The organism is Pseudomonas sp. S30_BP2TU TE3576 (genome assembly GCF_050436025.1).
In the GTDB taxonomy this organism is placed as follows: Bacteria; Pseudomonadota; Gammaproteobacteria; order Pseudomonadales; family Pseudomonadaceae; genus Aquipseudomonas.
The window spans coordinates 3674995-3790337 of sequence record NZ_JBNDLK010000001.1; the positions used below are offsets into that span (position 1 = coordinate 3674995).

The 115343-nt window shown below is 60.5% G+C and carries 97 protein-coding genes and 1 riboswitch (2 of these 98 only partly in view); of the genes, 48 read left to right on the forward strand and 49 right to left on the reverse strand.

All coding sequences use genetic code 11. The features are described 5' to 3' along the window. Positions 1 to 432: the beginning of an adenosylhomocysteinase gene (ahcY, locus tag ABIA48_RS16720; protein WP_007981660.1), read on the reverse strand. 978 nt of this gene lie to the left of the window's left edge; 432 of the gene's 1410 nt are visible here — the first part of the coding sequence; it begins with the start codon at positions 430 to 432; the stop codon falls past the left edge of the window. A gap of 23 nt (positions 433 to 455) precedes the next feature. Beyond that, positions 456 to 555, reverse strand: a riboswitch (S-adenosyl-L-homocysteine riboswitch). A gap of 198 nt (positions 556 to 753) precedes the next feature. Between ahcY and ABIA48_RS16725 the strand changes: the two genes are divergently transcribed. Continuing rightward, positions 754 to 1158 carry an acyl-CoA thioesterase gene (locus ABIA48_RS16725; RefSeq protein ID WP_007981658.1) on the forward strand — a complete coding sequence of 135 codons (405 nt, stop codon included), beginning with the start codon at positions 754 to 756 and terminating at the stop codon, positions 1156 to 1158. A 176-nt stretch (positions 1159 to 1334) separates the two neighbouring features. Continuing rightward, a complete protein-coding gene (locus ABIA48_RS16730; RefSeq protein ID WP_429490058.1) occupies positions 1335 to 2231 on the forward strand; it encodes a formate/nitrite transporter family protein in 897 nt (298 codons plus the stop codon). Positions 2232 to 2234: 3 nt separating this feature from the next. On the opposite strand, the gene ABIA48_RS16735 is transcribed toward ABIA48_RS16730, so the two are convergent. Beyond that, complete coding sequence (locus tag ABIA48_RS16735; RefSeq protein WP_429490060.1) at positions 2235 to 3404, reverse strand: MFS transporter; 1170 nt, start codon at positions 3402 to 3404, stop codon at positions 2235 to 2237. Between the two features lie 220 nt (positions 3405 to 3624). Between ABIA48_RS16735 and ABIA48_RS16740 the strand changes: the two genes are divergently transcribed. Then, a complete protein-coding gene (locus ABIA48_RS16740; protein ID WP_429490062.1) occupies positions 3625 to 4458 on the forward strand; it encodes an EamA family transporter in 834 nt (277 codons plus the stop codon). Positions 4459 to 4508: 50 nt separating this feature from the next. Then, a complete protein-coding gene (locus tag ABIA48_RS16745; protein ID WP_429490064.1) occupies positions 4509 to 4892 on the forward strand; it encodes an MAPEG family protein in 384 nt (127 codons plus the stop codon). Positions 4893 to 5038: 146 nt separating this feature from the next. Here the strand turns inward: ABIA48_RS16745 and mltA are convergent, their stop codons facing one another. Next, complete coding sequence (gene mltA / locus ABIA48_RS16750) at positions 5039 to 6223, reverse strand: murein transglycosylase A (RefSeq protein ID WP_429490066.1); 1185 nt, start codon at positions 6221 to 6223, stop codon at positions 5039 to 5041. A gap of 127 nt (positions 6224 to 6350) precedes the next feature. Between mltA and ABIA48_RS16755 the strand changes: the two genes are divergently transcribed. After that, positions 6351 to 6800 carry a c-type cytochrome gene (locus ABIA48_RS16755; protein ID WP_007981644.1) on the forward strand — a complete coding sequence of 150 codons (450 nt, stop codon included), beginning with the start codon at positions 6351 to 6353 and terminating at the stop codon, positions 6798 to 6800. Positions 6801 to 6958: 158 nt separating this feature from the next. On the opposite strand, the gene ABIA48_RS16760 is transcribed toward ABIA48_RS16755, so the two are convergent. From ABIA48_RS16760 to ABIA48_RS16775, 4 genes are all read right to left on the reverse strand, one after another. Beyond that, positions 6959 to 7354, reverse strand: a complete 396-nt coding sequence (locus ABIA48_RS16760) for a DUF1090 domain-containing protein (RefSeq protein ID WP_429490069.1) — start codon at positions 7352 to 7354, stop codon at positions 6959 to 6961. A 96-nt stretch (positions 7355 to 7450) separates the two neighbouring features. Then, the gene (ligB, locus tag ABIA48_RS16765) at positions 7451 to 9130 is read right to left on the reverse strand and encodes an NAD-dependent DNA ligase LigB (RefSeq protein WP_429490071.1); all 1680 of its coding nucleotides are present in this window, start codon (positions 9128 to 9130) and stop codon (positions 7451 to 7453) included. Between the two features lie 253 nt (positions 9131 to 9383). After that, positions 9384 to 10574 carry a methionine adenosyltransferase gene (gene metK / locus ABIA48_RS16770; protein WP_429490073.1) on the reverse strand — a complete coding sequence of 397 codons (1191 nt, stop codon included), beginning with the start codon at positions 10572 to 10574 and terminating at the stop codon, positions 9384 to 9386. An 18-nt stretch (positions 10575 to 10592) separates the two neighbouring features. Next, positions 10593 to 11588 (reverse strand): ArsR/SmtB family transcription factor, encoded by a 996-nt coding sequence (locus tag ABIA48_RS16775; protein WP_108229591.1) that lies wholly within the window; start codon positions 11586 to 11588, stop codon positions 10593 to 10595. 273 nt (positions 11589 to 11861) lie between these two features. On the opposite strand from ABIA48_RS16775, the gene tkt reads away from it, so the two are divergent. The 6 genes from tkt to fba all read left to right on the forward strand — a co-directional run bounded on the left by tkt (position 11862) and on the right by fba (position 18262). Further along, positions 11862 to 13859, forward strand: a complete 1998-nt coding sequence (gene tkt / locus ABIA48_RS16780; RefSeq protein ID WP_007981634.1) for a transketolase — start codon at positions 11862 to 11864, stop codon at positions 13857 to 13859. A gap of 180 nt (positions 13860 to 14039) precedes the next feature. Further along, entirely contained in the window at positions 14040 to 15098 is a 1059-nt protein-coding gene (gene epd, locus ABIA48_RS16785; protein WP_429490076.1) for an erythrose-4-phosphate dehydrogenase, read from the forward strand. Between the two features lie 26 nt (positions 15099 to 15124). Next, positions 15125 to 16288, forward strand: coding sequence for a phosphoglycerate kinase (locus tag ABIA48_RS16790; protein WP_007981629.1), 1164 nt, complete (start codon positions 15125 to 15127; stop codon positions 16286 to 16288). Positions 16289 to 16323: 35 nt separating this feature from the next. Next, the gene (locus tag ABIA48_RS16795; RefSeq protein WP_007975465.1) at positions 16324 to 16545 is read left to right on the forward strand and encodes a hypothetical protein; all 222 of its coding nucleotides are present in this window, start codon (positions 16324 to 16326) and stop codon (positions 16543 to 16545) included. Positions 16546 to 16601: 56 nt separating this feature from the next. Further along, positions 16602 to 16934 carry an MliC family protein gene (locus ABIA48_RS16800; RefSeq protein ID WP_007981626.1) on the forward strand — a complete coding sequence of 111 codons (333 nt, stop codon included), beginning with the start codon at positions 16602 to 16604 and terminating at the stop codon, positions 16932 to 16934. 263 nt (positions 16935 to 17197) lie between these two features. Continuing rightward, positions 17198 to 18262: a class II fructose-bisphosphate aldolase gene (fba, locus tag ABIA48_RS16805; protein ID WP_007981624.1), complete on the forward strand. Its 1065-nt coding sequence runs from the start codon at positions 17198 to 17200 to the stop codon at positions 18260 to 18262. Positions 18263 to 18456: 194 nt separating this feature from the next. Here fba and ABIA48_RS16810 read toward each other — a convergent pair whose 3' ends face one another. After that, positions 18457 to 19125, reverse strand: a complete 669-nt coding sequence (locus ABIA48_RS16810) for a polysaccharide lyase family 7 protein (protein ID WP_429490079.1) — start codon at positions 19123 to 19125, stop codon at positions 18457 to 18459. A 323-nt stretch (positions 19126 to 19448) separates the two neighbouring features. Between ABIA48_RS16810 and ABIA48_RS16815 the strand changes: the two genes are divergently transcribed. Genes ABIA48_RS16815 through ABIA48_RS16825 form a run of 3 tightly spaced genes read left to right on the forward strand, consistent with a single transcriptional unit; the run spans position 19449 to position 22440 of the window. Next, entirely contained in the window at positions 19449 to 21572 is a 2124-nt protein-coding gene (locus tag ABIA48_RS16815) for a putative bifunctional diguanylate cyclase/phosphodiesterase (protein WP_429490081.1), read from the forward strand. 45 nt (positions 21573 to 21617) lie between these two features. After that, positions 21618 to 22106: a YgjP-like metallopeptidase domain-containing protein gene (locus ABIA48_RS16820; protein ID WP_007981619.1), complete on the forward strand. Its 489-nt coding sequence runs from the start codon at positions 21618 to 21620 to the stop codon at positions 22104 to 22106. Between the two features lie 37 nt (positions 22107 to 22143). Further along, a complete protein-coding gene (locus ABIA48_RS16825) occupies positions 22144 to 22440 on the forward strand; it encodes a winged helix-turn-helix domain-containing protein (RefSeq protein WP_007981616.1) in 297 nt (98 codons plus the stop codon). A gap of 97 nt (positions 22441 to 22537) precedes the next feature. On the opposite strand, the gene ABIA48_RS16830 is transcribed toward ABIA48_RS16825, so the two are convergent. Next, complete coding sequence (locus ABIA48_RS16830) at positions 22538 to 22990, reverse strand: GNAT family N-acetyltransferase (protein ID WP_007981614.1); 453 nt, start codon at positions 22988 to 22990, stop codon at positions 22538 to 22540. A 256-nt stretch (positions 22991 to 23246) separates the two neighbouring features. Here ABIA48_RS16830 and ABIA48_RS16835 point away from each other — a divergent pair, with 256 nt between their 5' ends. Continuing rightward, positions 23247 to 23984 (forward strand): substrate-binding periplasmic protein, encoded by a 738-nt coding sequence (locus tag ABIA48_RS16835; RefSeq protein ID WP_429490084.1) that lies wholly within the window; start codon positions 23247 to 23249, stop codon positions 23982 to 23984. Positions 23985 to 24123: 139 nt separating this feature from the next. Here ABIA48_RS16835 and yccS read toward each other — a convergent pair whose 3' ends face one another. The 10 genes from yccS to betI form a co-directional block, all read right to left on the reverse strand. After that, the gene (yccS, locus tag ABIA48_RS16840; protein WP_429490086.1) at positions 24124 to 26307 is read right to left on the reverse strand and encodes a YccS family putative transporter; all 2184 of its coding nucleotides are present in this window, start codon (positions 26305 to 26307) and stop codon (positions 24124 to 24126) included. 150 nt (positions 26308 to 26457) lie between these two features. Beyond that, entirely contained in the window at positions 26458 to 27375 is a 918-nt protein-coding gene (locus tag ABIA48_RS16845) for an IS110 family transposase (RefSeq protein WP_429487394.1), read from the reverse strand. A gap of 308 nt (positions 27376 to 27683) precedes the next feature. Continuing rightward, positions 27684 to 28862 carry an NAD(P)/FAD-dependent oxidoreductase gene (locus ABIA48_RS16850; protein WP_429490088.1) on the reverse strand — a complete coding sequence of 393 codons (1179 nt, stop codon included), beginning with the start codon at positions 28860 to 28862 and terminating at the stop codon, positions 27684 to 27686. 142 nt (positions 28863 to 29004) lie between these two features. Next, positions 29005 to 30342, reverse strand: a complete 1338-nt coding sequence (gene dbpA / locus ABIA48_RS16855) for an ATP-dependent RNA helicase DbpA (protein WP_230853210.1) — start codon at positions 30340 to 30342, stop codon at positions 29005 to 29007. A gap of 230 nt (positions 30343 to 30572) precedes the next feature. After that, positions 30573 to 32000, reverse strand: coding sequence for a multidrug transporter subunit MdtD (mdtD, locus tag ABIA48_RS16860; RefSeq protein ID WP_429490090.1), 1428 nt, complete (start codon positions 31998 to 32000; stop codon positions 30573 to 30575). Between the two features lie 133 nt (positions 32001 to 32133). Beyond that, on the reverse strand, positions 32134 to 33471 hold the full coding sequence (locus tag ABIA48_RS16865) for a TldD/PmbA family protein (protein ID WP_429490092.1): 1338 nt from the start codon (positions 33469 to 33471) through the stop codon (positions 32134 to 32136). After that, positions 33471 to 34913 (reverse strand): TldD/PmbA family protein, encoded by a 1443-nt coding sequence (locus ABIA48_RS16870; RefSeq protein WP_429490094.1) that lies wholly within the window; start codon positions 34911 to 34913, stop codon positions 33471 to 33473. Before ABIA48_RS16870 ends, ABIA48_RS16865 begins: the two co-directional genes overlap by 1 nt. A 258-nt stretch (positions 34914 to 35171) precedes the next feature. Further along, positions 35172 to 36872 (reverse strand): choline dehydrogenase, encoded by a 1701-nt coding sequence (betA, locus tag ABIA48_RS16875; RefSeq protein WP_429490096.1) that lies wholly within the window; start codon positions 36870 to 36872, stop codon positions 35172 to 35174. Between the two features lie 184 nt (positions 36873 to 37056). Further along, the gene (gene betB / locus ABIA48_RS16880) at positions 37057 to 38529 is read right to left on the reverse strand and encodes a betaine-aldehyde dehydrogenase (protein WP_204929422.1); all 1473 of its coding nucleotides are present in this window, start codon (positions 38527 to 38529) and stop codon (positions 37057 to 37059) included. 62 nt (positions 38530 to 38591) lie between these two features. Continuing rightward, on the reverse strand, positions 38592 to 39185 hold the full coding sequence (gene betI / locus ABIA48_RS16885) for a transcriptional regulator BetI (RefSeq protein ID WP_429490098.1): 594 nt from the start codon (positions 39183 to 39185) through the stop codon (positions 38592 to 38594). 381 nt (positions 39186 to 39566) lie between these two features. On the opposite strand from betI, the gene ABIA48_RS16890 reads away from it, so the two are divergent. Continuing rightward, positions 39567 to 41507: a BCCT family transporter gene (locus ABIA48_RS16890; protein ID WP_238540686.1), complete on the forward strand. Its 1941-nt coding sequence runs from the start codon at positions 39567 to 39569 to the stop codon at positions 41505 to 41507. A gap of 216 nt (positions 41508 to 41723) precedes the next feature. Here ABIA48_RS16890 and choV read toward each other — a convergent pair whose 3' ends face one another. The 3 genes from choV to ABIA48_RS16905 form a co-directional block, all read right to left on the reverse strand. Then, positions 41724 to 42902 (reverse strand): choline ABC transporter ATP-binding protein, encoded by a 1179-nt coding sequence (choV, locus tag ABIA48_RS16895; RefSeq protein WP_277532546.1) that lies wholly within the window; start codon positions 42900 to 42902, stop codon positions 41724 to 41726. Beyond that, positions 42899 to 43744 carry a choline ABC transporter permease subunit gene (choW, locus tag ABIA48_RS16900; RefSeq protein ID WP_277532544.1) on the reverse strand — a complete coding sequence of 282 codons (846 nt, stop codon included), beginning with the start codon at positions 43742 to 43744 and terminating at the stop codon, positions 42899 to 42901. Before choW ends, choV begins: the two co-directional genes overlap by 4 nt. A gap of 66 nt (positions 43745 to 43810) precedes the next feature. After that, positions 43811 to 44758 carry a choline ABC transporter substrate-binding protein gene (locus ABIA48_RS16905; protein ID WP_277532542.1) on the reverse strand — a complete coding sequence of 316 codons (948 nt, stop codon included), beginning with the start codon at positions 44756 to 44758 and terminating at the stop codon, positions 43811 to 43813. 435 nt (positions 44759 to 45193) lie between these two features. Between ABIA48_RS16905 and ABIA48_RS16910 the strand changes: the two genes are divergently transcribed. Continuing rightward, positions 45194 to 46570: an L-serine ammonia-lyase gene (locus ABIA48_RS16910; protein ID WP_429490101.1), complete on the forward strand. Its 1377-nt coding sequence runs from the start codon at positions 45194 to 45196 to the stop codon at positions 46568 to 46570. A 522-nt stretch (positions 46571 to 47092) separates the two neighbouring features. Next, the gene (locus ABIA48_RS16915; RefSeq protein WP_007975492.1) at positions 47093 to 48196 is read left to right on the forward strand and encodes a GlxA family transcriptional regulator; all 1104 of its coding nucleotides are present in this window, start codon (positions 47093 to 47095) and stop codon (positions 48194 to 48196) included. 86 nt (positions 48197 to 48282) lie between these two features. Here ABIA48_RS16915 and ABIA48_RS16920 read toward each other — a convergent pair whose 3' ends face one another. The 6 genes from ABIA48_RS16920 to ABIA48_RS16945 form a co-directional block, all read right to left on the reverse strand. Then, on the reverse strand, positions 48283 to 48549 hold the full coding sequence (locus tag ABIA48_RS16920; RefSeq protein WP_429490103.1) for a hypothetical protein: 267 nt from the start codon (positions 48547 to 48549) through the stop codon (positions 48283 to 48285). A 395-nt stretch (positions 48550 to 48944) separates the two neighbouring features. Further along, a complete protein-coding gene (locus ABIA48_RS16925) occupies positions 48945 to 50108 on the reverse strand; it encodes a gamma-butyrobetaine dioxygenase (RefSeq protein ID WP_429490105.1) in 1164 nt (387 codons plus the stop codon). Positions 50109 to 50121: 13 nt separating this feature from the next. Next, a complete protein-coding gene (locus ABIA48_RS16930; protein ID WP_429490107.1) occupies positions 50122 to 50598 on the reverse strand; it encodes a thioesterase family protein in 477 nt (158 codons plus the stop codon). Between the two features lie 135 nt (positions 50599 to 50733). After that, positions 50734 to 51699: an L-carnitine dehydrogenase gene (locus ABIA48_RS16935; RefSeq protein WP_429490109.1), complete on the reverse strand. Its 966-nt coding sequence runs from the start codon at positions 51697 to 51699 to the stop codon at positions 50734 to 50736. A 143-nt stretch (positions 51700 to 51842) separates the two neighbouring features. Beyond that, complete coding sequence (locus ABIA48_RS16940; protein WP_007985953.1) at positions 51843 to 52730, reverse strand: 3-keto-5-aminohexanoate cleavage protein; 888 nt, start codon at positions 52728 to 52730, stop codon at positions 51843 to 51845. Between the two features lie 95 nt (positions 52731 to 52825). Continuing rightward, positions 52826 to 53770, reverse strand: coding sequence for a choline ABC transporter substrate-binding protein (locus ABIA48_RS16945; RefSeq protein ID WP_310056293.1), 945 nt, complete (start codon positions 53768 to 53770; stop codon positions 52826 to 52828). 226 nt (positions 53771 to 53996) lie between these two features. Between ABIA48_RS16945 and ABIA48_RS16950 the strand changes: the two genes are divergently transcribed. Then, positions 53997 to 54941, forward strand: coding sequence for a GlxA family transcriptional regulator (locus tag ABIA48_RS16950; RefSeq protein WP_429490111.1), 945 nt, complete (start codon positions 53997 to 53999; stop codon positions 54939 to 54941). A gap of 132 nt (positions 54942 to 55073) precedes the next feature. Here ABIA48_RS16950 and ABIA48_RS16955 read toward each other — a convergent pair whose 3' ends face one another. The 3 genes from ABIA48_RS16955 to ABIA48_RS16965 form a co-directional block, all read right to left on the reverse strand. Then, complete coding sequence (locus tag ABIA48_RS16955) at positions 55074 to 55490, reverse strand: DUF3010 family protein (protein WP_429490113.1); 417 nt, start codon at positions 55488 to 55490, stop codon at positions 55074 to 55076. Between the two features lie 33 nt (positions 55491 to 55523). Beyond that, a complete protein-coding gene (locus tag ABIA48_RS16960; RefSeq protein ID WP_429490115.1) occupies positions 55524 to 55847 on the reverse strand; it encodes a helix-turn-helix domain-containing protein in 324 nt (107 codons plus the stop codon). A gap of 218 nt (positions 55848 to 56065) precedes the next feature. After that, the gene (locus tag ABIA48_RS16965) at positions 56066 to 56467 is read right to left on the reverse strand and encodes a lysozyme inhibitor LprI family protein (protein WP_429490117.1); all 402 of its coding nucleotides are present in this window, start codon (positions 56465 to 56467) and stop codon (positions 56066 to 56068) included. A gap of 223 nt (positions 56468 to 56690) precedes the next feature. On the opposite strand from ABIA48_RS16965, the gene ABIA48_RS16970 reads away from it, so the two are divergent. From ABIA48_RS16970 to ABIA48_RS17020, 11 genes are all read left to right on the forward strand, one after another. Then, positions 56691 to 57668 carry a dipeptidase gene (locus tag ABIA48_RS16970; RefSeq protein ID WP_033052003.1) on the forward strand — a complete coding sequence of 326 codons (978 nt, stop codon included), beginning with the start codon at positions 56691 to 56693 and terminating at the stop codon, positions 57666 to 57668. Positions 57669 to 57830: 162 nt separating this feature from the next. Then, a complete protein-coding gene (locus ABIA48_RS16975) occupies positions 57831 to 58361 on the forward strand; it encodes a DUF5943 domain-containing protein (RefSeq protein WP_007975505.1) in 531 nt (176 codons plus the stop codon). Between the two features lie 15 nt (positions 58362 to 58376). Further along, positions 58377 to 60437, forward strand: coding sequence for a dimethylglycine demethylation protein DgcA (gene dgcA / locus ABIA48_RS16980; RefSeq protein ID WP_007994448.1), 2061 nt, complete (start codon positions 58377 to 58379; stop codon positions 60435 to 60437). A gap of 162 nt (positions 60438 to 60599) precedes the next feature. Continuing rightward, positions 60600 to 62543, forward strand: coding sequence for a dimethylglycine demethylation protein DgcB (gene dgcB / locus ABIA48_RS16985; protein WP_429490120.1), 1944 nt, complete (start codon positions 60600 to 60602; stop codon positions 62541 to 62543). Further along, on the forward strand, positions 62543 to 63763 hold the full coding sequence (locus tag ABIA48_RS16990) for an electron transfer flavoprotein subunit alpha/FixB family protein (RefSeq protein WP_429490122.1): 1221 nt from the start codon (positions 62543 to 62545) through the stop codon (positions 63761 to 63763). Before dgcB ends, ABIA48_RS16990 begins: the two co-directional genes overlap by 1 nt. A gap of 15 nt (positions 63764 to 63778) precedes the next feature. Further along, the gene (locus tag ABIA48_RS16995) at positions 63779 to 64549 is read left to right on the forward strand and encodes an electron transfer flavoprotein subunit beta (RefSeq protein ID WP_204930897.1); all 771 of its coding nucleotides are present in this window, start codon (positions 63779 to 63781) and stop codon (positions 64547 to 64549) included. Between the two features lie 148 nt (positions 64550 to 64697). Further along, positions 64698 to 65264, forward strand: a complete 567-nt coding sequence (locus ABIA48_RS17000; protein WP_429490125.1) for an N-acetyltransferase family protein — start codon at positions 64698 to 64700, stop codon at positions 65262 to 65264. Between the two features lie 170 nt (positions 65265 to 65434). Beyond that, positions 65435 to 66670 (forward strand): retropepsin-like aspartic protease, encoded by a 1236-nt coding sequence (locus ABIA48_RS17005; protein ID WP_429490127.1) that lies wholly within the window; start codon positions 65435 to 65437, stop codon positions 66668 to 66670. A 994-nt stretch (positions 66671 to 67664) separates the two neighbouring features. Then, positions 67665 to 71117 carry an alpha/beta fold hydrolase gene (locus ABIA48_RS17010; RefSeq protein ID WP_429490129.1) on the forward strand — a complete coding sequence of 1151 codons (3453 nt, stop codon included), beginning with the start codon at positions 67665 to 67667 and terminating at the stop codon, positions 71115 to 71117. A gap of 137 nt (positions 71118 to 71254) precedes the next feature. Then, on the forward strand, positions 71255 to 73123 hold the full coding sequence (locus ABIA48_RS17015; protein WP_429490131.1) for a hypothetical protein: 1869 nt from the start codon (positions 71255 to 71257) through the stop codon (positions 73121 to 73123). Between the two features lie 27 nt (positions 73124 to 73150). Beyond that, a complete protein-coding gene (locus tag ABIA48_RS17020; RefSeq protein ID WP_429490133.1) occupies positions 73151 to 74395 on the forward strand; it encodes a metallophosphoesterase in 1245 nt (414 codons plus the stop codon). A gap of 107 nt (positions 74396 to 74502) precedes the next feature. Here ABIA48_RS17020 and gbcA read toward each other — a convergent pair whose 3' ends face one another. Beyond that, entirely contained in the window at positions 74503 to 75798 is a 1296-nt protein-coding gene (gene gbcA / locus ABIA48_RS17025) for a glycine-betaine demethylase subunit GbcA (RefSeq protein ID WP_429490135.1), read from the reverse strand. A 295-nt stretch (positions 75799 to 76093) separates the two neighbouring features. Between gbcA and gbcB the strand changes: the two genes are divergently transcribed. Then, on the forward strand, positions 76094 to 77194 hold the full coding sequence (gbcB, locus tag ABIA48_RS17030) for a glycine-betaine demethylase subunit GbcB (RefSeq protein ID WP_429490137.1): 1101 nt from the start codon (positions 76094 to 76096) through the stop codon (positions 77192 to 77194). Between the two features lie 118 nt (positions 77195 to 77312). Here gbcB and ABIA48_RS17035 read toward each other — a convergent pair whose 3' ends face one another. Together ABIA48_RS17035 and ABIA48_RS17040 are read right to left on the reverse strand one after the other, a co-directional pair. After that, positions 77313 to 78137, reverse strand: coding sequence for an SDR family oxidoreductase (locus tag ABIA48_RS17035; protein WP_277532499.1), 825 nt, complete (start codon positions 78135 to 78137; stop codon positions 77313 to 77315). 213 nt (positions 78138 to 78350) lie between these two features. Continuing rightward, entirely contained in the window at positions 78351 to 79391 is a 1041-nt protein-coding gene (locus tag ABIA48_RS17040; protein WP_310056332.1) for a low specificity L-threonine aldolase, read from the reverse strand. 132 nt (positions 79392 to 79523) lie between these two features. On the opposite strand from ABIA48_RS17040, the gene ABIA48_RS17045 reads away from it, so the two are divergent. The 10 genes from ABIA48_RS17045 to ABIA48_RS17090 all read left to right on the forward strand — a co-directional run bounded on the left by ABIA48_RS17045 (position 79524) and on the right by ABIA48_RS17090 (position 90634). Continuing rightward, positions 79524 to 80276 carry a TraX family protein gene (locus ABIA48_RS17045; RefSeq protein WP_429490139.1) on the forward strand — a complete coding sequence of 251 codons (753 nt, stop codon included), beginning with the start codon at positions 79524 to 79526 and terminating at the stop codon, positions 80274 to 80276. A gap of 261 nt (positions 80277 to 80537) precedes the next feature. Next, positions 80538 to 81791, forward strand: coding sequence for a serine hydroxymethyltransferase (gene glyA / locus ABIA48_RS17050; RefSeq protein ID WP_204930875.1), 1254 nt, complete (start codon positions 80538 to 80540; stop codon positions 81789 to 81791). A 23-nt stretch (positions 81792 to 81814) separates the two neighbouring features. Further along, positions 81815 to 83065, forward strand: a complete 1251-nt coding sequence (locus tag ABIA48_RS17055) for a sarcosine oxidase subunit beta (protein ID WP_007947735.1) — start codon at positions 81815 to 81817, stop codon at positions 83063 to 83065. Between the two features lie 14 nt (positions 83066 to 83079). Next, positions 83080 to 83409 carry a sarcosine oxidase subunit delta gene (locus ABIA48_RS17060; protein ID WP_150719125.1) on the forward strand — a complete coding sequence of 110 codons (330 nt, stop codon included), beginning with the start codon at positions 83080 to 83082 and terminating at the stop codon, positions 83407 to 83409. Next, positions 83406 to 86423 (forward strand): sarcosine oxidase subunit alpha, encoded by a 3018-nt coding sequence (locus ABIA48_RS17065; RefSeq protein ID WP_429490142.1) that lies wholly within the window; start codon positions 83406 to 83408, stop codon positions 86421 to 86423. Before ABIA48_RS17060 ends, ABIA48_RS17065 begins: the two co-directional genes overlap by 4 nt. 165 nt (positions 86424 to 86588) lie before the next feature. After that, positions 86589 to 87221, forward strand: coding sequence for a sarcosine oxidase subunit gamma (locus ABIA48_RS17070; protein ID WP_429490143.1), 633 nt, complete (start codon positions 86589 to 86591; stop codon positions 87219 to 87221). Positions 87222 to 87401: 180 nt separating this feature from the next. Next, positions 87402 to 88259, forward strand: coding sequence for a formyltetrahydrofolate deformylase (gene purU / locus ABIA48_RS17075; protein ID WP_108231674.1), 858 nt, complete (start codon positions 87402 to 87404; stop codon positions 88257 to 88259). A 202-nt stretch (positions 88260 to 88461) separates the two neighbouring features. After that, positions 88462 to 89661: a formaldehyde dehydrogenase, glutathione-independent gene (gene fdhA / locus ABIA48_RS17080; RefSeq protein WP_007981376.1), complete on the forward strand. Its 1200-nt coding sequence runs from the start codon at positions 88462 to 88464 to the stop codon at positions 89659 to 89661. Positions 89662 to 89788: 127 nt separating this feature from the next. Beyond that, positions 89789 to 90079, forward strand: coding sequence for a hypothetical protein (locus tag ABIA48_RS17085; protein WP_429490145.1), 291 nt, complete (start codon positions 89789 to 89791; stop codon positions 90077 to 90079). Beyond that, positions 90080 to 90634, forward strand: a complete 555-nt coding sequence (locus ABIA48_RS17090) for a DUF2780 domain-containing protein (RefSeq protein ID WP_429490147.1) — start codon at positions 90080 to 90082, stop codon at positions 90632 to 90634. A 1-nt stretch (position 90635) separates the two neighbouring features. Here ABIA48_RS17090 and ABIA48_RS17095 read toward each other — a convergent pair whose 3' ends face one another. Continuing rightward, complete coding sequence (locus ABIA48_RS17095; RefSeq protein ID WP_429490149.1) at positions 90636 to 91523, reverse strand: acyltransferase; 888 nt, start codon at positions 91521 to 91523, stop codon at positions 90636 to 90638. Positions 91524 to 91792: 269 nt separating this feature from the next. Here ABIA48_RS17095 and ABIA48_RS17100 point away from each other — a divergent pair, with 269 nt between their 5' ends. Next, positions 91793 to 92299, forward strand: a complete 507-nt coding sequence (locus tag ABIA48_RS17100; RefSeq protein ID WP_429490151.1) for an ATP-dependent zinc protease family protein — start codon at positions 91793 to 91795, stop codon at positions 92297 to 92299. 48 nt (positions 92300 to 92347) lie between these two features. Here ABIA48_RS17100 and ABIA48_RS17105 read toward each other — a convergent pair whose 3' ends face one another. From ABIA48_RS17105 to ABIA48_RS17140, 8 genes are all read right to left on the reverse strand, one after another. Further along, positions 92348 to 92977 (reverse strand): glutathione S-transferase family protein, encoded by a 630-nt coding sequence (locus ABIA48_RS17105; RefSeq protein ID WP_033063022.1) that lies wholly within the window; start codon positions 92975 to 92977, stop codon positions 92348 to 92350. Positions 92978 to 93153: 176 nt separating this feature from the next. Beyond that, positions 93154 to 93333 carry a hypothetical protein gene (locus ABIA48_RS17110; RefSeq protein ID WP_429490152.1) on the reverse strand — a complete coding sequence of 60 codons (180 nt, stop codon included), beginning with the start codon at positions 93331 to 93333 and terminating at the stop codon, positions 93154 to 93156. Beyond that, positions 93330 to 94460, reverse strand: a complete 1131-nt coding sequence (locus ABIA48_RS17115; protein WP_429490154.1) for a PepSY-associated TM helix domain-containing protein — start codon at positions 94458 to 94460, stop codon at positions 93330 to 93332. Before ABIA48_RS17115 ends, ABIA48_RS17110 begins: the two co-directional genes overlap by 4 nt. 72 nt (positions 94461 to 94532) lie before the next feature. Next, positions 94533 to 96977: a TonB-dependent siderophore receptor gene (locus ABIA48_RS17120; RefSeq protein WP_429490156.1), complete on the reverse strand. Its 2445-nt coding sequence runs from the start codon at positions 96975 to 96977 to the stop codon at positions 94533 to 94535. A gap of 240 nt (positions 96978 to 97217) precedes the next feature. Then, positions 97218 to 98192: a FecR domain-containing protein gene (locus tag ABIA48_RS17125; protein WP_429490158.1), complete on the reverse strand. Its 975-nt coding sequence runs from the start codon at positions 98190 to 98192 to the stop codon at positions 97218 to 97220. Beyond that, positions 98189 to 98707 carry an RNA polymerase sigma factor gene (locus ABIA48_RS17130; RefSeq protein ID WP_033063019.1) on the reverse strand — a complete coding sequence of 173 codons (519 nt, stop codon included), beginning with the start codon at positions 98705 to 98707 and terminating at the stop codon, positions 98189 to 98191. Before ABIA48_RS17130 ends, ABIA48_RS17125 begins: the two co-directional genes overlap by 4 nt. A gap of 213 nt (positions 98708 to 98920) precedes the next feature. Beyond that, positions 98921 to 99628, reverse strand: a complete 708-nt coding sequence (locus ABIA48_RS17135) for a 3'-5' exonuclease (protein ID WP_429490160.1) — start codon at positions 99626 to 99628, stop codon at positions 98921 to 98923. Then, positions 99625 to 101565, reverse strand: a complete 1941-nt coding sequence (locus ABIA48_RS17140) for a putative nucleotidyltransferase substrate binding domain-containing protein (protein ID WP_429490162.1) — start codon at positions 101563 to 101565, stop codon at positions 99625 to 99627. Before ABIA48_RS17140 ends, ABIA48_RS17135 begins: the two co-directional genes overlap by 4 nt. Before the next feature lie 255 nt (positions 101566 to 101820). On the opposite strand from ABIA48_RS17140, the gene ABIA48_RS17145 reads away from it, so the two are divergent. Beyond that, positions 101821 to 102267 (forward strand): response regulator, encoded by a 447-nt coding sequence (locus tag ABIA48_RS17145; RefSeq protein WP_429490164.1) that lies wholly within the window; start codon positions 101821 to 101823, stop codon positions 102265 to 102267. A gap of 198 nt (positions 102268 to 102465) precedes the next feature. On the opposite strand, the gene ABIA48_RS17150 is transcribed toward ABIA48_RS17145, so the two are convergent. Beyond that, positions 102466 to 104643 carry a malate synthase G gene (locus ABIA48_RS17150; RefSeq protein ID WP_429490166.1) on the reverse strand — a complete coding sequence of 726 codons (2178 nt, stop codon included), beginning with the start codon at positions 104641 to 104643 and terminating at the stop codon, positions 102466 to 102468. A gap of 568 nt (positions 104644 to 105211) precedes the next feature. Between ABIA48_RS17150 and ABIA48_RS17155 the strand changes: the two genes are divergently transcribed. Then, positions 105212 to 105730 carry a glycine cleavage system protein R gene (locus ABIA48_RS17155; protein WP_007994389.1) on the forward strand — a complete coding sequence of 173 codons (519 nt, stop codon included), beginning with the start codon at positions 105212 to 105214 and terminating at the stop codon, positions 105728 to 105730. 215 nt (positions 105731 to 105945) lie between these two features. Here ABIA48_RS17155 and rarD read toward each other — a convergent pair whose 3' ends face one another. The 5 genes from rarD to ABIA48_RS17180 all read right to left on the reverse strand — a co-directional run bounded on the left by rarD (position 105946) and on the right by ABIA48_RS17180 (position 111730). Next, complete coding sequence (gene rarD, locus ABIA48_RS17160) at positions 105946 to 106833, reverse strand: EamA family transporter RarD (RefSeq protein WP_277532446.1); 888 nt, start codon at positions 106831 to 106833, stop codon at positions 105946 to 105948. Positions 106834 to 107038: 205 nt separating this feature from the next. Continuing rightward, positions 107039 to 108013, reverse strand: coding sequence for a serine/threonine protein kinase (locus tag ABIA48_RS17165; RefSeq protein WP_429490168.1), 975 nt, complete (start codon positions 108011 to 108013; stop codon positions 107039 to 107041). 181 nt (positions 108014 to 108194) lie between these two features. Continuing rightward, positions 108195 to 110096, reverse strand: coding sequence for a PhoX family protein (locus ABIA48_RS17170; RefSeq protein ID WP_429490170.1), 1902 nt, complete (start codon positions 110094 to 110096; stop codon positions 108195 to 108197). A gap of 66 nt (positions 110097 to 110162) precedes the next feature. Then, positions 110163 to 110927, reverse strand: a complete 765-nt coding sequence (locus ABIA48_RS17175; RefSeq protein ID WP_429490172.1) for a TOBE domain-containing protein — start codon at positions 110925 to 110927, stop codon at positions 110163 to 110165. Positions 110928 to 110989: 62 nt separating this feature from the next. Beyond that, positions 110990 to 111730, reverse strand: coding sequence for a ComF family protein (locus tag ABIA48_RS17180; protein WP_429490173.1), 741 nt, complete (start codon positions 111728 to 111730; stop codon positions 110990 to 110992). 92 nt (positions 111731 to 111822) lie between these two features. Between ABIA48_RS17180 and bioB the strand changes: the two genes are divergently transcribed. The 4 genes from bioB to bioC form a co-directional block, all read left to right on the forward strand. After that, positions 111823 to 112878 carry a biotin synthase BioB gene (gene bioB / locus ABIA48_RS17185; protein ID WP_007981424.1) on the forward strand — a complete coding sequence of 352 codons (1056 nt, stop codon included), beginning with the start codon at positions 111823 to 111825 and terminating at the stop codon, positions 112876 to 112878. A 176-nt stretch (positions 112879 to 113054) separates the two neighbouring features. Next, a complete protein-coding gene (gene bioF / locus ABIA48_RS17190) occupies positions 113055 to 114233 on the forward strand; it encodes an 8-amino-7-oxononanoate synthase (RefSeq protein WP_429490175.1) in 1179 nt (392 codons plus the stop codon). Then, complete coding sequence (locus ABIA48_RS17195; RefSeq protein WP_429490177.1) at positions 114226 to 114957, forward strand: alpha/beta fold hydrolase; 732 nt, start codon at positions 114226 to 114228, stop codon at positions 114955 to 114957. Before bioF ends, ABIA48_RS17195 begins: the two co-directional genes overlap by 8 nt. Beyond that, positions 114950 to 115343 carry the 5' end (the start) of a malonyl-ACP O-methyltransferase BioC gene (bioC, locus tag ABIA48_RS17200; RefSeq protein ID WP_429490179.1) on the forward strand. 419 nt of this gene lie beyond the right edge of the window, so only the first 394 of its 813 coding nucleotides appear in the window; it begins with the start codon at positions 114950 to 114952; the stop codon falls past the right edge of the window. The genes ABIA48_RS17195 and bioC overlap by 8 nt, the downstream gene beginning before the upstream one ends.

Sequence of the window (115343 nt, forward strand, 5' to 3'; positions counted from 1 at the left end):
GGTCAGGTCGCCGCCGTCATCGAGGATCATGTTGGCGTCCCATGGCTGGCCATCCTTGAGGATGGTTTGCTCCAGGCACCACTCGTACTCTTGTTCGGTCTCGCCTTTCCAGGCGAAAACCGGGATGCCGGCAGCAGCGATGGACGCGGCGGCCTGATCCTGAGTCGAGAAAATGTTGCAGGACGACCAGCGCACTTCGGCACCCAGGGCAACCAGGGTTTCGATCAGCACGGCAGTCTGAATGGTCATGTGGATGCAGCCGAGGATCTTCGCGCCCTTGAGCGGTTGCTCAACGGAATACTTGCGGCGCAGACCCATCAGGGCCGGCATTTCGGATTCGGCGATGATGGTTTCGCGACGGCCCCAGGCAGCCAGGGACATGTCGGCGACTTTGTAATCGGTAAAATCTGCAGGCGTGATAACAGCGCTCATGAAGAGCCTCCATTCGTAATGTATGCGAATGGGCGCCGTTGTGCGTTTAGTGTCTGGCTTAAGGCCAGACAACGCCCCATCCGAGCCTGACAGGTCTAGCCTGCTGCAGCGCCCCTCGGACAGGTGGCGGGAAAACGGTATCAAGTGATGATGACCGTTTTGAAACGGTGGCGATTATAGCGGGCTATGCTGATCTTCCAAAGCGTTTCTGTCAGTCAATGTCCGAACGGTAATCGAGACCATAGTCGAAGCTTTATAGAGCTCTAGTCCGGGCTCTGCCATGATGCCGGGCGTCAATCGGCAAGAAGGTCAGGAGTGAATATGAATTTCCACACCCGCAAATGGGTAAAACCCGAAGACCTCAACCCCAACGGCACTTTGTTCGGCGGCAGTCTGTTGCGCTGGATCGACGAAGAGGCGGCGATCTACGCCATCGTCCAGTTGGGCAACCAGCGTGTGGTGACCAAGTACATTTCCGAAATCAACTTCGTCAGCGCCTCGCGCCAGGGCGACATCATCGAACTGGGCATCACGGCGACCGAGTTCGGCCGCACCTCGATCACCCTGACCTGCGAAGTGCGCAACAAGATCACCCGCAAGAGCATCCTCACGGTCGAGAAAATGGTCTTCGTGAACCTCGGTGAAGACGGCTTGCCGGCGCCCCACGGGCGGACCGAGATCAAGTACGTCAAGGACCAGTTCAAGGACGATGACGCCGTTCAGTAAGATCGGCGTCGCTTTCTTCGCGAGCAAGCCCGCTCCCACATTTGAAACGTATTCCAATGTGGGAGCGGGCTTGCTCGCGAAAGCGGTTCTGTATTCGCCGAAGATTTGTCTGGGCACTGAACAGCCGTGAACCCCGCGTGTCGTAGCTAAATAGCCCGCCACCGGTTGCGCATCCCATGAACTCGGCACAAGACGGCAAGACCCCGAACCTTTCGGCGCAAGAAGAGCACGAAGTCGAAAAGAGCCAGCCGCCCCGTGCCGCGGTGTTGCATGAAATCATCCGCACCCAGGGCGATCAGGAATTGGAGCGCAGCATTGCCGCGTTGTGGTGGTCGGCGCTGGCGGCGGGGTTGACCATGGGCCTGTCGCTGATGGCCATGGGATTGCTCAATTCGCGTCTGCCGGACGGTGAAGGGTTCAAGGTGATCGCGAGTTTCGGTTATTGCGCCGGTTTTCTCGCGGTGATCCTGGCCCGTCAGCAACTGTTTACCGAAAACACCCTGACCGCTGTCCTGCCGGTGATGACCAAGCCGACGCTGGCCAATTTCGGCCGGCTGCTGCGGCTGTGGACGGTGGTGTTGATCGGCAACCTTTGTGGCACTTTGCTGGTGGCGTACGTGATGCTGGAACTGCCGATCTTCGACAGCAAGACCGATGTCGCTTTCCTCGATATCGGCCGCAAGGTCATGGAAAACCATGCCAGTCAGATGTTCGCCAAGGGCATCGTCTCCGGCTGGATGATCGCCACCATGGTCTGGATGATTCCGTCCATGGAGAGCGCCAAGATGTGGATCATCATTCTCATCACCTACCTCATGGCGCTGGGGGATTTCACTCACATCGTGGTCGGTTCGGCCGAGGTGTCGTATCTGGTGTTCGCGGGTGAATTGCCGTGGAAGGATTTCTGGCTGGTGTTTGCCGGGCCGACGCTGGCGGGGAACATCATCGGTGGCAGTTTTATTTTCGCGCTGATCAGCCATGCACAGATTCGCAGCGAAAGCGGGCCACCGAAGAAATCGGTGGATCAGGGCGGCGCGCCCGCCCCGCAATTGATCAAAAAACCATCAAGGTGATGCTCAGCCCACCACACCAAGCGCAGCCGCACCCCGACGTTGGCGATAGATGAAGAACAACGCAGTCAGCACGGTCAGCCCGCTGACCAATGCGCCAGTCCAGGGTAAATCCGCCAGGTCCGCGCCACTGGCCACCACCAGGCCGCCAATCCATGCGCCGGCGGCGTTGCCGAGGTTGAAGGCGCTCTGGTTCAAGGTCGAACCCAGGTTCGGTGCTTCATGAGCCTGATCGATGATCAGCAACTGCAGGATCGGGCACAGTGCAAAGGCGAAAGTCCCCCACAGCACGAGCGTGATCGCAGCCGGGATCACCGAGTGACTGGTTTGCGTGAACGCCGCCAGCACCACCAGTACCGCAAGTGCCATACCCACCAGCGAAGGCAGCAGCCGGCTGTCCGCCAGACGACCACCGAGCATGCTGCCGGCGGTCAAGCCAACGCCGAACAACAGCAACATGAGGGTGACGCCGTGAGGGCTGACGCCGGTGATGTCCTGCAGGATCGGCGCAATGTAGGTGAACACACTGAACAGGCTGGTCGAGGCCAGCACACTCATGCCCAGGGCCAGCAATACGCTGGCCTTGCCCAGCACCTTGAACTCGCTGGCCAGGTTGGCTTTATCCATCGCGATGTGTTTTGGCAGCCAGATCCATTGCGTAATCGCAGCCAAAACACCGATCACCGATACCGCCCAGAACGTCGAGCGCCAACCCGCGTATTGCCCGAGTGCGGTACCCAATGGCACGCCGAGTACATTGGCCAGGGTCAGGCCGGTGAACATCATGGCAATTGCCTGGGCCCGTTTGTTGGGGGCGACCAGCCCGGCAGCCACTACCGAACCGATGCCGAAAAATGCGCCGTGGCACAGTGCCGTGATCACTCGCGCGGCCATCAGCGTTACGTAATTCGGCGCCAGTGCGCAGAGCATGTTGCCGAGGATGAACATCAGTGTCATGCCCAGCAGGGTGGCTTTACGCGGCATGTTGGCGGTGCCGACGGCGAGGATCGGCGCGCCGAACACTACGCCCAGGGCATAGCCGGTGATCAGCAATCCGGCATCGGGAATGCTCACGCCGAGGTCGCGGGCGACGTCGGGCAACAGACCCATGATGACGAATTCGGTGGTGCCGATGCCGAAGGCGGCAACAGCGAGGGCAAGCAAGGCGAGTGGCATGCGCAAGGTCTCTGTCGGTAGTCTTGACGCTGTGATCAGGCATACGCAGGCCGACGACCATTCTCGACGAGAGTGGGCCGGGCAGAATTTTTATTGGAATTAGTCTGTGCGCAACTGAGTGCGGCGTGGTCGCTTGCAGTATAAACAGCCACTGAAATATGGCGAATCAATTCTCTGCGCGGATTCCGTAGGAGCGTGGAGATAACAAAAGGAGTAGGCCGTGCTTGCGACGGCGTTGGTGTTGGTGGCGGCGCTGTTGCATGCGGCGTGGAATACCCTGATCAAGTTCAGTGCGGAGCGGCTGTTGGTGGTGGCCTGCATGGACAGCGTGGCGCTGCTCTTTGTCGCGCTGATGTTGCCGTTCCTGAGCGTGCCGCCGCTGGAGATCTGGCCGTGGATCCTGGCGTCGGCGGCGTTCGAGTTGCTCTATCGCTATTTGCTGATCCAGGCCTATCGGGTTGGCGACCTCGGGTTGGTCTACCCATTGATGCGCGGCCTGTCACCGTTGGTGGTGCTGGCGCTGACGCTGATCTTTGCCGGGGAAGTGCTGACCCCTCAACAGATTTTCGGCATCCTGCTGATCCCGTTCGGCATGTTGTGCCTGCTCTGGCAGGGCGGTGGCGGTACGCGCCTGCCGTGGTCGATGTTGCCGGTGGTGGCGTTGATCGGCCTGTGCATCGGTTGCTACACCTACATCGACGGGCAGGCATTGCGGCGCTGGTCTCATCCACTGGATTACCTGGTCTGGGTCACTCTGCTTAGCGCCTGGCCGTTTCCGCTGTTGGCGTTGGTGCGCAAGCGCCCCGCGTTTATGTTGTTCTGGCGCGAGCAGTGGCGGCTTGGCCTGGCGGTCGGGTTCTGCGTGTTATTCAGCTACGCTCTGGTGCTGTGGGCGATGCAACTGGGTTCGATTGCCGAAGCGGCGGCATTGCGCGAGATCAGTGTGATTCTGGTGGTGCTGTTTGGCATGCGTTACCTCAAGGAGCCTTTCGGTCGGCCTCGGCTCCTGGCCTGCGGGCTGGTACTGATCGGCATACTGGTGATGAAGTTTTGATCGCTCCGATGAAATTCGATTTTCTATGAACTTGAACAAAGGACGGCGTTATGACGGTGGCTCTGTGGTGCATTTTGATCGCGATTCTCCTGCCGTATGTATGTACGTGGGTCGCCAAGATCAGTGGCGGGTTCAGGCTGAAAGACAATCATGACCCTCGGGATTTTCTCGACTCTCTGGAAGGCTTGGGCAGACGGGCGCACGCGGCGCAGTTGAACAGTTTTGAAGTGATTCCGGCGTTTGCCGCGGCGGTGATCGTGGCGCACCTGGTCGGCAATGCCGAACTGGTGACGATCAATGTGCTGTCGGTGTTGTTCATTACCAGCCGCCTGCTCTACATCATTTGTTATCTGGCGGACTGGGCGACGCTGCGGTCGCTTGTGTGGTTCGTGGGGATAGGGTTGATCGTGAGCTTCTTTGTTGTGTCGGCCTGAAAGATCTTCAGGGTTTTTTCGGGCCTCTTCGCGAGCAAGCCCGCTCCCACATTTTGATTTTCAGTGAACACAAAATCTGTGTTCGACGGTGATCCAGTGTGGGAGCGGGCTTGCTCGCGAAAGCGGTCAGTCAGGCGATGCGGGACTCAAGGATTGGCTTTGACCGCATCCGCCACCTGCGGCACTTGCGGCAATGCAGCACCTTTGGGCCAGAGCATCCAGATCTGCCCCTGCTGTTTCATGTCCCCGGCCAATTGCCCGGCCGCATCGCCGGTACCCCAGAACAGATCCGCCCGAACCTCGCCGGCAATTGCGCCGCCGGTGTCTTGCGCAGCCACTGGGCGAACCAGGGCTGTGCCGTCCGGTTTGGTGGTGGACAGCCACAACAGGCTGCCCAGCGGAATCACCTTGCGATCCACCGCCGCGCTGTAACCGGCGGTCAACGGTACGTTCAACGAGCCGCGCGGACCTTCGTTGCTGTCCGGGTTGCGGGTGAAGAACACATAGCTGGGGTTGCTGCCGAGCAGTTCGGGAATCCGCGACGGATTGGCCTTGGCCCAGGTGCTGATGGCACCCATGGTCACGTCTTCCTTTTTCAACTCACCTTGCTCAACCAGCCAGCGGCCGATCGGTCGATACGGATGGCCATTCTGATCGGCATAAGCAATGCGCAATTGACGACCATTGTCGAGCTGGATGCGACCCGAGCCCTGGATCTGCAGGAACTGCAGGTTCATCGGATCGGTCAGCCAGGCCACGACCGGCGCCTTGACCCCTTTGTTTTCGATGGTTGCCGCATCGTCGTAGGGCTTGAGCACGCGACCTTCGAGCCGGCCGCGCAGGCGCTTGCCCTTGAGCTCCGGGTAAATGCTGTCGAGGGCGACGATGATCATGTCCTCGGGGACGCCATACACCGGGACATTGGCAGCGCTGGTCTGGTTCAGGCTCCCGGGATAGACCGGTTCGTAGTAGCCGGTGATCAGTCCGTTGGGGTTGTCGTTGGCGGCGCGCAGGCCATAGACATCGAGGTTCTGCTTGAGAAAACCACGGATGTCGCCGGCGGTTTGCGGCACCGTGGCGGCGGCTGCGCAGGTGCCACCCCAGACCGGGTCGGCCTTGAGTCGGGTGCAGGCGCTGCGCCATGAACCGAAACCGGCGACGAGGTCGCTGTCGGATACCGCCGGCAAAGCTTCCCACGTGGCACTGGAGTAGGTAGCCAGGGCGTGGGTTTTCGGTTGTTGGTTGTCGCCACCGGTGCAGCCTGCGAGCAGGGCCACCATCGGCAGGGTCCAGGCCAGGCTGTGGCGCCATGCCTTGAAACGGCTGTTCATGGAGTGATTCCTTTGCCGGTTGCCCGTGCGCTCCATGCGCTCAGGCAACCCTTGTTGATAATAGGGCTATTGGTCTTTGCCGATGACGCGAGGATACTGGCCGCCGTTTCCGTGACCTGAAGCCACCATGACTCTTAAAAGACTTTCTGTTGTATTGCTGGCCTGTCTGACGTTGTCCGCTTGTGGCGGCATCGACCCCAACTCGCCGCTTGGCCAGCGCAAGGCCATTTTCAAGCAGATGCTCAAGACCGGCGAAGACCTGGGTGGCATGTTGCGTGGGCGCATTGCGTTCGATGGCCCGAAGTTCGCCGAGGGCGCGGTGAAACTCGATGTGCTGTCCCGTGAGCCGTGGCAACATTTCCCGCAAGTGCGCGAGGACGATCACACCAGCGCCAAGAGCGATGTCTGGGAGCAACAGGCACGCTTTCAGACAATGGCCCGTGACCTTGAGAGCGCCACCGGTGAATTGGTGATCGCCAGTCAGGTTCAACCCTACAAGGCCAGCAACCTGGGGCCGGCGGTGCAGAAAGTCGAAGATGCTTGCAGTGCGTGTCATAAGGCGTTTCGGGATCATTGATTGGTGTTGTTCGGTCTGACGTCTTCGCGAGCAAGCCCGCTCCCACATTGAATTTCGGCTGGCACAAATGTTGTGTTCACTGAAGAACCAGTGTGGGAGCGGGCTTGCTCGCGAAGGCTGCTTTAGTAGCACCAAAGATCCATGTTCGTTGCCAGTGATTATTTATCCAGCTCATCCAGGGCGTCCTGCAACTCCTTGCGGGCATCGGCGAGTTTGTCTTTGCGCTTGTTGATCTTGTCGGGGTCGCCTTTGCTCATGGCCTTGTCCAGGTCCGCCTGACGCTTGCTGACTTCGTGCTTGGCATCGAGCACCTTGTTTTCCCGTTCTTTCTTCAGCGAGGCGTCGGTGCAGTTCGCTTCGACTTCGCTCAGGGCTTTTTCCAGGCCCGCCTGCTGGTCGGCATTGCCGTGGACCTTGGCCAATTCGATCTGGTTGACGATGCCTTGCTTCTTGGCGGCGCAACCGGTCAGCCCCGGCGCTTCCTCGTTTGCCATCAACGGGGTGGCCAGCACGCTGCAAAGGGTCAACAGGGCGAGCGGTGAAAGAAATTTCATAAAGGCTCCATGTAAGAAGGCAAGCAGACCGGTGTGGCAATGGCTTGTTGGAGCCCAGCGGTCCCGTGGGGTTCCCGGTGGGCGCAGGGCAGGCAGCTAAAAGCCGTCAATTCCAGCATCACGTAACGCTTCACTCAAGGCCAGGACCTGCGGGTTGCGGAAAAAAGCGTTCAGTTGCGCCGCGCGTCCCGGCCCGATACCGGCCTCAGCCTGCCATTGTTCGATATCTCGCTGCGCCAGTGCCTGCCATGCATCGCCGAGGTGTGCCTGACCTGTCGGCGGCAGTCCCAAGGCTTTCAGCCAGTGCGCGAACGGGCGTTGCCTGGCCAGGTTGAAACTGTCTGCAAGGCGAGCGGCACTGCGCTCGCCGAAACCGTCAATGGTAGCAAGCTCTTGGGCATCGAGGGTCAACCAATCCAGCAGACCGTTCAGGCGACCTGTTGCAAGAAGCTTTTCCCACGTGCCCGGACCCACATTGGGCAGCGCCAGCCCCTGTTTGCTGCTGAGCCAGCTCAGGCGCGCGAGAAACTGGCTTTCGCAGCCCGGGGTCGGTTGCCAGCAACTCAACGCATGAAAGTCTGCTGCCTGCGGCGCGTTCAATTCGGCGCGTTCGCTGCTGCGTAATACGACGCTATCGAGCCTGGGAATAGTCAGCCCGGCCAGGCTGATGGCGACCTGATCACCCGGACGGATGTCCAGCGTCTGCCAGCGTTGCAGGGAGCTGACACTGACGCGTTTGATCTGCCGGTCATCGAGCATCACCGGGGTCAGCTCAAGTACCGGAGTGATCCGCCCGGTCCGGCCGATCCTGAAGTGAACCTGGCGGACTTCGGCCAGTGCCTGGGCAAAGGGGTATTTCCAGGCGATGGCCCAGTAGGGTGACTTGGCCTGCCAGCGTTCGGCGGCTGGGCGCCGGGTCTGGCGCAGGACGATGCCATCGCTGGCAAAGGGCAGGGGTGAGCGATACCAGTGTTCACGCCAGCGTTCGGCGTCGACGATGGTGCCGATTGGCTGGCTGTATGTCGTGGTGCTCGGGAAACCCAGCGCAGTCAGTGTCTCGACGCGGGTGGGCAAGCTTGCCGGGCCTTGTGGCCAATCCCAGACAAACAGATCGATGCCGGCGGCCTGTTCGGCGCTCAAGACCTTGCGCGCCATCATGCCGGCCACCGTGGCGCGAGCGTTGAGGCTGCCGGCCCGGGCTTGCACATGATCGCTCAGGCGCCAATACAGTTCGCCCTGTACGAGCAGGTCCCGGGGCTGCGATAGCCGTTGCGGGATGGCCGGAATCTGCCGTGCCGGAACCGTCCAGTCCTGACCGCTCTCGCCGTCACCACGGCTGATTGCCTGGGCCAGCAGACCGTTACGGTAAACCAGGGTCACCGCCACGCCGTCGATTTTAGGCTGGGCCCAGACGTCCACCCGGTCGTGCAGCCATTTTTCGACGGCGGGCCGATCATGCAGTTTGTCCAGGCCGGTGTGGGCGATGGGGTGAGACAACGTGCCGCGTGCAGTGCGCAAGGGGGCTGCGGACGGGCTCAGGTTGAAGCAGTGGCGCCATTGGGTGAGTCGCGCGCGGGACTGGTCGTAGAGTTCATCGGCGACCAGTGAATGTCCCTGGCGGTGATAGCTGTCGTCCCATAAGTCGATCTGCTGTTGCAGTGTGCCGACTTCGTTCAGAGCGCGTTCGGATGGCCAGTCCGGGCACTCGGTGGCACTGGCATTCAGGCAGGCAAGGGTCAGTAAGGCGGCGAAAAACAGGCGCAGGTCGGGAAGCATCTTGAGCGTCCTTGCTCGGTGAGGTGCTTGAAGGCTAGGTCAGTATCTGTCGGTGCAGCGAGGGGGTGTTTTGCCGGGTATTTCCGGTGGCTGTGCTGGCCTCTTCGCGAGCAAGCCCGCTCCCACATTTGGAACGCATTCCCCTGTGGGAGCGGGCTTGCTCGCGAAGGCCGCGATGCGGTGTAGAGCGAATCCCAATAAAAAGCCCCGCAAGGCGCGAACCGTGCGGGGCTTCGGGTGTTGCGGGGAAGTCTTACAGGCCGGCAGCAGAACGCAGAGCGTCGGCGCGGTCGGTTTTTTCCCAGGTGAAGGTGGTGAAGGTGTCTTCGCCAACAGTCTTGGTTGCCGGGGTGCGACCGAAGTGGCCGTACGCCGCGGTCTCGCGGTACATCGGGTGCAGCAGGTCGAGCATGGTGGTGATCGCGTATGGGCGCAGGTCGAACACTTCGCGGACCAGTTTGACGATCTTGTCATCGCTGATCTTGCCGGTGCCGAAGGTGTTCAGCGAGATCGAAGTCGGTTGGGCAACGCCGATGGCGTAGGAAACCTGGATCTCGCAGCGATCGGCCAGGCCGGCAGCCACGATGTTCTTGGCCACGTAACGACCGGCGTAGGCGGCCGAACGGTCAACCTTCGATGGATCTTTACCGGAGAACGCGCCACCGCCGTGACGGGCCATGCCGCCGTAGCTGTCGACGATGATCTTGCGGCCGGTCAGGCCACAGTCGCCCACCGGGCCACCAATGATGAACTGGCCGGTCGGGTTGATGTGGAACTGGGTGTCCTTGCTCAGCAGTTCGGCAGGCAGCACGTGCTTGACGATCAGTTCCATCACGCCTTCGCGCAGGTCGTTGTACGACACTTCCGGGTTGTGCTGAGTCGACAGAACAACGGCGTCGATACCGACAACCTTGCCGTTTTCGTAGCGGCAGGTGACCTGCGACTTGGCATCCGGGCGCAGCCAAGGCAGCAGACCGGATTTACGGGCTTCGGCCTGACGCTGCACCAGTTGGTGCGAGAAGGTGATCGGCGCTGGCATCAGCACGTCGGTTTCGTTGCTGGCGTAGCCGAACATCAGGCCCTGGTCGCCGGCGCCCTGATCTTCAGGCTTGGCACGGTCAACACCCTGGTTGATGTCAGGGGACTGCTTGCCGATGATGTTCATCACGCCGCAGGTCGCACCGTCGAAGCCGACGTTGGAGCTGGTGTAGCCGATGTCGGTGATCACGTCACGAACGATCTGCTCCAGGTCAACCCAGGCCGAGGTGGTGACTTCGCCGGCGATGATTGCCACGCCCGTTTTCACCAGAGTCTCGCACGCCACACGGGCGAACTTGTCTTCAGCAATGATGGCGTCCAGCACCGCATCAGAAATCTGGTCGGCGATTTTGTCCGGATGCCCTTCAGACACGGACTCGGAGGTGAAAAGGGAGTATTCGCTCATCTCGATGTTTTCCTGAAATTACCGATGGTGAGTGTCGCCAGCCGGTCGCTGAAAATGGCGGACCTGGATCTGGAAACCATTGCGTAAGCCTACATAGAGGCTTTCCCCGGGAGCGAGTCCCGCAGCGGTGGCCCAACGGGCCAAATCGTCCTGTTCAAACCCCAGCCAGAGATCACCGCAGGCCTCCTTGGCCCAACTCTGGTTGTGGCTACATAACTCTGTCACTAACAGGCTACCGCCTGGTTGCAGCAAGCGGGCCATGTGCTTGAGCGCATCGGCCGGCGCGGCAAAATGGTGCAGCACCATGTTCAGTACCACGCAATCGGCCTTGAGGCTGACGCCATTCAATGCATCGGCCAGTTGCAGGCTAACGTTAGTCAGCTTGTCGCGTTCGCAGACCTGGCGCGCCAGTTCGAGCATCGCGGTGCTGTTGTCCAGCGCCGTGACTTGCGAGAAGCGGCGCGCCAGTTCCGGCAGGAATGCGCCATCGCCGGGGCCGACTTCAATGGCTGTGGCGTCTTTGTCGAAGCTCAGCTTGTCGAGCAGGGCCACCACGCTTTCGCGATATTGCGGCAGGCCGGCAATCAAGTCTTGCTGGGCGCGAAACTTCTCCGCAACCCGTGAGAAAAAGTCCTGGCTGGCCGCCGCACGTTGCCCATGGACCTGGGCGATGCGCGCCTGCACATCGGCCGGCAGCTTCAGGTTGTCCACTTCTTCGAGCAGCGCTGCGTGCAGTTTGCCGCCCAGCAACTCGGTGTGGGGCAGGGCGCGACGGTAGAAAATCGCATTGCCTTCGCGGCGCGTTGCCACCAGGCCGGCCTGGGCCAGAACCTTGAGGTGGTGGCTCATGCCTGACTGGCCGATGCCGAAGATCTGCGCCAGTTCCAGCACACCGAACGAATCGTTGGCCAATGCGCGCAAAACATTCAACCGCAGGGGATCGCCGCCAGCCTTGCATAAGGCCGCCAGCTCATCGCAATCGTCATGTTGAATGGAGGGCACGCGTAAGTTCATAGGGCCGGCAGTCTAGTCACGGGTCGAAGGCATCGCAAGAGCAATATCAAAAAGTTTTGATATTGCTCGATGGATGGCACTTCTTAACGTTAGCTTCAGTCAACAAACGAACAGCGGAAAGGTTTCATCAGTAGAAACCGTCGTTATCCATTGGAAAAACGCCTCCAGATGACTATCTGTCATTGCCCCGAGGCGGCCCGGTGAGGGAAAATGCTCGCCTTTTTTCCGTTTCGTTTTATTCACTCTCGATTCAATATCCGCAGGAGATCAGCGATGCCTAGCCGTCGTGAGCGTGCCAACGCCATTCGTGCCCTCAGCATGGATGCCGTGCAAAAAGCCAACAGCGGCCATCCCGGTGCCCCTATGGGTATGGCGGATATCGCCGAAGTACTTTGGCGCGACTACCTGAAGCACAACCCGAGCAATCCATCGTTCGCCGACCGTGACCGCTTCGTGCTGTCCAACGGCCACGGTTCGATGTTGATCTACTCGCTGCTGCACCTGACCGGCTACGACCTGTCGATCGACGACCTGAAACAATTCCGCCAACTGCACAGCCGTACCCCGGGTCACCCGGAGCTCGGCTACACCCCTGGCGTTGAAACCACCACCGGCCCACTGGGCCAGGGCCTGGCCAACGCTGTCGGTTTTGCCCTGGCGGAAAAAGTCATGGCGGCGCAGTTCAACCGTCCTGGCCACAACATCGTCGATCACCACACCTACGTGTTCCTGGGTGATGGCTGCATGATGGAAGGCATTTCCCACGAAGTCGCTTCCCTGGCCGGCACCCTGGGCCTGGGCAAGCTGATTGCCTTTTACGATGACAACGGCATCTCCATCGACGGCGAAGTCGAAGGCTGGTTCACCGACGACACGCCGAAGCGTTTCGAGTCCTACAACTGGCAAGTGATCCGCAATGTCGACGGTCATGACCCGGAAGAAATCAAGACGGCGATCGACACGGCGCGCAAAAGCGCACAGCCAACCCTGATCTGCTGCAAGACCACCATCGGTTTCGGTTCGCCGAACAAGCAAGGCAAGGAAGACTGCCACGGTGCCCCGCTGGGTGACGCGGAAATCGCCCTGACCCGTGCGGCGCTGAAGTGGAACCACGGCCCGTTCGAAATCCCGGCCGACATCTACGCCGAGTGGGACGCCAAGGAAGCAGGTAAAGCTGTGGAAGCCGAGTGGGACCAGCGTTTCGCTGCCTACTCCGCTGCGTTCCCGACTGAAGCCAACGAACTGATTCGTCGCCTGAGCGGTGACCTGCCAGCTGACTTCAGCGAAAAAGCCTCGGCCTACATCGCTGAAGTGGCCGCCAAGGGCGAAACCATCGCCAGCCGTAAAGCCAGCCAGAATGCCCTGAACGCATTTGGCCCGCTGCTGCCTGAATTCCTCGGCGGTTCGGCTGACCTGGCCGGTTCCAACCTGACCCTGTGGAAAGGTTGCAAGGGCGTCACCGCCGAAGACGCCAGCGGCAACTACATGTACTACGGCGTGCGCGAGTTCGGCATGACCGCGATCATGAACGGCGTTGCTTTGCACGGCGGCCTGGTGCCTTACGGCGCGACCTTCCTGATGTTCATGGAATACGCACGCAACGCAGTGCGTATGTCGGCCCTGATGAAGCAGCGCGTGATTCATGTCTACACCCACGACTCCATCGGTCTGGGCGAAGACGGCCCGACTCACCAGCCAATCGAGCAACTGGCCAGCCTGCGCTGCACGCCGAACCTCGATACCTGGCGTCCAGCCGACGCCGTTGAATCGGCGGTGTGCTGGAAGTACGCGCTGGAGCGCAAGGACGGTCCTTCGGCCCTGATCTTCTCGCGTCAGAACCTGCAGCACCAAACCCGCAATGCGATTCAGATCGAAGAGATCGCGCGTGGCGGTTACGTGTTGAAGGACTGCGCGGGCGAGCCTGAGCTGATCCTGATCGCCACCGGTTCGGAAGTGGGCCTGGCCGTTCAGGCCTACGACAAGCTGACCGAGCAGGGCCGCAAGGTGCGCGTGGTTTCCATGCCGTGCACCAGCGTGTTCGATGCCCAGGACGCCGGCTACAAGCAATCGGTCCTGCCGTTGCAGGTCAGCGCCCGTATCGCCATCGAAGCTTCCCACGCCGACTACTGGTACAAGTACGTGGGCCTGGAAGGTCGCGTGATCGGCATGACCACCTACGGCGAGTCGGCGCCTGCGTCGGCCTTGTTCGAAGAGTTCGGCTTCACCCTGGAAAACATTCTGGGGCAGGCTGAAGAGCTGCTGGAAGACTGATCCAGAAAAGATGTCGTCTGGACTGACGTCTTCGCGAGCAAGCCCGCTCCCACAGGGGATTTGTTGTGTGACACAGGCAGTGTTCACAACTCTGACCCAATGTGGGAGCGGGCTTGCTCGCGAAAGCGATAGCCCAGACGCCATCGCACTGATTGATTCACCACGGTAATCGAGAACCCCATGCCTCAACCGCGTCCCTACAAAGTTGCACTCAACGGCTACGGCCGGATTGGTCGTTGCGTCTTGCGTGCGTTGTTCGAGCGAGGCGACAAGGCCGGGTTCGAGATTGTCGCGATCAACGATCTGGCCGACATGGCCAGTATCGAATACCTGACACGCTTCGACTCCACCCACGGGCGTTTTCCCGGCGAGGTGAAGGTCGACGGCGATTGTCTGCATATCAATGGCGACTGCGTGAAGGTCCTGCGCAGTGCCACCCCCGAAGGCATCGATTGGGCGTCCCTGGGCGTCGATCTGGTGCTGGAGTGCTCCGGCGCTTATCACACCCGCGAAGACGGCCAGCGTTTCCTCGACGCCGGTGCGCCGCGTGTGCTGTTTTCCCAGCCGATGGCCAGCGAGACGGACGTTGACGCGACCATCGTCTACGGCGTGAACCAGGATTGCCTGACCGGCGACGAACTGCTGGTGTCCAACGCGTCCTGCACCACCAACTGCGGCGTGCCGCTGTTGCGCCTGTTGAATCAGGCCATTGGCCTGGATTACGTGTCGATCACCACCATTCACTCGGCGATGAACGATCAGCCGGTCATCGATGCCTATCACCACGAAGACCTGCGCCGCACCCGTTCGGCGTTCCAGTCGGTGATTCCGGTGTCCACCGGTCTGGCGCGTGGTATCGAACGCCTGTTGCCGGAACTTGCCGGCCGAATTCAGGCCAAAGCCGTGCGGGTGCCGACGGTCAACGTGTCCTGCCTCGATATCACGATGCAGACCGCCACCGCGACCGACGCCACCGAGGTCAACCGGATTTTGCGCGAAGCCGCCACCAGCGGCCCGCTCAAAGGCCTTTTGGCCTACACCGAGCTACCCCACGCAAGCTGTGATTTCAACCATGACCCACATTCGGCGATCGTCGATGCCAGTCAGACCCGAGTTTCCGGCCCACGGCTGGTGAACATCCTGGCCTGGTTCGACAACGAATGGGGTTTTGCCAACCGAATGCTGGATGTTGCGGAACACTATCTGCAAACAGCGGCTTCAAAAAAAACTGCTCTCTAAAACAGAAACTCCAGGAAATGCGACCCATGACCGTGTTGAAGATGTCCGACCTCGATCTGCAAGGTAAGCGCGTACTGATTCGCGAAGACCTCAACGTCCCAGTCAAGGACGGTGTTGTCACCAGCGATGCGCGTATCCTGGCCTCGCTGCCGACCATCAAGCTGGCCCTGGAAAAAGGCGCGGCCGTGATGGTCTGCTCGCACCTTGGCCGTCCGACCGAGGGTGAATTCTCGGCCGAGAACAGCCTCAAGCCAGTTGCCGACTACTTGAGCCGTGCCCTGGGCCGTGAAGTGCCGCTGGTGGCTGATTACCTGGGCGGCGTCGACGTCAAGGCCGGCGACATCGTGCTGTTCGAAAACGTGCGCTTCAATAAAGGCGAGAAAAAGAACGCCGACGAACTGGCCCGGCAATACGCCGCCCTGTGCGACGTGTTCGTAATGGACGCCTTCGGCACCGCTCACCGTGCCGAGGGTTCGACCCACGGCGTGGCCAAGTTCGCCAAAGTCGCTGCTGCCGGCCCGCTGCTGGCGGCCGAGCTGGATGCGCTGGGCAAGGCCCTGGGCGCTCCAGCACAGCCAATGGCTGCCATCGTTGCAGGTTCCAAGGTGTCGACCAAGCTCGACGTACTGAACAGCCTGAGCCAGATCTGCGATCAGTTGATCGTCGGCGGCGGCATCGCCAACACCTTCCTGGCCGCTGCCGGTCACCCGGTCGGCAAGTCGCTGTACGAACCGGACCTGCTCGACACCGCTCGCGCCATCGCCGCCAAAGTCAGCGTGCCGCTGCCAGTGGACGTGGTGGTTGCCAAGGAATTCGCTGAAAGCGCCGCTGCGACCGTCAAGCTGATCGCTGACGTCGCTGCCGACGACATGATCCTGGACATCGGCCCGCAGACCGCGGCGAATTTCGCCGAGCTGCTGAAGTCGTCCAGGACCATCCTGTGGAATGGTCCGGTCGGTGTGTTCGAGTTCGACCAGTTCGGCAATGGCACCAAAGTGCTGGCCCAGGCTATCGCTGATAGCGCGGCGTTCTCCATTGCCGGCGGTGGCGACACCCTGGCCGCCATCGACAAATATGGCGTGGCCGAGCAGATCTCCTACATTTCTACCGGTGGCGGCGCGTTCCTCGAATTCGTCGAGGGCAAGGTTCTGCCCGCCGTTGAAGTCCTGGAAAGCCGGGCCAAGGCCTGAGGGTCGCCCGTTTGACCAGGCAAGGGAGTGTTGAAATGGTCAAGACGTTAGCGCTGTTGATCGTCGCCGGTTCGCTGGTGGCTTGCGGGAGTAATCCGAAGGCCACTGCGGAGCCGGCGCCGTCCGAGTCGGACAAAGGCTGCTACCAGGCTGACTGGCAGGCCGAAACCAACCCGGTGCTCAACAAGCGTTCCGGGCCGGAAGGCCTGGACAAATACGAGACCCGGACGCCCGCCAAGGAACATGGCTGCCCTTGACGGGTCAGACTCATTACTCAGGGCTGGCAGCGTGCGCCGCCAGTCGAGGGACACGGATGAAAGGTTTTATCGCCGTCACGGCGCTGGCGCTGTTGGCCGGTTGTGCTCAGTTGAACCTGTTCCAGTCGTCGGCACCTGCAGATAACTGGACCACCTGGACCTGCGACAGCCAGGCCAAAGTACTGTGGCGCTACACCGACGACAGCCGCAAAGAAGTCGACGTGCGCCTGGGCGGTGCCGATCAGGTCTACCGCTTGAAGCAGGAACCGGGTGCATCGGGTTCGCTGTACAGCAATGACATGCTGGCGTTTCACATAAAAGGTGAGGAAGGCCTGGTTTACTGGGTCGCCACCAATGATTTGATCGGCCGCGGCTGCAAGGCCGAGTAACACGATTGATTTGACGTACAGAGATCCAAATGTGGGAGCGGGCTTGCCCGCGAAAGCGGTGGATCAGCTTGCATAGATGTTGAATGTTGAGCCGCATTCGCGAGCAAGCCCGCTCCCACAAGGGTTCTGTGCAGTTGTTGAGATTTAGGCGACACCCGAATCCGCAGGCCGGGCCAACCCCCGATCTGCAATAACTTGAATAGCCGCCGCCGCTACGGCAGGCTGGCACGATTAACGACCCTCAACCGGGAGAGATATACACAATGGCACTTATCAGCATGCGCCAGATGTTGGACCACGCAGCCGAGTTCGGCTACGGCGTTCCAGCCTTCAACGTCAACAACCTTGAGCAGATGCGCGCCATCATGGAAGCCGCTGACAAGACTGACTCCCCGGTGATCGTCCAGGCTTCGGCCGGTGCTCGCAAATACGCCGGCGCACCGTTCCTGCGTCACCTGATCCTGGCAGCCATCGAAGAATTCCCGCACATCCCGGTGTGCATGCACCAGGACCACGGCACCAGCCCTGACGTCTGCCAGCGCTCCATCCAGCTGGGCTTCAGCTCGGTGATGATGGACGGTTCCCTGGGCGAAGACGGCAAGACCCCGACCGATTACGACTACAACGTGCGCGTCACCCAACAGACCGTGGCCATGGCTCACGCCTGCGGCGTTTCGGTAGAAGGCGAGCTGGGTTGCCTGGGTTCGCTGGAAACCGGCATGGCCGGTGAAGAAGACGGTATCGGCGCCGAAGGCGTTCTGGACCACAGCCAGATGCTGACCGACCCGGAAGAAGCCGCTGACTTCGTAAAACGCACTCAGGTGGATGCCCTGGCCATCGCCATCGGCACCAGCCACGGCGCCTACAAGTTCACCAAGCCACCTACCGGCGACGTGCTGGCCATCGACCGCATCAAGGAAATCCACAAGCGCATTCCGAACACTCACCTTGTGATGCACGGTTCGTCTTCGGTTCCGCAAGAATGGCTGGCGATCATCAACCAGTACGGCGGCGACATCAAGGAAACCTACGGCGTACCGGTTGAAGAAATCGTCGAAGGCATCAAGCACGGCGTGCGCAAGGTCAACATCGACACCGACCTGCGTCTGGCATCCACTGGTGCCATGCGCCGTCTGATGGCCACCAACCCGAGCGAGTTCGACCCACGTAAATTCTTCGGCGCTACCGTCACCGCCATGCGCGACGTATGCATCGCTCGCTACGAAGCCTTCGGTACTGCCGGCAACGCTTCGAAGATCAAGGCGATCTCGCTGGAAGGCATGTATCAGCGTTACCTGAAAGGTGAGTTGAACGCCAAGGTCAACTAAGACCGGGCGTTAAGCTTCATCAATAAAAAACCCGCCGAAAGGCGGGTTTTTTTGTGGGCGATGATCCATGGTCGACGCGGTCAGCGTGGGAGCGGGCTTGCTCGCGAAAGCGCTGTGTCATTCAACATTAATGTCGCCTGACATTACGCCTTCGCGAGCAAGCCCGCTACCACAGGGTCAACGGTGCCTCGACATCATAGATTGTGATCGATATCCAGCTTGCTGAAGGTCACTTTCCCGCCTTCAGTGGTGTACCCGGTGTTGTCCTGCACATACACCCCGGCCTTGAAGTACAGCGGTTTGTCGCGCCAGGTTGTGCTGATTTGCGTATCCCATTGATAACCCGCCGCGCTGATGCCCAAGGCGCCACCGGGGCTGAGGTGAATGAGATAGTTGAACTCCTGGTCGAGCTTCACCCCGGTCGCCACGACGATCACCCGGGCCACATCGTCATCGGGATGCATCCGGACCTTGGCGACGATATTGCCGGTGGCTGTACTGGTTTTGTATTGGTATTCGACCTTCACCAAAGGTTTCTGGCTTTGATAGGCATGGATCTGGCCGATGACGATTTTCCCGGAGCTCGGCACCTGGTTCACTGCCAAAGTGGCATGCAACAAATTGTCGGCATCCGGGTAATACCAGTTGTGCAATGTGCCGTTGCTGTAGGTTTCACGTAATTCGGTGCGCGGATAAATCGCGTTTTCGGTACGGGAGCCCGTAACGGGCGTCCAGAAAAACAAGGTGCCAGTGTCGGAATGGAAGTATTGATCCTTGAAACCATTCACCAGTTTGGAAGTTTCGACGGTGTACGGCGGGCTGCCGACGGGGACGCTGAGGTTCCAGGTTGCGAGATCGATCATGTCGGTTCTTCCATTCGATTCATGCTGCACGGGCGTGCCAGAAGCTCTAGGTCGCGCCTTTTGGGCGGCCTTTATAAGCGTAGCGGGATATTTTGTTAACGTTTGTCTGACGGGTGGTTGACGTCAACAACCTGTCGAAAGGCCAGCTTTCCCGGTTTTCATCGGCCTGAACCATCGACCGTTAGTCGGCAAAAAGACACTATGATTAAATGATGGCTCACTGACACCTTCTGCTTTTGCAGAACCGGGTCTAGAGTGGATGCACAGTATTTGTCCGGTTTTCACGAGAAACCGGTCTGACGCCCCGCAATTAGAGAAGCAGCATGGAATGCGCGCAACCCACGCCAGTAGAAGGCGGCTCAACCCTTTTAGTCGTCGACGATTACCCTGAAAACCTGATCAGCATGCGCGCGTTGTTGCAGCGCCAGGACTGGCGGGTCATTACTGCCGCCTCGGGTCTCGAGGCCCTCGGCTTGTTGCTTGAACACGATATCGACCTGGTGCTGCTGGACGTGCAGATGCCGGGCATGGACGGTTATGAAGTGGCGCGCCTGATGCGCGGTAGCCAGCGAACCCGTCTCACACCGATCATTTTCCTGACCGCCAACGAACAGTCCCAGGACGCCGTGATCAAGGGCTATGCCAGTGGTGCGGTGGATTACCTGTTCAAGCCGTTCGACCCGCAGGTCTTCACGCCCAAGGTCCAGGCGTTGCTCGAACATCAGCGTAACCGCCGGGCCTTGCAGCGCCTGAGTGATGATCTGGAAGCGGCTCGTGCCTTTAATGCGTCGGTGCTGGACAACGCTGCCGAAGGCATTCTGGTATTGGGTGAGGACGGTCTGATCCGTTTTGCCAACCCGGCGATGTCGCGGTTGCTCAATGCCACGGTGCAGGAACTGCAAGGCAAGGAGTTTTTGGACTACCTGCAAAAACCGCATATCCCGATCTGGGCCGATTCCGAGTTGCTGGCCGGATACAAACGCGGCGAAACCCTGCGCCTGCACGATGCTCTGCTACGTACGGCGCCCGGCCAGCAGGTGCCGGTGGCTTTGTCCTGCGCGCCATTGCCTGCCGAGCAACATGCGATGGTCGTGACCGTGCTGGACATGTCGGTGGTGCGCCATCTGCATCAGCAACTGGAGTTTCAGGCAGTCACCGATCCGCTGACCGGACTGCTCAACCGCCGGGGTTTCTACCAGACCGTAGAGAACCTGCTATTGCGCGGTGAGCGTTCCGACAGTTCCTGGGTCTTGATGTATCTGGACCTCGACGGCTTCAAGCGAGTCAATGATTCGCTCGGGCATGATGCCGGCGATCGGGTGCTGCGCTGGGTCTCCGAGCAGTTGAAGGCCTGTTTGCGGCCCTTCGATATTCTGGCGCGGATGGGCGGCGACGAATTCACCGCGCTGCTGGATCTGGAGTTCCCCGAGCAGGCGGCGAAGATTGCCGAGAAACTCATCGAGCGGGTGTCGATCTGTCAGCAGATCGACGGCCTCGATATCGCTCTGGGTGCCAGCATCGGCATCGCCACGTTCCCTGATTGCGGCGCCAATCTCGACGGGATGCTGCGGGCGGCCGACATCGCCATGTACGAAGCCAAGCGTGCCGGCCGTCAGCAATATCGCTTCTACGATCACGAAATGAACGGCCGGGCGCGCTCGCGGCTGATGCTCGAAGAAAGTGTGCGTACGGCCATCGAGAACCGCGATTTCAATCTGGTGTATCAGCCTCAGGTGGCGATTGCGGACGGGCGGATTCGTGGCTTCGAGGCCTTGTTGCGCTGGCAGCATCCGAGCGTTGGCGATGTACCCCCGGGGCTGTTTTTGCCATTGCTGGAGGAGGCGCGGCTGATCAGTCGTCTGGGCAGCTGGATCTACCATCGCAGCGCCGGGCAACGCAAAGCCTGGGAGTCCCTGTTTACCGAGGACCTGGTGCTGGGCGTCAGTTTGAGCCGTACGCAGTTCGGCATGCCCAACCTGGTCACCGAGTTGCGCCAGGTACTGGAGCGCCATGGCCTGCAGCCGCGTCATCTGGAAGTCGAGGTCACGGAAGAGGCCTTGATGCACAACCCCGAAGAAACCCGCAAGCAATTGCGCCTGCTGCACAATCTGGGTGTACGGGTGGCACTGGATGACTTCGGGGCCGGACCGTGCTCCCTGTCGCACTTGCGTGACCTGGAGCTGGACACCCTCAAGATCGATCGCCATCTGATTGCACGGTTACCGGAATCGCTACGGGATGCGGCGCTGGTGCGCAGCGTGATCGACCTGTGCAAGCAGTTCGGGATGCTGGTGATTGCCGAAGGGGTGGAAACGGTCGCGCAGTATGAATGGCTGCAAGCCAACGACTGTAAGTATGTGCAAGGTTTTCTGGTGGCCCGGCCGATGATGGCCGAAGACACCGGGGTCTTTGTCCAGCCGTTTGACTGGAGCGCGCTGCCCCGCTGAATTCGCTACACTGGCGACCTTTTAGTGACGTGTATTGCCGCCCCGATGACCGTGTTGAAATATCTCCAGGCCTATCCCGCTACCTTGCAGGATCAGGTGCGCCAGCTGATCGCCGACGGTCGGCTGGGCGACTACCTGAGCCAGCGTTACCCGGAAAAACACGGGGTGCAGAGCGACAAGGCGCTATACACCTATGCCCTGGACCTCAAGCAGGAATACCTGCGTAATGCTCCGGCCATCGACAAGGTGCTGTTCGACAATCGGCTGGACCTGACTCACCGCGCACTCGGCCTGCACACCACGATTTCCCGGGTGCAGGGTGGCAAGCTCAAGGCCAAGAAGGAAATCCGCATCGCTTCGCTGTTCAAGGAAGCGCCTTGCGAGTTCCTGAAAATGATCGTGGTGCATGAGCTGGCGCACTTCAAGGAATCGGACCACAACAAGGCATTCTACAAACTGTGCGAGCACATGCTGCCCGGTTATCACCAGGTGGAATTTGATGTACGGGTGTACCTGACGTGGCGGGATCTGTAGGAGCTGCCGCAGGCTGCGATCTTTTAAGGAGCATTGGATGGACGTGAGCAAGACCAAGAGCAGCTTCTATCGCCGGTTGTACGTGGCGTACCTGATCGACAGCGGGCTGGCCAGCAGCGTCCCGGCGCTCACCGAAGTGACCGGCATGCCCCGACGTACGGCGCAGGACACCATCGCGGCGTTGGCGGATCTGGATATCGTCTGTGAATTCGAGCAGGAAGAGGGCGCGCGCAACCACGCGGGGCGCTATCGGATTCGCGAGTGGGGAGCGATTGATCGGGTGTGGATCGAGCGTAATCTGCGGCAGATCAAGGCGGTGCTGGAGTACCCCTGAAATCTTTCAGTGGTTTGACTGACGCCTTCGCGAGCAAGCCCGCTCCCACAGGGGACCGCATTCCAGTGTGGGAGCGGGCTTGCTCGCGAAGAGTCCCTTAAGGACGACGCATGCCAATGTGTGGAATGCCATCCTCGACAAACTCCTCACCCGTCACGACAAACCCGTACCGCCCGTAATACCCCTGCAAATGTGTCTGGGCTGAGAGGTAGATCGGCGTTTCCGGCCAGCGTTCTTCAATCTGCTTCAACGCCTGGTCCATCAACTCATGTCCAAGCCCGGCGCCTCGTGCGTGTGGAGCAATGATCACCCGACCGATTACTACGTCCCCGCCTTGCAGTTCCGGGTCGAGCAGCCGCAGATAGGCCATCAGTTGATTACCGTCCCAGGCCATCAAGTGACAGGTGTCACCTTCCAGGTCCTGGCCATCCACGTCTTGATAAGCGCATTGCTGCTCGACGACGAACACTTCTGCGCGCAGCTGCAAAATGGCGTACAACTGCTCCTTGCCCAGGTCGCTGTGGTGTTTGCAGATCCAATCGACTGTCATGTTTTGATTCCCTGAAAACGTCGTTCCGATACTAAGCGCACTCACGCCAGAAGTCTTTATGGCGGAAGAATCTGTGACATAGGCCAAAATGCCATCATTCATTTCTCGCGCAGATACCTTCTTTGTGTAATCTGGATCGAAGCGCTGTGCTGTTGCTTCGATGAGCAGATGTTTAGTACCCGGGTCATGCCGGTACGGGGCCTTGGAGTTTTGGCTGAAACACGTCGGGCAACCTGCCCGCTAAGGATTCTCTAGCATGCCGCGATTGCATCGAGCTTTTGCTTTGATTGGATTGCTGTTGCTGGTTCAGGGAGCGGCGGCAGAAAAACTGCGGTTGGTCGCGGATGCCTGGCCACCCTTTACCGAAGCCACGCTCGTCAACGGTGGCTTGGCCACGGATATTGTCAGTACCGCACTTGCCAGGGCCGGTTATGCCAGTGAGTTCGAGCAGGTGCCCTGGGCACGGGCCTTGATGGGATTGGGCGAGGGCCGATACGACGTGCTGGTCAACGCCTGGTACACCGACGAACGGACCAGGCTTGGGCAGTTTTCCGCTGAGTACCTGCTCAATCGCGTGCGTTTCCTCAAGCGCAAAGACGTGCCCATCGAGTTCAATAGCCTGCAGCAATTGCACACTTATCCAATTGCCATCGTGCGTGGCTACGCTTATTCGCCCGCGTTCGACAACGACGACTCGTTGCAGAAAATCCCCGTGCACAGTTTCGCCATGGCAGTGCGCATGCTCGCGGCCGATCGGGTCAAACTCACTCTGGAAGACGAATACGTCGCCCGCTACTACCTGGCCCGCGAGTCACCCAAGGTACGTAATGCCGTGGAATTCCTGCCCAAGCCATTAAGCGAGAACAGCCTGCACATTCTGGTCAGCCTGAAGAATCCGCAGCATGAGCAGATCGTCGCCGGTTTCGACCGCGAGATCGCGGCGATGAAGGCGGACGGCAGTTATAACAAGTTGATGAGGCAGCATGGGATGTGAGTAGGCTGATCCAGAATCTATGTTGTTTTTGCCGGCCTCTTCGCGGGCAAGCCCGCTCCCACAGGGGGTCTGTGAGCGACGTAAATCCAGTGTGGGAGCGAGCTTGCTCGCGATGAGGCCCGCTCAGACAACACAGATCTCAATCCTTACTCGTATCCTTGATCAAATGCGCCGCCAACGTCCGCAATGGCCCGAGCTGCCGACAAATCAGCGCCATTTGCGTCTGCACCAGCCGCTGGCCTTCGTCGATTTCATCGGGCATCTGTTCCAGTGCATTGGCCAGTGCTTCTTCTTCATCGCTCTGAATCGCAATCGAAGACTTGCTCGCCAGCCCTTGGGCGATTTCATCGATGCTGGCGGCCAGTTTTACCCCGGCCCCTTCGATCAAGTGCCCGCGCACATCTGTCGGTAGCCGGGTTTCCCGGTGCGCACCCAGGCCCGACAGGTAACTGAGCAGCGTGTGCGACAGCACCAGGAAGCGAAAGCCCACATCCGCTTCCTTACGAAAGTGTCCCGGCTCCATCAGCATGTTGGCCAGTGTGGTCGACAGCGCCGCGTCGGCGTTGTGCGCGTTGCGGCGGGCCAGTCGGTAGGCCAGGTCGTCGCTTTTGCCCGCGGCGTATTGCTGCATGATCTGGCGCAGGTAAATGCTGTTGCAAGTCAGGGTATTGGCCAGCACTTTGTTCAGGCGCCGCCCCTGCCAGTCCGGCAGGAACAGGAACACCGCGAGCCCGGCGATCAGGCTGCCGAGCAAGGTATCGAACAGCCGTGGCAGGAATAATCCGTAACCGTCACCCACCTGGTTGAAGCAGAACAGCACCATCAGGGTGATTGCCGCGGTCGCCAGGGTGTAGCGGGTGGTGCGGTTGGTAAAGAACACCACCCCGGCGGCAATGGCGAAGCACGACTGGATCAGCGGGTTCGGGAACAGGTCGAACAGCGCCCAGGCCAGGGTCAGGCCGATGGCGGTGCCAATGATTCGCTGACCGAGTTTGCGTCGGGTGGCGCCGTAGTTCGGCTGGCAGACAAACAGTGTGGTGAGGATGATCCAGTAACCTTGGGACGGGTGGATCAAATGCACCATGGCGTAGCCGATACTCAACGCCAGGGGCAATCGCAGGGCATGGCGGAATAGCAGCGAGGTCGGCGTCAGCTGCGTGCGCAAGCGCAGCCACACGTCCTTGAGATTGTGCGGCGAACGGTCAAGCAAGCTGCTGTCGGTAGCGTCGGCCAGGGCGTCAGGGTTGCTGGCGTCGCTGAGCAAGCGGTCGAGGGTGCCAAGGTTGGCCGCCAGTGCCCGCAAGGAACGCAGCAAACCGCGCCAGGCCGGGTTGCTCTGGATGCGCAGGTGTTCGAGGGAGGCGTCCAGATCACTCAGGGCCTCGGCGAAACCGGCGTCATAGGTGAACGGCTGGCGCATCTGGATCGATTCGGCCAGGGCCCGGCAGGCTTTGCCTTGCTGGCGCAGCAGGCGTTGGCAGCGGAACAGCACGTCGCTGTGGAAGAAGGCGTCAGCCAGGGCGTTGTAAGGGTAGTGCGATGAGCTGGCGCGTTCGTGGATGTCCTGGGCGAGGAAGTACAGCTTGAGGTAGCGGCTGACTTTCGACCCCGGACGACCGTTGCCGACCCGGTGCAGGATGATTTCCTTGGCGGCGTTCAGTGCCGCCACCACCCGGCCATTCTGCTGGGCCAGTTCCAGGCGCCGCGCCTCCACGTCCATTTGCCGGATCGGCTCGAACAGCGAGGACTTCAGCTTCAGGTAAAAGCCCAGCTCGCGGAACAACCGCGCCAGGCTCTGCTGCACTGGCTGATTGGAAAACAGCGCCTGCCACAACACCGAGAGCAGGCCGTACCAGGCTGCACCGGCCACCAGCAGCACCGGCTCGTGCCAGACATCGATGACCGCACCGCCACGCTGGTCCACGCCGATCATGGTGTAGACCGACAGAATCAGCGTCGCCGAGGCAATCGCGCCATAGCGCTCGCCGAGGGCGCCGAGCATGGTCAGGCAGAACGCGGCCAGGGCGAAGGCGATGATAAACAGCGAGGGGTAGGGGAAGAGCAGCTCGACGGACAGGGCGGCAACCGCGAAACACACCAGCGTCACGGCCAGCGCGTTGAGGCGCCCCTGCCAGCTGTCGTCGGTCTCGGCCAGGGCGCTGGCGATAATCCCCAGGAACAATGGGATCAACAGGCCCATTTCGTCCTTATACCAACACAGCGCCATGGTGCCGGTCAGGGCAATGAATACCCGCACGCTGTAGCTGAATTTATCCAGCGCCCAGAGGCGACGCAGAGACTGGCGGAATGAAGTCGATGACATGAAATGCGAAGGCCTTCCGAGGCAATGACGCTAAATTGAGCCACTAATGACGCCGACGCAATGGCGCCGATCACATCAGACAGCAAAATTTGTTCCTTTGAGCTTCACGCATAACAAATGTGGGAGCAACTGTCTTCCCCCTGCCGCTCGTCACCGCCATTCGGTGCCGTCCCTCAACATGGCATTCAGCCGGATAAGTAGGATCCGCATGCAGGCGATGAGCGCAACTTTCGCGCTCTTGCCTCGCTCCCGAAGAGCGTCATAGCGTGCCTTGAAGTTTGGCTGATGACGGATTACGACCCAGCAAGACATGTAAAGCGCACGTCTGACGCGGGCTCTGCCTCCGTAGATTTGACGTTTTCCGCTGTGATTGCCGCTGTCGTCGTTGTACGGCGCAATTCCCGCCAAGGCCGCCACTTCACGACGATCAAGCGCGCCCAATTCGGGCAGGTAAACCAGCAAGCTGGCTGTGGCCACCGTACCGATGCCTTTAACGGAAATGAGTCGTTCGGCTTTTTCGGCATCCAGCTCATGCATGCTCTGATGGATGGTTTTATCGAGCTGCTTGATTTGCACTTGCAGGTAGTGAACAAGGCCTTTGATCGCCTCGCTAACAGCGGGTAACTGAACTTGCTGAAGCCGGCGCTTGTTGTCGTCTCGTTGCTGAACAAACTGCTCGCGCAACTGGATCAACTCGCGCAGTGCTTCACGTTCCGGCGAAATGATCTTGTCGCGGGATGCATGCAGCACTTCAGCGAAGTCCGCCAGCACGGCCGCGTCGATGGGATCGGTCTTGGCATTCTTGCCCATGGCCACGGCGAAGGCTCTGGCCCGGCGGGGATTGATTCTAAGCACTTTGAAGTCGGCGCCCTGCAGTGCCGCCATGACCTTGCATTCGTAACCACCGGTGGCCTCCAGCAGAACCCGGTCAACCTCGTACTGGCTCAGGCGCTCAATCAGCTCAACAAAGCCTTCTGACGTATTGGGAAGGTCAAAACCTTCACCCTGAGGTTGAACCCATACAACCAGGTTTGATTTGGAGATATCGATGCCGACCCAGGAAATCATGGCAAAACCCTCTTACACTCAGGAGTGAGAGTGCTCTGGCCTTGCCCACGCTTGTGATTCGAGTGGCGCTCGTCCAACTGTTCGGGCTTATGGGCCAGAGTGGAAAGGTGGATGGCAGCTTGGCTCCCACACGTGCTTTTAGCACTGCGGACTCACAGCTTGCCATTCACCTCTCTCACCCCAGAGCTTATCCCTAGATCTAGACACAAGCGGGCTTGCTCGCGAATACAATCTGTCAGCCGATATCCATGTCGACTGACACACCGCCTTCGCGAGCAAGCCCGCTCCCACATTTTGATTTGTGTTTGTCAGACGTACTGCGCCGCCGCGTAACCGGAGGCCCACGCCCACTGGAAGTTGAAGCCGCCCAGATGCCCGGTCACGTCGAGTACTTCGCCGATGAAGTACAGGCCCGGGCTTTTCAGCGACTCCATGGTCTTGGACGACACTTCATTGGTGTTGACGCCGCCCAGGGTCACCTCGGCGGTGCGATAGCCTTCGGTGCCCGCCGGCACGACTTTCCAGCTCGCCAGTTTTTCCGCGATATCGGCCAGTTCCGCGTGGGTGTACTGCTTCATCGGTTTGGAGACGAACCAGTTGTCCGCCAGCAGGTTGGCCATCTTCTTGGTGAAAATTTCCCCGAGCAGGGTTTTCAACTCGCTGTTGGGACGTTCGGCCTGTTGCTGTTGCAGCCAGTGCGGCACGTCATGATCGGGCAGCAGGTTGATCTCGACGGTATCGCCGGACTCCCAGAAGGACGAGATCTGCAAAATCGCCGGGCCGCTGAGGCCGCGGTGGGTGAACAGGATGTTCTCGCGAAAGCTCTGGTCGTTGCAGCTGACCAGGCAATCCACCGACGTACCGGACAACTCGGTGCACAAGGCCTTGAGCTGATCGGTGATGGTGAACGGCACCAGACCGGCGCGGGTCGGCAGCAGCTCGTGACCGAACTGCCTGGCCACCTGGTAACCGAAACCGGTGGCGCCCAGGGTCGGGATCGACAGGCCGCCGGTGGCGATCACCAGGGATTCGCACGTCAATTGGCCGAGTGTCGTGTCCAGCAAATAGCCATTTTCAAGCTTCTCGATCGCCTGGATCGAGGTGTCCAGGTGCAGGCTGACGCCGACCTGATCGCACTCGTTCAGCAGCATTTCGAGGATGTCGCTGGATTTGTTATCGCAGAACAACTGGCCGAGTTTTTTCTCGTGGTATGGCACGCCGTGCTTGGCCACCATGCCGATGAAATCCCACTGGGTGTAACGGGCCAGGGCGGATTTGCAGAAATGCGTGTTCTGCGAAAGGAAATTGCCCGGTTCGGTGTACATGTTGGTGAAATTACAGCGGCCACCGCCCGACATCAGGATTTTCTTGCCGGCCTTGTTGGCATGGTCGAGCAGCAGCACCTTGCGCCCGCGTCCGGCGGCGGTCAGTGCACACATCAACCCTGCGGCGCCAGCGCCAATGATCACGACTTCGGTAGAGCGCAAAACGGTGTCCTCTAAATGTGTCACTACAAAAACAATTGTGGGAGCGAGCTTGCTCGCGATGAGGCCGGCACATTCAACATGGTTGTTGTCTGACAGTCCGCCATCGCGAGCAAGCTCGCTCCCACAGGGATATACGTCGTTCTTACAGGATACGCACGCGCAACGAACGGCCCTTGATCTTGCCGTCGTTCAAGCGCTGCAAGGCCTGCTTGGCGACGCCGCGTTCCACGGCCACATAGGCCTGGAAGTCGAAAATCGCGATCTTGCCGACCTGGGCACCGGGGATGCCGGCGTCACCGGTCAGTGCGCCAAGAATGTCGCCCGGGCGAACCTTGTCTTTACGGCCGGCAGCGATGCACAGGGTGCTCATCTGCGGCAGCAGCGGGCCACCACCCTTGGAGGTGAGGTTGTCCACCTGGTCCCAGGTCAGCGGTGTTTTCTGCAATTGTTCGATGGCTTGTGCACGCTGTGCTTCGGACGGCGCCACCAGGCTGATTGCCAGGCCTTTCTCACCGGCGCGACCGGTACGGCCGACGCGGTGGATGTGGATTTCCGAATCACGGGCCAGCTCGACGTTGATCACCATGTCCAGGGAATCGATATCGAGGCCGCGGGCGGCGACGTCGGTGGCGACCAGTACCGAAGTACTGCGGTTGGCGAACATCGCCAGCACCTGGTCGCGGTCACGCTGTTCCAGATCGCCGTGCAGGCCGACGGCGGAGATGCCTTTGGCGGTCAGGTGATCGACGGTTTCCTGAACCTGTTGCTTGGTGAAGCAGAAGGCCACGCAGGATGCCGGACGGAAGTGGCCAAGCACCTTGGTCACCGCACTCATGCGGTCATCCGGGGAAATCTCGTAGAAGCGCTGCTCGATCTGTGTGTCGTCGTGGAACGCCTCGGCCTTCACCTGCTGCGGGTTGCGCATGAATTTTGATGCAAGCTGCTTGATGCCCACCGGGTAAGTGGCGGAGAACAGCAACGTCTGGCGACGCTCCGGGGCCTGCATGATGATTTCTTCGATGGAGTCGTAGAAACCCATGTCGAGCATGCGGTCGGCTTCGTCGAGGATCAGGGTGTTGAGGCCATGGAGCACCAGTGAACCCTTGCGCAGGTGCTGCTGAATCCGGCCCGGGGTGCCGACGATGATGTGCGCGCCGTGTTCCAGCGAGGCGATCTGCGGGCCGAGGGACACACCGCCGCACAGGGTCAGGACCTTGATGTTGTCTTCGGCACGGGCCAGACGACGGATTTCCTTGGCGACCTGGTCAGCCAGCTCGCGGGTCGGGCACAGGATCAGTGCCTGGCAACCGAAGTAGCGCGGATTGATCGGGTTCAGCAGGCCGATGCCGAAGGCAGCGGTCTTGCCGCTGCCGGTCTTGGCCTGGGCGATCAGGTCCATCCCCTTGAGGATCACCGGCAAGCTTTGCGCCTGGATCGGCGTCATCTGGGCATAACCGAGGGAGTCGAGGTTAGCCAGCATGGCGGCGGACAGCGGCAAAGTATTAAATTCGGTGGCGATGGTGGTCACGGGACTGGCCTGCAAAACAAAATGTCGCGCAGTGTACCAGTCCCGTGCTCTTCACCTGCAAATTCTGGACGAATAGTCGTAGCAGCTGCCGAGGCACGAGGCTGCGTTGCGTGTCCGCAGGACCGCCCTCCGGGGCCGCTACGCAGCCCGACGCAGCCTCGTGCCTCGGCAGCTGCTACACGTCAGTGCTCTATGTCGTGCTCGCGACTGACCACTCGTCGTCCGTCCTTCGGCGAAAGTTGCGAGAAAATCGTCGCGGCCAGCATCGCCATGATTCCGACGGTGACGAATGTCAGTTGGAACGCGCCCAGCACCGTGTCCACGCCATCGTTTCCAATCTCCGCTGTGAAACCCCCGAGCAGCGCACCGGCACAGGCCACGCCGAGGCTCAGGGACAGTTGCGCAACCACCGACAGCAGGCTGTTGCCGCTGCTGGCGCTGGCGTCGTCGAGGTCGATCAGGGTCACGGTATTCATCGCGGTGAACTGCAAGGAGTTGATCGCGCCAAGGATCGCCAGCAGGCACAGCAGCAGCCAGTACGGCGTCTGCTCGCTGACCAGGCCCATGCTCGCCAGCATGATCCCCAGCGCCAGGGTGTTGCCGGTCAGCACGATGCGATAACCCAAGCGTTCGATCAGCGGCCGCGCTACCCACTTGGCGATCATCGCCGCCGCCGCCAGCGGCAGCATGCTCATCCCGGCCTGGGACGGCGAATAGCCCAGCGCCACTTGCAGCAGCAACGGCACCAGAAAGGGCAGGGCGCCGCTGCCGAGACGGGCGAACAGGTTGCCGAGAATGCCGACGGCAAAGGTCCTGGTCTTGAACAGCGACGGTGCGAACAACGGGTTTTCGATATGCCCGGCGCGTAGCCAGTACGCCGCCAGGCAAGCCATGCCGCCGAACAGCAGCAACATCACCCGCAGGTGCGGCAGGTGCAATTCGCCCAGGCCTTCCATGGCGATGGTGATCAGAATCATCGCCGCGCCGAATAGCATAAAACCCAAACCGTCGAAACGGGTGCGCTCGGAGCCGCGCAGGTCCGGGATGAATTTCCACACGGCGTAGCAACCGACCAGACCCACCGGCAGGTTGATCAGGAAGATCCAGTGCCAGGTCAGGTATTGCACCATCCAGCCGCCCATGGTCGGGCCGATCAAGGGGCCGAGCAGCCCGGGAATGGTGATGAAACCCATGATTCGCACCAGCTCCGAGCGTGGGTAGGCGCGCAACACCACTAGCCGTCCGACCGGCAGCATCAACGCGCCGCCCAGACCTTGAATCACCCTGGCGCCGATCAACTGGGTCAGGCTGGTCGACAAAGCGCAGAGCAGCGAGCCGAGGCTGAACAGCAAAATCGCACTGAAGAAGATTTTCCTGGTGCCGAAGCGGTCGGCGATCCAGCCAGAAGCGGGAATCAGCAAGGCGACCGTGAGCATGTAGGCGATGATCACGCCCTGCATACGCAATGGGTCTTCGGCCAGGTCGAGGGCCATGGCCGGCAGGGCGGTGTTGAGAATCGTCCCGTCGAGGGACTGCATGAAGAAGGCAATGGCGACGACCCACGGCACCCAGCGGGCGGTGACAGGATCGAGAGGTGGGCGGTTGGGCATGGGACCTCTTGTGGTGGTCAGGTAACCGGACCCTGTGGGAGCGGGCTTGCCCGCGAAGAGGTCGTCACATCCAACATCAAGGTCGACTGACCTACCGCTTTCGCGGGCAAGCCCGCTCCCACAGGTATTGCGTTTACAGCGTCAGGGTCAATCGGCTGACCAGCGCCCCCGGCAACAACGCCGAGGCCGTGGCCCGCTGGCTGTAGGTGCTCGCCGACAACAACAACTCCCGCTCCTCGGTCAGCGCTTCCAGTTGCGAACCGAGCAGGCTGAAGGCGCTGTCATCAAAGCGCATGGTGCTGACCGGTGCCTGAATCTCGCCGTTCTCGACCCAGAACGTGGCAAACCGCGTCATGCCGGTCAGGCGTGCGGCCGGTTGATCCGAGAAGTTCAGGTACCACAGGTTGCTGATGTACAACCCCGTGCCCAGTTGCTTGAGAATGTCGGCGTCAGGCAATACCCCGGCTTTCATGTTCAGTGCGCTCGGTGATTCGCCACCGCTGGCGCCATTGGCGGTCAAACCGTATTCCGCGGCGCTGCGCGAGCTGACCAGTTGCGCCCCGGCCTTGCCGTCGACGATCAACCCCAGGTCGCTGCGCGGATAACCCTCATCGGAAAACGCCGGGCTCAGCGAGCCGCTGACTTTTTCATCCAGCGAGACCAGCGGACTGAAAGCGCTGTCACCGCCGTAAAGTTTTTGCAGCGGGCTGCTTTTGCTGGCAATCGACTGTGCCGAGAAACCACCCCAGCACAACATGCCCATGATTTCCTCCAGCGCGGCTGGCGCCAGGTAGGCGCGGTATTGACCGGGGGCCAGCGTCCGCAATGGCCGACCCAGAAACTCCAGCTGCTCGCGGGCTTGCTGGAAGCGTTTGGCAAAGCCTTCGCTGCTCCAGTCGTGCCCGGCGTAGCTGGCTTTCACCGCTTGGCCGTTCTCGTGAAACAGACTGAAATCGAAGTTGAAACTGTTGGCCTGATGCCAGCCGAAAGCGCCCGAAGAACTGGCGAAGCCGCGACTGATAGGCCCGGCAGCATAAAAACCGACCAGATCCAGGCCTTCGGCAGCCTGGGCGATTTCAGCGACCACTTGCTCGGTGTCCGGCAGCGGGTGCGTCTGCACATTGTTACTCTGCCAGCCATTGTGGTTGAGCAGCAAATAAGGATCCTGAGGCAGCAGCGGCAAGGTTTCCCGCAGCTGTTGCAGGCCTTCGGTCAAACGTTGCAGATCAACCTGGGGATCACCGGCCAGGGTGATGTTCAGGTCGGCATGCCGGCCTTCGTTGATCAGTTTCAGGCCGATATTCGCCTGCTGCACCTGACCGGCCTGACGCACCCTGGCGTGGTTGAAGCGCACGAAGGCCGATGACTCGGCGGCGTAGCTGAGGGTGAACTGCTCGGGCTCGTGAAGCGCTGCACGCAGGCTGTCGACCAACGCCTTGAACGACTCGGCCTGGCTTTTTGAAGGATTCATCAGGCGTCTCCTCCGAATACATCAACGTTGCTGAACACGCAGGCCGGCGACGCGTGGCCGACGCGGATCACCTGGTTCGGTTCGCCCTTGCCGCAGTTCGGTGTGCCGAGGACCTTGAAGGTACTGGCATCGCCGACAGCGCTGAGGCTTTTCCAGAACTGTGCGGAGATGCCCCTGTAATTGGGATTCTTCACCACGCCCTTGAGTTCGCCGTTTTCGATCAGTTGGCCCCACTCGCAGCCGAACTGGAATTTGTTGCGGGCATCATCGATCGACCATGAACGGTTGGTCGACATCAGCACGCCGTGTTCGATACCGCCGATCAGTTGTTCAATGGACCGGTCGCCCGGTTCGATGTTGAGGTTGGCCATGCGGTCGATGGGCGGGCGGTTCCAGCCGCAGGCGCGGCTATTGGCGACACCGTCCATGCCGGCCCGGAATTGCGACAATGCACCGCCCAGCGGGCGCAGTAACAGGCCTTCACGGATCAGGAACTGTTTGCTGGCAGGTGTGCCGTCGTCGTCATGGCCGTAACTGGCGAGTTCTTCGGGGATGTCCGGGTCGAAGGTCACGTTGAGCAGGCTGGAGCCATATTGCAGGCTGCCGAAATCACTGGCTTTGACGAAACTGGTGCCGGCGTAGTTGCGCTCGTCACCGAGGATGCGGTCCAGCTCCAGCGGATGGCCGATGGACTCGTGGATTTGCAGCATCATCTGGTCGGGCATCAGCAGCAGGTCGCGCGTGCCTTGCGGGGTGTTCGGCGCCAGGAGCAATTGCAGGGCCTGATCGGCCACCTGGGCGCCGGCACCGATCAGGCCGCAGCGGCTGATGACGTCCGCCGCGCCTTGCTGGCCGAAGTTCTCGCGGCCAAGGCTGCGGGTCTGGCTATCGTTGCCGTCGTAGGCCGTGACGTCCAGGCCGGGGTAGACAAAACGTTGGGCCTGGCGCAGTTCGGCACCGGCGCTGTTGAGGTAGATCTGCTCGACGTGGGTGATGCCAAGGCTGACTTGCCAGTTCACCAGGCGCTCGTCCTTGGGCACGGCGGCCGACTCGGCGCCGAGCAGTTGGTAGCAGTCGCTCAGGGGCGGGAAGGCCTGGTCGAGGTTGGGTGAAAAGTAATCGGCGCGGTCGCTGGAAACAGCCTGCTCGCGCAGGTCCAGCAAGGCGTGCGGCTTGAGTCGACGGGCCTGGCGTTCGGCACGTTCGAGGGCGGTTTGCAGGCCTTGTTGCGACAAATCGTTGGTCGCCGCATAGGCCTCAACGCCATTGACTCGCACGGTCAGCATCGCCCCTTCGTCACGGCTCAGGCTTGGCGGTTCGGCGACGTTTTTGCGCACCGACAGGTACTGCCCGGATTCGCGCACATAACGCAGGGAAAAGAATTCGGCCCCCGTGCGCAAGGCAGCGAAGCGCTGCTTGAGCTGGGGATGGAAATCGAACATTCGTGAACCTCCTTGGAGTGGAGTTGCGGCGAAGCGGTACAGCGAGGGGAGGGGGGAAACGATTGCGTGGCGCTAGATTAGGCTTGCGAGGGGGGAGGATCAAGTTTGGATCGGATTTGCGAGTGATTGCCGGGGGAGAGTTGTTGCCTGACCGGGCCTCTTCGCGAGCAAGCCCGCTCCCACACTGGATCTTCAGTACATCCAGATCCAGTGTGGGAGCGGGCTTGCTCGCGAAGGGCCGTGACGCGGTGTAACGCCTTACGCCGTCTGGTTCACTTCCCGCACCGGCTTGCCCTTCACCGGCGCCCCACCCGCCACATAATAGGCGGCTGTGCTGCGCGGCAATGGCTTGCGACCACGGATCTTGTCGGCGATTTTCTCGGCCATCATGATCGTTGGTGCGTTCAGGTTGCCGGTGGTGATGATCGGCATGATCGAGGCATCGACGACACGCAGGCCTTGCATGCCATGCACGCGACCTTCGCCATCAACCACGGCCATGTCGTCGGTGCCCATCTTGCACGAGCAGGACGGGTGGAACGCGGTTTCAGCATGTTCGCGGATGAACTTGTCCAGTTGCTCGTCGGTTTGCACCTCGATGCCCGGGCTGATCTCGCGACCACGGAAAGCGTCCAGTGCAGGCTGTTGCATGATTTCACGGGTCAGGCGGATGCCGTCGCGGAATTCCTGCCAGTCCTGCTCGGTGGCCATGTAGTTGAACAGGATGCTCGGGTGCTGGCGCGGGTCCTTGGACTTGGCCTGGATGCGACCACGGCTTGGCGAACGCATGGAGCCCATGTGTGCCTGGAAGCCGTGCTCTTTTACACCGTTGCTGCCGTTGTAGTTAATCGCTACCGGCAGGAAGTGGTACTGGATGTTCGGCCATTCGAATTCCGGACGGGTACGAATGAAACCGCCGGCTTCGAACTGGTTGCTCGCGCCGATGCCGGTGCCGTTGAACAGCCACTCGGCACCGATGGCCGGCTGGTTGTGCAGGAGCAGCGACGGGTACAGCGAGACTGGCTGGGTGCAAGCGTATTGCAGGTACAGCTCAAGGTGATCCTGCAGGTTTTCACCAACGCCCGGCAGGTCGTGGACCACCGGAATGTCGAGCTTGTTCAGCAGCTCGGCCGGGCCGACGCCGGAGCGATGCAGAATCTGCGGCGAAGCGATGGCGCCGGAGCACAGCAGCACTTCCTTGCGCGCTTTGACTTCAACACGTTCTTCAGCCGCGCCCACCAGGTAACGCACGCCGACCGCACGCTTGCCTTCGAACAGGATCTTGTCGGTCAGGGCGTGGGTGACGATGGTCAGGGTCGAACGCTTCTTGGCCACGTCCAGGTAACCGCGGGCGGTGGAAGCACGACGACCTTTCGGCGTCACGGTGCGGTCCATCGGGCCGAAGCCTTCCTGCTGGTAGCCGTTGAGGTCTTCGGTGCGCGGGTAACCGGCCTGTACGCCGGCTTCAACCATGGCGTGGAACAACGGGTTGTTGCCGGCTTTCGGTGTGGTCACGCTGACCGGGCCATCGCCACCGTGGTAGTCGTTCGGGCCGATGTCGCGGGTCTCGGCCTTGCGGAAATACGGCAGGCAGTCGAGGTAGGTCCAGTCTTCCAGGCCTGGCAGTTTTGCCCAGCCGTCGTAGTCCATGGCGTTACCGCGGATGTAGCACATGCCGTTGATCAGCGAGGAGCCGCCCAGGCCCTTGCCGCGACCGCATTCCATGCGACGACCGTCCATGTGTGGCTCTGGATCGGTTTCGTAGGCCCAGTTGTAGCGACGGCCTTGCAGCGGGAACGCCAGGGCGGCCGGCATCTGAGTGCGGAAGTCGAGGCGGTAGTCCGGGCCGCCCGCTTCCAGCAGCAGGACGGTGACGCCTTCGTCTTCGGTCAGGCGGGTTGCCAGGGTGTTACCGGCCGAGCCGGCACCGATGATGATGTAGTCGAATTCTTGGGACATTGGATGCACCCTCTTTGAAGTTGGTTCAGGTCAGGCCATGGCGAGTGCTGTGCACTCGATTCGCGAGCAAGCCCGCTCCCACATTTGATCTTTGGTATACACAGGATCTGTGTCCGCCACGGGTCCCTTGTGGGAGCGGGCTTGCTCGCGAAGAGGCCCTCGCGAGCAATACCGGTCTCGGGTCTTAGAACACCGAGACGTAATCGCCCAGCTCGACCTGTACCGATTTAATGCGGGTGAAGTTGTTCAGCGAGCTGATACCGTTTTCGCGGCCGACACCCGACTGCTTGTAGCCGCCAACCGGCATCTTCGCGTCAGACTCGCCCCAGGCGTTGATCCAGCAGATACCGGCTTCCAGTTGATGAATCACGCGGTGCGCGCGGTTCAGGTCGCGGGTGACGATACCGGCGGCCAGGCCGAATTCGGTGTCGTTGGCGCGACGGATCACTTCTTCTTCGGTTTCGTAGGTGAGGATCGCCATCACCGGGCCGAAGATTTCTTCACGGACGATGGTCATGTCGTCGGTGCAGTCGGTGAACACGGTCGGGGCCACGAACGCACCTTTGGCGAATTCGCCGTCAGTCAGACGTTCGCCGCCGCACAGCAGGCGTGCACCTTCTTCCTTGCCCTTGGCGATGTAGCCCAGCACGCTTTCCATGTGGGCGAAGCTGACCAGCGGGCCGAAGTTGGTGTTTTCGTCTTCCGGGTTGCCGATGCGGATGCGTGCAACGCGCTCAACGATCTTGGCTTCGAAAGCGGCTTTCAGGTGGGCCGGTACGAACACGCGGGTGCCGTTGGTGCAGACCTGGCCGGAGCTGTAGAAGTTGGCCATCATCGCGGTGTCGGCGGCGCGATCGAGGTCGGCGTCGTCGCAGATGATCAGCGGGGATTTGCCACCCAGTTCCATGGTCACGTCCTTGAGCGAAGAGCTCGAAGCGCTGGCCATGACTTTCTTGCCGGTGTCGGTGCCGCCGGTGAACGAGACTTTCTCGATGCGCGGGTGTTCGGTCAGCCAGGTGCCGACTTCGCGGCCGCTGCCGGTCAGGACGTTGAACACGCCTGCTGGCAGGCCGGCTTCGGTGTAGATCTCGGCCAGTTTCAGGGTGGTCAGCGAGGTGACTTCACTTGGCTTGAAGATCATCGCGTTGCCGGCGGCCAGGGCCGGTGCGGATTTCCACAGGGCGATCTGGATCGGGTAGTTCCACGCGCCGATACCGGCCACAACGCCCAGCGGCTCGCGACGGGTGTAGACGAACGAAGTGGTGCGCAGCGGAATCTGCTCGCCTTCGATGGCCGGTACCAGGCCTGCGTAGTACTCGAGTACATCCGCGCCGGTAACGATGTCGACGTAGCGGGTTTCAGAGTACGACTTGCCGGTGTCCAGGGTTTCCAGGGCGGCCAGTTCGTCGTTGCGCTCACGCAGGATTTCCACGGCACGACGCAGGATGCGCGAACGCTCCATGGCGGTCATCGCAGCCCAGATTTTCTGGCCCTTTTCGGCGCTGACTACGGCGCGCTCTACGTCTTCCTTGGTTGCGCGTTGTACTTTTGCGAGGACTTCACCGTTAGCCGGGTTGATGGCTTCGAAAGTGGCGTCGCTGCTGGCGTCGCTGTACGCGCCATCGATGTAGAGTTTTTGCAGTTCGAAACGGGCCATAAAGTCCTCGCAAGAGCATTAAGTGGCTGGCGCGGTTCGGTGGTTGAGCGTTTATGTGTGCTCTAACTCACCCGCTTGGCCAGTTGGGTATCCATGTATTCGTAAGCGATCTGTTGCGCCTGCTCGGTGTCGAAAGCATCTCCCGACAGCGCACCGCGCAACCATAAACCGTCGATCAACGCTGCCAGGCCCCGGGCGGCGCTGCGCGCATCATTGAGCGGCAGCACGCGGCGGAACTGGCAGCACAGGTTGGAATACAGACGGTGATCGTTGATCCGCTGCAACCTGTGCAAAGACGGCTGGTGCATGCTGGTGGCCCAGAAGGCCAGCCAGGTTTTCATTGCCGGGCCATTGACCTGGCTGGCGTCGAAGTTGCCTTCGATGATCACCTGCAGATGCGCCCGCGGGCTGTCATCTGTCAGCGCCTGACGGCGCGAGGTGACGTTCTCGCTCAGGACGGTCATCAGGTACCCCATGGTGGCGGCGATCAGGCCGTTCTTGTCCTGAAAGTAATGACTGATGATGCCGTTCGAGACACCGGCCAAACGGGCGATCAGCGCAATGCTGGCGTCCCCCATTCCGACCCGATCGACAGCCTGCAAAGTGGCTTCGATCAATTGCTGGCGGCGGATGGGTTGCATACCGACCTTGGGCATCTTGCACATCTCCTTAGGCCTTCCGGTGGACGCAGGACGGCTACCGGGTTGAAGGCCAGTCTATTTTGTTTTGATTGAACGTTCAATCAACAAAGAATAAGATCTGCGACAAATCGTCGCTGCTTACAGATTTTTCCTACATGTGGCGGCGGAAAAAACGACTTCCGAAATTGCTCGAAACCTACGCGCCACGGCGCTCCAGGGGTTTCGGGCTTTTTTCGGGCTGTCTTTATATCACCCGCCGGTCGGCTGCCCACTAACCGATTGGTCGGGTAACTCGTTTGTCTTGCGTTCTTCTCTCGCACTGCCCGGAGCATCTGTGCCATGAGTTCTGCCTCGCTAATAAAGACCCCACCCGAGAAGGTGACGGTCAACGGTTGGGTGTTCTACACCTCTACCGCGTTGATTCTGTTGTTGACCGCCATTCTGATCATCGCCCCGCAAGAGGCCGGCAGAATGCTGGGTATGGCGCAAGCCTGGTTGTCCCGCAGCTTTGGCTGGTACTACATGGTGGTGATTGCCGCCTACCTGATTTTCGTTGTCGGCCTGGCGTTTTCGTCCTACGGCAAGCTGAAACTGGGTAGCAAGGACGACACCCCGGACTTCAGTTACGGCGCCTGGGCGGGGATGCTGTTCTCCTCGGGTATCGGCATCTCGTTGCTGTACTTCGGTGCGTCCGAGCCGCTGGACCACTACTTCAACCCGCCGGAAGGCGTGGCCGGCAGCAACCTTGCCGCCCGTCAGGCCGTACAGCTGACATTCCTGCACTGGGGCCTGCACGGCTGGGCGATTTACGCACTAGTCGGTCTGGCCGTTGCGTACTTCGCTTACCGTCATAATCAGCCGCTGGCGTTGCGTTCGGCGTTGTATCCGCTGGTGGGCGAGCGTTGGGTCAAGGGCGCGGCCGGGCATGCGGTGGATGGCTTCGGCATGTTCGTGACCCTGCTGGGGCTGGTGACGAACCTGGGGATTGGTTCGCTGCAAGTGTCGTCGGGGCTGGAAAACCTGTTCGGCATGGAACACAGCAACACCAACCTGCTGATCGTGATCATCGTGATGAGCACCGTGGCGACCATCGCTGCTGTGTCGGGCGTGGAAAACGGCATCCGTCGTCTGTCCAACCTGAACATCGTGCTGTTCAGCGGCCTGCTGATTTTCGTCCTGTTGTTCGGGCCGACCCTGCACCTGCTCAACGGTTTCGTGCAGAACGTCGGTGACTACCTGAACGGCGTGGTGCTGAAGACTTTCGACCTCTATGTGTACGAAGGCGACAGTGAGAAGTCCGACCGCTGGCTGGGCCTGTGGACCCTGTTCTACTGGGCCTGGTGGATTTCCTGGGCACCATTCGTGGGCATGTTCATCGCACGTATTTCCCGTGGTCGCACCGTGCGCGAACTGGTAGCCGGCGTGCTGCTGATTCCACTGGGCTTCACCCTGGCGTGGCTGTCGATCTTCGGTAACTCGGCTTTGGACCTGGTGATGAATCACGGGGCGGTGGAGCTCGGGAAGACGGCGCTGGAACAGCCGTCCATGGCGATCTATCAATTGCTTGAGCATTACCCGGCGTCGAAAGTTGTCATCGGCGTGTCGATCTTTGTCGGTTTCGTGCTGTTCCTGACCCCGGCGGACTCCGGCGCGGTGATGATGGCCAACCTGTCTTGCAAGGGCGGTACCGTCGATGAAGACGCGCCGCACTGGCTGCGGATCTTCTGGTCGGTGGTGATCACCCTGGTGACCATCGGCCTGCTGTTCGCCGGCAACTTCGAAGCCATGCAAACCATGGTGGTGCTGGCCGGTCTGCCGTTCTCGGTGGTGCTGGTGTTTTTCATGTTCGGCTTGCACAAGGCCATGCGCCAGGACGTGCAGATCGAACAGGAGCAAGCGGAACTGGCGGCACGCGGTCGTCGTGGTTTCAGCGAGCGTTTGACCCAACTGGACCTGCAACCGAGCCAGTCGATCGTTCAGCGCTTCATGGACAAGCATGTCAGCCCGGCATTGCAAGATGCAACGGCGCAAATGCGTGCTCAAGGTCTGGAGGTTCAGACGCTGCTGGGTAAGTCCAAGCGTTGCATGGGCGTACGGGTCGAGATGGAAGAGGGCAACCCTTTCGTCTACGAAGTGAGCCTGGACGGTTACCTGGCCACGCCGACCGAATCGGCTCAGTCCGATGAGGCGCGTCAGCGTTACTACCGTGCCGAGGTGTACCTGCACAACGGCAGCCAGGACTACGATTTGATGGGCTTCACCCAGGATCAGATCACCCGTGACGTGCTCGATCAGTTTGAAAGCCATCGGCAGCTCCTTGGCCGGGTTTACAGCTAAGTAGCAACAGGGCGCGGTGTTTCTGTCTGAAGCACCGCGTTGCGTCCTTCGCGAGCAAGCCCGCTCCCACAGGTGACCGAGTTCTAACAGAGGAATGCGGTCGAATGTGGGAGCGGGCTTGCTCGCGAAGGGGCCATCAGCCGCAAAGCTGTTTGACCCGATACCCCACAAACAAAAACGCCGCGATCTTATCGCGGCGTTTTTGTTTCTGCTGTCTTACCCCAGGTTCTTGCCGAGCAGTGCGTGATACAGCTCACTGTCGCCCAGAATCCCCACTACGTGGTTGTTGTCGTGCAGCACCAGTTTGTTACCGGTCTGATAACGAATCTGCAGCGCATCGCGCATGCCGATACTGGAGTCCACCAGCGTCGGCTTGCGTTCCAGGCCTTCGACGGCTTGCCCCGGAATCCAGTTCTGCAGGTCCATTGACGAACCGTTCTTGCGTGCGCCCTTGATGGTGTTGCCTTCGGCCAGGTCCAGCCACGAATCGCCGCCCGGATCGAGGCACACCGAACCGTTGATGCGCTTGCAGTTGTCCAGCGTACGCATCAGGCTGCGGCCGCACAGTACGTTCAGCGGGTTGGTGTGGGCCACGAAGGTCCGCACATAGTCGTCCGCAGGGTTGAGGACGATTTCTTCCGGCTTGCTGTACTGGATGATCCGGCCGTCTTTCATGATCGCAATACGGCTGCCCAGTTTCAGCGCTTCATCGAGGTCGTGGCTCACGAAGACGATGGTCTTGTGCAGCTTGCGTTGCAGTTCCAGCAGCTCGTCTTGCAGCCCCTGGCGGATCAGCGGGTCGAGGGCCGAGAACGGTTCGTCCATCAACAGGATGTCGGCGTCCATCGCCAGTGCGCGGGCCAGGCCCACGCGTTGCTGCATACCACCGGACAGCTCATTGGGTTTCTTGTTGCGCCACTGGGCCAGACCCACCAGCTCAAGCTTGTCGTCCACCAGCTTGCGGCGTTCCTTCTCGGGACGACCCTGCATCTCCAGGCCGAAGCTGATGTTCTCGCGAACGGTCAGCCAGGGCATCAGGGCGAACTTCTGGAACACCATCGCAATGCGCTTGGTGCGCATCATTTTCAGTTCTGCCGGGCTGCAGGACGCAATGTCGATCTGCTTGCCTTCGTGCTCGACGAACAGCTTGCCGCGGCTGACGGTGTTGAGGCCGTTGATGCAGCGCAGCAGGCTGGATTTACCGGAGCCGGAAAGGCCCATCAGTACGCAGATCTCACCTTTCTCGATATCCAGGCTGGCTTTTTCAACGCCGACAATCTGCCCGGTCTTTTTCAGGATTTCGTTGCGGGTCATGCCCTGATCCAGCAGCTTGAGCGCCTCGCGTGGATCCTTGGAGAAGATAACGTCAACGTTATCAAAGCGAATAATGCTCATGCATCACCCCCTACTTTGGCTTCGGGTTGTTTGCAGATACGGTCGAGCATGATCGCCAGCAGTACGATCGCCAGGCCTGCTTCGAAGCCCAGGGCGATATCAGCAGTGTTCAGTGCGTTGACCACCGGTTTGCCCAAGCCATCGGCACCTACCAGTGCCGCGATCACCACCATCGAAAGGGACAGCATGATGCACTGGGTGATGCCGGCCGCGATGCTTGGCATGGCGTGGGGCAGTTCGATTCGCGAGAGCAACTGACGGCGCGAGCAGCCAAAGGCCTTGCCGGCGTCCATCAACTCTTCCGGAACATCGCGGATACCCAGGTAGGTCAGGCGGATGGGCGCGGCAATCGCAAACACCACCGTGGAGATCAGACCCGGAACCACACCCAGACCGAAGAGGGTCAGGGTAGGAATGAGGTACACGAACGTCGGTACGGTCTGCATCAGATCGAGTACCGGACGCATTAAAGTATAGAACATCGGCTTGTGCGCGGCGACGATGCCCAGAGGCACGCCAATGACCACGCAGACCAGGGTGGCGAACATCACCTGGGCGAGGGTTTCCATGGTTTCCTGCCAGTACCCCAGATTGAGGATCAGCAGAAAGGAGGCAACGACAAACGCGGTCAGGCCCCATTTGCGTTGAATGAAGTGTGCCAGTAGTGCGATTACGCCGATCAATACCAGCGGGTTGAACCAGGTCAGCGCAAACGTCACGCCGTGGATCATCGTTTCCAGTGTCACGGCGATTGCGTCGAAGGTGCTGGCGCCGTGTTGCGTCAACCATTCAACGAAGCCCGCGATGTACTGGCCTAAGGGGATTTTCTGATCAATCAGCATGGTAGTGAACGTCCGCATGCAAGGAAATAAACAGCCCGGACGGCCGAGGCCATCCGGCATAAGCGATTACTTGGCCAGTTTGGCTTTCACGGCCTCCAGGCCTGGTTTACCGTCAATGGTGGTCACGCCAGCGAGCCAGGTATCGAGCACCTGTGGATTGTTTTTCAGCCAGGCCTTGGCGGCCGCCTCAGGCTTCATCTTGTCGTCCAGGATGTTGCCCATCAGCGAGCTTTCCATGTCGACGGTGAACTCCAGGTTCTTCAGCAACTGGCCGACGTTGCTGCATTCCTGCGTGTAACCCTTGCGGGTGTTGGTCGCCACGGTGGCGGCACCGAAATCCGGGCCGAAAAAGTCATCACCACCGGTCAGGTATTGAATCTTGAAGCGCTTGTTCATCGGATGCGGCGCCCAGCCGAGGAATACCACGGCGGTGTCGCGTTTCTGCGCGCGGTCGACCTGCGACAGCATGCCGGCTTCGCTGGACTCGACGACCTTGAAGCCGGCGTCCTTGAGGCCGAAGGCGTTCTTGTCGATCATCGACTGGATCAGGCGGTTGCCGTCGTTGCCCGGCTCGATGCCGTAGATCTTGCCGTCGAGTTCTTTCTTGAATTTGGCAATGTCGGCGAAGTCATGCAGCCCTTTGTCGTACAGCGCCTGGGGAACGGCGAGGGTGTACTTGGCGCCCTTGAGGTTGGTGCGCACGACATCCACGGTGCCTGCGTCGCGATAGGCCTTGATGTCGTTTTCCATGGTCGGCATCCAGTTGCCCAGGAACACGTCCATGTTCTTGCCGTCGGCCAGGGACTTGTAGGTCACTGGCACGGAAATCATGGTGGTCTTGGTCTTGTAGCCGAGGGCATCGAGCACGACGCTGGTGGTCGCAGTTGTCGCGGTGATGTCGGTCCAGCCGACATCGGAGAAGTTTACGGTGCTGCACTGCGCCGGTTCTGCGGCTTGCGCCAGAACCGGCAGACTAAGCATGGCGGCCAACAACAACGACGGGGAACCTTTCATGGATGGACTCCTTGGTGTTTTTTTTGGCAGTGTTCCGACTGGACCACCGCACTTATAGGTTGCGGTTGGATGGCGTTCTGGAGACAGCTCTACCACTGCGCCTTGCAATCGAGTCGATATGATCATGTACCAGTGAAAATCTGACGCCTACAGGGTGCGTCGTATCCAGTACAGGGATGGTCGCATCCAGTGTCGGTGACGTCGTTTACAGATTTTTTCAGCCCTTTTTCCCCCTCTGAACCGCAAAAAAACGGCGAAAACACGGCGTAAAAGACACGCGGCGTTGGTGGGCATGAGTGCGTCGGTTAGAGACGTCGAACAACACGATAAAAGCTTGATGATGCGGTCATCCCGGCGGATTGCAGCTTGAGCGTAGCAGCTCCGTCACCGTGCGCTCTCGCGTGCGCAGTGGGCCCATTCAGGAGTTCGGCAGTCATGGCTATCAGTGTTTTCGACCTGTTCAAAATCGGCATCGGTCCTTCCAGTTCGCACACCGTGGGGCCCATGCGGGCGGCGGCGTTGTTTGTGCAGGGCTTGCGCGAGCGAGGGTTGCTGGAGCAGGTGCGGCGAGTCGAAGTCCAGCTGTTCGGCTCGTTGTCGGCTACCGGTATCGGCCACGGCAGCGACAATGCCGTGATCATGGGCTTGATGGGCGAGTGGCCGGATGCGATCGACCCGTCGCAAATCGGCATTCGTATCCAGGCCTTGCGTGAATCCCATACGTTGTTGCTCGACGGTCGCTTGTCGGTCCCGTTTATCTGGGCCAGGGACATGCGCCTGATCGACGAAAACCTGCCGTTCCACCCCAACGCCATGACCCTGGTTGTCGAAGGTGATGACGGCGAATTGCATCGCGACACCTACTATTCGGTCGGCGGCGGTTTTGTCGTCGATGAGGCGCAAGCCTCCAGCGGTGTCGTGGATCTGGATCGCACCGTACTTCCTTATGACTTTTCCAGTGCCGCCGAGCTGTTGCAGCTGTGCAAGCAGCACAACCTGCGTGTGGCTGAATTAATGATGGCCAACGAGAAAGTCTGGCGCAGCGAAGAGGAGATCCGCAGCGGCCTGATGAAGCTCTGGCGCGCGATGCAGGATTGCGTCGAACAAGGACTGAAGCACGAAGGCATCTTGCCCGGTGGCCTGAACGTGCGTCGCCGCGCGGCCAAGCTGCATCGCAGCTTGCAGGAATTGAACAAACCCAACGTGATCGGCTCGACCTTGAGCGCCATGGAATGGGTCAACCTGTTCGCCCTGGCGGTCAACGAAGAAAACGCCGCTGGCGGGCGCATGGTTACGGCACCGACCAACGGCGCGGCGGGGATCATTCCGGCAGTGCTGCATTACTTTATGAAGTTCAGCGAAGCCGTGACCGACGCCAATGTCGTCGACTACTTCCTCAGTGCGGCGGCGGTGGGAATCCTGTGCAAGAAGAACGCCTCGATCTCCGGGGCCGAAGTCGGCTGCCAGGGCGAAGTCGGTTCGGCCTGCGCCATGGCGGCGGCCGGCTTGGCGGAAATCCTTGGCGCCACGCCAGAGCAACTGTGCAACGCGGCGGAGATTGGTCTGGAGCACAACCTCGGCCTGACCTGCGACCCGGTGGGTGGACTGGTCCAGGTGCCGTGCATCGAGCGCAACGCGATTGCCGCGGTGAAAGCAATCAACGCTGCGCAAATGGCATTGCGGGGCGATGGCCAGCACTTTATTTCGCTGGATCGGGTGATCCGTACCATGCGCGATACCGGTGCCGACATGCATGACAAATATAAGGAGACATCGCGGGGTGGGTTGGCGGTGAGTGCGGTGGAGTGTTGAGTCAGTAATACCGGGTCGCATACTTCGCGAGCAAGCCCGCTCCCACAGGGGAATGCATTCCACAGGTGGGAGCGGGCTTGCTCGCGAAGGGGCCAGACCAGTCAAAACTGCGCGCTAAGTGAACACCCGGATTAAAACGTGCCACCTTTTAGCGCGTCGCTCCCAGATAAATCGCCTGGCCGCTGATCGGGCGCCATAAAGCTCTCGACCACTCGTCACCCGTGCCTGCGGTGACACTCCTTTCCGACGCGGCGCAACACCGTTCCCACAAGTGCTACCGAATTGCTCACAGCTCGTGGGCCGGGGTGCTTGCCAGCCCTGATGGCCATTTAAATCCCCACTCCTTGCAAGTCATATATAGACACATTCCGACGTCGTTTTTAGGAGTTATTGAACGCGCATTCAAAATTAGGCATGGCATTTGCTCTGTCATTACAAAGCCCGTCTCCCACGCGAGAACGATGGCAATAAAAAGAGCCTCCGCCTGAGGCCATCACCCGCTTTGTGTGAGGAGATACCGCGATGACGACGTTCAACTCCGGGGCCCAACCCCAGAACCGTGCGCCTCAATCCATCGGCTTTCTGCTGCTGGACAATTTCACGCTGATTTCTCTGGCCTCCGCAGTGGAACCCCTGCGCATGGCCAACCAGTTGTCCGGTCGCGAGCTCTATCGCTGGACCACCCTCACCGTCGATGGCGGCCAGGTCTGGGCCAGTGACGGCCTGCAGATCACCCCCGACGCTTCCATGCACAAAGCCCCGCCAATGGACACCGTCATCGTGTGCGGCGGTATCGGCATCCAGCGCACTGTTACCCGCGAGCACGTGTCCTGGCTGCAAAGCCAGGCCCGCCAGTCCCGCCGCCTCGGCGCGGTGTGCACCGGCAGCTGGGCCCTGGCCTGCGCCGGCCTGCTCGACGGCTTCGATTGCAGCGTGCACTGGGAGTGTCTGGCAGCGATGCAGGAAGCTTTCCCGCGGGTGGCCATGAGCACCCGTCTGTTCACCCTCGACCGTAACCGTTTCACCAGCTCCGGCGGCACCGCGCCGCTGGACATGATGCTGCACCTGATCAGCCGCGATCACGGTCGTGAACTGTCGGCGGCCATTTCGGAAATGTTCGTCTACGAGCGCATCCGCAACGAGCAGGATCACCAGCGTGTGCCGCTCAAGCACATGCTCGGCACCAACCAGCCGAAGTTGCAGGAAATCGTTGCCTTGATGGAAGCCAACCTCGAAGAGCCGATCGACCTCGACGAACTGGCGGTGTATGTCGCGGTATCCCGTCGGCAGCTCGAGCGGTTGTTCCAGAAATACCTGCACTGCTCGCCGTCGCGTTACTACCTGAAGCTGCGCCTGATCCGCGCCCGGCAATTGCTCAAGCAAACGCCGATGTCGATCATCGAAGTGGCATCGGTGTGTGGCTTCGTATCCACGCCGCACTTCTCCAAGTGCTACCGCGAATACTTCGGCATTCCACCGCGTGATGAGCGCGTAGGCTCCAACACTACCCAGCAAGTGGCGATGATGCCGTTGCCACAGGCGCTGGTGCTGTCGCCGTTGTCCGGGCCGTTGTCGGCGCTGAGCCAGGCGCGCAATGAGTCGACGTTTGCCAGCGTAAGGCTTTAAACCGAGGCGCTACATTCGCGAGCAAGCCCGCCCCCACAGTTGGAATGCATTCCAACTGTGGGAGCGGGCTTGCTCGCGAAAGCTTTTTATCGGCTTGGGTGGCTCTGCTGATATTCCGCCAACGCCGGCAACAACTGCTTGTCGATCGCCTGGCGCACCGCCGGCAGGATGGTCGCGCTGCTGGTGTACATCTGCTTGACCATGGTGCGCAGCACTATCGCCCGTTCATTGTTCAAACCTCGTACCGCGCACTCGCAAGCCTGCTCGGCCGTGGCGCCGCTCGGCACTTGAAACCCCAGCGACTTGAGCTGGCCCAACAGGTCTTCCTGGTCTATCAAATCAGCGTGCATCATGACGCAATCCTTCTTCAGGGAACGGTGTCGTGGCTCGATTCTGGTAGGGCCACAAGGTGGCGGCAAGGGCGAATTGTCGCAATGGCCGCAATACCTATGAACAGGTCGTTTTCGGCTAACTTGCCGTGCGGAGGAGTGGGCACACTGGGCTCAGCTCGCTTCACGAAGGTTTGGTCACCCTCGCACGGCAGCTCCTCAACAGTACCCTCTGCCTCGATCCTGTCACGGCTTGATCGGGGCTTTTTTTTTGTCTATGAATCAGGGACATATGAGGTGCTGGTACTGACGCCATCGCGGGCAAGCCACGCTCCCACAGGTTTGGCGTCGTTCACCAAACCTGAGGTGATCTCGATCCTGTGGGAGCGTGGCTTGCCCGCGATGAACGATGACGCGGTCTAGCGCTGTAATACGAGGATGCGTGACAACAACTCATCCCGGTCGACATAGCAGCCCTGGAAATGCCGTGCCCCGGTGGCGGGGTCGAAGGCGTTGCGGGCATGGAGGGTGCGACGGTTGTCGAAGCACCACAGCTCACCGGGATTGAGCCGTTGCATCAATCTGAATCGGGGCTCGCGGGTCATCGCGATAAAGCGCCGGTAGGCCTGATACAGCTTGGGCATCTGCTCCACCGCTGCATCGAACGGCCCGCGCAGAAAGTTCGCCATGCGGATTTCCGACACCTGCCCCAACGCGTCCAGGGCAATGATCGGGGCGAGACAGCGGTAGTCGCTATGGCGGTCCTTGTTGCGAAACTCCACGGGGATTGCGCAGAGGCTTTTGAAGGATTCGGGGTCTTCCCGGCGCAAGGCGTCGGCAATGGCAAAACCGTCGACAAAAATGCTCTCGCCACCCTCGGCGTCATTGACCAGGCAATGCAAAAATTGCAGCCCAGGTTGCAACTCCCGGGTTGGCAAATCGCTGTGCAGCGGCAGGTTGAACGCGGTGTAGGCGTTGCTGTCGGCGTCGGCCTTGGATTGCACGTTGAACAGCACGCCGAAATTGCTCTCGCGGATGAAGGAAATCCGTTGGGCGATCAGTTTCAGCGAACCGGGCTCGGTGGGCACACCACGCACCTGGGTCAATCCGACATCGCGCACCGCCAACAACCATTGCAACAAGGCGTCAGGGTCGTTCATCAGTGCTGGATACTCGAACACCGGCAACTGCAAATCGTTGTGCCAGAGCCTGGCTTTCGGTTTGCCTGCCAGGCGTTCGGCGCGTGACTCGTCGTCGTAGGCATGGGCGCGCAGCCAGCCAGGGTCGAAGCGACTGCAGTGGCCGTCCTGCCAATCCACCGTCAGGCAACCATCGCTGTCGATACGGGCGTTATCGGGCATCAGGTCATGAGCCACATCGACGATTTCCAGCACTTGTTCGCGGGTTACGGTGTAGACGCACTGCGGGCACGGGCAATTGTCCCGCAGCCATTGATGGTGGAAAGGGCTGACGCGATCGTCGGCCCACTTCACCAGAACACGGTCGGCCAGGGTCTGCACGCCAGTCAGCGCGCTGATCAACGGGTAAGTACGAAAGTCGGCAAATGCAGCGGCGGTGTTCATGGCGATCTCCTTGTTATTTTTTTGGGGGTAATGCGATCACTCGGCCAATGTACTCGGGCGTGGGCAGGTCCGCCTGTTCGGCGACGATGGCTTGCAGCCGGCTCAAGGACAGGTCGCTGAACGGCGCCGAACGCGGCCCGGCGAGATCCACGTGCAGCAGCATCTGTTCGTTGCCCGCCAGCGCCAGGTCATCACCGACCCGATGCAGGCTGTGATAGAGGTGCACGCGTTTGCTGTCGTGGGCGATGATTTGGGTGTGCACTTCAACTTGAGCGTCGAGCTTCACTTCGTGCAGGTAGTTGAGGTGCAGTTCGAGGGTGAACAGCGAGTTGCCGCTGGCCTCGCGGCTGTTGCTGTCGAGTCCCAGGCGATCCATCAGGGCGTCGGTGGCGTAGCTGAAAATCAGCAGGTAGAAGGCGTCGCGCAGGTGGCCGTTGTAGTCGACCCAGTCGGGGATGATGGTGGTTTTGTAGGTGGTGAGGGTGGGCATGGTTTCTGATCCAATTTGTGTGGTGACTGGACTGCCGCTATCGCGAGCAAGCTCGCTCCCACAGGGGACGCATTCCAATGTGGGAGCGGGCTTGCTCGCGAAGGGGCCAGACCTGCTGGCCCATCAATTGACGGTCTACTCGCTGAAGGCCATCCCATGTTTTTCTTTGGTGCTCTTCACCGCTTCCAGCACCGCCAGCAGGCAGTCATCACGATAGCGCTCCAGCGCCGAAATGCTGTGTTTGCCCAGTTGATCGCTGGTGCCATCGACCACATCGTCGATCAGTTTGTCGGTCAGCTCCGGCGCGGGCAGGTAGGTCCACGGCAACTGCAGCGCCGGGCCGAACTGGGCCATGAAGTGACGCATGCCGGCATCGCCACCGGCGAGGGTGTAGGTCAGGAACGTACCCATGAACGACCAGCGCAAGCCTGCGCCGAAGCGGATGGCATCGTCGATCTCGCCAGTGGTCGCCACGCCGTCGTTGACCAGGTGCAGCGCTTCGCGCCACAGCGCTTCAAGCAAACGGTCGGCGATGAAGCCCGGTACTTCCTTGCGCACGTGCAGCGGGCGCATGCCTAAGGATTCATAGACTTTCATCGCGGCTTGCACCGCTTCAGGGGCGGTATTTTTACCGCCGACCACTTCGACCAGCGGCAGCAGGTAAACCGGGTTGAACGGGTGCCCGACCACGCAGCGTTCCGGGTGCGTGGAGCTTTCGTAGAATTCACTCGGCAACAGACCGGAGGTGCTGGAGCCGATCAACGCATTGGGCTTGGCCGCCGCGCTGATTTTGCTGTGTAGTTCCAGTTTCAGCTCCAGTCGTTCCGGGGCGCTTTCCTGGATGAAATCGGCATCGCGCACGCACTCTTCGATGGTCGCGACAAAGCGCAGGCGATCCTGCGAAGCGCCGGGGGCCAGGCCTTGTTTCTCCAGGGCACCCCAGGCATTTGCAACGCGTTTGCGCAGGGCTGCTTCAGCGCCGGGTGCCGGGTCCCAGGCCACGACATCCAGGCCATGGGCGAGGGCGCGGGACACCCAACCGCTGCCGATGACACCGCTGCCCAGGGCGGCGAAGGTTTTGATTTCGGTGATGAAGCTCATGGTCAATTCCTGAATTTGGCTCGGAAAAAAACTGTGGGAGCGAGCTCGCTCGCGATGGCGGTATTCCTGCCGCAGATGATGTTTCGGATGTACCGACGTCATCGCGAGCAAGCTCGCTCCCACAGGGGGAAAGTTGTTGTGAATTAACCGCGCTTGGTCAGGCCCATTTTTGCCCGGCCTTCAGCCGGGGTCAGCACCCGGGCGCCGAGGCGGCTGAGGATTTCCGTGGCGCGTTCGACCAGTTGGCCGTTGGTCGCCAGCACGCCCTTGTCCAGCCACAGGTTGTCTTCCAGGCCGACGCGCACGTTGCCGCCGAGCAATACCGCTTGCGCCGCCATCGGCATCTGCATGCGACCGATGCCGAAGCCGGCCCAGACCGCATCGGCAGGCAGGTTGTCGACCATGGCTTTCATGGTGGTGGTGTCCGCCGGCGCGCCCCATGGGATGCCCAGGCACAGCTGGAACAATGGGTTGTCGAGCAGGCCTTCCTTGATCATCTGCTTGGCGAACCACAGGTGACCGGTGTCGAAAATTTCCAGCTCGGCTTTCACGCCCAGTTCCTGGATGCGTTTGGCGCCAGCCCGCAACTGCGCCGGGGTGGACACGTAAATAGTGTCGCCGTCGCCGAAGTTCAGGGTGCCGCAATCGAGGGTGCAGATTTCCGGCAGCAATTCTTCGACGTGGGCCAGGCGGGTCAATGGGCCGACCAGGTCGGTATTCGGGCCGAACTCCATCGGATTCTCGCCGGCACCGATTTCCAGGTCACCGCCCATGCCGGCGGTGAGGTTGACGATGATGTCGACGTCCGCCTCGCGGATGCGCTCCATCACTTCGCGGTACAGCGCCACGTCACGGCTGAACTTGCCGGTTTGCGGGTCGCGAACATGGCAGTGAACCACGGTGGCGCCGGCCTTGGCGGCTTCCACGGCGGCGGCCGCGATCTGTTTCGGGGTGACCGGCACGTGTGGGCTCTTGCTGGTCGTGTCGCCAGCACCGGTGAGTGCGCAGGTGATGATGACGTCGTGGTTCATTTGGCGGTTCCTTACAGGCGAGTTTTTGGTTTTGGCCGGGCGTGGTGATCCCGTTCGCAGCCCGTCGGGGCTGCGAGTCGGAGGTTCAATCAGGTTTATTTACTGGTCAGTTGCAGGTTTTCAGCGGCCGGTTTGCCATCGAAGGTAGTGACACCTTCAAGCCAGCGTTTTTTGTCCTGCGGGTGATCCTTGATCCATTGCTTGGCCGATTCGAAGGCGTCCTTGTGATCCAGCAGCGGCTGCATCATCCGGCTCTCGTCTTCGGCGGTGAACGTCAGGTTGCTCAGCAGGCGACCGATGTTCGGGCATTGTTCGGCGTAGGTCGGCGCGGTGACGGTCCATACCGTGGCCTTGCCTTCGTCCGGCCCAAGGGCGTTTTCACTGCCGGTGAGGTAGGTCATTTTCACGTTGACGTTCATCGGGTGCGGCGCCCAGCCGAAGAACACCACGGCTTCGTTGCGACGCACGGCGCGATCCACCGCGGCGAGCATGCCGGCTTCGCTGGATTCGACCAGCTGGAACTTGCCGAGGCCGAACTGGTTCTTGGCGATCATCGCCTTGATCTGGGTGTTGGCGCCCGAGCCAGGCTCGATGCCATAGATCTTGCCGCCCAGTTCTTTTTCGAATTTGGCGATGTCAGCGAAGGTTTTCAGGCCCTTGTCGGCGAGGTAGGTCGGCACGGCGAGGGTCGCGCGGGCGTCTTGCAGGCTTGGCGCCTCAAGCACCTTGACCTGTTTGGCATCGACGAACGGGGTGATGGTCTGGGTCATCAGCGGGTTCCAGTAGCCGAGGAACAGGTCCAGACGCTGGTCGCGGATCCCGGCGAAGATGATTTGCTGGGAGGCGCTGGTTTGTTTGGTGCTGTAGCCGAGGCCATCGAGCAATACCTGGGTCATGGCACTGGTGGCGATCACGTCGGTCCAGTTCACTACACCCATGCGCACGTTCTGGCATGCGGCGGGTTCGGCGGCCATGACACTGGCGCTCAGTAACGCGGTACCACTGAGTGCAAGAACACAGCTGCTGATCAGTCGTTTCATTCTCAGGTTCCTCGGCAGTTTCATTATTGTGGGTCCGGTCGTCTTTGTGCGCCGGTGATGCCAAGTTACGCAGCTAAGCGCCCGTGAAAGCGCACTGCGGCGACCAGCTCTTGCACTGCAGCGACCTGTGCTCTTGTATGCCGCTCGCAACTGGCGTATCAACGTCCCTACGCTGCCCGCCCTCTCGTTACCTGGCCTCCTGTTACCTGCTAAGCGAGTGCGCTCCATGTCCCAGGATTTCTACTTCTTGTTGATGCCGGGTTTTTCGGCCATTGGGTTTATCTCGGCCATCGAGCCGCTGCGGGTCGCCAATCGTTTTCGCGGCGAACTGTATCGCTGGCATGTACTGAGTGCCGATGGCGGGGCGGTGCTGGCCAGTAACGGCATGTCGGTCAACGCCGATGCGGCGCTGGAACCGTTGAAAAAAGGCGCGACGCTGCTGGTGGTCGCCGGGTTCGAACCTTTGAAGTTCGCCACCTCGGCGCTGGAGCACTGGCTGCGGCGGCTGGACAACGAAGGCGTGACCCTGGGCGCCATCGACACCGGCAGCTTCATTCTCGCCGAGGCGGGTTTGCTCGATGGCCATCGGCTGACCCTGCACTGGGAGGCCATCGACGCCTTCAAGGAGTCTTATCCACAGCTCAGCGTCACCCAGGAATTGTTCGAGATCGACCGCCGACGCATCACCTCCGCCGGCGGCACCGCTTCCATTGACCTGATGCTGGACCTGATCGCCCAGGCCCACGGTCCCGAGCTGGCGATCCAGGTCAGCGAGCAGTTCGTACTCGGCCGTATCCGCCCGCGCAAAGACCACCAGCGCATGGAAGTCGCCACGCGTTATGGCATCAGCAACAAGAAACTGGTGCACGTGATCGGCGAGATGGAGCAGCACAGCGAACCGCCACTCAGCACGCTGGAACTGGCGGAATCGGTCAAGGTGACGCGACGGCAGCTGGAGCGCCTGTTTCGCTTGCACTTGAACGATACGCCGAGCAACTTCTACCTGCGTTTACGGCTGGAAAAGGCCCGGCAGCTGCTGCGTCAGACCGACATGAGTGTGCTGGAGGTGAGCATTGCCTGCGGGTTTGAATCGCCGTCGTATTTCACCCGCAGTTATCGAGCGAAATATGCGCGGTGCCCGCGGGAGGACCGGCGTATCGCGCAGGCATGAGCGCCCGAGAAACCTGTGGGAGCGAGCTTGCTCGCGATGAGGCCGGCACATTCAACACAGACGTTGACTGAACGGCCGCCATCGCGAGCAAGCTCGCTCCCACAGTAGTTTTGTATTGATCTGAAAAATCTACTACTTCTTCACCAACGCCGAACATGCTGCCTTATAGGCCTCATGCTGATACTTGTTCAGCGCTCCCGGCAGTTCGAAATTGTGCTTTTTGGCCTGGGCATTGATGGTCTGCGGCGACAGCAAGGTCACTTCGCAATTCTCCAGCAGCTGGAAAACCCCTTCGATCTTGAACGTGGTCGGCCCGCCAGCGAACTCGCCTTTCTTGCTGCGCTTCTTGATCGCGATGCGGTCGATGGAATTCTCACGGACAAACGAGGCGACCAGGGCTGCGAACACTTTGACGTTGGCGGCTTCGTCGTCATCGTCCAGAGCGATTTTCTTGGTGGCGAGCGCGACATGGTTCAGCGCCTGACCGTCCAGCGTGGCCACGGCGATGATCGCTTCGCTGCCCTTGATTTCGATGCCGCAGACTTTCATGTTCAATCCCATTAGTGACAGAGGGTGAGCAGCTTACAGCTCAAGCTGGCTGGCAGTGATGCCAAACGCCAAAGCGATTTTTTCGCGAGTGGCTTTACGGGGCTTGGCGACTATTTCCTGTTGGGCAAAGGCAGGCTGGGTTATGCCCATGCGTTTGGCCACTTCATCCTGTGTAAGGTTCAAGTGTTCGCGCCAGGCGCGGATAGGGGTGGCGCCATCGACGATACGACTCACCACTTCGTGGGGTATCAGATCAGGCTCGATTTTCTGCGCGATGTATTGCGCGTAGGGAATGACGACGAACGCGGGATTGCCTTCGGCGTCGTTGATGATTTGGATGTCAGTAGGTACGTTCATCGCGGAAGAATATAAGTCTTTTATAAGATTATCGAATCTTTGCTTATATTTTTATGGTTGGCCATCAACAACATTTTTCGGCATGTTGCGTGAAAAAGCCCGCAGAGTAACGGCTTTGGACAGACGCTGTAGGTCAGATCAAAGTGCTTTGTGGGAAAGGGTGTTGTTCTTAGGTTGAAAGCCGGTAGTGATACCAGCTTTCGACGGACGAATGGGGATTACTCCTGCCCAATCGACTCCAAAAACTCTGACCGCTCGTCACTCATCCGTGCGATGCAATCGTTCTGGGCAATGGTGAACGCCTTGCTGCCACTGGTGGCCGGGAAGGCTTCGACGGCGCAGTCTGCGTCGCGGGTCTTCAGCCATTGCTGTTGGGCGGCCTTGAGCTTGGCGGTGATGTCGGCCAGTTGCGACGGGTTTTTGCCGTACTGCGACTGCATGCGCTCGGTCAGGCCCTGGAAGTTTTCCTTGAGCAGGTCTTCGGCGGTGGTTTTGCTGAAGGCCGAGCACTCGAGGGTCTGGACGTCGTTTTCGACTTTGTCGCACGGGTTGTCGTCGGACTCCTGCGCTGCGTGTACGCCGGTCGCAATCAGTGCCAAAGCCAGAAGGATGGATTTCATTCAGGTCGCCGCTCTATTCCAGTGATGCGGCGAATTCTGGCCCAAGCCGAGGGCCTTGAACAGGGAGGCGATCGTGGCTGAAGACGACCCTTTGTCGCGGATTGACGCTTTCGGCAAACCCCCTGTCGTTTTTGCACCCGGCTGCACCGTCCCTCAGGCATATGCTGGCCCCAAAGCGCCGGCAGACGATTCGGCGCATGAATCGCTAATAGGGGACAGCCTGATGAGCCCAGCCGAATTGCACGCCGACAGCATCGTTATCGACGGGCTGATTATTGCCAAGTGGAACCGTGAACTGTTCGAAGACATGCGCAAGGGCGGTTTGACCGCGGCCAACTGCACCGTGTCGGTGTGGGAGGGTTTTCAGGCCACCGTCAATAACATTGCCGCGAGCCAGAAGCTGATCCGCGAGAACAGCGACCTGGTGATGCCGGTGCGCACTACCGCCGACATCCGCAAGGCCAAGGAACTGGGCAAGACCGGCATCCTCTTCGGCTTCCAGAATGCCCACGCCTATGAAGACCAGATCGGCTATGTCGAGGTGTTCAAGCAGCTTGGCGTTGGCATCGTGCAGATGTGCTACAACACCCAGAACCTGGTGGGCACCGGTTGCTACGAGCGTGATGGCGGCCTGTCGGGCTTCGGTCGCGAAATCGTCGCCGAGATGAACCGGGTGGGCGTGATGTGCGACCTGTCCCACGTTGGCTCCAAGACTTCCGAAGAAGTCATCCTCGAATCGAAGAAGCCGGTCTGCTACTCCCACTGCCTGCCGTCGGGGCTCAAGGAGCACCCGCGCAACAAGTCCGATGAAGAACTCAAGTTCATTGCCGACCACGGCGGTTTTGTCGGCGTGACCATGTTCGCTCCGTTCCTGGCCAAGGGCATCGATTCGACCATCGACGACTACGCCGAAGCCATCGAGTACGTGATGAACATCGTCGGCGAAGACGCCATCGGCATTGGCACTGACTTCACCCAGGGCCATGGTCAGGACTTCTTCGAATACCTGACCCACGACAAGGGCTACGCCCGCCGCCTGACCAGCTTCGGCAAGATCATCAACCCGCTGGGCATCCGCACCGTGGGCGAGTTCCCGAACCTGACCGAGACCCTGCTCAAGCGCGGCCATTCCGAGCGCGTGGTACGCAAGATCATGGGCGAGAACTGGGTAAACGTCCTGAAAGACGTTTGGGGCGAATAAGCCCACTTTGAACAACGATCCCTTGTAGCGGCTGCCGAGGCCCGAGGCTGCGTCGGGCTGCGAAGCGGCCCCCGAGGGCGGTCCTACGGATACGCAACGCAGCCTCGTACCTCGGCAGCTGCTACGCAAAACACACAACGAATTTTTTGGAGTCAAGTTTCCATGGCCAAGATCGCCCCGCAATTGCCAATCGAAGTCGACAGCGAAACCGGTGTCTGGACGTCCGACGCCCTGCCGATGCTGTACGTGCCACGGCATTTCTTCGTTAACAACCACATGGGCATCGAGGAAGTGCTGGGCGCTGAAGCCTATGCCGAAATCCTCTACAAGGCCGGCTACAAGTCCGCCTGGCACTGGTGCGAAAAAGAAGCCGAATGCCACGGCCTGGAAGGCGTAGCAGTGTTCGAGCACTACATGAAGCGCCTGTCGCAGCGCGGCTGGGGCCTGTTCAAGATCCAGGACATCGACCTCGACAAAGGCACCGCCAGCGTCAAGCTCGAACACTCGGCGTTCGTCTACGTGTACGGCAAGGTCGGGCGCAAGGTCGACTACATGTTCACCGGTTGGTTTGCCGGTGCGATGGATCAGATTCTCGCCGCTCGCGGCAGCAAGATCCGCACTGTGGCCGAGCAAGTCTACGGTGGCTCCGAAGAGGGCCACGAAGACGGCTTGTTTATCGTCAAGCCGTTGTAAGTCGAGGAACCCGCCATGGCTTTCGAAGCAATGTTCCAGCCGATCCAGATCGGCAAACTGACCATCCGTAACCGCGTGCTCAGCACGGCGCACGCCGAGGTTTATGCGACCGACGGCGGCATGACCACCGACCGGTACGTCAAGTACTACGAAGAGAAAGCCAAGGGCGGGATCGGCCTGGCGATTTGCGGCGGTTCGTCCGTAGTCGCCATCGACAGCCCGCAGGAATGGTGGAGTTCGGTGAACCTGTCCACCGATCGCATCATTCCGCACTTCCAGAATCTGGCCGACGCCATGCACAAGCACGGCGCCAAGATCATGATTCAGATTACCCACATGGGCCGTCGCTCCCGTTGGGACGGCTTCAACTGGCCGACGCTGATGTCGCCGTCCGGCATACGTGAACCGGTGCACCGCGCCACCTGCAAAACCATCGAGCCGGAAGAAATCTGGCGGGTGATCGGTAACTACGCACAAGCTGCGCGTCGCGCCAAGGCCGGTGGCCTGGACGGCGTCGAACTGTCGGCCGTGCACCAGCACATGATCGACCAGTTCTGGAGCCCTCGGGTCAACAAGCGTACCGACGAATGGGGCGGCACCTTCGAAGGCCGCATGAAGTTCGGTCTGGAAGTGCTCAAGGCCGTGCGCGCCGAGGTCGGTGACGATTTCTGCGTGGGCATGCGTATCTGCGGTGACGAATTTCACCCCGATGGCCTGTCCCACGAGGACATGAAGCAGATCGCCAAGTATTACGACGACACCGGCATGCTCGATTTCATCGGCGTCGTGGGTTCGGGTTGCGATACCCACAACACCCTGGCCAACGTGATTCCGAACATGAGTTATCCACCGGAGCCGTTCCTGCACCTGGCGGCCGGTATCAAGGAAGTGGTCAAGGTTCCCGTGCTGCACGCGCAGAACATCAAGGACCCGAACCAGGCCACCCGTATTCTGGAAGGCGGTTACGTCGACATGGTCGGCATGACCCGCGCGCACATCGCCGACCCGCACCTGATCGCCAAGATCAAGATGGGCCAGGTCGACCAGATCAAGCAGTGCGTCGGTGCCAACTACTGCATCGACCGTCAGTATCAGGGCCTGGATGTGTTGTGCATCCAGAACGCGGCGACCTCCCGTGAATACATGGGCGTGCCGCACATCATCGAGAAAACCACCGGTAAAAAACGCAAGGTGGTGGTGGTCGGTGCCGGCCCGGCGGGGATGGAAGCCGCTCGTGTGGCCGCCGAGCGTGGCCACGACGTGACCCTGTTCGAGAAAAAGGAATTCATCGGTGGGCAGATCACCACGGCGTCGAAAGCGCCGCAGCGTGACCAGATCGCCGGTATCACCCGCTGGTATCAGCTGGAACTGGCACGGTTGAAAGTCGACCTGCGCCTGGGCACCGCGGCGGATGCGCCGACCATCATGGACCTGCGTCCGGATGTGGTGGTGCTGGCGGTCGGTGGTCATCCGTTCATCGAGCAGAACGAGCACTGGGGCGCGGCTGAAGGTCTGGTGGTCAGCAGCTGGGACATTCTCGATGGCAAGGTAGCACCGGGCAAGAACGTACTGGTCTACGACACCATTTGCGAATTCACCGGCATGTCGACCGCCGACTTCATCGCCGACAAGGGCAGTCAGGTCGAGATCGTCACCGACGACATCAAGCCTGGTGTGGCGATTGGCGGCACTTCGTTCCCGACGTACTACCGCAGCATGTATCCGAAAGAAGTGATCATGACCGGCGACATGATGCTGGAGAAGGTCTACCGCGAAGGCGACAAGCTGGTGGCGGTACTGGAGAACGAATACACCGGCGCCAAAGAGGAGCGGGTGGTGGACCAGGTGGTCGTTGAAAACGGCGTGCGCCCGGACGAAGAAATCTACTACGCGCTGAAGGAAGGCTCGCGTAACAAAGGTCAGATCGACGTCGAAGCCTTGTTCGCGATCAAGCCGCAGCCATGCCTGGAACAGAGCGGCGACGGCTACCTGCTTTTCCGCATCGGCGACTGCGTGGCCCAGCGTAACGTACACGCGGCGATCTACGACGCGCTGCGGTTGTGCAAAGACTTCTAAAGGCTTGCACATGACCCTGTGGGAGCGGGCTTGCTCGCGAATGCATTCTGTCAGTCGCACGTGAATTGACTGACCTGCCGCTTTCGCGAGCTAGCCCGCTCCCGCAGGAACCGAGTAAGGCATCTCGACCTGCAAGATCCTGCGGTCTTTGGGAGCTTCACCATGTTGAACACCCTTCTTCCAATCCTGTTGTTCGCAGCCATCGGCCTTGGTGTCCTTGGTGCGTTGCGGCGGGTGGCTATGTGGCGCCGGGGCCGGGCTTCGAAAGTCGACCTGATCGGTGGCCTGTTCGCCATGCCCAAGCGCTACATGGTCGATTTGCACCACGTGGTGGCGCGGGACAAATACATTGCCAATACCCACGTCGCCACGGCTGGCGGAGCGGTAGCGTCCGTCGTGCTGGCGATTCTGGTGCATGGTTTCGGCCTGCATAACCGTTTCCTCGGCTATGCGCTGCTGCTGATGTCAGCGGTCATGTTCGTTGGTGCGATTTTTGTTTATCTGCGTCGGCGCAATCCTCCGTCGCGTCTGTCGAAAGGCCCATGGATGCGCCTGCCGAAAAGCCTGCTGGCGTTCTCGGCCTCGTTCTTCCTGGTGACTCTGCCGGTGGCGGGCATCCTCCCGGAAAACTTCGGTGGCTGGCTGTTGGCGGCGATTCTCGGGGTTGGTGTGTTGTGGGGCGTGTCGGAACTGTTCCTCGGCATGACCTGGGGCGGGCCGATGAAGCACGCCTTTGCCGGTGCCTTGCACCTGGCCTGGCACCGTCGCGCCGAGCGCTTCGGTGGCGGCCGTTCCACTGGTTTGAAGCCGTTGGATCTTAGCGACCTGACTGCGCCACTGGGTGTGGAAAAACCCAAGGATTTCACCTGGAACCAGTTGCTCGGTTTCGATGCCTGCGTGCAGTGCGGTAAATGCGAAGCAGCGTGCCCGGCGTTCGCCGCCGGCCAGCCGCTGAACCCGAAAAAACTGATTCAGGACATGGTCGTCGGCCTGGCTGGCGGTACCGATGCGAAGTTCGCCGGCAGTCCGTATCCGGGCAAGGCCATCGGTGAGCACGCCGGTAATCCGCATCAACCGATCGTCAACGGTCTGGTGGACGCGGAAACCCTGTGGTCGTGCACCACCTGCCGCGCCTGCGTCGAGGAATGCCCGATGATGATCGAGCACGTCGATGCCATCGTCGACATGCGCCGTCATCTGACCCTGGAAAAGGGCGCCACGCCGAACAAAGGCGCGGAAGTCCTGGAAAACCTCATCGCCACCGACAACCCGGGCGGCTTCGCGCCGGGCGGGCGGATGAACTGGGCGGCAGACTTGAACCTCAACCTGCTCAGCGAAAAGAAATCCACCGACGTGCTGTTCTGGGTTGGCGACGGCGCCTTCGACATGCGCAACCAGCGCACCCTGCGCGCCTTCGTCAAAGTGCTCAAGGCGGCGAAAATCGACTTCGCCGTGCTTGGCCTCGAAGAACGCGACAGCGGTGACGTGGCGCGGCGCCTGGGCGACGAAGCAACCTTCCAGCTGTTGGCCAGGCGCAACATCCAGACCCTGGCCAAGTACAACTTCAACCGCATTGTCACCTGCGATCCGCACAGCTTCCACGTGCTGAAAAACGAGTACGGCGCATTCGATGGCAACTACCTGGTGCAGCACCACAGCACCTACATGGCGGAAATCATCCAGGCCGGCGCGCTGAACCTCGGTCAGCACAAAGGCGACAGCGTGACCTACCACGACCCGTGCTACCTCGGTCGCTACAACGGCGAATACGAGGCACCGCGCGAGGTACTGCGCGCCCTCGGGATCGAAGTGAAAGAGATGCAACGTTCCGGCTTCCGTTCGCGCTGCTGCGGCGGCGGTGGCGGCGCGCCGATCACCGACATTCCCGGCAAGCAACGCATTCCCGACATGCGCATGGAAGACATCCGCGAAACCGGTGCCGAACTGGTGGCCGTGGGTTGTCCACAATGCACGGCGATGCTCGAAGGCGTGGTCGAACCCCGGCCGCTGATCAAGGACATTGCCGAACTGGTGGCAGACGCGTTGCTCGACGACGCCGCGCCCGCCAAGACACCCGCCAAGCGCGAACCTGCGGAGGCCCACTGATGAGCGACATTATCCGCCGCGACCCCCGGGCCGAATGGATCGCCCGCAACCGTCTGCATCCGCTGCACGCGGCCATGCAGCCGGCGCAACACAGCTGGATGGGGCCTAACGGCGTCATCCGCAAGAATCCCCATGGCATTGGCTTTATCGGCCCCAACGGCATCAAGCGCATCGACCGCAGCGGCGCCCAGCAGGGCGGGGTGACCAAACGTTCAGCCGCTGTCGAAGTGCAATTGCCATTGCATCAGGTGGCCGCGCCGGCGTTTTACATCAGCGTGGTGCCGGACATGGTCGGTGGTCGCTTGAGCAGTCACGACCGTGACTTGCTGGGCCTCGCGCATCAACTGGCCGGCAAGGACGGCGCAGTGCTGGCGGTGGTGTTCGGCGAGCACAAGGAAAATGCTTTCGCCACGGCAGGCGTCGACCGCCTGCTGGTGCTGGGAGGCGAAGAGTTCAACGGTTATGCACCGGAACAACGGGTCCAGGGCCTGCGGGCTGTGGATAACCAGTTCAGCCCGCGTCACTGGTTGCTGCCGGACAGCCGCAGTGGTGGTGGCGAACTCGGCCGGCGTTTTGCCGCGGCGCTGGGCGAGCGCCCGGCCACGCGGGTCTGGCAAGTCAAGGATCAGGAATGCATCGGCCGCGCCGGCGCGGGTCTGCAAGACCTTGCCCGTCCGCTGGCGCGCTTGATCCTGGCGGCTGCCGAGTGCGCTGAACCTGTCAGCGAAACCCGTCACGAAGCCTTGCCCGTGGAGTTATCCACAACCGTGGCGCGCAGCCTGTCGCGGATCGAGGACCTGGGCGCGGTGGCCGTCGATCCGGCAGCCATTCCCATGGCCGAAGCCGAGTTCATTTTCTCCGGCGGCAACGGGGTCAAGGACTGGGGACTTTTCCACAGGACCGCCGAAGCCCTCGGCGCGACCGAGGGCGCATCCCGGGTGGCGGTGGACGACGGCTTCATGGCTCGCGACCGTCAGGTCGGCGCGTCCGGCACCTGGGTCACCGCACGGGTCTATGTGGCGGTGGGGATTTCCGGGGCGATCCAGCACCTGCAAGGCATTGGTGCCTGCGACAAGGTGGTGGCGATCAACCTCGACCCTGGCTGCGACATGATCAAGCGCGCGGACCTCTCGGTGATCGGCGAGAGTGCGGAGATTCTTCAAGCCTTGATCGAGGCGGTAGAGGCTTACCGCAACGACGCCAAGCGCGATGCGGCTTAAGGGAAGGAAAGGGTTATGAGCACGAAAATCATCAGCCTGGTGTCCATCGGCGCCCACCCGACGTCCGGTCGGCCGCGTCGCGCGGAACAGGATGCACGGGCGGTGGAACTGGGCCTGCAACTGGCTGGGGATAACCTGCAAGTGCTGCATGCCGGCGACATTGCCGAGCCTGCATTACGCGCTTACCTGGGCATGGGGCTTGAGCAACTGCATGTGCTGGAACAACCGCAAGGTGCCGACGCGCTACCGGCGCTGACCGACTATTTGCGCGATGCCGGGGCGCAGGTGGTGTTGACCGGCAGCCAGGCGGAAACCGGCGAAGGCTCGGGCATGTTGCCGTTCCTGCTGGCCGAAAGCCTGGGCTGGCCGCTGGTGGTGGGGTTGGCGCAGGTCGAGTCCATCGATGGCAGTTCGGCGCTGGTGCTGCAAGCCTTGCCGCGCGGTCAACGTCGTCGGCTGAAGGTGCGCCTGCCGTTTCTGGCGACGGTGGATAACGCAGCGCCCAAGCCGCGGCAGAGTGCCTATGGCCCGGCCCGACGCGGCGTGTTGCAAGCGCAGGAAGTTGAAGTCATCGACGATGAACTGCTCGCGGTCGCCAGCCTGCAACCGGCCAAGCCCCGACCCAAGCGCCTGAAGGTGATCAAGGCCAAGAGCGGTGCCGACCGTATGAAAGCCGCGACGGCCAAGGCCAGCGGCGGCGGTGGACAAGTGCTCAAGGGCGTTACGGCACAAGCGGGGGCTGAAGCGATCCTCAAGTTGCTGATTGAAGAGGGTGTGGTCCGCTGACAAATAGTCACCCCGGATCAAATGTGGGAGCGGGCTTGCTCGCGAAGGGGGCGTGTCAGTTGACATGTATGTTGCCTGGCCCGCCCCCTTCGCGAGCAAGCCCGCTCCCACAGAAAGGCTTCATCTCACCGACATTTATGGGGGAACAATGGCAGTTGAATTTCGTTCGGCAGTGCGCGCCGATGCGCGTGAGATTGCGCGCTTGTTCCAGATTTCATCCGAAGGCGCTTCAGATTACATCTGGAGCCAGATCGCAGAGCCCGGCCAGGATCTGTTGGATGTCGGCGCCATTCGGTATGCCCGCGACGACGTGGATTTTTCCTACCAGAACTGCCTGATTGCCGAGGCCGATGGCCAGGTCATTGGCATGATGCACAGCTACGTGATGCGTCACGATCCACTGGCGGAGCCGACAACCGACCCGGTACTGGCGCCTTACGCCGACATGGAGGTGCCCGATACCCTGTACATCTCCAGCCTGGCCCTGCATGAAGGCTGGCGCAATCGGGGGCTGGGCGTGCAGTTTCTCGCCCATGCTCAAGAACGTGCCGAGCGGCTGGGGCTCAATGGCCTGAGCCTGATCGACTATGCCGCCAACACTGGCGCCCGGCGCTTTTACGAACGACACGGCTTCGGGATCATCAAAACCTGCCAGGTCACCCCTCATCCAATGATCCGCGTCACCGGTGAAGCCTATCTTATGCACAGGCCCTAATCCTGCCGCGTGAAAGTGCAAACGGCGGTTATCCACAACCCCATGGATAACCTCTGTCACCCTGCGTACCCCAGCCTACTGAGCTAAAGTTTTCTAGGCGCTGTTTAAGGGTGCAGCACGGTTTCGGGAGCTATCTGACGTTCAGCGCTTACTCATAAAACCTGGTTTTTATGAATGGGTTGAATATGAACGCTTGCGGTCGGGCCCTGATGCTCTTTGCATCGGCTATGTGTCTGTCTTCGGGATTGATGTCTGCCATCCAGACAAAAGCTCCCGCGGCACGTGCCGATGTCGTTGCGGATTTCTATCAGTGGATGGAGTCTGAGCAGGGGCAGAAAGCGTCTTTGGTGCAGCTGAGGCAGCAGTGCGAGAAAGTGCTGGATGCTGCTGAAAACCTCAGTTGCTCTGTGTCGGTTCTAGCCAGAATATTCGAGACCAAAGCCGCAAATCAGCTCCCTGAATATTATCTGGCAATCAAGCGTAAACACGCTCTGGCGATCGAAAGGGATCCAGACCTGAAAGCATTGTTTTCAATGTTCGGCAACGAATCTCTCTCGACCCTGAGAGCCCTCGATGATTTCTCTGTAAAAAGAACCAGGCAGCGGGAAGTGCTTGCGATTCATCCTTATTCCAGTGAGTTTTCCATCGCCGAAGAGGTGCTGCCATTCATTGATGTCAGCGCGGCAAATGGTCATTCCTCACGTTTCATTCTCGATACGGGGGCGCCGCAAACCCGAGTCAACAATGAAACTGCGAAACGGATGGGGGTCAGGCTGTTAACCGACTCGCACTATGCCTACAGCACTTTTTATGGTGAGCGTGACGTGTCTGCCAGGCTCGGGATTCTTGAATCCATAAAAGTAGGCGCAAGCGAATTCAGGAACGTCCTGGTCTTTGTCAGCGATAGGGACAACTTGTTGGGGCTGGATTTGATCAGCAAGCTGGGGCGGCTGAAAATCACCAGGAAAACGCTGGAGCTCAATGCCGCGCCTTCCGGGCGCTGTGACTCGCCGATTATCTACACCCGTATGGATATCAACCAACGACTGGCCATCACCGCTAGGCTGGACAACCGGGTGACGTTGGCGATTGTGGATACCGGGAATATCGATTACCTGACGTCGGCTTCACCGGGCAGTCCGATGAATGTCGTCGCGTCCCTGACCCCTGGCAGCTCGCCCATCAGCGCCGCCTCTCAAGCGCGCTACCAGACCTTCAAAGGCGTATTGACCTTGCCGGGCAATACCATGGCAATTCACTACAAATACTATCCAGGCTTCACCATCCCGCCGTCGTTGGTGCTTGGGCGATACGTGCCTTCGATTCTGCTCGGGTGGCGTGCATTCAAGGACTTTGAATTGCATCTGGATATCGAGTCGGGGCGGTCGTGTTTTAACAAGATCTGACCATTTCAGTTCGCCCCCAATGTGTTTACCCACAATCCCTGTTAGCGCTTCTGTGGATAACATGTTCGCCCCTCGCTACAGCCCATGCAATTCGGGGGCTACAGCCCTTAGATCAAAAAACACTCAGCTTAACCTGCGGTTTTTGAACGACTTTTCCACTGAATGGGTGCATGCGAGAGTAAGGACTTGCCCCCAATCTCTGTTGGCGCTTCTGTGGATAAGATGTTCGCTTACCGCTACGGGCCTTATAAAACGTGCTCTTCAGGTGTTTGGTTAAAAGTTGATCAACTGACCGGTTTTCACGGTTATACCGTCCGCAAACTCAGAAAGTCCGTGGTTATCAGCGGTTTTCCACAGAACCCGCGAAGTTGCCCCCAAAGTCTGTTGGCGCTTCTGTGGATAAGGTGTTTGTCATCCGCCGCAGGCCATGTAGAACGTGGCGTTCATGGTATTGGTTAAAAAATGTTCTATGCCTGCGGAGAACTCTGGTTTTGAATAAGTCACGGATTTTCTTCAGTTTCTGTGGAGAAAGTTTCCAGCACTTGCATAGTTGTCCCCATTTGCTGTGGGTGGCTATGTGGATAACTTGTTCGCCAAACCCCGCAAGCCCCGCCGGCTATAGTGCGCAACGCGATAGCTCAGATTTCGTACAGTTCTAGGTCAATACCTTGACTTCAATCTGTCGCCTGTCTTCACTCCAATGGCACAAGGACAGCCGTCACTTATCCACATCAGGTTCAGGGAGAACACATGATGGATAGCAACCCCCATCGCTCGTCCCCTATTCCCTGTACGTTCCGCGCTTTGCTGGCGACGCCGTTGCCGCGCAAACGCACGCTGCGTCGTTCCGCCAACCAGCGCGCTCGCCTATAGCGCCTGAATCCTGCCCAAACCGTTGTGCTGCCGCCGGGTGCGCCCGAAGGCCAGGTGCCCGTTCGCCCATTGATTGCAGGCAACCTCAGAGTTGCCCGATTTGCCTGAGAGGAACCTACTCATGACACGGATTGCAACGCCCATCAGCGAGATCAAGGAACACTACGACGTGATCGTCATCGGTTCCGGTTATGGCGGCGGCATTGCCGCGTCGCGCCTGTCCCGGGCCGGTAAACGGGTGTGCCTGCTGGAGCGAGGTCGGGAAATCCGCCCTGGCGAGTACCCCAACACCATGCTCGCCGCCACTGAAGAGCTGCAGGTGCACGATCCGGACGGCCACATCGGTTCACGCACCGGGCTGTTCGACTTGCACGTCAATGCCCAACAGAACGTGGTGGTGGGCTGCGGCCTCGGTGGAACGTCGTTGATCAACGCTAACGTCTCCCTGGAACCGGAGCCCGGGGTGTTTGACGACCCGCGCTGGCCGCTGGAAGTACGCGAACACCGTGACACCCTGCTCAGGGACGGTTACGCCCGCGCCCGGGAAATGCTCAAGCCCAATCCCTATCCGAACACTGCGCCGAACCTGCCAAAACTCGACGCCAACAAAAAATCCGCGGATTACCTCAAGCAGGGCGCACATTTCTACAAGCCGCCGATCAACGTGACCTTCGACAAACTGCCAAACAACACCAACCACGTCGGCGTTGAGCAGCTGCCGTGCAATCATTGCGGCGACTGCGTTTCGGGCTGTAACAACAAGGCCAAGAACACCACACTGATGAATTACCTGCCGGACGCCTGGAACCATGGCGCGGAGATTTTCTGTCAGGCCGAGGTGCGGTATCTGGAGCGCGACGGCGATGGCTGGATCGTGCACTTCCAGTACCTGGACAGCGGTCGCGAAAAGTTTTCCGCGCCGACCCTGTTCGTCAAAGCCGACATCGTCGTGGTCTCTGCCGGCACTCTCGGCTCCACCGAAATCCTCCTGCGCTCTCGCGACAAAGGCCTGGCAATGTCCGGCCAGCTTGGCGAGAACATGAGCGGCAACGGCGACATCCTCGGCTTCGGCCACAACTGCGAACAGAGCATCAACGGTATCGGTTTCGGCGCGCATCCGGCCAAGGAACTGCACCCGGTCGGTCCGTGCATTACTTCGATCATCGACATGCGTACCGAAGGCGATTGGCGCAGCCGCATGGTAATCGAAGAAGGTTCGATCCCCGGCGCCCTCGGCCGGCCGATGGTGCCGAGCATGGCCGGGTTCGCCGAGTTGCTTGGCGTGCCGAGCGATGACACGTTCAGCGCCAAGGTGAAGTACAAGGAACGCGAAGTCGAGAGCTTCCTGCGTGGCCCGTACTACGGCGCGCTGCACAACATGCAGACCTACCTGATCATGAGTCACGACAGCGGCAACGGACGCATGCTGCTCGACAGCAAGGACCAACTGCGTATCGACTGGCCGGGTGTCGGCGAGCAGGAAAACGTCAAACTCGGCAACGAACGGTTGCACCAGAGCACCAGGGCGCTGGGCGGGATCTGGGTGGAAAATCCGATCTGGACCAAGTTGCTCAAGCACAGCATCGTCTCGGTACACCCGTTGGGCGGTTGCGTGATGGGCGAGGACGCGGCGCAAGGCGTGGTCAACCACAAGGGGCAGGTGTTCAGTGGTGCCAGCGGCAGCGATGTGTACGCCTCGTTGTATGTGGCCGACGGTGCGGTGATCCCGACGTCGCTGGCGGTCAACCCACTGCTGACCATCTCGGCGGTGAGCGAGCGCAATATGGGACTGCTGGCGGCTGACCGCGGCTGGCACATCGACTACACACTGCCGTCGGCGCCGCGTAAACCATCGGTGCCGCAGACTCTCGGCGTGCAGTTCACCGAAACCATGAAGGGCTATTTCTCCCGGGCCTTCACCGCTGCGCAAAGCACCGACCTGAAAGTCTATGAAGCCGCGGCCAAGCGTGGCGAAGCGGACAATTCACCGATCGACTTCACCCTGACCATCACTGCCGCCGACCTCAATCGTATGATCAAGGAGCCGGAGCATGCCGCAACCCTGGTCGGCACGGTTAACGCTGCGGCGTTGTCGCCTCAGCCGCTGACCGCCAGCAATGGTGTGTTCAACCTGTTCGAGCAGTATCAGCAACAGGTCGGCGTGCGCCACATGAACTACGACATGAAGCTGACCGCCGAGGACGGCAGCGATTATTTCTTCAGTGCCTTCAAAACCGTGCCGGAAGACAATGGCGTGCTGAACATCTGGCACGACACCAGCACCCTCTACATCACTCTGTATCGCGGGCCGGACAAGAGTGGCGAGGTGATCGGCTGCGGGGTGATGCACATCCACCCGACCGATTTCGCCAAACAGATGACCACCATGAAGGTGCTCAACGCCCGCAACGAGCGCGAGCGCATCGACGGTCTGGCGCGCTTCGGCAAGTTCTTCGCCGGCATCCTCTGGGAAAGCTACGGTGGGGTGTTCGCCGGTGACATCTACTTCAACCCCGATGCACCGCCACGGCAAAAACGGCCGCTGGATGCGCCGTCACCGAGCGTGCATTTCTTTTCCACCGAGGATGGCGTCGAGCTAAGGCTGACCCGCTATCAGGGCGGCACAAAAGGCCCGGTGATGCTGGTGCATGGCTTGGGGGTGGGTTCGAACATTTTCTCCACCGACACCATCCAGACCAACCTGCTGGAATACCTGTGCAAGCATGACTACGACGTCTGGTTGCTGGATTTGCGGGTGAGCATTCTGCTACCGGCGAGCAAGCGGGAATGGAACGGCGACCAGATTGCCCAATACGATTTCAAGGCGGCCATCGCTCGGATCCAGCAGGAAACCAAGGCTGACGATGTGCAGTGCGTGGTGCATTGCTACGGCGCGACGACGTTCTTCATGTCGCTGCTGGCCGGGTTGCAGGGCGTGCGTTCGGTGGTCTGCTCGCAGATTGCCGCCGACACCGTGGTCGCCACGGCGACAGGGTTGAAGGCCGGGCTGCACTTGCCGGGGATGCTCGACGCGCTCGGCATCAAATCGCTCACTGCCTACGCCGACAGCAAGGAGAACTGGTTCAACAAACTCTACGACAAAGCCCTCAACGGCTATGCGCGGATCGAAGCCCAGGGTTACTGCACCAACCCGGTGTGCCACCGCATCACCTTCATGTACGCCTCGCTGTACCGCCACGACACCCTCAATGAAACCCTGCACGACAACCTGCACGAGCTGTTTGGTGAGTCGAACATGCACACCTTCGAGCATCTGGCGCTGATTGTGCGCAAGGGGCATCTGGTGGACTTCAAGGGGCATGACGTGTACATGCCGCACTTCGAGCGCTTGAGCATGCCGATTTGCTTCATCAGCGGCGCCGACAACCAATGCTACCTGCCGGAAAGCACGCTCAAGACCTACGAGCGGGTATGCAAGGTCCACGGACCGGAGCGCTACAGCCGGCATGTGGTGCCGGGTTACGGCCACATCGACTGCATGTTCGGCAAGAACGCGGTGGTGGATGTGTACCCGATCATCCTTGAACACCTGGAGAAAACAGCTCTCGGCTGACTCGAGACCGAGTCGACTGCTTCGCGGGCAAGCCCGCTCCCACAAGGTGACTGCACTCCTGTGTGGGAGCGGCGTGCTCGCCAAAGCTGAGTACCAGGCACCGCACGATGTGAGTCTTGCACAAGGAAAAGGATGATATGGACACCTGCATCCGCTGGTTTCAACGCTTCATCTGGCTAGGCATTTTAATGAACATGGTGTTCGCAATCCCGGCGCTGTTTGCGCCGGCATTGCTGACCTCGATGCTCGGTATGCCGCCGCAACTCTCCGACCCGTGGCTGGAAAATGCCGGCATGCTGCTGGTGGGGATCAGCCTGTTCTACATGCCATCAGGCTTCAACGCACCGCGCTATGTTGTGCATTCGTGGCTGTGCGTGTTGTCGCGATTGGTCGCCGTGGCGTTCTGGATCTACCTGATCAACACCAGCAACCAGGCCCAGGTATTCGTGCCGATGCTGCTGGGCGATCTGAGCATGTTTCTGATCCTCGGGATTCTGCTGTACCTGGGCAGCGCTCCGGCCAATCGACCCTGGGCGTTGCTTCGCGACGGCTGGCGCGAGTGGTGTGCAGCCTGGGCGCGACGCTGGCAGCAGCACAGCTTCAAGGTCGCCACGCTGATCGTGGTGCTGGCGCTGGGGTTCATCGGTTACCAGACCTGGTATCAGATGCTGCGGGTGGTGCCGGCCGAGCAATTTGCCTCCGACGAAGACCACTACAAGTACGCCGCCATTGGCCTCGGTATTGAGGCGCGGATCCCGTATTACCTGTTCGCCGTGCTGCCGCAAATGTGCCCGGAAAAATTGCCGAAGCCCGGCGGCTACGAAGTGTTCGGTTTCCTCTACGAAAACGGCAAGGATCTGCCGATCGGCATGGCCAAACGACAAATCGGCTACCCGACCGTGGAGCCCAACTGCGCGCTGTGCCACACCGGCTCCTACCGCGCCAATGCCAGCGACGTCGCCACTGCGGTGGCCAGTGCGCCGGCCAACACCCTGCAACTGCAAGCCTTCCAGTGGTTCGCCTACGATTGCGCCAGCGACCCGAAATTCACCACCGATGCGGTGATGGCGGCGATCAACAGCAAGTTCCAGCTCGGATTTTTCGAGCGGTTGTACAACCGCTACCTGATCATCCCGATGGCCACGAGCGCGCTGATCAAGCAGAAACAGGCCTATGCCTGGCAACAATTGCGCGCACCGCAAGGGCCGGGTCGCACCGACACCTTCAACCCGACGAAAATGGTGGTATTCGGCTTCCCGGATGACTCGACCATCGGCACCGTCGACTTGCCACAAGTCTGGAACCAGAAACCCCGGGAGTCGCTGTACCTGCACTGGGACGGCAATAACAACGACATCCACGAGCGCAACTATGCGGCGGCCATGGCCGTGGGCGCGACGCCGGAGTCGGTGCTGCCGGCCAGTTTCAACCGGGTGACCAACTGGCTGCTGGGCCACAAGGCACCGGCCTGGCCGTTCGCGCTGGATCAGGCCAAGGTCGCCCGGGGCAAGCCGGTCTGGGAAAACAACTGCGCCGGTTGCCATGATTTCGGCCGCACCGACACCGGTCAGGTCACCACCAACATTGATGAACTGGGTACCGATCCCCATCGGTTGAATTCGTTCACCACTGGTCTGGTGACGGCGTTCCACGGCTTCAAGAAATCGCCGTTCGATTTTGGCGCCTACCGCAAGACCCAGAGCTACAGCAACACGCCCACTGACGGCATCTGGTTACGCGCACCGTACTTGCACAACGGTTCGGTGCCGACACTGTGGGATTTGCTGCAACCACCGCAACTACGGCCGCAGGTGTTCTTCACCGGCTCCGACATTTACGACCAGGACAAGGTTGGTTTCGTCACCAGTGGCGAGCAAGTGAAAGCCTCGGCGGACTTCAAATACGACACTCGTCTGGAGGGCAACCACAACGGTGGCCATCTGTACGGCACGCAACTGTCGGAACTCGATAAGCGGGCGCTCATTGAGTTCATGAAAACCCTGTGAAACCACTACGGATGGAGGAGTGCCAACATGTCATTAGCTGCTCATTGGGAACATGAATACGACAAGGTCAAGCTGCGCCTGCACGGTTTGTTCGCACGGGTGGAAATAGCCTGGATGAAGCTCATCAGCGAGCTCGAACCTGAGGAGTTCCAGGCGATCATCGCGCTGCTGCAGCGGGGTCATGATCAGGCGCAGTACGTGCTCAAGCACGGCGAGTTGCCGGACGATCAGCCGAGCGTGCCGTGGGAGTTGGCCCACGGTTTGTCGATCCTGCGCATCGGTAACGCCAGCCCGTTGCCGCAATCGGTGGATGAGTTGCAAACCCGGGTGCTGAAGGACGGCAGTCTGCTCGGTTGCCGCAAATGGGAACTGCTCGATCTTTTATGGAGCGAGGCGCTGTTGAAGTGGATCGAAAACCTGCGCCATCACGCGCCGTTCGCCACCGACCCGGCACTGGTGAAAATGGAACGCGACGTGACCCTGGCGATCGCCGGCGACTGGGGCACCGGGCCATTCGACAGCCATGCCCCGGCGGTGGCGGTGGCCAATCAGATGCAACTGGCCCGGGCCAATTTCACCATTCACCTGGGGGATGTGTATTACGCCGGCACCCGTTCCCAGGAAGACGCGGACATGGCCGGTTGGCCGATGGGCACGCAGGGTTCGTTCACGCTCAATTCCAACCACGAGATGTACAGCGGCGCCCACGGCTATTTCAAGGAACTGGCCAAGCGTTTTCCGGTGCAGCAGGGCACCAGTTACTTCGCACTGTACAACGACGACTGGCTGGTGATCGGCCTCGACTCGGCGTATGCCTCGGACGCCATGAACCTGTACATGGATGGCACCCTGAACCAACCGCAGATCGACTGGATGAAAAGCCTGCCCAAGCGCAAGAAACTGATGGTGCTCAGTCATCATCAGGGCTTTGACATCTCGGGGCACAACAAGACCGCGCTGTATCAACCGGTGTGCGACGCCCTGGGGCGCGAGCCGGACTACTGGTATTGGGGACATTTGCATAATGGCATCTGCTACGCCGCCCAGGGCGGGTTGCACGCACGTTGCGCCGGGCATGGGGCGATTCCCTACGGCAATGCCAGTGAACTGGATGGGCATTCGCGGGTGTTGTGGTCGGAAACCCAAAATGCGCGGGATAAGGAGTACCCGTTACGGGTGCTGAATGGTTATGTGAAGGTGCGGCTGGTGGGGGAGAACATCGAAGAGACGTTTATTGGCGAGGATGGGTCGGTGCGGTGGTCTTCAAGTTGATTGAGTGAATGGGAGACCGCTTTCGCGAGCAAGCCCGCTCCCACAGGTTTTGTGAGCGACACAAATCACTGTGGGAGCGGGCTTGCTCGCGAAGCTTTTGCTCTTGATCAGCCGCTGACCGGAACCCCTTTGAGGTACGGCGCAGGCTCGGCCCCAAGATTGCTCAGCAGACGCTCGCTGTACCAGTCCACGAAGTTGACCACGCCAAACTCATAGGTCTTGGAGTACGGGCCAGGCTGGTAGGCGGTGGAGTTGATGCCGCGCTGGTTCTCTTCGGCCAGGCGACGGTCCTGGTCGTTGGTGGCGTCCCAGACCTGGCGCATGCGCTCCACGTCGTAGTCCACGCCTTCGACCGCGTCCTTGTGCACGATCCACTTGGTGGTGACCATGGTTTCCTGGGCGCTGATCGGCCACACGGTGAACACAATGATGTGGTCGCCCATGCAGTGGTTCCAGGAGTGCGGCAGGTGCAGGATGCGCATCGAGCCCAGGTCCGGGTTCTTGATGCGGCCCATCAGCTTGGCGCAGCCCTGTTTGCCATCCATGGTCATCGATACGGTGCCCTTGAGCAGCGGCATGCGCACGATGCGGTTACGCAGGCCGAAGCTGGCGTGGGCGTAAGGGATCTTCTCGGCTTCCCAGGCTGCGGCGGACGCGGCAACGTGATCCTTGAACGCCTGGTCGGCGCGCGGGTCGGTGACGTCGTCCCATTCCAGCAGGGTTTTCAGCAGTTCCGGGTGCGACGCGTTGCAGTGGTAGCACTCGCGGTTGTTTTCCAGCACAAGCTTCCAGTTGGCCTTTTCCATCAAGGTGGTTTGCACCGCCACCTTGGTGTTTTCCATGTCGTACGGTTCCATGTAATGGTTGAGCGTCGACAGGAAGTCATCGATGGCCGGCGGGTTCTCTGCCAGGCTGATGAAGATGTAGCCGCCGGCGGTCTTCACGTTCACCGGTTTGAGGCCGTACTGATTCATGTCGAAGTCGGCACCCATTTCGGTGCCGGCGAACAGCAGGCGACCGTCGAGTTCGTAGGTCCACTGGTGGTAGTGGCAAACCAGCTTGGCGACCTTGCCCTTGTCGCTGGTGCACAGGCGCGAGCCACGGTGGCGGCAGACGTTATGGAACGCGTGCACCACGCCTTCGGCACCACGGATGACGATGATCGGGTTCTTGCCGATCTGCAGGGTCAGGTAGTTGCCCTTGGTGGGGATCTCGCAGGTCATGCCGGCGATCAGCCACTCTTTCTGAAAGATTTCCTGCATGTCGATATCAAACAGGCGGTCGTCGGAGTAAAACGGCTGCGGCAGCGAGAACGTGCGCTCACGCTCTTGCAGCATTTGTGCGGTGGCCTTGCGTGCGGGTTCCAGCGGATCGCCCAGGCTCAGGGTAGTAGTGACGTCCATCGTTTAATCCTCAAGGCCATCTGCGTGGCCGGCGAAAGTGGCTAATCAGGTGTGCTGTTCAGGGTTGCTACGCAAGGTGTAAAGGTTATGTCTTGGTATGGGGCGAGTGTGGGGCCGGCGCCGGCCAGAACCTTATCCATGGGCGACATGGTGCAATCTGTTCCCGACGCGCAAGCCCCGGCAGTTGTGGGCTGGTCGCGATAAGCATGTCAATGTCGCAGATAGGTAAATGGGTGGTTCGCGCTATACGCAGAATCGCCAACATGAAGGCCGACAGTCGGCCGTGGAGATCAGCATGTCCAATAACTTCCTGAACCCGGTAACCACCCAGACCTGGGCCAATGGTCGACACATCGTCCGTTGCGTCAAAGTCATCCAGGAAACCTGGGATGTGCGCACCTTTTGCTTCATGGCCGATCAGCCGATCATGTTCTTCTTCAAACCGGGGCAGTTTGTCACCCTGGAGCTGGAGATTGAAGGCCAGCCGATCATGCGTTCGTACACTATTTCCAGCTCGCCTTCGGTGCCTTACAGCTTTTCGGTGACGATCAAGCGGGTTCCGGGCGGCAAGGTCTCGAACTGGTTGCACGACACCCTGCATGAAGGCTACGAGCTGGCGGTGCACGGCCCGGTGGGGCTGTTCAACGCCATTGATTTCCCAAACCCGAAAGTGCTGTACCTCAGCGGCGGCGTGGGGATCACACCGTGCATGTCCATGGCACGCTGGTTCTTCGACACCAACGGCAACGTTGACATGGCGTTCATCCATAGCGCCCGCTCGCCCAAGGACATCATTTATCACCGCGAGCTGGAACATATGGCGGCGCGGATCGAAAACTTCAACCTGCACCTGATTTGCGAGAAACACGGTTTCGGTGAGCCATGGGCCGGTTACCGTGGTTATCTGAACCACAAGATGCTCGAACTGATGGTTCCGGACTTCCTTGAGCGCGAAGTGTTCTGCTGCGGCCCGACGCCGTATATGAACGCGGTCAAGCGCCTACTGGAAAACGCCGGCTTCAACATGAAGCACTACCACGAGGAATCCTTTGGCGCCACGCCGCCAGAGGCGATCGCCGATGCCGTGGAAAATGCCGAACAGGCTGCCGAGGCACCGGAAATCGATGCGGCGGATTTGCACGAGGTGCAGTTCACCGCCTCCGGCAAGAGCATCCGCGTGGCCCCGGGCGAAACCGTGCATGCGGCGGCGGCCAAGGTTGGCCTGATGATTCCGAAAGCCTGCGGCATGGGCATCTGCGGCACCTGCAAGGTGATGAAGCTGGGCGGCGAGGTGGAAATGGAACACAACGGCGGGATCACCGAGGAAGACGAAGCCGAAGGGTTCATCCTGTCGTGCTGCAGCGTGCCGAAGGGCGACGTGCGCATCGAGTACTGATTCACATCGTAGAACCTGTGGGAGCGGGCTTGCTCGCGAAGGCGGTGTGTCATTCAACATCAATGTTGACTGATCCGACGCTTTCGCGAGCAAGCCCGCTCCCACAATGGTCGCTGTTTCAATCTACAAACAAGTCGGGCATCAGTGCTGCATCGCTGTCCGGCGCAAACCGATAGTGCTCGAACTCAGTCACACCGCTTTCTCGCAGTATTTCCTCATCGATCAACAACCGTCCGGTCAAGCTGCGGTTTGCGCTGCTCAGAATCACATGCGCCGCATCGGCCATGATCGCAGGCGTGCGCGCATGCTTGAATGACTCGCGCGACCCCAACTGAAACTCGATGGCTGCAGTGGCAATCATGGTCTGTGGCCACAGCGAGTTGACGCTGATGCCGTAGTTCTTGAATTCCTCGCTCATGCCCAGGGTCAGCATGCTCATGCCGTACTTGGTGACGGTGTACGGGCTGTATTGGGCAAACCATTTGGTGGCCAGGTTCAGCGGCGGGGAAAGATTGAGGATATGGCCGCCGGACTTCTTCAGATAGGGCAGCGCAGCCTGGCTGCACAGCAATACGGCACGGGTGTTGATCTGGTGCATCAAGTCAAAACGCTTGAGTTCGAGGTGCTGGACTCCGGTCAGCTTGATCGCCCCGGCGTTGTTGATCAGCGCATCGATACTGCCGAAATGTTCGTTGGCCCGGGCCAGCGCTTCACGTACGGCATCCTCTTCACGCACATCCACCTGCAAGGCCAGCGCCTTGCCGCCTGCGGCTTCCACTTCCCGGGCCACGCTGAAAATCGTGCCCGGCAGCTTGGGGTGGGGGTCGGCACTTTTGGCGGCGATCACTATGTTGGCCCCATCGCGTGCGGCCCGCAGCGCAATCTCGCGGCCGATGCCACGGCTGGCGCCGGTGATGAACAGGGTTTTGCCTTGCAATGACATGCTGACGCTCCTGATTGTTGTTATGTGAGCGGGTCGGCTCGACAAACAATGTAGACGAAGTCTTCAGGTGCGAACGATGAGGGGCGACTGGATTGGCTTCTGTGGGAGCGGGCTTGCTCGCGAATACGGTGGGTCAGTTACCGCAGATGCTGAATGTACTACCGCTTTCGCGAGCAAGCCCGCTCCCACAGGGGATCGGTGTAAACCAGAGTTTTAGTGGGACATCACTTCACGAATGTCTTTCGCCAATTCCCGCACACGCTCTTCCTCGGTATCCCACGAGCACATGAAGCGTGCGCCGCCGTTGCCGATGAAGGTATAGAAACGCCAGCCCCTGGCGGTCAGCGCGGCGATGGCCGGTTCCGACAGTTGCAGGAACACGCCGTTGGCTTGCACCGGGAACATCAGCTCCACCCCCGGAATGTCGCTGACCAGTTCGGCCAGCAATTGCGCGCAGTGGTTGGCGTGGCGGGCGTATTTGAGCCAGGCGTCGTTTTCCAGGATTCCGACCCACGGCGCCGACAGGAAGCGCATTTTCGACGCCAGCTGCCCGGCCTGTTTGCAGCGGTAATCGAAGTCTTCGGCCAGTTTGTGGTTGAAAAACAGGATCGCTTCGCCCACCGCCATGCCGTTCTTGGTGCCGCCGAAGCACAACACGTCGACGCCGGCCTTCCAGGTCAGGTCAGCCGGGGAACAGCCGAGGAACGCACAGGCGTTGGAGAACCGTGCACCGTCCATGTGCAGGTTCAGGCCCAGTTCCTTGCAGGTGGCGCTGATGGCGCGGATTTCGTCCGGGGTGTAGACGCTGCCGACTTCGGTGGCCTGGGTCAGGGTGACGACGCGGGGTTTCGGGTAATGGATGTCCTGGCGCTTGAGCGCGACCTCGCGGATCGATTCCGGGGTCAACTTGCCGTTTTCAGTGCGCGCGATCAGCAGTTTGGAACCGTTGGAGAAGAATTCCGGGGCGCCGCATTCGTCGGTTTCGACGTGGGCGGTTTCCGAGCAGATCACGCTGTGGTAACTCTGGCACAGCGACGACAGCGCCAGCGAGTTGGCGGCGGTGCCGTTGAAGGCGAAAAACACTTCGCAGTCGGTTTCAAACAGTTTGCGGAAATCGTCGGAGGCGCGTGCGGTCCACTCGTCGTCGCCGTATGCGCGCTGGTGGCCGTGGTTGGCCTGTTCCATGGCGGCCCAGGCTTCAGGGCAGATGCCGGAATAGTTGTCGCTGGCGAATTGTTGGCTCTTGTCGGTCATGGCCTGCTTCCGTGGTCGAGATGCCTATGGTGAAGCGTCCCGTGGTCAATGAGGGTGCGCACTGTACCCAAGATCGTCAGGTGGAGCGCACAGGATGTCGCTGTTTGGAAAATACAGTGTCGAAGGGCAATTATGCACGTGACAACGCAGGAGATCATGCACAAGGCCATGCACTTAAAGCAGCGCGACGGTGCACTGGATCTGCTCAAGTGGCTGGCGCTTTTGAGCATGGTGCTCGATCACCTGCGATATGTCGGTTATTCCGCCGATCTGTTGTATGTGCCGGGGCGCCTGGCGTTTGCGTGGTTCTGCCTGGCGATGGCGGCCAACCTGGCGCGCGTGCGGGCTCCGACGACCGGCGGCCAGTGGCGCTATCTGGGTTGGTTGTTGCTGTTTAGCGCGGTGAGTGAAATTCCCTACCGGATGTACATTCCTGATCCCGACACCTTGAACGTGCTGCCCACCCTTGCCCTGGGTCTGCTGGTGGTTCGTGGCTGGCAGCAGCCGGTGCTTGCATCACGACTGCTGGCGGCGGGCGCGTTGCTGCTGGCGGCGTTGTTCTCCCAGCGATTGATGTTCGGTTTCTTTGGCGTCCTGTTGCCGCTGGCGATACTGCTGGTGATCCGCCGTCCCTGGTATTTCGCGCTGTTGCCGGGGTTGGTCTGTCTTGCGGCCAATCAATGGCAGGTGCTGTATTACTCCGTTCGGTTGGGCAATCAGGTGGCGATGGCGGCAGTTGCCACTTGTCTGATTGCGCCATGGCTCGGGCTGTTCTTGTTGCGACATGTAAAAGGCGTAAAAGCACCACCGATGCGGCGTTGGGCGTATGGGCTGTATCCCGTGCATTTCCTCGTTTTGCTAGCGCTACGTCAGGCTCTCGCCTAACCCCTGTGGGAGCGGGCTTGCTCGCGAAGCAGGCGCCTCGGTGTCTCAGACAGACCGCGTCATCGTTCTTCGCGAGCAAGCCCGCTCCCACAGGGGGTTGCGTTGATCCATTTCCCGCCATGTCGTAAACGCACCTTTGCGTGGCGTCCATAGGCATTTGACCACTCGACGCCGGTCATACCATCGCTATCAAAGGGCACTGCCGAAAAGCCAGTGCCTCACCGAGACGAATGGCGCACCGCCGCCGCTGGGAGAGACGCGATGTTCAGCAAGCAAGACCAGATCCAGGGTTACGACGATGCACTGCTGGCGGCTATGAATGCCGAAGAGCAACGTCAGGAAGATCACATCGAGCTGATCGCGTCGGAGAACTACACCAGCAAGCGTGTCATGGAAGCGCAAGGCAGCGGCCTGACCAACAAATACGCCGAAGGTTATCCGGGCAAGCGCTACTACGGCGGTTGCGAACACGTCGACAAGGTTGAAGCCCTGGCCATCGAGCGCGCCAAGCAACTGTTCGGCGCCGATTACGCCAACGTGCAGCCGCACTCCGGCTCCTCGGCCAACAGCGCCGTGTACCTGGCCCTGCTGCAAGCCGGCGACACCATCCTCGGCATGAGCCTGGCCCACGGTGGTCACCTGACCCACGGCGCCAAAGTGTCGTCCTCGGGCAAGCTGTACAACGCCGTGCAGTACGGTATCGACACCAAGACCGGCCTGATCGACTACGACGAAGTCGAGCGCCTGGCTGTCGAGTGCAAGCCGAAGATGATCGTTGCCGGTTTCTCGGCCTACTCCAAGACCCTCGACTTCCCGCGCTTCCGCCAGATCGCCGACAAGGTCGGTGCGCTGCTGTTCGTCGACATGGCCCACGTCGCCGGTCTGGTCGCTGCCGGCCTGTACCCGAACCCGCTGCCTTACGCCGATGTGGTCACCACCACCACCCACAAGACCCTGCGCGGTCCGCGTGGCGGCCTGATCCTGGCCAAGTCCAACGAAGAAATCGAGAAGAAGCTCAACGCGGCAGTTTTCCCGGGTGCCCAGGGCGGCCCGCTGATGCACGTGATCGCCGGTAAGGCGGTGTGCTTCAAGGAAGCGCTGGAGCCAGGCTTCAAGGCTTATCAGCAACAAGTGATTGATAACGCCCAGGCCATGGCCGGCGTATTTATCAAACGCGGCTACGATGTAGTGTCCGGCGGTACCGACAACCACCTGTTCCTGGTCAGCCTGATCCGTCAGGGCCTGACCGGCAAGGACGCGGATGCAGCACTCGGTCGCGCCCACATCACTGTGAACAAGAACGCTGTCCCGAACGATCCACAGTCGCCGTTCGTCACCTCCGGCCTGCGCATCGGCACCCCGGCGGTGACCACTCGCGGCTTCAAGGTGACCCAGTGCGTCACGCTGGCCGGCTGGATCTGCGACATCCTCGACAACCTCGGCGATGCCGATGTCGAGGCCAATGTCGCGCAGCAAGTGGCAGCCCTGTGCGCGGACTTCCCGGTTTATCGCTGAGTGCGGTTTTGGAGTAAATGACTATGCAACGCTACTCGGGCTTCGGCCTCTTCAAACACTCTCTCAGCCATCATGAAAACTGGCAGAAAATGTGGCGCACGCCGACCCCTAAAAAGGTCTACGACGTGGTCATCGTCGGCGGTGGCGGGCATGGTCTCGCCACGGCCTACTACCTGGCCAAGGAACACGGCATCACCAACGTGGCCGTGGTCGAGAAAGGCTGGCTGGGCGGCGGTAACACCGCGCGCAACACCACCATCGTGCGTTCCAACTACCTGTGGGACGAGTCGGCGCACCTGTACGAACACGCGATGAAGCTGTGGGAAGGCCTGTCCCAGGACCTCAACTACAACGTGATGTTCTCCCAGCGCGGCGTCTACAACCTGTGTCACACCCTGCAGGACATCCGTGATTCCGAGCGTCGGGTCAGCGCCAACCGCCTCAACGGCGTGGATGGTGAACTGCTCGATGCCAAGCAAGTGGCCGACGAGATTCCGTACCTCGACTGCTCCAAGAACACTCGCTACCCGGTGATGGGCGCGACCGTCCAGCGTCGCGGCGGCGTGGCCCGTCACGATGCCGTGGCCTGGGGCTTTGCCCGGGCCGCCGATGCCCTCGGCGTGGACCTGATCCAGCAGACCGAAGTGATCGGTTTCCGCAAGGAAAACGGCGTGTGCATCGGCGTTGAAACCAACAAGGGCTTCATCGGCGCCAAGCGCGTCGGCGTGGTCACTGCCGGTAACTCCGGGCACATGGCCAAGCTCGCCGGTTTCCGCCTGCCGATCGAATCCCACCCGCTGCAAGCGCTGGTGTCCGAGCCGATCAAGCCGATTATCGACAGCGTGATCATGTCCAACGCCGTGCACGGCTACATCAGCCAGTCCGACAAGGGCGACCTGGTGATCGGCGCCGGTATCGACGGCTACAACGGCTACGGCCAGCGTGGTTCGTACCCGGTGATCGAGCACACCATCCAGGCCATCGTCGAGATGTTCCCGGTGCTGTCGCGAGTACGCATGAACCGTCAGTGGGGCGGCATCGTCGACACCACGCCGGATGCCTGCCCGATCATTTCGAAAACCCCGGTACCGAACATGTTCTTCAACTGCGGTTGGGGCACCGGTGGCTTCAAGGCTACACCTGGCTCGGGCAACGTGTTTGCCGCAAGCCTGGCCAAGGGTGAAATGCACCCGTTGGCCGCACCTTTCTCCATCGACCGTTTCCACAACGGTGCGTTGATCGATGAACACGGCGCTGCTGCGGTCGCCCACTAACAGGAGAAATCCCCATGTTGCATATCTTCTGTCCTCACTGCGGCGAACTGCGCTCCGAAGAGGAATTCCATGCATCCGGCCAGGCGCACATCCCGCGCCCACTGGATCCGAACAGCTGCACCGACGAGGAGTGGGGCGACTACATGTTCTTCCGCGACAACCCGCGCGGTCTGCACCACGAGCTGTGGGATCACGTCGCCGGTTGCCGCCAGTACTTCAACGTCACCCGCGACACCGTGACCTACGAGATTCTCGAAACCTACAAGATCGGCACCAAGCCACAATTTACCGACAAGACCGATAGCCCGAAAGCGGCCAACACGGCTCTGGGAGAGAAGGTATGAGCCAGATCAATCGCCTGTCCAACGGCGGACGGATCAACCGCAACAAAGTCTTGACCTTCACCTTCAACGGCCAGAACTACAAAGGCTTCGAAGGCGATTCCCTGGCCGCTGCACTGCTGGCCAACGGCGTTGACATCATCGGTCGCAGCTTCAAGTATTCCCGTCCGCGCGGCATCTTCGCCGCCGGTGCCGAAGAGCCGAACGCGGTGCTGCAGATCGGCGCCACCGAAGCCACGCAGATCCCGAACGTGCGCGCCACGCAACAGGCGCTGTATCAAGGTTTGGTCGCCACCAGCACCAACGGCTGGCCGAGCGTGAACAACGACATGATGGGGATTCTCGGCAAGGTCGGCGGCAAGCTGATGCCACCGGGTTTCTACTACAAAACCTTCATGTACCCGCAATCGTTCTGGATGACTTACGAGAAGTACATCCGCAAGGCTGCCGGCCTTGGCCGCTCGCCGACCGAGAACGATCCGGACACCTACGACTACATGAACCAGCACTGCGACGTGCTGATCGTTGGCGCTGGCCCTGCCGGCCTGGCCGCTGCATTGGCGGCTGCACGCAGCGGCGCCCGTGTGATCCTCGCCGATGAACAGGAAGAGTTCGGCGGCAGCCTGCTCGATTCCCGCGAAAGCCTCGACGGCAAACCGGCGATGGAGTGGGTGGCCAGCGTCATCGACGAATTGAAGAACACCCCTGACGTGCTGCTGTTGCCGCGCGCCACCGTCAATGGCTATCACGACCACAACTTCCTGACCATTCACGAGCGCCTGACCGATCACCTCGGCGACCGCGCCCCGATTGGCCAGGTGCGTCAGCGCATCCACCGGGTTCGTGCCAAGCGTGTGGTGCTGGCGACCGGCGCTCACGAGCGTCCACTGGTCTACGGCAACAACGATGTACCGGGCAACATGCTCGCCGGCGCCATCTCGACCTACGTGCGTCGTTACGGCGTGGCACCGGGCAAGAAGCTGGTCTTGAGCACCAACAACGACCACGCCTACCGCGTTGCCCTGGATTGGCTCGATGCCAGCCTGCAAGTGGTGGCCATCGCCGACGCCCGCAGCAACCCGCGTGGTGCGCTGGTGGAAGAGGCCCGCGCCAAAGGCATCCGCATCCTCACCGGCAGCGCCGTAATCGAGGCCCGTGGCAGCAAGCGCGTGACCGCTGCCCGTGTGGCCGCCATTGATGTCAAAGCCCACACCGTGACCAGCCCAGGCGAATGGCTTGAATGCGACGTGGTGGCCAGCTCCGGTGGCTACAGCCCGGTGGTTCACCTGGCTTCGCACCTGGGTGGCAAGCCGATCTGGCGCGAAGACATCCTCGGTTTCGTACCGGGCGAAGCACCGCAGAAACGCGTGTGCGTCGGTGGCATCAACGGCGTCTATGGTCTTGGCGATTCCCTGGCCGATGGTTTTGAAGGTGGTGTGCGCGCCGCCGCCGAAGCCGGCTTCCAATCGGTCGAAGGCGTGCTGCCGAAAGCCCTGAGCCGTCTCGAAGAGCCGACCCTGGCGCTGTTCCAGGTACCGCACGAAAAGAACACCGCACGGGCGCCGAAGCAATTCGTCGACCTGCAAAACGACGTCACCGCTGCCGCCATCGAACTGGCGACTCGCGAAGGCTTCGAATCGGTCGAGCACGTCAAGCGCTACACCGCGCTGGGCTTCGGCACCGATCAGGGCAAGCTCGGCAACGTCAACGGCCTGGCCATCGCCGCCCGCTCGCTGAACGTGACCATCCCGCAGATGGGCACCACCATGTTCCGCCCGAACTACACGCCGGTGACTTTCGGCGCCGTGGCCGGTCGTCACTGTGGGCACATCTTCGAGCCGGTGCGTTACACCGCGCTGCATCAATGGCACCTGAAAAACGGCGCCGAGTTCGAAGATGTCGGCCAGTGGAAACGTCCTTGGTACTTCCCGAAATCCGGTGAAGACCTGCATGCCGCGGTGAAGCGCGAATGCAAAGCCGTGCGCGACAGCGTCGGCCTGCTCGATGCTTCGACCCTGGGCAAGATCGATATCCAGGGCCCGGATGCGCGCGAGTTCCTCAACCGCGTCTACACCAACGCCTGGACCAAGCTCGACGTGGGCAAGGCGCGTTACGGCCTGATGTGCAAAGAAGACGGCATGGTGTTCGACGACGGCGTGACGGCTTGCCTGGCCGACAACCATTTCGTGATGACCACCACCACCGGCGGCGCGGCACGCGTGCTGCAGTGGCTGGAGCTGTACCACCAGACCGAATGGCCGGACATGAAGGTGTACTTCACCTCCGTCACCGACCACTGGGCAACCATGACCCTGTCCGGGCCAAACAGCCGCAAGCTGCTCAGCGAAGTCACCGACATCGACTTGAGCAGCGAAGCCTTCCCGTTCATGACCTGGAAAGAAGGTCTGGTCGGCGGTGTACCGGCGCGGGTGTTCCGGATTTCGTTTACCGGTGAGCTGTCTTACGAAGTCAACGTGCAAGCCGACTACGCCATGGGCGTACTGGAAAAAATCGTCGACGCCGGCAAGAAGTACAACCTGACGCCGTACGGCACTGAAACCATGCACGTGCTGCGGGCCGAGAAGGGCTTCATCATCGTCGGTCAGGACACTGACAGCTCGATGACCCCGGACGACCTGAATATGGGCTGGTGTGTCGGTCGCACCAAACCGTTCTCGTGGATCGGCTGGCGTGGCATGAACCGCGAAGACTGTGTGCGTGATCAGCGCAAGCAACTGGTTGGCCTGAAACCGATCGATCCGACCAAATGGCTGCCGGAAGGTGCGCAACTGGTGTTCAACACCAAGCAAGCCATCCCGATGACCATGGTGGGTCACGTGACTTCCAGTTACCTGCACAACTCCCTGGGCTATTCGTTTGCCATGGGCGTGGTCAAGGGCGGGTTGCAGCGGATGGGCGAGCGAGTGTTCGCACCGCTGGCCGATGGCAGCGTGATCGAGGCGGAAATCGTTTCTTCGGTGTTCTTCGATCCGAAGGGTGAACGCCAGAACGTTTGATGGCTTCAAGACTTGTGAGTGGGCAATGACACTGAGTCGGCCCATTCGCGAGCAAGCCCGCTCCCACAGGGGAATGCGGTCGAATGTGGGAGCGGGCTTGCTCGCGAAGGCGGCGGAACAGCCACCACAAGGGCCGGAACCAACAGAATTCAGAACAGGTGCTTTATGACCGCAGCCAATGTTTACCAACAACGCCCAACCTCCGGGGCCAAGGCCGAGTCGTCGTTGCATCATGCCGACCTCGCCAGCCTGGTGGGCAAGGGCCGCAAGAACGCCGGCGTGACCGTGCGTGAGAAGAAACTCCTCGGTCACCTGACCATTCGTGGCGATGGCCACGATGCCGCGTTTGCCGCGGGCGTGCACAAGGCTCTGGGCATTGAATTGCCGGGCGCGCTGAGCGTTATCGTCAAAGGCGAGACCAGTTTGCAATGGATGGGGCCGGATGAGTGGCTGCTGATCGTGCCGACCGGTGAAGAGTTCGCCGCCGAGCAAAAACTGCGCAAAGCACTGGGCGATTTGCACATTGCAATCGTCAACGTCAGTGGCGGCCAGCAACTCCTCGAACTGAGCGGCCCGAACGTGCGCCAGGTGCTGATGAAGTCCACCAGCTATGACGTTCACCCGAACAACTTCCCGGTGGGTAAAGCTGTCGGCACGGTGTTCGCCAAGTCGCAACTGATGATCCGTCACACCGCCGAAGACACCTGGGAACTGCTGATTCGCCGCAGCTTCTCGGATTACTGGTGGTTGTGGTTGCAGGATGCGTCCGCCGAATACGGCCTCAGCGTCCAGGCCTGAATCCCTGTAGCAGCTGCCGTAGGCTGCGTTCGGCGACGAAGTCGTCGTCGAACTTGCGACAGCGTTCTTTCAGACTGATCCGGGATTCAGGTTTTACGACGGCTTCGCCGCCGAACGCAGCCTTCGGCAGCTGCTACACAAAGCGGCGTTGCTGCTACTTTCGAACAGGAGTCACGCATTATGAGCCGCGCCCCAGACACATGGATTCTGACTGCCGACTGCCCCAGTGTGCTCGGCACCGTGGACGCGGTGACCCGCTTTCTGTTCGAGCAGGGCTGCTACGTCACTGAACACCATTCCTTCGATGACCGGCTCTCGGGTCGTTTTTTCATTCGTGTGGAATTCCGCCAGCCTGATGGCTTCGACGAACAGTCGTTCCGCGCGGGTCTGGCCGAGCGTGGCGAAGCCTTCGGCATGATTTCCGAACTGACCGCGCCGAACTACCGGCCGAAAGTGGTGATCATGGTCTCCAAGGCCGATCACTGCCTCAACGACTTGCTCTATCGCCAACGCATAGGCCAGTTGTCGATGGACGTCGCCGCCGTGGTCTCCAACCACCCGGACCTCAAGCCACTGGCCGACTGGCACCAGATTCCGTACTACCACTTCCCGCTGGATCCGAACGACAAGCCGTCCCAGGAACGTCAGGTATGGCAGGTCATTGAAGAGTCCGGTGCGGAACTGGTGATTCTTGCGCGCTACATGCAAGTGCTGTCGCCGGAGTTGTGCCGCAAGCTCGATGGCAAGGCGATCAACATCCACCACTCCCTGCTGCCCGGGTTCAAGGGCGCCAAGCCCTATCACCAGGCCTACAACAAGGGCGTGAAACTGGTCGGTGCCACTGCGCATTACATCAACAACGACCTGGATGAAGGTCCGATCATTGCCCAGGGTGTGGAAGCGGTGGACCACAGCCATTATCCGGAAGACCTGATCGCCAAGGGGCGGGATATCGAAGGGCTGACGCTGGCCCGGGCCGTTGGATATCACATCGAAAGAAGAGTGTTTTTGAACGCGAACAGAACGGTCGTTCTCTAGATCGCCATCGCGAGCAAGCTCGCTCCCACAGGTTTTGTGTTGTTCACAGATCTTGTGTCCACCCCCGATCCACTGTGGGAGCGAGCTTGCTCGCGATGGGGCCCTGACAAACAACATAAGACACACAGGCAATAACCCGAGTACTTAACGCGCTGCCTGCCTGGGCAACGCGGTTCCATAAAAACAACAGCGAGGTGAAAGCATGTCTGGCAATCGTGGTGTGGTGTATCTCGGCGCTGGCAAGGTCGAAGTGCAGAAGATTGACTATCCGAAAATGCAGGACCCGCGTGGCAGGAAGATTGAACACGCTGTCATCCTGCGTGTGGTGTCCACCAACATCTGTGGTTCCGACCAGCACATGGTGCGTGGTCGTACCACGGCGCAAACCGGCCTGGTGCTGGGTCACGAGATCACCGGTGAAGTGATCGAGAAGGGCAGTGACGTCGAAAACCTGCAAATCGGCGATCTGGTCTCGGTACCGTTCAACGTGGCTTGCGGGCGCTGCCGTTCCTGCAAGGAAATGCACACCGGCGTGTGCCTGAGCGTCAACCCGGCGCGTCCGGGCGGTGCCTACGGTTACGTCGACATGGGCGACTGGACCGGTGGCCAGGCGGAATACGCCATGGTGCCGTACGCCGACTTCAACCTGTTGAAACTGCCGGATCGCGATCGGGCGATGGAAAAAATCCGCGACCTGACCTGCCTCTCCGACATCCTGCCAACCGGTTACCACGGCGCAGTGACTGCCGGCGTTGGCCCGGGCAGCACTGTGTACATCGCTGGCGCCGGCCCGGTTGGTCTGGCCGCTGCCGCTTCGGCTCGCCTGCTGGGTGCTGCCGTGGTGATCGTCGGTGACGTCAACACCATCCGCCTGGCCCACGCCAAGGCCCAGGGTTTCGAAATCGCCGACCTGTCCCTCGACACGCCGCTGCACGAGCAAATCGCTGCGCTGCTGGGCGAACCGGAAGTGGATTGCGCCATCGACGCCGTAGGCTTCGAAGCCCGTGGCCATGGCCATGACGGCGTGAAACACGAAGCCCCGGCCACCGTACTCAACTCGCTGATGGGCGTGGTGCGTGTAGCCGGCAAGATCGGTATCCCCGGCCTGTACGTCACCGAAGACCCGGGCGCTGTCGACGCTGCCGCAAAAATGGGCAGCCTGAGCATCCGCTTCGGTCTGGGCTGGGCCAAATCCCACAGCTTCCACACCGGCCAAACCCCGGTGATGAAGTACAACCGCCAGCTGATGCAGGCAATCATGTGGGACCGTATCAACATCGCCGAAGTGGTCGGCGTTCAGGTGATCAGCCTGGATCAGGCACCACAGGGTTATGGCGAGTTCGATGCCGGCGTGCCGAAGAAGTTTGTGATCGATCCGCACAAGATGTTCAGCGCGGCGTAAGTCTTCACGCAATAAAAAAACGGCGACCTTCGGGTCGCCGTTTTGTTTGGGGCGTAAACCATACCTTCCACCAAGGGTCAGGGTCAGCAGGCTGGCAATCAATGGCGTTTTGATCGAAGTGCGTTTCATGGTGATGATCCTTGTGATGAGAATCGGCCAGGAGTGTCTGTGCGTGCTTGATATACGTGCGCGGTGGCAGGCTGGATGCAGTGCGGGGGGATTTTTTCCTGTAGGCGCGAGCTTGCTCGCGATGGAGGTTAACGAAGAGGGGGGCTGCCTGGATAAACGCAGTGCCCTGGAGTTCATCGCGAGCAAGCTCGCTCCTACGATGGATGGCGGGAACAATGTCGGGGCATATCAGTCCAACGCACAGTTTTGCGCCGCCCATTGCCGGGCGGTGTTCATAGAGGATGTCTGAATGAAGATTTCACGCGGTTTTGCCCTGGCATCGCTCTTGACCCTGGCGGTCAGCCCGGCCTTTGCACAGTTCAACCTGAGCGATGCGGCCAATGCCATTGCAGGCATGAAGGGCGGTGACGCGACCGCGACTGCCGCACCGACGCCGCAGACAGCCGACCTGCTGAGCACCCTCAGTGAATTGAACATCACCCCACAGCAAGCCATCGGCGGCGCCGGGGCGATGCTGGGTCTGGCGAAGAACCAATTGAGTTCGACCGACTATTCGGAATTGGCCAAAAGCGTGCCGGGCATCGACATGCTCTCGGGAGGCGGTGAGTTGGGTGCGCTGGCCGGTCTGCTCGGCTCCAGCGGCAAAGCTGTAGGGCTGGATAATGCCCTGGGCAACGTCAAGGACACCAACGACCTGAACAACGCCTTCAGCGCCCTGGGCATGGACAGCGGCATGATTGGCCTGTTTACCCCGGTGCTCCTGCAATACCTTGGTCAGCAGGGTGTCGGCGGTTCACTGCTGCAAAGCCTGGGCGGGATCTGGGGTGCCGGCACCGGTAGTTGATTCAGCGGCGCCCGGCGCGCAAGGCGTCGATGCGCTGATCCTTCTCGATCCAGAGCTGGTTGACCCAGTTCTGGACCTTCTCGCGAAACAACGGATCGTTTTCGTAATCGCCCTGCCACAGCGTCGGGTCGAGTTCGCGGGTCCGGATGTCGATGATGACGCTTGGCACATTGCCGCTGATCAGGTCCCAGAACCCCGGAATCTTCTGCTGCGGATAAACCACCGTCACATCGAGAATCGCGTCCAGCTGTTCGCCCATTGCCGCCAGCACAAATGCCACTCCGCCGGCCTTGGGCTTGAGCAAGTGATTGAACGGTGACTGCTGCTGTGCACGTTTAGCCGCGGTAAAACGGGTGCCTTCGAGGTAATTGACCACCGTCACCGGTTGGCGCTTGAACAGTTCGCAGGCTTGTCTGGTGATTTCAAGATCCTTGCCCGCGAGTTCCGGGTGCCTGGCCAGGAATGCCTTGCTGTAGCGCTTCATGAACGGGTAATCCAGCGCCCACCACGCCAGGCCCAGGAAGGGCACCCAGATCAGTTCTTTCTTGAGGAAGAATTTGAAGAACGGCGTCCGTCGGTTCAGCGTCTGGATCAGCGCCGGGATGTCGACCCAGGATTGATGGTTGCTGATCACCAGATACGAGGTGTCGCGGCGCAGATCGTCACCGCCACGAATGTCCCATCGGGTGGGGATACAGACACGGAAGATCAGCTTGTCGATCTCGGACCAGGTCTCGGCAATCCACATCACCGACCATGAGGCGTAATCGCGAAAACGGCCAGGCAGGACCAGTTTGAGCAGGGCAAACACCATCAACGGCCCGATCAGGACCAGGGTGTTGAGCGCAAGCAGCAGGGTCACGAAACAGCCGGTGAGCAGGCGGCGCATAAGTCACTCGTGGAAGCGGATGGGCGCGCCATGATAAGCAGCTTGGGGCGACAGGCCAAATCGGCTGATGACGAATGTTTCACTTTTGGATGGCTATGCTCGACGCTGAAGTTGTGTTGAATAGGCTGGCCTCTTCGCGAGCAAGCCCGCTCCCACAGTGTTTGTGTCGAGTGCGAAACCTGCGAAGGGACCTCAGGGGCGAACGAATGGCTCAACGACTGTCTAAAACCTCGCATCCGCCGCCCCCATTTTCCCAGGAAGTCCAAGACGTGAAATCCCTCCTTGCAGTGCTCTCCCTCATCGCCCTGCCGGTCATGGCCGCCGAGCCGACCCTCTATGGGCGTTACGAATACATCGCCCTGCCGGAAATCGGCGGGCAGGTCCTCAAGGCGAAAATGGACACCGGTGCACTGACCGCGTCGCTGTCGGCGAAGGACATCGAAACCTTCAAGCGTGACGGCGAAGACTGGGTGCGTTTTCGCCTCGCGACCAAGGACGCGAGCAACAAAGTCTACGAACACAAAGTTGCGCGGATCAGCAAGATCAAGACTCGCTCCGAAGAGGAGGAAGATGACAGCGAAGTCGTCGCGCCGACGAAGCGTCCAGTGGTCGATCTGGAGCTGTGCCTGGGCAGCGTCAAGCGCACCGTGGAGGTCAACCTCACCGACCGCAGCAGCTTCAACTACCCGCTGCTGATCGGCGCCAAGGCGTTGCGCGAGTTCGGGGCGGCGGTGAATCCGGCCCGGCGGTTTACGGCGGACAAGCCGGATTGCTGATTATTTAAGCGCAAGCAGCTTTGCGCGGCGATCTCAGTGTGTGAGTGCCTAGAGCTTCGGCATCGTCGCAATCATCGAGGGCCGCTGACTCACCTCGAAATACCACCCCGCCAACTGCGGGTTCGCCTCGCGCCAATCCAGATCCGGATGGCGCAGGTCCAGATACCCCAACGCACACGCCACGCTGATCGCCGCCACATCGAAGTGGCAGGTCAGCTCGGCAATTGCGTCTTTCTCCAGCAGCGCCAGGGCGCGGCGGATTTTGTCGCGCTGGCCGTCGAGCCATTCGTCCCAGTGTTTCTCCGGAGCGCGCAGGGCGACTTCGTAACGCACCAGCACGGCCGCGTCCATGATCCCGTCGGCCAGTGAAGCGAGGGTCAGGCGCCGCCAGCGGGCTGAGCCTTCGCGGGGGATCAGCGGGTTGCCGACGTGCTGATGATCGAGGTAATCGAGGATCACCCGGCTGTCGTGGATGATGTTGCCGTCGGCCAGGCGCAGGGCCGGGATTTTGCTCAGGGGATTGTCGTCGATCAGGGTCAGGTCCGGGTTGACCGGGGTGAGTACGCTGGTTTGCAACGCCACACGGTTCTGCTGACCGGTTTCGTGCAACAGCACCATGACTTTGCGAACGAATGGGGAAAGCGGGTTGTGGTACAGGGTCATGCTCGGGGCGGACATGGCAACGTCTCGGTCGGTGGCGGTGTCGAGCAGCATAGCGCGTTGACTTGATAGCTCAAGACCACAAAAAACACAGATCCTCTGTGGGAGCGGGCTTGCTCGCGAAAGCGGTGTATCAGTCGCATCAGATGTTGCCTGACAATCCGCCTTCGCGAGCAAGCCCGCTCCCACAGGGTTTAGCGGCGTTGCAGCAGACCGCGCAAGGCAAGGACAGCCGGGATGCCCAGGCCAACCCAGCTCAGGGCGTCCCAAACGCCATCCCCCAGCAGCGCGGAAAACAGCCCGGCTGCGCTGAACAGGGCGATTACCGTGGGTGTCGAGAAGACCTTCCAGAAGTTCGACCGCCGGGGTTTCATGCCACGCTCTCCACTTTTTCCGGCATAGGCTTGGCGGCCTTGCGCCGCAGCACCCACAAATAGACACCGCTGCCGAGCACAATGATGGTCAGCACATCCAGGGCCGCCCAGAGGATCTTCATCGGCATGCCGCCGTAGTCACCGAAATGCAGCGGCTGCGACATGCCCATGGCGTCCATGTACCACGGTCGTTCGGCCACGGCGGTGACTTGCAGGGTGCTGGCGTCGATCAGTACCGGCGTCAACAGGTGCGAGGTCAGCTGCGTACTGCCTTTCATGAACACCGCGTAATGGTGCTCACTGGAAAACCGTGTGCCGGGGAAGGCGATGAAGTCCGGTTGCATGTCCGGCGCGACATCCTTGGCGATGTCGAGCAAAAGAGTGGCCGGTGCCCATTGCGTCAGCGGTGGCGCATCGCGATACGGCGCGACCATCGCGCTCAGGCTGTCGTTGCGCCAGGCGGCAATAATCAGGTCGGCGCAGGCACTGATCACGCCGGTCACGCCGACCACCAGGGCCCAGGTCAACGTCACCACACCGATCAGGTTATGCAGGTCGAGCCAGCGCAGGCGCGTGGATTTGTCCTGGCGCACGGTGGCGAATTTCATACGACGCATGAACGGCAAGTACAACACCGTGCCGGAAACAATTGCCACCACGAACAAAATCCCCATGAACGCCAGCAGCAGCTTTCCCGGCAGCCCCGCAAACATATCCACGTGCAGGCGCAGCATGGTCATCATGAAGCCGCCGTTGGCGGATGGCGTTTCCAGCGCTTCGCCGGTACGGGCGTCGAGCATGAAGGTGTGGGACGAGTTGGGCTCGGTGCCTGCGGTCGCGGCCATGATGGTCAGCACGGCGTTGGGCTCATCGTCCTCGAAGCCGAAATACTGCATGACTTCACCGGGACGGTGTTTCTCGGCCGCTTCTACCAACTGCTGCAAATTCAGGTGCGGGGTGTCCGCCGGCATTTCCTTCACTTCAGGTGCATCGCCCAGCAAGTGGTCGATTTCGTGGTGAAAGATCAACGGCAGGCCGGTTAGCGCCAGCAGCAACAGGAACACCGTACAAATCAGGCTGGTCCAGGTATGAACGGCGGACCAGCGGCGAATTGTTTTACTTTTCATTTCGTAGCCTTCAGAAAAGCCAAAACCGTCCACAAAGAACGGCCTGGTCATTGGGCGTATCAGCTCAAGGCGTTACCACTTGTACGTTGCACTCGCGACGACACTGCGCTGGTCGCCGTAGTAGCAGTAGAAGCTGTCGCACGTCGAGATGTAGTCCTTGTCGAACAGGTTGGTCGCGTTAACGGCCAGCGAAGCGCCTTTGAGGCTGCTGTCCAGGCGACCGAGGTCGTAGTGAACTACTGCGTCGAACACTGTGTAGGCGCCAGCCTTGCCCAGCCAGGTGTTGGCCTGGTCGCCGTAGGTGTTGCCGGTGTAGCGCGCGCCGGCGCTGATGCCGAAGCCGTCCAGCTTGCCGTTGTGCCAGGTGTAGTCGCCCCACACCGACGCTTGCTGGTTAGGCATCAGTTGCAGGCGATTGCCCTTGTAGATGCCCTCTTGCACTTCGGATTTGGCCAGGGTGTAGGCAGCGGTGACCTTGAGGTTTTCGCTCACGTCGGAAACAGCTTCCAGCTCCAGGCCTTTGACTTTCACTTCGCCGGTCTGGCTGGTGACTGTCACATTGCCCACGTTGTTGGTGACGGAAACGTTTTTCTGGGTCAGGTCATACACAGCCGCCGTCAGCAGCGTGTTGCTGCCTGGTGGCTGGTACTTGATACCCAGTTCCCATTGTTTGCCTTCGGTCGGCTTGAACGACTCGGTCGGCGAGGCGGCGGCATTGCTGGTCGGCTGGAACGATTCGGCGTAGGACAGGTACGGCACGAAGCCCGAGTCGAACACGTAGCTGATCGCCGCGTTGCCGCTGAAGTTCTTGTCGCGTTCGGTGTTGGTGGCATCGCCCTTGTTGAAGAATGTGGTTCCGGTGTGGACCCAGTCTTCACGACCACCGAGGGTCAGGCGCCATTGGTCGAGGGCCATCTGGTCCTGGATGTACAGGCCGGTCTGCCGGGTCTTCTGTTCGTAGTCATAGAACGCCGTGGAGCGTGGCGGACGGGTGATCGGCAAGCCATAGACCGGGTCGTTGACGTTGATGCCCGGCGCGGTGCCGAAGATCGACAGGTAATTGGTGGTGTTGCGCTGGTGGTCCAGGCCGATCAGCAAGGTGTGAGTGACGTCGCCGGTGACGAAGTCGCCCTGGAAGTTGTTGTCCACGGCGAATTGGGCGATGTCTTCGTCGACATTGGTGGTGCCACGGCCAGTGTTGCCTTGATCGTCGACGACAAATCCGAGGTTGGCAAGGTCAGGGTTGTAGCTGTTGACGGTCACGGCCTGGAACGACAGCTCCGACTTGGTGTAGCGCAGGTTCTGCCGGAACTGCCAGACATCGTTCAGGCGATGTTCGAAGGCATAACCCAGCGCGTAGTAGGTGCGGTCGTAGAAGTCGTAGTTCGGATCACCCAGGTTCTTGTGGTGGGAAATCTCGCCGAACGGCATGTCGATCTTGGTGCCCTGGATCGGATAGAACTGACTGGTGATACCGGTATCGTCACGGGTGAACTGCGTGAGCAGGGTGAACCGGGTGTCTTCGTCGATGTTCCAGGTCAGGCTCGGCGCAATGTTGTAGCGCTTGTCATCGATGTGGTCGATGGGCGTGCCGCCGTCGCGCAGCACGCCGCTGAGGCTGTAGAGGAACTGGCCTTCGTCGTCGATCTTGCCGGTACTGGCGAAGTTGATCTGGCGATGATTGTCGCTGCCGTATTGCAACTGGATTTCGCTGCTGGCTTCGGCGCTTGGGCGACGGCTGACCATGTCCAGCAGGCCGCCCGGCGGGGTCTGGCCGTACACGGACGAGGCGGGGCCGCGCAGCAGAGCCAGGCGGTCGAGGTTCCAGGTTTCCTGTTTCGGGTTGGCGTACACACCTTTTGGCAGTGGCAGGCCGTCGAGGAATTGAGTCGGTTCGAAACCCCGCACGCGCAACCAGTCGGCGCGGGTGTCGCTGCCGAAGCTGCTGGCGGTGATGCCCGGCAGGTAGCGCACGGCATCATCGAGGGTGTGTACGTTGCGGTCGTCCATCTGTTGGCGAGTAACGACTGAAATCGAACGCGGTGCCTCGACCAGCGCGGTGTCGGTCTTGGTGCCGGCGGCGGTGCGTTTGGCCGTGTAGCCTTGCACCGGGCCCCAGGCACTTTCAGTATCTTCCACGCCGATCACGCTGGTGGCCGGCAGGTCCATCACACCCTCGGGCACGGCCACCAGGCTGTAGGTGCCCGCATTGCTCTGCTCCAGTTGCAGGCCGGTGCCACGCAGGGCTTCGCGCAGGGCGCCGGCTGCGTCGAACTGGCCTTTGACCGGGGCCGAGGTCTTGCCCGCCGCCAGGGATGGATCAAACGACAGGGCCAAACCGGCCTGGCTGGCGATCTGGTTCAGGGTGCTGGCTAGTGGTGCGGCCGGCAGGTTGTAGGCGTGGACGCTGGACGCCTGTTCAGCGGCGACCAGTTGGCTGCTGGCCAAAGGGGTACAAAGGGCAATGGCGACCGCCAGCAAACTGCGGCGTATCAGGGAGTCTAGCGAACGGGGCATACAGCGGCTCCTGAATGGAAATATTTCTCAATTGCCTGTGTGCCGAACGAAAATCAAAAAGTGATAGGGCGGGATGAAAATTATTTCGATTCAGAAGTCGGTTGCGGCTGGTATTGGGTCAAACCGGTCTTTGTGGGGAGTCGAAGGCCGTCATCGCGAGCAAGCTCGCTCCTGCAGTTGAATGCGGTTCCCTGTGGGAGCGGGCTTGCCCGCGAAGGCGGACTGTCTGGCGCTACGATTTCAGGGTTTGTTGTCAGCCTTGGCCACCACCTTCACCCACCATTGCGTGTGCTGTTCGATCTGCACAGGCAAAGCTGGCAACAGGGCGTTCAGCGCCAGGTCGGTGTCGCGTAGCGGAAAGCTGCCGGTGATGCGCAGGTCCGCCACTTGCGGCTCGACCCCGACGTAACCGGGTCGATAGCGGCCGATTTCATGCACCAGATCTTCCAGCCGCGTGTTGTCCACCACCAGCATGCCGCGGGTCCAGGCATCCGCGCCGAGGTTGATGGCCCCAACCGGACCCAGGCCATTGCTGCGGATCAGCACCTGCTGACCTTCGCGCAGAACCTGTTCGTCAGGGCTGGCCCCGGGGTGAACCGCCACCGCCGACTGCAACACACTCAGGCGCGTGCCTTGTTCTTCGCGCTTGACCAGAAACCGCGTACCCAGCGCGCGCATGCTGCCTTCACGGGTTTCGACGATGAATGGCCGGGGATCGCCATGGCCGGTTTCAACCAGGATTTCACCTTCCTGAAGCACGATGCGTCGCTGCTTTTCATCGAAGCGCACATCCAGGGCACTGTGGGTGTTGAGATTGATCAGCGTGCCATCAGCCAGGCGCAGGGTGCGCTGCTCACCCACGGCGGTGCGCTGGTCGGCCAGCCAATAATCGATCGGCAGGTAACGTGGCCCGGCAAATAGCGCCAGGCCGATCACGGCCACCACGCTCGCCACGCCATTGCCTAGCTTGCGCACCCGCCGACGAATGCCTTCTCGCGATTGCAGCAGGGCAGTGCGGGCCGGGCCGCTGGCCACGCTGAAACGCTGGTCGAGCATGCCCAATTGGCGCCACGCGCGTGCGTGCTCTTCGTGGGCAGCGTGCCACTTGGCGAATTCTTCGCGCTCTACCGGGTTGGCGCCGTCCATGGACAACTGCCAGGCAATCGCCGCATCCAGCACGTTGGCCGATACCGGTTTGGAACTGACCGGGTTCATGTCGGCTCACCGTACAGCGCGATGTAGCACTGGCGAATGCCTTGGGCCAGGTACTGACGCACCCGCGGCACCGACACCCCCAGGCGCTCGGCGATTTCCGCATGGCCTAGGCCGTCGAGACGGTTGTAGAGAAACGCCGCCCGGGCCTTGCTGGAAAGCTTGCCGAGCAAACGGTCGATGTTTTTCAGGTCTTCGAGGATCATTTGCTGTTCTTCCGCCGACGGTTGTTCGGCTTCGGGAATCAGCATCAGCTCGGTGAGATAGGCCTGTTCCAGGGCGGCGCGACGGAAATAATCGAACAGCAGGCCCTTGGCAATCGCCACCAGAAACGCCCGCGGCTCGCGCGGTTCCTTCAGTTCCTCACGGCCCAGCAAGCGCACGAAAGTGTCCTGGCTCAGGTCTTCGGCCCGCTGCGGGCAGGCGACATTGCGTCGAAGCCAGGCCAATAGCCAACCGCGATGGTCGCGATACAACGCACCGACGAGCTCACTTTGAGGGCTTGGGACTGACGACACGCAACATCACCGATTGGGAAATATTAACTAACGAGAATTGTTCGCGATTGTGGCAGAGGCGAGGGAGGTAAGCAATTGGCGTTGGTCGTGTGGGAAATTGGCGATACCCCCTGTGGGAGCGGGCTTGCTCGCGAAGGGGCCAGCCCATTCAACATCAGTGGCGTCTGACACACCGCCTTCGCGAGCAAGCTCGCTCCTACAGGGGCGTAAAGGTCAGAAGGACGGCGCCTGCCGCCGACGTTTCCACTGACTCAATCGCTGTTGCAGATTCAACGGGCTATGAATCTGCTGCTGCCGCGCACGGCTGAACAGGATCAGCGCCAGTTCAGCGGTGGCCAGGGCGTCGGCGCTGGCGTGGTGGCGTTCGAAGACTTCGAGCTTGAACCAGTCGATCCAATCGTCCAGCCCCGCCTCGCGAATGTGCGCTTGGGGACATAGCAGCGGTGCAATGTCCGCCACATCCAGAAACGGATGCTGCAACTTGCAACCCAGATGATCTTTCAGCGCACGTCCGAGCATGTGCTGGTCAAACGGCGCGTGGAAGGCCAGCACCGGACTGTCACCGATGTATTCCATCAGTTCGAGCAGCGCTTGCGCCGGGTCGCTGCCCGCTGCAATGGCGCTGGGGCCGATACCGTGGATCAGCACGCTGGGGCCGAGTTTTACTTGCGGATATTGCAGGGTGCGTTCGAACTGCTGGCGAAAGTCGATGGCCCCGTCCTCGATCACCACTGCACCGATGGACAACACGCGGTCCTTGTTCAGGTTCAACCCGGTGGTTTCCAGGTCGAGCACCACCCAACGCTGTTCACGCAGGCTGCATTCGCTCAGGGCGGCAGCGGCGGGCAAGCGTTCCAGGCGTAGTTGCAGGTCGGCGGGCAGGGCGAGGCTTGCCGGGCGCAGCCAGGAAAACAGGCTCATAACTGATACCGCAAGGTCAGGCTGCTTTGCAGGCGTTGTGCCTGGCGCAGGGACTCCCGCAGGATGCGCCGGTCCAGATGATTGAGGCTGTCGGGATCGACCCGATTTGAGTAGGGAAAATTCTCCCGGGTCTGTAGTTGATGTTGCTGCATACGGGTTTGCTGGATGAAGTGATAGGCCTCTTCGTACGCGGCACCGTCCAGGGGTTCGATGACCTCTTTGACGACCAACTGGCGAAAACGCTCCAGCGTGTTGTTGGCCTCGATGCCATGGGCCAGGGCCAGTAACCGGGCGCCATCGACAAACGGGGTCAGACCCTGAACTTTCAAATCCAGGGTGGCCTTTTCGCCGTTTTTGCGCGCCAGCACGAATTCGCGGAAGCGCCCTACGGGTGGGCGATTGCGCAGCGCATTCTCGGCCATCATGCGCTGGAACAAACGGTTGTCGCCGACCTGATCGAGAATCGCCCGACGCAACTGCTCGCAGCTTTGCTCGCTGCCCCAGACCACGCGCAAATCGAAATAGATGCTCGAACCCAGCAGGTTCTCCGGGGTTGCCTCGCGGATAAACGCCGAAAAACGCCGCGCCCATTCGACCCGGGACAGGCACAGCTCGGGGTTGCCGGCCATGATATTGCCCTTGCACAAGGTGAAGCCGCACAGCGCCAGGCTCTGGTTGATCTGCTGGGCGATGGGCAACAACTTGCCGCGTATTTCGGCAGCCTGGGCCGCATCCCTGGCTTCGAACAGAATGCCGTTGTCCTGATCGGTATGCAGAGTCTGCTCGCGACGGCCTTCGCTGCCGAAACACAGCCAGCTGAACGGTACGCCGGGGTCGCCTTTTTCGGCGAGGGTCAGTTCGATCACCCGGCACACGGTGTGGTCGTTGAGCAAGGTGATGATGTGGGTGATCTGCGTCGAAGACGCGCCGTGGGCCAGCATGCGCTCGACCAGTTGACCGATTTCGCCCCGCAGCGCCACCAGGTTTTCCACCTTCTGGGCATTGCGGATAGTGCGCGCCAGGTGCACCAGGTCGACCCGCTGCAGGGAAAACAGATCGCGCTCCGAGACTACGCCGCACAAGCGTTGGTCCCTGACCAGGCAGACATGGGCGATATGCCGCTCGGTCATGGCAATCGCCGCGTCGAAGGCGCTGTGATCCGGCGACAGGAAAAACGGCGCCCGGGTCATGTGCCTTTCGATGGCTTCGTTGAAATCACTGCTGCCGTCGGCCACGGTCTGGCGCAAGTCGCGCAGGGTGAAAATCCCCAATGGCGCCTTGTGTTCATCGACCACCACGATGCTGCCGACTTGCTGTTCATGCATCAGCGTCACGGCTTCGCGCAACGGCGTTTGCGGGGCGCATGTCACCGGGTGGCGCATAGCCAATTCGCCCAGTCGGGTATTGAGCGAATATTGAGTGCCGAGGGTTTCCACGGCTTTTTGCTGCACTTGCTGGTTGACCTGATCCAGCAGGCTGCTGACGCAGCGCAGGGCGAAGTTGCGGAAGGTGTCCGATAGCGAAAACAGGCGGATGAATGCCGGTTTGTTCAGTTGCAGGCAGAAGGTGTCTTCGCCGGCAAGGTGCTCGGTGCGGGTCGCCCGTTCACCCAGCAACGCCGCGAGGGGGAAACACTCGCCGGTGGTGATCTCGAAGACCGTTTCGGTACCACCTTTTGCCGTATCCGGACGCTCGCCCACCACCCGGCCTTGCTTGACGATATAGAAGTGCTCAACCGGGCCGTCGGCAGGTTTGATGATGCTCTCGCCGGGGGCGTAAAAACGCAGCTGACATTGCTCGACCAGATACGCCAGGTGTGCGTGTTCCATCTGGTTAAAAGGCGGGAAGCGCTGAAGGAATTGCAACGTGCCCTGGATGTTCTGCAACACCGCGGTTTTCCCTGCCTGTGTGAAGGCGTCCGCTTTACTCATAACCATTACCGCAGTCTTTTTTTGGATTTGTCGTTGTCGGATGACTCACCCATGGTCGACCCCCGCGGTCGAGGTGCCCATTGGACGTAAGTCTAGGTAGGCAATCAGCGTGATGGAATGTCGGAAAAGCCCTACGCAACTGTGAGAAAAACCTCTCTATCCTGCTATTGGAAAATTATCCAACGAAGTGCACATTGAGGGCCTGCTTAGCGATGTCTCCCCACTATGCTAGGGAAATGAATTGAACATGTAGAGAACGCCATGTCCGACCACGATATTTTGAGTGACGCCGAGCGCGAGGCGCTCAGTGCCGTGATGCTGGAGCCGGATCTGCCACCGCAACGGGTGCTGGTCGTCGATGACGACAAAGATGCCCGGGATCTGCTGTCAGAGATGCTGGCGCTGGACGGCATTCGCTGCATGACGGCGGCCAGTGGCGAAACCGCTCTGAAGATGCTGGAAGAGAAACCCTCGATTGGCCTGGTGATTACCGATCTGCGGATGGGGCATATCGATGGCCTGGAGCTGATTCGCCAGGTGCGTAAATCGGTGCGGGCCGCGATGCCGATCATCATCGTTTCCGGCGATGCCGACGTGAAAGACGCCATCGCTGCCATGCATTTGAGTGTGGTGGATTTCCTGCTCAAGCCCATTGATTCCGGCAAGTTGGTGGGGTTGGTCAAGCATGAGCTTGGGATGGAGCCTTAGTCCAAACCAGTAAACCCTGCACAATCTCTGTGGGAGCGGGCTTGCTCGCGAATACGTAGTGTCAGTCGAGTATTTTTTGGCAGATGCACCGCTTTCGCGAGCAAGCCCGCTCCCACAAAGAGCAACAAATCATTGCATACAAAAAAAGCCCTGATCTCTCGATCAGGGCTTTTTCATGTCCACCGTGTAAACGCTCAGTTACAGGCCATTGGCAGCCTTGAACTCGCGACGACGACGGTGCAGAACAGGCTCGGTGTAGCCGTTCGGCTGTTTGGTGCCTTCGACCACCAGTTCGACGGCTGCCTGGAAGGCAATGTTGCTGTCGAAGTTCGGAGCCAGCGGACGGTACAGCGTGTCGCCGGCGTTCTGGCGGTCAACCACTGGCGCCATGCGCTTGAGGCTTTCCATGACCTGATCTTTGGTGACGATGCCATGACGCAGCCAGTTGGCGATGTGCTGGCTGGAAATACGCAGCGTTGCACGGTCTTCCATCAGGCCGACGTCGTTGATGTCCGGCACTTTCGAACAGCCGACGCCCTGGTCGATCCAGCGCACCACATAACCGAGAATGCCCTGGCTGTTGTTGTCCAGTTCGTTCTGGATCTGTTCGGCGGTCCACTGCGGGTTCACCGCCAGCGGGATGGTCAGGATGTCGTCCACCGAAGCGTGGGCACGTTTGGCCAGCTCGGCCTGACGGGCGAACACGTCAACCTTGTGGTAGTGCAGCGCGTGCAGCACAGCGGCGGTCGGTGATGGCACCCAGGCGGTGTTGGCACCGGCCAGTGGGTGAGCGATTTTCTGTTCGAGCATCGCAGCCATCAGGTCCGGCATCGCCCACATGCCTTTACCGATCTGTGCGCGACCTTGCAGGCCGGTGCTCAGACCGATATCGACGTTGGAGTTCTCGTAGGCGCCGATCCATTTCTCTGCCTTCATGTCCGCCTTGCGCACCATCGGGCCGGCTTCCATGGAAGTGTGGATTTCATCGCCCGTGCGGTCGAGGAAACCGGTGTTGATGAACACCACACGCTCGCTCGCCGCCTTGATGCAGGCCTTGAGGTTGATCGTGGTACGACGCTCCTCATCCATGATCCCGACTTTGAGGGTGTTGCGTGGCAGGCCCAGCACGTCTTCGATGCGACCGAACAGCTCGTTGGTGAACGCCGCTTCTTCCGGGCCGTGCATCTTCGGCTTCACGATATAGACCGAGCCGGTGCGGCTGTTCTTGCGCGAGCTATTGCCGTTGAGGTTGTGGATTGCCGAGAGGCAGGTCACCAGGCCGTCGAGAATGCCTTCCGGCACTTCGTTGCCTTGACTGTCGAGGATGGCGTCGATGGTCATCAGGTGACCAACGTTGCGCACGAACAGCAACGAACGACCGTGCAGGCTCAATTCACTGCCATCGACAGCGGTGTAGGTGCGGTCGGCGTTCATGGTACGGGTAAAAGTCTGACCGCCCTTGGCGACGCTTTCCGACAGATCGCCCTTCATCAGGCCGAGCCAGTTGCGGTAGATCACCACTTTGTCATCGGCATCGACAGCAGCGACGGAGTCTTCGCAGTCCATGATGGTGGTCAGTGCCGCTTCCATCAGGATGTCTTTGACGCCGGCCGCGTCGGTCTGGCCGACCGGGGTGCTGGCATCGACCTGGATTTCGAAATGCAGGCCATTGTTTTTCAACAGGATCGCGGTCGGTGCCGCGGCATCGCCCTGGAAGCCGATCAGTTGCGCGTCGTTGCGCAGGCCGGTGTTGCTGCCGCCTTTAAGGGTGACCACCAGTTTGCCGTCGACGATCTTGTAGCCGGTGGAGTCGACGTGAGAGCCGGCTGCCAAAGGCGCCGCTTCGTCGAGGAAGGCACGGGCGAAGGCGATGACCTTGTCGCCGCGAACCTTGTTATAGCCTTTGCCTTTTTCCGCGCCGTCGGCTTCGCTGATGGCGTCGGTGCCGTAGAGCGCGTCGTACAGCGAGCCCCAGCGGGCGTTCGAGGCGTTGAGGGCGAAGCGGGCGTTCATGACCGGCACCACGAGCTGTGGGCCGGCCATGCGGGCGATTTCGTCATCGACGTTTTGCGTCGTTGCCTGGAAATCGGCCGCTTCTGGCAGCAGATAACCGATGTCTTGCAGGAAGGCTTTATAGGCCACGGCGTCGTGCACCTGGCCGGCACGGGACTGGTGCCAGCCATCGATACGAGCCTGGAAATCATCGCGTTTGGCGAGTAGGGCTTTGTTCTTCGGCGCCAGGTCATGAATGACCTTGTCGGCACCGGCCCAGAACTTATCGGCGGTGAGGCCGGTACCGGGAATGGCTTCGTTGTTCACGAAGTCGAACAGGACTTTGGCGACCTGCAGGCCACCGACTTGAACGTGTTCAGTCATTGCTTGCCTCACTCTGCTCAGCTATTTCGCTTTTCAGCTCTTCAAATTAACAATGAAGCCTTTGGCCATTTAAACCACAAACCCCTCTACCAGTACATGCCCATGACAGGCGGCTGGGTTGGGACCAATCAACGGCTTGGGGCCTTGCTGACAGGGCTTTCAGGGTTGCGAACGTGCCTGCGGCAGACATCGATCCAACATTATGTAGTGAACTCTGCGGCATACTACATGATGAATTGCGGTTGTGAAAATTAGACTAATTACGTCGTTCTGCGACCCCATGACGCATTGCGGTCACGTCGGGGAGCGTGATGTTCTCAAAAAACCATTAGATTGTTCCAGTTAAATATAAAAAGTTGTACACGATTTGTTGAGCCTGCCGGATCGGCGGAGCCTTCATTCGCGAGCAAGCCCGCTCCCACAAGGACTGCGCATGACCCTGTGGGAGCGGGCTTGCTCGCGAAGAGGGCAGTCGATTCACCTTTGATTCCGGATCTGCCCAGGCACCTCCCATCCCTTGCCTATACTTGGTTCTCTATAACAAAAGTCATGACCAGAGGGCTGCGCCATGGACCATCTCGTACTCACCGTTTTCGCACCGGACAAGCCAGGGCAAGTCGAGCGCATTGCCCAATGCATTGCCGAGCACGGCGGCAACTGGCTGGAAAGCCGCATGTCGCGCATGGCGGGACAATTCGCCGGCATCCTGCGGGTGGGCGTGCCGGCCGAGGCCTACGACGAATTGGTCGATGCCCTGCAGGGTTTATCCGCCCAGGGCATTCGCGTGTTGGTCGCCGAAAGCAGTATCGAACAATCCTGCACCTGGAAGCCGATCGCCATGGAATTGGTGGGCAATGATCGTCCGGGAATCGTGCGTGACATCACACGCTTGTTGAGCGAACAGGGAGTGAGCCTGGAGCGACTGGTGACCGAAGTGCGCCCGGCACCGATGAGTAGCGAGCCGCTGTTCCACGCCGAAGCGATTCTTGCGGTCCCGCTGACGCTGTCGCTGGACGTGCTGCAATCGCGCCTGGAGACCCTGGCTGACGACTTGATGGTCGAATTGGTGCTGCGCAGTGAACCCTGATCAGGTTATCCAAGTTAAACGTGCACCTGCCTGTGGATAACCTGTAGAGACACCCCGCCAAGCCGCGCCGACCGGGGCTCGCCGGAAACTGATCAAAAAACCAGCAGTTTCAGCCACTTGCGCACAATCGGCGGGGATCACGCTGTGGATAACCTTGGGAAGGAATGAGGCAGGCCACGGAATACGTGGCCTGTAGAGAATTGAGTGTTTTTTGATCAGCTGCGGCGGCGCAAACTTATCCACGCATCGACGCTGTAAACCGCCAGACCGGCCCAGATAAACATGAACGCTACCAAGGTGCTGGACGACAGGTGCTCGCCAAACAGCAGTACGGCTTGCAGTAGAACCAGGGTTGGCGCCAGGTACTGAAGAAACCCCAGTGTCGTGTAGGGCAAATGCCGTGCGGCAGCGTTGAAACAGACCAGCGGTACCAGTGTGATCGGACCGGCGGCCACCAGCCACCAGGCTTCGGAGGTGGTCCAGAATTCGGCCTGGGCACTACTGGCTGCCGGATTGAGCAGCAACCAGCCGAGGGCAATCGGCACCAGCATCCAGGTTTCCACCACCAGCCCCGGCAGCGCCTTGACCGGCGCCTGCTTACGAATCAAACCATAGAAACCAAAGGTCAGTGCCAGCACCAGCGACACCCACGGCAGGCTGCCGACTTGCCAGACCTGCTGCGCCACACCTACAGCCGCCAGACCGACGGCAATCCATTGCATGCGTCGCAGCCGTTCGCCAAGAATCAGCATGCCCAGCAACACGTTCACCAACGGGTTGATGTAGTAACCGAGGCTGGCCTCCAGCATGCGTCCGTTGTTCACTGACCAGACGTAAGTCAGCCAGTTGGCCGCGATCAGTGCGCCGCTCAGGGCCAGGATCGCCAGCCGTCGCGGGTTTTCCCGCAGCTCGCGCCACCAGCCGGGATGCTTCCAGACCATCAGCAACAAGGCGCCGAACAGCGCGGACCACAGTACCCGGTGGATGATGATTTCCACGGCGGGCACACTGGCGATGGCTTTGAAATAAAGCGGGAAAAGTCCCCAGATGATGTAGGCACTCAGGCCCAGAATGTACCCGCGACGCGGGTTGGCGGCTTGCATGCAGAATCCTTGCTTAGGCAGCTAACAAAGAGGGGATTGTAAGGAGATTTGCCTGCGAATGTCCTGACCGAATAGGTTGGGCAATTGTGAACACAGAACCTGTGGGAGCGGGCTTGCTCGCGAATGCGTGGTGTCAGTCACTGCATGTTTCAACTGATAGACCGCCTTCGCGAGCAAGCCCGCTCCCACATGGGGTCTGTGTATGTCAGAAGAGTTTCAGCGGCTCTTCATTGAGCGCGGCCAACTGTTCGCGCAATGCCAGCACCTGATCACCCCAATATCGCTCGGTGCCGAACCACGGAAAACTGCGGGGGAATGCCGGATCGTCCCAGCGGCGGGCGAGCCAGGCGCTGTAATGCATCAGGCGCAAGGCGCGCAGCGGTTCGATCAAGGCCAGTTCACGCGGGTCGAAATCGTGGAATTCGTTGTAGCCGTCCATCAGTTCCGACAACTGGCTCAGGCAATCCTGACGATCGCCGGCGAGCATCATCCAGATGTCCTGAACCGCCGGCCCCATGCGGCAGTCGTCGAGATCGACGATATGGAACATTTCGTCGCGGCACATCATGTTGCCGGGGTGGCAGTCACCGTGCATGCGGATGTTCTGGTGCGGGGTGTTGCTGTAGGCATCTTCCACACGCTTGAGCAGGTCGCGGGCCACCGATTCGTAGGCCGGCAGCAGACTGCGAGGGATGAAGTTGCCGTCGAGCAAGGTCTTGAGTGAGTCATGGCCGAAATTTTTCACCGCCAGCGCTTCACGGTGCTCGAACGGCCGGGTCGAGCCGACCGCATGCAGGCGTCCGAGCAACTGGCCCAGGCGATACAGTTGATCGAGGTTGCCCGGCTCCGGTGCGCGGCCGCCGCGGCGGGGGAACAGGGTAAAACGGAAACCGTTGTGTTCGTGCAGGGTTTCACCGTTGTGGATCAACGGCGCCACGACCGGCACCTCGCAGTCGGCGAGTTCGGCGGTGAACTGGTGTTCTTCCAGAATCGCTTTGTTGCTCCAGCGTTGCGGCCGGTAGAACTTGGCGATCAGCGGCTCGGCGTCTTCGATACCGACTTGATAGACGCGGTTCTCGTAGCTGTTGAGCGCCAGGATGCGCGCGTCGCTGAGAAAGCCGATGCTTTCTACAGCATCGAGCACGAGATCTGGCGTGAGGGTTTCAAACGGGTGGGCCATGCTGACTCCTGCGCGCAGCAGGCTGCTGCGTCCGGCCAGGCATGGTAGCGCAGACGGCGCGGTTTTAGTGGTTGGGCTTGAGATGTGAGGTGTCCGGGCTGACGCCCTTCGCGAGCAAGCCCGCTCCCACAAGGACTACGTGAATCCCTGTGGGAGCGGGCTTGCTCGCGAAGAGGCCGGATCAGGCGCCGACGATCCCGCCATCTTCACGCGAGATGGCCATCACCGAAGACCGCGGCTTGCCATTGGGCAGATGCTCGGGGAAGGTCGAACCGCCGTTTTCGCCCGGATGCTGGATCCCGACAAACAGGGTTTTCTGGTCCGGCGAGAAGCTGATCCCGGTCACCTCGCAGCCCACCGGCCCGACCATGAAGCGGCGAATTTCGCCGGTTGCCGGATCAGCGCAGAGCATCTGGTTATTGCCCATGCCGGCAAAGTCTCCGGCGTTGCTCACATCACCGTCGGTCAGAATCCACAGGCGTCCAGCCTTGTCGAAGCCCAGGCCGTCCGGGCTGTTGAACATGTTCTGCGGTGTGATGTTCGACGACCCTGCCTTTGGCGTACCAGCATGCGCGCCCGGGTTGCCGGCCACCACAAACAGATCCCAGGCAAAGGTGTGCGAGGCGTGATCGTCGCGCTCGGTGCGCCAGCGCAGGATCTGCCCGTAGACGTTCTTCTCGCGCGGGTTCGGCCCGCCCACCGGTTGCCCGTCTTCGCCACGTTTGGCGTTGTTGGTCAGCGTGCAGTAAACCTGGCCATCCTTGGGGCTGACCACGATCCATTCCGGGCGATCCATGCGCGTGGCTTTCACCACACTGGCGGCGAGACGGGCGTGGATCAGCACTTCTGCCTGATCGGCAAAGCCGCTACTGGCGTCGATGCCGTTTTTGCCGTGGGTCAGTTCAATCCATTCACCCTGGCCTTTCGGGTGATCGGCGTTGCCGTCGCCCGCATCGAAACGCGCCACGTACAGCGTGCCGTGATCGAGAATGTCGCGGTTGGCCTTGGGGTTCTTGTGGTTGATCTTGTCGCGGCTGACGAATTTGTAGATGAACTCGCCGCGCTCGTCGTCGCCCATGTACACCACGGCATGGCCATCGCCGGTTTCGGCCAGAGCCGCGTTTTCGTGTTTGAAGCGGCCCAGGGCCGTGCGTTTGACTGGCGTCGACTGCGGATCGAACGGATCGATTTCCACTACCCAGCCGTGACGGTTGAGTTCGTTGGGGTTCTTGGCCAGGTCGAAGCGCTCGTCGTGTTGATGCCAGTTGATCTCTTTGCTGGTCACCACCGCGCCATAGCGTTTTTGCGCCGGGTCGAATTTCTGCTCGGCGTTGCTGCTGCCGAAGCAGTCGGTGAAGTTCTCTTCACAAGTCAGATAGGTGCCCCACGGTGTCTTGCCGTTGGCGCAGTTCTGGAAGGTGCCGAGGACGTTCTTGCCGTGGGGATCGGCGCTGGTCTTCAGCAGTGTGTGACCGGCGGCCGGGCCGCTCAGGCTGATCGGCGCATTGCCATGAATCCGGCGGTTGTAGCGCGAGCCCTGGACGAATTGCCATTGGCCGTTCTTGCGCTGCACTTCAATCACCGACACGCCTTCACAGGCCAGCGCCTTGCGCACGTCTTCCGCCGATTGCGGCATGCCGCCGTGGGCGTAGAGGTAGCGGTAGTTGGTGTATTCGTTGTTGATCGCCATCAGCGCCCGGTCTTTTTCGCCCGGAAATTCGAACAGGCTCATGCCGTCGTTGTTGTCGCCGAACTGGGCTTCCTGATGTTCGGCGCTGCCGTTGCCGCTCGGGTCGAACGCCGGGCCGTCCTTATGCAGAGGCTGGCCCCAACTGATCAGCACCGAGGACTTGTAGCCCGGTGGCAGGGTGATGGAGTCGCTGGTCGCGGCGGCAATGCTGTCGAAGCCCAGCAATTGGCTGTTACCGGCGCTGACGCTGGCGGCCATCACACTGCGGCTCAGCAGGTTGCCGCCGAGGAACATCGCGGCGCCGCACAGGGCACCTGCACTGATGAAGCCGCGACGGCTGAGGCCGACCATGGTTTCGAGGTCGGTGGACTGGTTTTCTTCTAATAGGCTCATTTCTGGCTCCCTGCGGTTTTGCAGACACCTTAATGGTGAGTAATGAACCTTTTGTTGCAGTTTTGCTTAAAGCGGCGTGCCCAGCAGAACCTTGGATGGCGAAAACTCCACGCGCACGGGTTTGCCGCAGGTCAGTCCCAATGCCTGCAGATGCGTTGGTTCGTCCAGCGCGCACAGGGTCAGGCCGTTAGGCAGGGTGATGCGCACCTCGCTGGGGCCATCGTCGGCGTCGAGAATCTTCTCGATGGTGCCTTTCAGGCAATTGTTTCCCGGCGTTTCGGCTGAATCGATCTCCAGCACATCGAGCCAGCCGGCCTTGATCAATGCCACGACTTCGGTGCCGATTTGCAGTTCCAGGCGCTCGGTGCTGTCGTGGGTGATTTGCGCATCGACGATCAAGCCTTCGGCGACTTCCAGGCGAATCAGGTCGTTGCACCCCTGGGGTTCGATCGCTATCACCTTGCCGTGCAACTGATTGCGCGCGCTGGTGCGCAGCATCAAGCGCCCGAGCAGGTTGAGGTCGCTCGTGTCTTCAGCGGCTTCCAGCACCTGGGCCTGTAAAGCTTGCAGCTTCTGGTACAGCCGCAACACTCGCTCGCCTTCATTGGACAGGCGTGCACCGCCACCGCCTTTGCCACCGACAATCCGCTCCACCAGCGGCTTCTGCGCCAGGTTGTTCAGCTCATCGATAGCATCCCAGGCGGCCTTGTAGCTCAGGCCTGCGCTTTTTGCCGCGCGGGTGATCGAGCCTTGTTCGGCGATGTGCTGCAACAGGGCAATGCGCTGCGGACGGCGGACGATGTGCTGGGACAGCAAGGTTGGCAAAGACATGGCAAGTCGCTTTGGGGGTGACGATGGTGAGGACGTTGGCCGCTTGGACCGCGCGAGTCAAGTCAGGGTGTCTCGCCGGGTTTGGGCGTGCGGGCCAGGCAATAGACGTCGACCCTCGCCGCACCGGCGTCCATCAGCAGGCGAGCCAGGGCCTGGGCCGTGGCACCGGTGGTCAGTACGTCGTCGACCAGGGCGAGGTGCCGGCCTTTGACGACGGCGCCGGGCGTCAGGGCGAAAGCGTTGCGCAGGTTGTTTCGGCGTGCTTCGGCGTTCAATGCCTGTTGAGCGTCGGTATCGTGGGTTCGTAGCAGCAAGTGTTCGGCGCAAGGGATATCGAGACTTGCACCCAGCCAGTGAGCCAGCATTGCAGCCTGATTGAACCCGCGCTTGCGCAGGCGCCGGCTGGCCAGCGGCACCGGGATCAGCGCATCGGGTTGCTGCAAATCGTCTTCGAAGCGATGTTGCAGATACTGAGCGAGGAGTTCGGCGAGCAGGCGGCCAAACGGCCACTTTGCATTGTGCTTGAAGCGGGTGATCAGGCTGTCGATCGGAAAGCTGTAGGTCCAGGGGACGATCACCTGTTCGAAAGCCGGTGGCTGCTTCAAGCAATGTCCGCAGGTCAGGCCCGCTGCCGGGAGAGGCAGGGCGCAGGTCTGGCAGTGCTCACCGAGCCAGGGCAACTCAATTTCGCAGGCCATGCAGACAGGCAGGGTGTTGTCGGCAGTTTGATCGCAAACAAGACAGGGTTGTTTGTTTTTTAACCAGATGTAAACCGGCCCTTCGTATCGTGGTTGACAGTGCATCGCTCTTCCTTAAATATGCCGAACATCCGTGTCGCGCCTGTGGGTATTCCATTCCCCAGTCGCTAGCCAAGCATAAATCAAAGGAAACGCCCATGAGTGCCAGCACCACTGCAACCCTGCGTCATGACTGGACTTTGGCCGAAGTCAAAGCACTCTTCGTTCAACCATTCAATGACCTGCTGTTCCAGGCGCAGACGGTGCACCGTGCGCATTTCGACGCCAACCGCGTCCAGGTGTCGACTCTGCTGTCGATCAAAACCGGTGCCTGCCCGGAAGATTGCAAATATTGTCCGCAGTCCGGTCACTACAACACCGGCCTGGAAAAAGAAAAGCTGATGGAAGTGCAGAAGGTTCTCGAAGAGGCCGCTCGCGCCAAGGCCATCGGTTCGACCCGCTTCTGCATGGGCGCGGCGTGGAAACATCCGTCGGCCAAGGACATGCCCTACGTACTGAAGATGGTCGAAGGCGTGAAAGCCCTGGGCCTGGAAACCTGCATGACCCTCGGTCGCCTGGATCAGGAGCAGACCGAAGCGCTGGCCAAGGCCGGCCTCGACTACTACAACCACAACCTCGATACCTCGCCGGAGTTCTACGGCAGCATCATCACTACCCGCACCTACAGCGAGCGCCTGCAAACCCTGGCGTATGTCCGTGACTCGGGGATGAAGATCTGCTCCGGTGGCATTCTCGGCATGGGCGAGTCGCTGGATGACCGCGCCAACCTGCTGATCCAGCTGGCCAACCTGCCGGAGCATCCAGAGTCGGTGCCGATCAACATGCTGGTGAAAGTCGCCGGTACGCCGCTGGAAAATGCCGACGACGTCGACCCGTTCGACTTCATCCGCATGCTCGCGGTCGCGCGCATCCTGATGCCGCAATCCCACGTGCGCCTGTCCGCCGGCCGCGAAGCCATGAACGAACAGATGCAGGCCCTGGCGTTCTTCGCCGGTGCCAACTCGATTTTCTACGGCGAAAAACTGCTGACCACCGCCAACCCGCAGGCCGACAAGGACATGCAACTGTTCTCGCGTCTGGGCATCCTGCCGGAAGCCCGCGAAGAACACGCAGACGAAGTGCATCAGGCGGCTATCGAGCAGGCGCTGGTGGAGCAGAAGAGCAGCGAGCAGTTCTATAACGCGGCGGTTTGAGTCTTCGCCCGATTCCTCTGAAGGAATGCAAAACACTGTGGGAGCGGGCTTGCTCGCGAATGCGGACTGACATTCAACATTGATGTCGACTGACACACCGCTTTCGCGAGCAAGCCCGCTCCCACATTAGATTGGGTTCAATTCTGATTTATGTGATCTGACTGTCTGAGGCCTGCATGTCTTTCGATCTCGCCGCACGCCTTGCTGCCCGTCGTGCCGAAAATCTCTATCGCCAGCGCCCGCTGCTTGAAAGCCCGCAAGGGCCGCAAGTGGTGGTCGATGGCCAGCCGCTGCTGGCGTTCTGTAACAACGACTACCTGGGCCTGGCCAATCATCCGCAAGTGATCGAGGCCTGGCGCGCCGGCGCTTCGAAGTGGGGGGTGGGCGGAGGGGCGTCACATCTGGTCATTGGCCATAGCGCCCCGCACCATGCCCTGGAAGAAGCCTTGGCCGACCTGACCGGTCGCCCGCGTGCGTTGCTGTTCACCACCGGTTACATGGCCAACCTCGGCGCGGTCACGGCGCTGGTGGGGCAGGGTGATACGGTGCTCGAAGACCGGCTCAATCATGCGTCGCTGCTCGACGCGGGGCTGTTGTCCGGTGCGCGGTTCAATCGTTATCTGCACAACGACCCGGTGAGCCTGGCCAAACGCCTGGAAAAAGCCACCGGCAATACGCTGGTGGTCACCGATGGCGTGTTCAGCATGGACGGCGATATTGCCGACCTGCCAGCGCTGGCCCGAGAGGCCAAGGCCAAAGGCGCCTGGTTGATGGTCGACGATGCTCATGGTTTTGGACCACTGGGCGCCAACGGTGGCGGCATCGTCGAGCATTTCGGTTTGAGCCAGGATGATGTTCCGGTGTTGGTTGGCACGCTCGGCAAAGCCTTTGGTACGGCGGGGGCCTTTGTGGCTGGCAGCGAAGAGCTGATCGAAAGTCTGATTCAGTTTGCCCGTCCCTACATCTACACCACCAGCCAGCCACCTGCGCTGGCCTGCGCCACATTGAAAAGCCTGGAACTGCTGCGCAGTGAACACTGGCGCCGCGAGCACTTGCAGACGCTGATCCGTCAGTTCCGCGACGGTGCCGAACAGATTGGCCTGGAGCTCATGGACAGCTTCACGCCGATCCAGCCGATCATGATCGGCGATGCCGGGCGTGCAGTACGCCTTTCGCAAATGCTGCGCGAGCGCGGGTTGATGGTAACCGCGATTCGCCCGCCTACCGTACCCGCCGGCAGCGCCCGACTGCGGGTCACGCTAAGTGCTGCCCACAGCGAGGCCCAGGTACAGCTATTGTTAAATGGACTGGCCGATTGTTTTCAACAACTGGGACCGGAGCCGAAGCATGCGTGATCGATTGATTCTGCTGCCCGGCTGGGGCCTTGGTGTTTCACCGCTGGAGCCTTTGGCGGCGGCCTTGCGTGGCCTGGATGAGCGTCTGCACGTCGAGATCGAGCCGTTGCCTGAGCTGGAGTCGAGCAATCCTGAAGAGTGGCTCGAAGAACTTGATTCGACATTGCCGCAAGACGCCTGGCTTGGCGGTTGGTCATTGGGCGGCATGCTCGCCTGCGAACTGGCGGCCCGGCGTGGCGATCGTTGCTGTGGTCTGTTCACCCTGGCCAGCAACGCGTCTTTTGTCGCGCATGAACATTGGGCAAGCGCCATGGCCGGGGAAACTTTCGATGCGTTTCTGGCGGGATGTGGAGCCGATCCGCGCGCGACGTTGAAACGCTTTTCACTGCTCTGCGCCCAAGGTGCCGAAGACCCGCGCGGGTTGTCGCGGTTGTTGCTCGGTGGCGCGCCGAATACCGCCGCGCCGGTGCTGCTGAGTGGTCTGCAAGTGCTTGCGCAACTGGATACACGGCAGGCACTGCAATCGTTCCGCGGTCCGCAACTGCATTTGTTCGCCGGCCTCGACGGGCTGGTGCCGGCGCAAGCGGCGGGTGAGCTGTTGGCATTGTTGCCGGATGTCGAAATCGGTCTGATTGAACAGGCCAGCCACGCGTTTCTCCTGGAAGATCCCCACGGTGTGGCGGGGGCGATCCAGGCCTTTTTGCATGAGTCCGGCGATGACTGATCTATCCTTACCCAACCTGCCCGGCGGCTTGCCCGACAAACGCCAGGTAGCTGCATCATTCTCCCGCGCGGCGCAAAGCTACGACAGCGTGGCCGAGTTGCAACGTGATGTGGGCAGCCAATTGCTCGGGCGCTTGCCGCAGGATTTTGTACCGCAGTGTTGGCTGGATCTGGGCTGCGGCACCGGGCATTTCAGTCGTGCCTTGGGTGAGCAATTTCCGGGCAGTCACGGTGTGGCGCTGGACATCGCCGAGGGCATGCTCAACCACGCCCGGCCATTGGGCGGTGCCACGCACTTCGTGGCCGGCGATGCCGAGTGTTTGCCACTGCAGGATTCGACCTGCGACCTGATCTTCTCCAGCCTGGCGGTGCAGTGGTGCGCCGACT

What these genes read in the sequence shown, in the direction of transcription:
- dgcA (WP_007994448.1), top strand. Translation starts at nt 58,377, where the DNA reads ATGGCTTTCGAAGCAATGTTCCAGCCGATCCAGATCGGCAAACTGACC.
- ABIA48_RS17150 (WP_429490166.1), bottom strand. Translation starts at nt 104,643, where the DNA reads ATGACTGAACACGTTCAAGTCGGTGGCCTGCAGGTCGCCAAAGTCCTG.
- ABIA48_RS17035 (WP_277532499.1), bottom strand. Translation starts at nt 78,137, where the DNA reads ATGTCATTGCAAGGCAAAACCCTGTTCATCACCGGCGCCAGCCGTGGC.
- epd (WP_429490076.1), top strand. Translation starts at nt 14,040, where the DNA reads ATGCCTCAACCGCGTCCCTACAAAGTTGCACTCAACGGCTACGGCCGG.
- ABIA48_RS17105 (WP_033063022.1), bottom strand. Translation starts at nt 92,977, where the DNA reads ATGTCCGCCCCGAGCATGACCCTGTACCACAACCCGCTTTCCCCATTC.
- ABIA48_RS17110 (WP_429490152.1), bottom strand. Translation starts at nt 93,333, where the DNA reads ATGAAACCCCGGCGGTCGAACTTCTGGAAGGTCTTCTCGACACCCACG.
- ABIA48_RS16730 (WP_429490058.1), top strand. Translation starts at nt 1,335, where the DNA reads ATGAACTCGGCACAAGACGGCAAGACCCCGAACCTTTCGGCGCAAGAA.
- ABIA48_RS16965 (WP_429490117.1), bottom strand. Translation starts at nt 56,467, where the DNA reads ATGAAATCCATCCTTCTGGCTTTGGCACTGATTGCGACCGGCGTACAC.
- gbcB (WP_429490137.1), top strand. Translation starts at nt 76,094, where the DNA reads ATGTCCAATAACTTCCTGAACCCGGTAACCACCCAGACCTGGGCCAAT.
- ABIA48_RS16935 (WP_429490109.1), bottom strand. Translation starts at nt 51,699, where the DNA reads ATGAGCTTCATCACCGAAATCAAAACCTTCGCCGCCCTGGGCAGCGGT.
- ABIA48_RS16905 (WP_277532542.1), bottom strand. Translation starts at nt 44,758, where the DNA reads ATGAAAGGTTCCCCGTCGTTGTTGTTGGCCGCCATGCTTAGTCTGCCG.
- rarD (WP_277532446.1), bottom strand. Translation starts at nt 106,833, where the DNA reads ATGCAAGCCGCCAACCCGCGTCGCGGGTACATTCTGGGCCTGAGTGCC.
- choV (WP_277532546.1), bottom strand. Translation starts at nt 42,902, where the DNA reads ATGAGCATTATTCGCTTTGATAACGTTGACGTTATCTTCTCCAAGGAT.
- bioB (WP_007981424.1), top strand. Translation starts at nt 111,823, where the DNA reads ATGAGTGCCAGCACCACTGCAACCCTGCGTCATGACTGGACTTTGGCC.
- ABIA48_RS17085 (WP_429490145.1), top strand. Translation starts at nt 89,789, where the DNA reads ATGGTGATGATCCTTGTGATGAGAATCGGCCAGGAGTGTCTGTGCGTG.
- ABIA48_RS16995 (WP_204930897.1), top strand. Translation starts at nt 63,779, where the DNA reads ATGAGCACGAAAATCATCAGCCTGGTGTCCATCGGCGCCCACCCGACG.
- ABIA48_RS16725 (WP_007981658.1), top strand. Translation starts at nt 754, where the DNA reads ATGAATTTCCACACCCGCAAATGGGTAAAACCCGAAGACCTCAACCCC.
- ABIA48_RS17180 (WP_429490173.1), bottom strand. Translation starts at nt 111,730, where the DNA reads ATGCACTGTCAACCACGATACGAAGGGCCGGTTTACATCTGGTTAAAA.
- ABIA48_RS17055 (WP_007947735.1), top strand. Translation starts at nt 81,815, where the DNA reads ATGCAACGCTACTCGGGCTTCGGCCTCTTCAAACACTCTCTCAGCCAT.
- ABIA48_RS16925 (WP_429490105.1), bottom strand. Translation starts at nt 50,108, where the DNA reads ATGAACACCGCCGCTGCATTTGCCGACTTTCGTACTTACCCGTTGATC.
- ABIA48_RS16790 (WP_007981629.1), top strand. Translation starts at nt 15,125, where the DNA reads ATGACCGTGTTGAAGATGTCCGACCTCGATCTGCAAGGTAAGCGCGTA.
- ABIA48_RS17170 (WP_429490170.1), bottom strand. Translation starts at nt 110,096, where the DNA reads ATGAGCCTATTAGAAGAAAACCAGTCCACCGACCTCGAAACCATGGTC.
- dgcB (WP_429490120.1), top strand. Translation starts at nt 60,600, where the DNA reads ATGTTGAACACCCTTCTTCCAATCCTGTTGTTCGCAGCCATCGGCCTT.
- ABIA48_RS16755 (WP_007981644.1), top strand. Translation starts at nt 6,351, where the DNA reads ATGACTCTTAAAAGACTTTCTGTTGTATTGCTGGCCTGTCTGACGTTG.
- fdhA (WP_007981376.1), top strand. Translation starts at nt 88,462, where the DNA reads ATGTCTGGCAATCGTGGTGTGGTGTATCTCGGCGCTGGCAAGGTCGAA.
- choW (WP_277532544.1), bottom strand. Translation starts at nt 43,744, where the DNA reads ATGCTGATTGATCAGAAAATCCCCTTAGGCCAGTACATCGCGGGCTTC.
- ABIA48_RS16815 (WP_429490081.1), top strand. Translation starts at nt 19,449, where the DNA reads ATGGAATGCGCGCAACCCACGCCAGTAGAAGGCGGCTCAACCCTTTTA.
- gbcA (WP_429490135.1), bottom strand. Translation starts at nt 75,798, where the DNA reads ATGGACGTCACTACTACCCTGAGCCTGGGCGATCCGCTGGAACCCGCA.
- betI (WP_429490098.1), bottom strand. Translation starts at nt 39,185, where the DNA reads ATGCCCAAGGTCGGTATGCAACCCATCCGCCGCCAGCAATTGATCGAA.
- ligB (WP_429490071.1), bottom strand. Translation starts at nt 9,130, where the DNA reads ATGCTTCCCGACCTGCGCCTGTTTTTCGCCGCCTTACTGACCCTTGCC.
- ABIA48_RS16945 (WP_310056293.1), bottom strand. Translation starts at nt 53,770, where the DNA reads ATGAAACGACTGATCAGCAGCTGTGTTCTTGCACTCAGTGGTACCGCG.
- ABIA48_RS17010 (WP_429490129.1), top strand. Translation starts at nt 67,665, where the DNA reads ATGACACGGATTGCAACGCCCATCAGCGAGATCAAGGAACACTACGAC.
- betA (WP_429490096.1), bottom strand. Translation starts at nt 36,872, where the DNA reads ATGTCCCAAGAATTCGACTACATCATCATCGGTGCCGGCTCGGCCGGT.
- ABIA48_RS16745 (WP_429490064.1), top strand. Translation starts at nt 4,509, where the DNA reads ATGACGGTGGCTCTGTGGTGCATTTTGATCGCGATTCTCCTGCCGTAT.
- ABIA48_RS16825 (WP_007981616.1), top strand. Translation starts at nt 22,144, where the DNA reads ATGGACGTGAGCAAGACCAAGAGCAGCTTCTATCGCCGGTTGTACGTG.
- ABIA48_RS16940 (WP_007985953.1), bottom strand. Translation starts at nt 52,730, where the DNA reads ATGAACCACGACGTCATCATCACCTGCGCACTCACCGGTGCTGGCGAC.
- ABIA48_RS17040 (WP_310056332.1), bottom strand. Translation starts at nt 79,391, where the DNA reads ATGACCGACAAGAGCCAACAATTCGCCAGCGACAACTATTCCGGCATC.
- ABIA48_RS17090 (WP_429490147.1), top strand. Translation starts at nt 90,080, where the DNA reads ATGAAGATTTCACGCGGTTTTGCCCTGGCATCGCTCTTGACCCTGGCG.
- ABIA48_RS17020 (WP_429490133.1), top strand. Translation starts at nt 73,151, where the DNA reads ATGTCATTAGCTGCTCATTGGGAACATGAATACGACAAGGTCAAGCTG.
- ABIA48_RS17005 (WP_429490127.1), top strand. Translation starts at nt 65,435, where the DNA reads ATGAATGGGTTGAATATGAACGCTTGCGGTCGGGCCCTGATGCTCTTT.
- ABIA48_RS16865 (WP_429490092.1), bottom strand. Translation starts at nt 33,471, where the DNA reads ATGAATCCTTCAAAAAGCCAGGCCGAGTCGTTCAAGGCGTTGGTCGAC.
- ABIA48_RS16845 (WP_429487394.1), bottom strand. Translation starts at nt 27,375, where the DNA reads ATGATTTCCTGGGTCGGCATCGATATCTCCAAATCAAACCTGGTTGTA.
- ABIA48_RS17140 (WP_429490162.1), bottom strand. Translation starts at nt 101,565, where the DNA reads ATGGTTATGAGTAAAGCGGACGCCTTCACACAGGCAGGGAAAACCGCG.
- fba (WP_007981624.1), top strand. Translation starts at nt 17,198, where the DNA reads ATGGCACTTATCAGCATGCGCCAGATGTTGGACCACGCAGCCGAGTTC.
- ABIA48_RS16930 (WP_429490107.1), bottom strand. Translation starts at nt 50,598, where the DNA reads ATGCCCACCCTCACCACCTACAAAACCACCATCATCCCCGACTGGGTC.
- ABIA48_RS16960 (WP_429490115.1), bottom strand. Translation starts at nt 55,847, where the DNA reads ATGAACGTACCTACTGACATCCAAATCATCAACGACGCCGAAGGCAAT.
- ABIA48_RS16800 (WP_007981626.1), top strand. Translation starts at nt 16,602, where the DNA reads ATGAAAGGTTTTATCGCCGTCACGGCGCTGGCGCTGTTGGCCGGTTGT.
- glyA (WP_204930875.1), top strand. Translation starts at nt 80,538, where the DNA reads ATGTTCAGCAAGCAAGACCAGATCCAGGGTTACGACGATGCACTGCTG.
- ABIA48_RS16910 (WP_429490101.1), top strand. Translation starts at nt 45,194, where the DNA reads ATGGCTATCAGTGTTTTCGACCTGTTCAAAATCGGCATCGGTCCTTCC.
- metK (WP_429490073.1), bottom strand. Translation starts at nt 10,574, where the DNA reads ATGAGCGAATACTCCCTTTTCACCTCCGAGTCCGTGTCTGAAGGGCAT.
- betB (WP_204929422.1), bottom strand. Translation starts at nt 38,529, where the DNA reads ATGGCCCGTTTCGAACTGCAAAAACTCTACATCGATGGCGCGTACAGC.
- bioF (WP_429490175.1), top strand. Translation starts at nt 113,055, where the DNA reads ATGTCTTTCGATCTCGCCGCACGCCTTGCTGCCCGTCGTGCCGAAAAT.
- tkt (WP_007981634.1), top strand. Translation starts at nt 11,862, where the DNA reads ATGCCTAGCCGTCGTGAGCGTGCCAACGCCATTCGTGCCCTCAGCATG.
- ABIA48_RS16820 (WP_007981619.1), top strand. Translation starts at nt 21,618, where the DNA reads ATGACCGTGTTGAAATATCTCCAGGCCTATCCCGCTACCTTGCAGGAT.
- purU (WP_108231674.1), top strand. Translation starts at nt 87,402, where the DNA reads ATGAGCCGCGCCCCAGACACATGGATTCTGACTGCCGACTGCCCCAGT.
- yccS (WP_429490086.1), bottom strand. Translation starts at nt 26,307, where the DNA reads ATGTCATCGACTTCATTCCGCCAGTCTCTGCGTCGCCTCTGGGCGCTG.
- ABIA48_RS16920 (WP_429490103.1), bottom strand. Translation starts at nt 48,549, where the DNA reads ATGATGCACGCTGATTTGATAGACCAGGAAGACCTGTTGGGCCAGCTC.
- ABIA48_RS16735 (WP_429490060.1), bottom strand. Translation starts at nt 3,404, where the DNA reads ATGCCACTCGCCTTGCTTGCCCTCGCTGTTGCCGCCTTCGGCATCGGC.
- ABIA48_RS16975 (WP_007975505.1), top strand. Translation starts at nt 57,831, where the DNA reads ATGGCCAAGATCGCCCCGCAATTGCCAATCGAAGTCGACAGCGAAACC.
- ABIA48_RS17000 (WP_429490125.1), top strand. Translation starts at nt 64,698, where the DNA reads ATGGCAGTTGAATTTCGTTCGGCAGTGCGCGCCGATGCGCGTGAGATT.
- ABIA48_RS17125 (WP_429490158.1), bottom strand. Translation starts at nt 98,192, where the DNA reads ATGAACCCGGTCAGTTCCAAACCGGTATCGGCCAACGTGCTGGATGCG.
- ABIA48_RS16915 (WP_007975492.1), top strand. Translation starts at nt 47,093, where the DNA reads ATGACGACGTTCAACTCCGGGGCCCAACCCCAGAACCGTGCGCCTCAA.
- ABIA48_RS16950 (WP_429490111.1), top strand. Translation starts at nt 53,997, where the DNA reads ATGTCCCAGGATTTCTACTTCTTGTTGATGCCGGGTTTTTCGGCCATT.
- ABIA48_RS17060 (WP_150719125.1), top strand. Translation starts at nt 83,080, where the DNA reads ATGTTGCATATCTTCTGTCCTCACTGCGGCGAACTGCGCTCCGAAGAG.
- ABIA48_RS17070 (WP_429490143.1), top strand. Translation starts at nt 86,589, where the DNA reads ATGACCGCAGCCAATGTTTACCAACAACGCCCAACCTCCGGGGCCAAG.
- ABIA48_RS17145 (WP_429490164.1), top strand. Translation starts at nt 101,821, where the DNA reads ATGTCCGACCACGATATTTTGAGTGACGCCGAGCGCGAGGCGCTCAGT.
- dbpA (WP_230853210.1), bottom strand. Translation starts at nt 30,342, where the DNA reads ATGCTGGCTAACCTCGACTCCCTCGGTTATGCCCAGATGACGCCGATC.
- ABIA48_RS17175 (WP_429490172.1), bottom strand. Translation starts at nt 110,927, where the DNA reads ATGTCTTTGCCAACCTTGCTGTCCCAGCACATCGTCCGCCGTCCGCAG.
- ABIA48_RS16990 (WP_429490122.1), top strand. Translation starts at nt 62,543, where the DNA reads ATGAGCGACATTATCCGCCGCGACCCCCGGGCCGAATGGATCGCCCGC.
- ABIA48_RS17165 (WP_429490168.1), bottom strand. Translation starts at nt 108,013, where the DNA reads ATGGCCCACCCGTTTGAAACCCTCACGCCAGATCTCGTGCTCGATGCT.
- ABIA48_RS16775 (WP_108229591.1), bottom strand. Translation starts at nt 11,588, where the DNA reads ATGAACTTACGCGTGCCCTCCATTCAACATGACGATTGCGATGAGCTG.
- ABIA48_RS17015 (WP_429490131.1), top strand. Translation starts at nt 71,255, where the DNA reads ATGGACACCTGCATCCGCTGGTTTCAACGCTTCATCTGGCTAGGCATT.
- ABIA48_RS16955 (WP_429490113.1), bottom strand. Translation starts at nt 55,490, where the DNA reads ATGAAAGTCTGCGGCATCGAAATCAAGGGCAGCGAAGCGATCATCGCC.
- ABIA48_RS16830 (WP_007981614.1), bottom strand. Translation starts at nt 22,990, where the DNA reads ATGACAGTCGATTGGATCTGCAAACACCACAGCGACCTGGGCAAGGAG.
- ABIA48_RS17065 (WP_429490142.1), top strand. Translation starts at nt 83,406, where the DNA reads ATGAGCCAGATCAATCGCCTGTCCAACGGCGGACGGATCAACCGCAAC.
- ABIA48_RS16970 (WP_033052003.1), top strand. Translation starts at nt 56,691, where the DNA reads ATGAGCCCAGCCGAATTGCACGCCGACAGCATCGTTATCGACGGGCTG.
- ABIA48_RS17120 (WP_429490156.1), bottom strand. Translation starts at nt 96,977, where the DNA reads ATGCCCCGTTCGCTAGACTCCCTGATACGCCGCAGTTTGCTGGCGGTC.
- ABIA48_RS17195 (WP_429490177.1), top strand. Translation starts at nt 114,226, where the DNA reads ATGCGTGATCGATTGATTCTGCTGCCCGGCTGGGGCCTTGGTGTTTCA.
- ABIA48_RS17155 (WP_007994389.1), top strand. Translation starts at nt 105,212, where the DNA reads ATGGACCATCTCGTACTCACCGTTTTCGCACCGGACAAGCCAGGGCAA.
- mltA (WP_429490066.1), bottom strand. Translation starts at nt 6,223, where the DNA reads ATGAACAGCCGTTTCAAGGCATGGCGCCACAGCCTGGCCTGGACCCTG.
- ABIA48_RS17045 (WP_429490139.1), top strand. Translation starts at nt 79,524, where the DNA reads ATGCACGTGACAACGCAGGAGATCATGCACAAGGCCATGCACTTAAAG.
- ABIA48_RS16870 (WP_429490094.1), bottom strand. Translation starts at nt 34,913, where the DNA reads ATGTTCGATTTCCATCCCCAGCTCAAGCAGCGCTTCGCTGCCTTGCGC.
- ABIA48_RS17135 (WP_429490160.1), bottom strand. Translation starts at nt 99,628, where the DNA reads ATGAGCCTGTTTTCCTGGCTGCGCCCGGCAAGCCTCGCCCTGCCCGCC.
- ABIA48_RS16810 (WP_429490079.1), bottom strand. Translation starts at nt 19,125, where the DNA reads ATGATCGATCTCGCAACCTGGAACCTCAGCGTCCCCGTCGGCAGCCCG.
- ABIA48_RS17095 (WP_429490149.1), bottom strand. Translation starts at nt 91,523, where the DNA reads ATGCGCCGCCTGCTCACCGGCTGTTTCGTGACCCTGCTGCTTGCGCTC.
- ABIA48_RS16760 (WP_429490069.1), bottom strand. Translation starts at nt 7,354, where the DNA reads ATGAAATTTCTTTCACCGCTCGCCCTGTTGACCCTTTGCAGCGTGCTG.
- mdtD (WP_429490090.1), bottom strand. Translation starts at nt 32,000, where the DNA reads ATGCCCAACCGCCCACCTCTCGATCCTGTCACCGCCCGCTGGGTGCCG.
- ABIA48_RS17115 (WP_429490154.1), bottom strand. Translation starts at nt 94,460, where the DNA reads ATGAAAAGTAAAACAATTCGCCGCTGGTCCGCCGTTCATACCTGGACC.
- ABIA48_RS16835 (WP_429490084.1), top strand. Translation starts at nt 23,247, where the DNA reads ATGCCGCGATTGCATCGAGCTTTTGCTTTGATTGGATTGCTGTTGCTG.
- ABIA48_RS16795 (WP_007975465.1), top strand. Translation starts at nt 16,324, where the DNA reads ATGGTCAAGACGTTAGCGCTGTTGATCGTCGCCGGTTCGCTGGTGGCT.